105 protein-coding genes, 2 tRNA genes, 1 other RNA gene and 1 pseudogene (1 of these 109 cut by a window edge) are annotated in these 110,860 nt (G+C 67.0%); 57 read left to right on the top strand and 52 right to left on the bottom strand.

Going from position 1 to position 110,860, the window contains the following annotated elements:
• Positions 1–668, bottom strand: partial view of a glycosyltransferase family 9 protein gene (locus D7Y61_RS14400; RefSeq protein ID WP_180866992.1) — the 5' portion only. The gene continues 379 nt to the left of window position 1, outside the view; the window shows 668 of its 1,047 coding nt (coding positions 1–668); the start codon lies at positions 666–668; its stop codon lies beyond the left edge, outside the window.
• A 20-nt stretch (positions 669–688) separates the two neighbouring features.
• On the opposite strand from D7Y61_RS14400, the gene D7Y61_RS14395 reads away from it, so the two are divergent.
• From D7Y61_RS14395 to D7Y61_RS14385, 3 genes are read left to right on the top strand one after another with little or no spacing between them, the layout of a single operon-like run.
• On the top strand, positions 689–1,438 hold the full coding sequence (locus D7Y61_RS14395; RefSeq protein WP_180866990.1) for a 3-deoxy-D-manno-octulosonic acid kinase: 750 nt from the start codon (positions 689–691) through the stop codon (positions 1,436–1,438).
• Positions 1,438–2,205, top strand: coding sequence for an MBL fold metallo-hydrolase (locus tag D7Y61_RS14390; protein WP_180866988.1), 768 nt, complete (start codon positions 1,438–1,440; stop codon positions 2,203–2,205). The genes D7Y61_RS14395 and D7Y61_RS14390 overlap by 1 nt, the downstream gene beginning before the upstream one ends.
• On the top strand, positions 2,202–2,591 hold the full coding sequence (locus D7Y61_RS14385) for a DUF4440 domain-containing protein (RefSeq protein ID WP_180866986.1): 390 nt from the start codon (positions 2,202–2,204) through the stop codon (positions 2,589–2,591). The genes D7Y61_RS14390 and D7Y61_RS14385 overlap by 4 nt, the downstream gene beginning before the upstream one ends.
• Before the next feature lie 65 nt (positions 2,592–2,656).
• Here the strand turns inward: D7Y61_RS14385 and ffs are convergent.
• An RNA gene (ffs, locus tag D7Y61_RS14380) (signal recognition particle sRNA small type) lies at positions 2,657–2,753 on the bottom strand.
• A gap of 299 nt (positions 2,754–3,052) precedes the next feature.
• Between ffs and D7Y61_RS14375 the strand changes: the two genes are divergently transcribed.
• Both D7Y61_RS14375 and D7Y61_RS14370 read left to right on the top strand, forming a co-directional pair.
• Complete coding sequence (locus tag D7Y61_RS14375; RefSeq protein ID WP_005415486.1) at positions 3,053–3,370, top strand: DMT family transporter; 318 nt, start codon at positions 3,053–3,055, stop codon at positions 3,368–3,370.
• A 357-nt stretch (positions 3,371–3,727) separates the two neighbouring features.
• Positions 3,728–14,620, top strand: a complete 10,893-nt coding sequence (locus D7Y61_RS14370; protein WP_180866984.1) for an autotransporter-associated beta strand repeat-containing protein — start codon at positions 3,728–3,730, stop codon at positions 14,618–14,620.
• A 57-nt stretch (positions 14,621–14,677) separates the two neighbouring features.
• Here D7Y61_RS14370 and D7Y61_RS14365 read toward each other — a convergent pair whose 3' ends face one another.
• The gene (locus D7Y61_RS14365; protein ID WP_180866982.1) at positions 14,678–15,121 is read right to left on the bottom strand and encodes a GNAT family N-acetyltransferase; all 444 of its coding nucleotides are present in this window, start codon (positions 15,119–15,121) and stop codon (positions 14,678–14,680) included.
• A 129-nt stretch (positions 15,122–15,250) separates the two neighbouring features.
• Here D7Y61_RS14365 and D7Y61_RS14360 point away from each other — a divergent pair, with 129 nt between their 5' ends.
• Positions 15,251–15,661: a DUF3592 domain-containing protein gene (locus D7Y61_RS14360; protein ID WP_345776234.1), complete on the top strand. Its 411-nt coding sequence runs from the start codon at positions 15,251–15,253 to the stop codon at positions 15,659–15,661.
• 30 nt (positions 15,662–15,691) lie between these two features.
• On the opposite strand, the gene D7Y61_RS14355 is transcribed toward D7Y61_RS14360, so the two are convergent.
• Both D7Y61_RS14355 and D7Y61_RS14350 read right to left on the bottom strand, forming a co-directional pair.
• Positions 15,692–16,813, bottom strand: a complete 1,122-nt coding sequence (locus D7Y61_RS14355) for a DUF3667 domain-containing protein (protein WP_180866979.1) — start codon at positions 16,811–16,813, stop codon at positions 15,692–15,694.
• A gap of 430 nt (positions 16,814–17,243) precedes the next feature.
• Positions 17,244–17,336, bottom strand: a tRNA-Ser gene (locus D7Y61_RS14350).
• Positions 17,337–17,498: 162 nt separating this feature from the next.
• Here D7Y61_RS14350 and dnaX point away from each other — a divergent pair.
• The 4 genes from dnaX to D7Y61_RS14330 all read left to right on the top strand — a co-directional run bounded on the left by dnaX (position 17,499) and on the right by D7Y61_RS14330 (position 20,961).
• Entirely contained in the window at positions 17,499–19,526 is a 2,028-nt protein-coding gene (dnaX, locus tag D7Y61_RS14345; protein WP_180866976.1) for a DNA polymerase III subunit gamma/tau, read from the top strand.
• A gap of 6 nt (positions 19,527–19,532) precedes the next feature.
• Entirely contained in the window at positions 19,533–19,853 is a 321-nt protein-coding gene (locus D7Y61_RS14340; RefSeq protein ID WP_005408298.1) for a YbaB/EbfC family nucleoid-associated protein, read from the top strand.
• Between the two features lie 82 nt (positions 19,854–19,935).
• The gene (gene recR / locus D7Y61_RS14335; protein ID WP_180866973.1) at positions 19,936–20,535 is read left to right on the top strand and encodes a recombination mediator RecR; all 600 of its coding nucleotides are present in this window, start codon (positions 19,936–19,938) and stop codon (positions 20,533–20,535) included.
• Between the two features lie 66 nt (positions 20,536–20,601).
• Positions 20,602–20,961 (top strand): histidine triad nucleotide-binding protein, encoded by a 360-nt coding sequence (locus tag D7Y61_RS14330; protein WP_180866970.1) that lies wholly within the window; start codon positions 20,602–20,604, stop codon positions 20,959–20,961.
• Positions 20,962–21,064: 103 nt separating this feature from the next.
• On the opposite strand, the gene D7Y61_RS14325 is transcribed toward D7Y61_RS14330, so the two are convergent.
• Genes D7Y61_RS14325 through D7Y61_RS14310 form a run of 4 tightly spaced genes read right to left on the bottom strand, consistent with a single transcriptional unit; the run spans position 21,065 to position 25,431 of the window.
• Positions 21,065–21,592: a Slp family lipoprotein gene (locus D7Y61_RS14325; RefSeq protein WP_180866968.1), complete on the bottom strand. Its 528-nt coding sequence runs from the start codon at positions 21,590–21,592 to the stop codon at positions 21,065–21,067.
• Positions 21,589–23,538 (bottom strand): transglutaminase TgpA family protein, encoded by a 1,950-nt coding sequence (locus D7Y61_RS14320; protein WP_180866966.1) that lies wholly within the window; start codon positions 23,536–23,538, stop codon positions 21,589–21,591. The genes D7Y61_RS14325 and D7Y61_RS14320 overlap by 4 nt, the downstream gene beginning before the upstream one ends.
• The gene (locus D7Y61_RS14315; protein WP_180866965.1) at positions 23,531–24,475 is read right to left on the bottom strand and encodes a DUF58 domain-containing protein; all 945 of its coding nucleotides are present in this window, start codon (positions 24,473–24,475) and stop codon (positions 23,531–23,533) included. The genes D7Y61_RS14320 and D7Y61_RS14315 overlap by 8 nt, the downstream gene beginning before the upstream one ends.
• A gap of 2 nt (positions 24,476–24,477) precedes the next feature.
• Entirely contained in the window at positions 24,478–25,431 is a 954-nt protein-coding gene (locus D7Y61_RS14310; RefSeq protein WP_180866963.1) for an AAA family ATPase, read from the bottom strand.
• 42 nt (positions 25,432–25,473) lie between these two features.
• Between D7Y61_RS14310 and D7Y61_RS14305 the strand changes: the two genes are divergently transcribed.
• Positions 25,474–27,315 carry a glycosyltransferase family 39 protein gene (locus D7Y61_RS14305; protein ID WP_180866961.1) on the top strand — a complete coding sequence of 614 codons (1,842 nt, stop codon included), beginning with the start codon at positions 25,474–25,476 and terminating at the stop codon, positions 27,313–27,315.
• Positions 27,316–27,477: 162 nt separating this feature from the next.
• Here the strand turns inward: D7Y61_RS14305 and D7Y61_RS14300 are convergent, their stop codons facing one another.
• Positions 27,478–28,047 carry a Maf family protein gene (locus tag D7Y61_RS14300; RefSeq protein WP_180866959.1) on the bottom strand — a complete coding sequence of 190 codons (570 nt, stop codon included), beginning with the start codon at positions 28,045–28,047 and terminating at the stop codon, positions 27,478–27,480.
• A 113-nt stretch (positions 28,048–28,160) separates the two neighbouring features.
• On the opposite strand from D7Y61_RS14300, the gene D7Y61_RS14295 reads away from it, so the two are divergent.
• The 14 genes from D7Y61_RS14295 to D7Y61_RS14230 all read left to right on the top strand — a co-directional run bounded on the left by D7Y61_RS14295 (position 28,161) and on the right by D7Y61_RS14230 (position 39,640).
• A complete protein-coding gene (locus D7Y61_RS14295; protein WP_019659501.1) occupies positions 28,161–28,670 on the top strand; it encodes a YceD family protein in 510 nt (169 codons plus the stop codon).
• Positions 28,671–28,777: 107 nt separating this feature from the next.
• On the top strand, positions 28,778–28,972 hold the full coding sequence (rpmF, locus tag D7Y61_RS14290) for a 50S ribosomal protein L32 (RefSeq protein ID WP_005408308.1): 195 nt from the start codon (positions 28,778–28,780) through the stop codon (positions 28,970–28,972).
• 91 nt (positions 28,973–29,063) lie between these two features.
• Complete coding sequence (locus D7Y61_RS14285; RefSeq protein ID WP_100471458.1) at positions 29,064–30,041, top strand: beta-ketoacyl-ACP synthase III; 978 nt, start codon at positions 29,064–29,066, stop codon at positions 30,039–30,041.
• A gap of 75 nt (positions 30,042–30,116) precedes the next feature.
• On the top strand, positions 30,117–30,899 hold the full coding sequence (locus tag D7Y61_RS14280; RefSeq protein ID WP_180866957.1) for a serine/threonine protein phosphatase: 783 nt from the start codon (positions 30,117–30,119) through the stop codon (positions 30,897–30,899).
• Positions 30,900–31,139: 240 nt separating this feature from the next.
• Positions 31,140–32,084: an ACP S-malonyltransferase gene (fabD, locus tag D7Y61_RS14275; RefSeq protein WP_180866955.1), complete on the top strand. Its 945-nt coding sequence runs from the start codon at positions 31,140–31,142 to the stop codon at positions 32,082–32,084.
• 82 nt (positions 32,085–32,166) lie between these two features.
• A complete protein-coding gene (fabG, locus tag D7Y61_RS14270) occupies positions 32,167–32,910 on the top strand; it encodes a 3-oxoacyl-ACP reductase FabG (RefSeq protein WP_107230029.1) in 744 nt (247 codons plus the stop codon).
• Between the two features lie 152 nt (positions 32,911–33,062).
• Entirely contained in the window at positions 33,063–33,302 is a 240-nt protein-coding gene (gene acpP, locus D7Y61_RS14265) for an acyl carrier protein (protein WP_005415509.1), read from the top strand.
• Between the two features lie 143 nt (positions 33,303–33,445).
• A complete protein-coding gene (gene fabF / locus D7Y61_RS14260) occupies positions 33,446–34,708 on the top strand; it encodes a beta-ketoacyl-ACP synthase II (RefSeq protein WP_180866953.1) in 1,263 nt (420 codons plus the stop codon).
• Between the two features lie 192 nt (positions 34,709–34,900).
• On the top strand, positions 34,901–36,265 hold the full coding sequence (locus D7Y61_RS14255) for an aminodeoxychorismate synthase component I (RefSeq protein WP_180866952.1): 1,365 nt from the start codon (positions 34,901–34,903) through the stop codon (positions 36,263–36,265).
• Between the two features lie 157 nt (positions 36,266–36,422).
• Complete coding sequence (gene mltG / locus D7Y61_RS14250) at positions 36,423–37,484, top strand: endolytic transglycosylase MltG (RefSeq protein WP_180866950.1); 1,062 nt, start codon at positions 36,423–36,425, stop codon at positions 37,482–37,484.
• Positions 37,481–38,146, top strand: coding sequence for a dTMP kinase (gene tmk / locus D7Y61_RS14245; RefSeq protein WP_106549827.1), 666 nt, complete (start codon positions 37,481–37,483; stop codon positions 38,144–38,146). The genes mltG and tmk overlap by 4 nt, the downstream gene beginning before the upstream one ends.
• Complete coding sequence (locus D7Y61_RS14240; RefSeq protein WP_180866948.1) at positions 38,143–39,099, top strand: DNA polymerase III subunit delta'; 957 nt, start codon at positions 38,143–38,145, stop codon at positions 39,097–39,099. The genes tmk and D7Y61_RS14240 overlap by 4 nt, the downstream gene beginning before the upstream one ends.
• Positions 39,096–39,449, top strand: coding sequence for a PilZ domain-containing protein (locus D7Y61_RS14235; protein ID WP_004146965.1), 354 nt, complete (start codon positions 39,096–39,098; stop codon positions 39,447–39,449). The genes D7Y61_RS14240 and D7Y61_RS14235 overlap by 4 nt, the downstream gene beginning before the upstream one ends.
• Before the next feature lie 116 nt (positions 39,450–39,565).
• A tRNA-Val gene (locus D7Y61_RS14230) sits at positions 39,566–39,640 on the top strand.
• Between the two features lie 84 nt (positions 39,641–39,724).
• Here D7Y61_RS14230 and D7Y61_RS14225 read toward each other — a convergent pair.
• Both D7Y61_RS14225 and D7Y61_RS14220 read right to left on the bottom strand, forming a co-directional pair.
• Positions 39,725–40,288, bottom strand: coding sequence for a hypothetical protein (locus tag D7Y61_RS14225; RefSeq protein WP_180866947.1), 564 nt, complete (start codon positions 40,286–40,288; stop codon positions 39,725–39,727).
• A gap of 52 nt (positions 40,289–40,340) precedes the next feature.
• Positions 40,341–40,748: a hypothetical protein gene (locus D7Y61_RS14220; RefSeq protein ID WP_180866945.1), complete on the bottom strand. Its 408-nt coding sequence runs from the start codon at positions 40,746–40,748 to the stop codon at positions 40,341–40,343.
• 563 nt (positions 40,749–41,311) lie between these two features.
• Between D7Y61_RS14220 and D7Y61_RS14215 the strand changes: the two genes are divergently transcribed.
• From D7Y61_RS14215 to D7Y61_RS14200, 4 genes are all read left to right on the top strand, one after another.
• Positions 41,312–41,692, top strand: coding sequence for a tautomerase family protein (locus D7Y61_RS14215; protein WP_180866944.1), 381 nt, complete (start codon positions 41,312–41,314; stop codon positions 41,690–41,692).
• Positions 41,693–41,898: 206 nt separating this feature from the next.
• The gene (locus D7Y61_RS14210) at positions 41,899–42,285 is read left to right on the top strand and encodes a DUF2946 family protein (protein ID WP_180867039.1); all 387 of its coding nucleotides are present in this window, start codon (positions 41,899–41,901) and stop codon (positions 42,283–42,285) included.
• 128 nt (positions 42,286–42,413) lie between these two features.
• Positions 42,414–44,552 (top strand): TonB-dependent receptor, encoded by a 2,139-nt coding sequence (locus D7Y61_RS14205; protein ID WP_180866942.1) that lies wholly within the window; start codon positions 42,414–42,416, stop codon positions 44,550–44,552.
• Positions 44,553–44,563: 11 nt separating this feature from the next.
• The gene (locus D7Y61_RS14200; protein ID WP_180866940.1) at positions 44,564–46,069 is read left to right on the top strand and encodes a PepSY domain-containing protein; all 1,506 of its coding nucleotides are present in this window, start codon (positions 44,564–44,566) and stop codon (positions 46,067–46,069) included.
• Between the two features lie 9 nt (positions 46,070–46,078).
• Here D7Y61_RS14200 and D7Y61_RS14195 read toward each other — a convergent pair whose 3' ends face one another.
• Both D7Y61_RS14195 and D7Y61_RS14190 read right to left on the bottom strand, forming a co-directional pair.
• A complete protein-coding gene (locus tag D7Y61_RS14195; protein WP_180866938.1) occupies positions 46,079–47,212 on the bottom strand; it encodes an MFS transporter in 1,134 nt (377 codons plus the stop codon).
• Between the two features lie 11 nt (positions 47,213–47,223).
• Positions 47,224–48,000, bottom strand: a complete 777-nt coding sequence (locus D7Y61_RS14190) for a DeoR/GlpR family DNA-binding transcription regulator (protein WP_180866937.1) — start codon at positions 47,998–48,000, stop codon at positions 47,224–47,226.
• 153 nt (positions 48,001–48,153) lie between these two features.
• On the opposite strand from D7Y61_RS14190, the gene smqnr reads away from it, so the two are divergent.
• Positions 48,154–48,801, top strand: a complete 648-nt coding sequence (smqnr, locus tag D7Y61_RS14185; RefSeq protein ID WP_180866935.1) for a SmQnr family pentapeptide repeat protein — start codon at positions 48,154–48,156, stop codon at positions 48,799–48,801.
• A 19-nt stretch (positions 48,802–48,820) separates the two neighbouring features.
• Here smqnr and D7Y61_RS14180 read toward each other — a convergent pair whose 3' ends face one another.
• Both D7Y61_RS14180 and D7Y61_RS14175 read right to left on the bottom strand, forming a co-directional pair.
• Positions 48,821–49,495, bottom strand: coding sequence for a class I SAM-dependent methyltransferase (locus tag D7Y61_RS14180; RefSeq protein ID WP_180866933.1), 675 nt, complete (start codon positions 49,493–49,495; stop codon positions 48,821–48,823).
• An 87-nt stretch (positions 49,496–49,582) separates the two neighbouring features.
• Positions 49,583–50,281 (bottom strand): glutathione S-transferase family protein, encoded by a 699-nt coding sequence (locus D7Y61_RS14175; RefSeq protein WP_180866931.1) that lies wholly within the window; start codon positions 50,279–50,281, stop codon positions 49,583–49,585.
• A gap of 115 nt (positions 50,282–50,396) precedes the next feature.
• On the opposite strand from D7Y61_RS14175, the gene D7Y61_RS14170 reads away from it, so the two are divergent.
• Positions 50,397–51,341, top strand: coding sequence for a LysR substrate-binding domain-containing protein (locus D7Y61_RS14170; protein WP_180866930.1), 945 nt, complete (start codon positions 50,397–50,399; stop codon positions 51,339–51,341).
• On the opposite strand, the gene D7Y61_RS14165 is transcribed toward D7Y61_RS14170, so the two are convergent.
• On the bottom strand, positions 51,280–52,659 hold the full coding sequence (locus D7Y61_RS14165) for a PLP-dependent aminotransferase family protein (protein WP_180866928.1): 1,380 nt from the start codon (positions 52,657–52,659) through the stop codon (positions 51,280–51,282). The genes D7Y61_RS14170 and D7Y61_RS14165 overlap by 62 nt on opposite strands.
• A 131-nt stretch (positions 52,660–52,790) precedes the next feature.
• On the opposite strand from D7Y61_RS14165, the gene D7Y61_RS14160 reads away from it, so the two are divergent.
• The 3 genes from D7Y61_RS14160 (at position 52,791) to D7Y61_RS14150 (ending at position 55,611) form a co-directional block, all read left to right on the top strand.
• On the top strand, positions 52,791–53,654 hold the full coding sequence (locus D7Y61_RS14160) for an EamA family transporter (RefSeq protein WP_180866927.1): 864 nt from the start codon (positions 52,791–52,793) through the stop codon (positions 53,652–53,654).
• A gap of 158 nt (positions 53,655–53,812) precedes the next feature.
• On the top strand, positions 53,813–54,694 hold the full coding sequence (locus tag D7Y61_RS14155; protein ID WP_180866925.1) for an SDR family NAD(P)-dependent oxidoreductase: 882 nt from the start codon (positions 53,813–53,815) through the stop codon (positions 54,692–54,694).
• Between the two features lie 38 nt (positions 54,695–54,732).
• Positions 54,733–55,611 carry a LysR family transcriptional regulator gene (locus D7Y61_RS14150; RefSeq protein WP_180866923.1) on the top strand — a complete coding sequence of 293 codons (879 nt, stop codon included), beginning with the start codon at positions 54,733–54,735 and terminating at the stop codon, positions 55,609–55,611.
• A 13-nt stretch (positions 55,612–55,624) separates the two neighbouring features.
• Here D7Y61_RS14150 and D7Y61_RS14145 read toward each other — a convergent pair whose 3' ends face one another.
• Positions 55,625–56,524, bottom strand: coding sequence for a LysR substrate-binding domain-containing protein (locus tag D7Y61_RS14145; RefSeq protein WP_180866922.1), 900 nt, complete (start codon positions 56,522–56,524; stop codon positions 55,625–55,627).
• A 106-nt stretch (positions 56,525–56,630) separates the two neighbouring features.
• Between D7Y61_RS14145 and D7Y61_RS14140 the strand changes: the two genes are divergently transcribed.
• Positions 56,631–58,148, top strand: a complete 1,518-nt coding sequence (locus D7Y61_RS14140; protein WP_180866921.1) for an MFS transporter — start codon at positions 56,631–56,633, stop codon at positions 58,146–58,148.
• Here D7Y61_RS14140 and D7Y61_RS14135 read toward each other — a convergent pair.
• The 3 genes from D7Y61_RS14135 to D7Y61_RS14125 all read right to left on the bottom strand — a co-directional run bounded on the left by D7Y61_RS14135 (position 58,132) and on the right by D7Y61_RS14125 (position 62,370).
• Positions 58,132–60,225: a TonB-dependent siderophore receptor gene (locus tag D7Y61_RS14135; protein ID WP_180866920.1), complete on the bottom strand. Its 2,094-nt coding sequence runs from the start codon at positions 60,223–60,225 to the stop codon at positions 58,132–58,134. The two genes, D7Y61_RS14140 and D7Y61_RS14135, sit on opposite strands and share 17 nt — an antisense overlap.
• A 98-nt stretch (positions 60,226–60,323) precedes the next feature.
• Positions 60,324–61,700, bottom strand: a complete 1,377-nt coding sequence (locus D7Y61_RS14130; protein WP_180867036.1) for a sensor histidine kinase — start codon at positions 61,698–61,700, stop codon at positions 60,324–60,326.
• Complete coding sequence (locus D7Y61_RS14125; RefSeq protein WP_180866919.1) at positions 61,687–62,370, bottom strand: response regulator transcription factor; 684 nt, start codon at positions 62,368–62,370, stop codon at positions 61,687–61,689. The genes D7Y61_RS14130 and D7Y61_RS14125 overlap by 14 nt, the downstream gene beginning before the upstream one ends.
• 156 nt (positions 62,371–62,526) lie before the next feature.
• Here D7Y61_RS14125 and D7Y61_RS14120 point away from each other — a divergent pair, with 156 nt between their 5' ends.
• Both D7Y61_RS14120 and D7Y61_RS14115 read left to right on the top strand, forming a co-directional pair.
• Positions 62,527–63,714: an efflux RND transporter periplasmic adaptor subunit gene (locus D7Y61_RS14120; protein WP_180866918.1), complete on the top strand. Its 1,188-nt coding sequence runs from the start codon at positions 62,527–62,529 to the stop codon at positions 63,712–63,714.
• Positions 63,715–63,718: 4 nt separating this feature from the next.
• Positions 63,719–66,820, top strand: coding sequence for an efflux RND transporter permease subunit (locus tag D7Y61_RS14115; RefSeq protein ID WP_180866917.1), 3,102 nt, complete (start codon positions 63,719–63,721; stop codon positions 66,818–66,820).
• A gap of 273 nt (positions 66,821–67,093) precedes the next feature.
• Here the strand turns inward: D7Y61_RS14115 and D7Y61_RS14110 are convergent, their stop codons facing one another.
• The gene (locus D7Y61_RS14110) at positions 67,094–67,498 is read right to left on the bottom strand and encodes a GFA family protein (RefSeq protein WP_180866915.1); all 405 of its coding nucleotides are present in this window, start codon (positions 67,496–67,498) and stop codon (positions 67,094–67,096) included.
• Between the two features lie 172 nt (positions 67,499–67,670).
• Between D7Y61_RS14110 and D7Y61_RS14105 the strand changes: the two genes are divergently transcribed.
• Together D7Y61_RS14105 and D7Y61_RS14100 are read left to right on the top strand one after the other, a co-directional pair.
• Complete coding sequence (locus tag D7Y61_RS14105) at positions 67,671–68,645, top strand: DUF4105 domain-containing protein (protein WP_180867033.1); 975 nt, start codon at positions 67,671–67,673, stop codon at positions 68,643–68,645.
• Positions 68,645–70,675, top strand: a complete 2,031-nt coding sequence (locus D7Y61_RS14100) for an esterase/lipase family protein (protein WP_180866913.1) — start codon at positions 68,645–68,647, stop codon at positions 70,673–70,675. Before D7Y61_RS14105 ends, D7Y61_RS14100 begins: the two co-directional genes overlap by 1 nt.
• Positions 70,676–70,712: 37 nt before the next feature.
• Here D7Y61_RS14100 and D7Y61_RS14095 read toward each other — a convergent pair.
• Positions 70,713–72,134 (bottom strand): annotated as a pseudogene (locus tag D7Y61_RS14095) (MFS transporter).
• 29 nt (positions 72,135–72,163) lie between these two features.
• Between D7Y61_RS14095 and soxR the strand changes: the two are divergent.
• Positions 72,164–72,598, top strand: a complete 435-nt coding sequence (gene soxR, locus D7Y61_RS14090) for a redox-sensitive transcriptional activator SoxR (protein WP_134959333.1) — start codon at positions 72,164–72,166, stop codon at positions 72,596–72,598.
• A gap of 83 nt (positions 72,599–72,681) precedes the next feature.
• On the opposite strand, the gene D7Y61_RS14085 is transcribed toward soxR, so the two are convergent.
• Complete coding sequence (locus tag D7Y61_RS14085) at positions 72,682–73,284, bottom strand: short chain dehydrogenase (RefSeq protein WP_180866911.1); 603 nt, start codon at positions 73,282–73,284, stop codon at positions 72,682–72,684.
• A 96-nt stretch (positions 73,285–73,380) separates the two neighbouring features.
• Here D7Y61_RS14085 and D7Y61_RS14080 point away from each other — a divergent pair, with 96 nt between their 5' ends.
• On the top strand, positions 73,381–74,256 hold the full coding sequence (locus tag D7Y61_RS14080) for a LysR family transcriptional regulator (RefSeq protein WP_180866909.1): 876 nt from the start codon (positions 73,381–73,383) through the stop codon (positions 74,254–74,256).
• A 48-nt stretch (positions 74,257–74,304) separates the two neighbouring features.
• Here D7Y61_RS14080 and proC read toward each other — a convergent pair whose 3' ends face one another.
• Together proC and D7Y61_RS14070 are read right to left on the bottom strand one after the other, a co-directional pair.
• Entirely contained in the window at positions 74,305–75,126 is an 822-nt protein-coding gene (gene proC / locus D7Y61_RS14075; protein WP_180866907.1) for a pyrroline-5-carboxylate reductase, read from the bottom strand.
• Between the two features lie 18 nt (positions 75,127–75,144).
• Positions 75,145–75,822 carry a YggS family pyridoxal phosphate-dependent enzyme gene (locus tag D7Y61_RS14070; protein WP_180866905.1) on the bottom strand — a complete coding sequence of 226 codons (678 nt, stop codon included), beginning with the start codon at positions 75,820–75,822 and terminating at the stop codon, positions 75,145–75,147.
• A gap of 87 nt (positions 75,823–75,909) precedes the next feature.
• On the opposite strand from D7Y61_RS14070, the gene D7Y61_RS14065 reads away from it, so the two are divergent.
• From D7Y61_RS14065 to D7Y61_RS14055, 3 genes are all read left to right on the top strand, one after another.
• The gene (locus D7Y61_RS14065; protein ID WP_004147099.1) at positions 75,910–76,947 is read left to right on the top strand and encodes a type IV pilus twitching motility protein PilT; all 1,038 of its coding nucleotides are present in this window, start codon (positions 75,910–75,912) and stop codon (positions 76,945–76,947) included.
• A 96-nt stretch (positions 76,948–77,043) separates the two neighbouring features.
• Positions 77,044–78,186 carry a PilT/PilU family type 4a pilus ATPase gene (locus D7Y61_RS14060; protein ID WP_180866903.1) on the top strand — a complete coding sequence of 381 codons (1,143 nt, stop codon included), beginning with the start codon at positions 77,044–77,046 and terminating at the stop codon, positions 78,184–78,186.
• A gap of 196 nt (positions 78,187–78,382) precedes the next feature.
• Entirely contained in the window at positions 78,383–79,366 is a 984-nt protein-coding gene (locus D7Y61_RS14055) for an aldo/keto reductase (protein WP_180866901.1), read from the top strand.
• Positions 79,367–79,426: 60 nt separating this feature from the next.
• Here D7Y61_RS14055 and D7Y61_RS14050 read toward each other — a convergent pair whose 3' ends face one another.
• Positions 79,427–80,323, bottom strand: coding sequence for a LysR family transcriptional regulator (locus tag D7Y61_RS14050; RefSeq protein WP_180866899.1), 897 nt, complete (start codon positions 80,321–80,323; stop codon positions 79,427–79,429).
• Positions 80,324–80,416: 93 nt separating this feature from the next.
• Between D7Y61_RS14050 and D7Y61_RS14045 the strand changes: the two genes are divergently transcribed.
• The 3 genes from D7Y61_RS14045 (at position 80,417) to D7Y61_RS14035 (ending at position 81,971) form a co-directional block, all read left to right on the top strand.
• The gene (locus D7Y61_RS14045) at positions 80,417–80,626 is read left to right on the top strand and encodes a DUF4287 domain-containing protein (protein ID WP_180866897.1); all 210 of its coding nucleotides are present in this window, start codon (positions 80,417–80,419) and stop codon (positions 80,624–80,626) included.
• A 95-nt stretch (positions 80,627–80,721) separates the two neighbouring features.
• Positions 80,722–81,171: a GNAT family N-acetyltransferase gene (locus D7Y61_RS14040; protein ID WP_180866896.1), complete on the top strand. Its 450-nt coding sequence runs from the start codon at positions 80,722–80,724 to the stop codon at positions 81,169–81,171.
• Between the two features lie 92 nt (positions 81,172–81,263).
• Positions 81,264–81,971, top strand: a complete 708-nt coding sequence (locus D7Y61_RS14035; protein WP_029379885.1) for a YitT family protein — start codon at positions 81,264–81,266, stop codon at positions 81,969–81,971.
• A gap of 82 nt (positions 81,972–82,053) precedes the next feature.
• Here the strand turns inward: D7Y61_RS14035 and D7Y61_RS14030 are convergent, their stop codons facing one another.
• On the bottom strand, positions 82,054–82,599 hold the full coding sequence (locus D7Y61_RS14030) for a DNA-3-methyladenine glycosylase I (protein ID WP_180866894.1): 546 nt from the start codon (positions 82,597–82,599) through the stop codon (positions 82,054–82,056).
• A complete protein-coding gene (locus tag D7Y61_RS14025; protein ID WP_180866892.1) occupies positions 82,596–84,383 on the bottom strand; it encodes a DUF4153 domain-containing protein in 1,788 nt (595 codons plus the stop codon). The genes D7Y61_RS14030 and D7Y61_RS14025 overlap by 4 nt, the downstream gene beginning before the upstream one ends.
• Positions 84,384–84,474: 91 nt before the next feature.
• Between D7Y61_RS14025 and D7Y61_RS14020 the strand changes: the two genes are divergently transcribed.
• The 4 genes from D7Y61_RS14020 (at position 84,475) to D7Y61_RS14005 (ending at position 87,122) form a co-directional block, all read left to right on the top strand.
• The gene (locus tag D7Y61_RS14020) at positions 84,475–85,041 is read left to right on the top strand and encodes a YqgE/AlgH family protein (protein WP_180866891.1); all 567 of its coding nucleotides are present in this window, start codon (positions 84,475–84,477) and stop codon (positions 85,039–85,041) included.
• Positions 85,042–85,060: 19 nt separating this feature from the next.
• Positions 85,061–85,528, top strand: a complete 468-nt coding sequence (ruvX, locus tag D7Y61_RS14015) for a Holliday junction resolvase RuvX (RefSeq protein WP_180851461.1) — start codon at positions 85,061–85,063, stop codon at positions 85,526–85,528.
• Positions 85,529–85,543: 15 nt separating this feature from the next.
• Complete coding sequence (locus D7Y61_RS14010; protein WP_180866890.1) at positions 85,544–86,494, top strand: aspartate carbamoyltransferase catalytic subunit; 951 nt, start codon at positions 85,544–85,546, stop codon at positions 86,492–86,494.
• Between the two features lie 136 nt (positions 86,495–86,630).
• Complete coding sequence (locus D7Y61_RS14005; protein WP_180866889.1) at positions 86,631–87,122, top strand: REP-associated tyrosine transposase; 492 nt, start codon at positions 86,631–86,633, stop codon at positions 87,120–87,122.
• A gap of 102 nt (positions 87,123–87,224) precedes the next feature.
• On the opposite strand, the gene D7Y61_RS14000 is transcribed toward D7Y61_RS14005, so the two are convergent.
• The 16 genes from D7Y61_RS14000 to D7Y61_RS13925 form a co-directional block, all read right to left on the bottom strand.
• Positions 87,225–88,043 carry a prolyl oligopeptidase family serine peptidase gene (locus tag D7Y61_RS14000; protein ID WP_180866888.1) on the bottom strand — a complete coding sequence of 273 codons (819 nt, stop codon included), beginning with the start codon at positions 88,041–88,043 and terminating at the stop codon, positions 87,225–87,227.
• 70 nt (positions 88,044–88,113) lie between these two features.
• Positions 88,114–88,380, bottom strand: coding sequence for a hypothetical protein (locus tag D7Y61_RS13995; protein WP_180866887.1), 267 nt, complete (start codon positions 88,378–88,380; stop codon positions 88,114–88,116).
• Between the two features lie 60 nt (positions 88,381–88,440).
• The gene (gene mgtE / locus D7Y61_RS13990; protein ID WP_010483662.1) at positions 88,441–89,802 is read right to left on the bottom strand and encodes a magnesium transporter; all 1,362 of its coding nucleotides are present in this window, start codon (positions 89,800–89,802) and stop codon (positions 88,441–88,443) included.
• A gap of 132 nt (positions 89,803–89,934) precedes the next feature.
• Entirely contained in the window at positions 89,935–91,704 is a 1,770-nt protein-coding gene (ptsP, locus tag D7Y61_RS13985; protein ID WP_180866886.1) for a phosphoenolpyruvate--protein phosphotransferase, read from the bottom strand.
• Between the two features lie 2 nt (positions 91,705–91,706).
• The gene (locus tag D7Y61_RS13980) at positions 91,707–91,976 is read right to left on the bottom strand and encodes an HPr family phosphocarrier protein (protein ID WP_005408385.1); all 270 of its coding nucleotides are present in this window, start codon (positions 91,974–91,976) and stop codon (positions 91,707–91,709) included.
• Positions 91,969–92,361 carry a PTS sugar transporter subunit IIA gene (locus D7Y61_RS13975; protein ID WP_010483657.1) on the bottom strand — a complete coding sequence of 131 codons (393 nt, stop codon included), beginning with the start codon at positions 92,359–92,361 and terminating at the stop codon, positions 91,969–91,971. Before D7Y61_RS13975 ends, D7Y61_RS13980 begins: the two co-directional genes overlap by 8 nt.
• Before the next feature lie 515 nt (positions 92,362–92,876).
• Positions 92,877–93,761: an RNase adapter RapZ gene (rapZ, locus tag D7Y61_RS13970; protein WP_180866884.1), complete on the bottom strand. Its 885-nt coding sequence runs from the start codon at positions 93,759–93,761 to the stop codon at positions 92,877–92,879.
• Between the two features lie 27 nt (positions 93,762–93,788).
• Positions 93,789–94,739: an HPr(Ser) kinase/phosphatase gene (hprK, locus tag D7Y61_RS13965; RefSeq protein WP_005408388.1), complete on the bottom strand. Its 951-nt coding sequence runs from the start codon at positions 94,737–94,739 to the stop codon at positions 93,789–93,791.
• Positions 94,736–95,188, bottom strand: coding sequence for a PTS sugar transporter subunit IIA (locus tag D7Y61_RS13960; RefSeq protein WP_180866882.1), 453 nt, complete (start codon positions 95,186–95,188; stop codon positions 94,736–94,738). Before D7Y61_RS13960 ends, hprK begins: the two co-directional genes overlap by 4 nt.
• Before the next feature lie 21 nt (positions 95,189–95,209).
• The gene (hpf, locus tag D7Y61_RS13955) at positions 95,210–95,527 is read right to left on the bottom strand and encodes a ribosome hibernation-promoting factor, HPF/YfiA family (protein ID WP_079220898.1); all 318 of its coding nucleotides are present in this window, start codon (positions 95,525–95,527) and stop codon (positions 95,210–95,212) included.
• Between the two features lie 58 nt (positions 95,528–95,585).
• Positions 95,586–97,016, bottom strand: coding sequence for an RNA polymerase factor sigma-54 (locus D7Y61_RS13950; protein ID WP_180866880.1), 1,431 nt, complete (start codon positions 97,014–97,016; stop codon positions 95,586–95,588).
• 40 nt (positions 97,017–97,056) lie between these two features.
• Positions 97,057–97,776, bottom strand: coding sequence for an LPS export ABC transporter ATP-binding protein (gene lptB / locus D7Y61_RS13945; protein ID WP_180866879.1), 720 nt, complete (start codon positions 97,774–97,776; stop codon positions 97,057–97,059).
• The gene (gene lptA / locus D7Y61_RS13940; RefSeq protein ID WP_180866877.1) at positions 97,776–98,327 is read right to left on the bottom strand and encodes a lipopolysaccharide transport periplasmic protein LptA; all 552 of its coding nucleotides are present in this window, start codon (positions 98,325–98,327) and stop codon (positions 97,776–97,778) included. Before lptA ends, lptB begins: the two co-directional genes overlap by 1 nt.
• A gap of 103 nt (positions 98,328–98,430) precedes the next feature.
• A complete protein-coding gene (lptC, locus tag D7Y61_RS13935; RefSeq protein WP_180866875.1) occupies positions 98,431–99,006 on the bottom strand; it encodes an LPS export ABC transporter periplasmic protein LptC in 576 nt (191 codons plus the stop codon).
• Positions 99,003–99,551, bottom strand: coding sequence for a KdsC family phosphatase (locus tag D7Y61_RS13930; RefSeq protein WP_180866874.1), 549 nt, complete (start codon positions 99,549–99,551; stop codon positions 99,003–99,005). The genes lptC and D7Y61_RS13930 overlap by 4 nt, the downstream gene beginning before the upstream one ends.
• A gap of 66 nt (positions 99,552–99,617) precedes the next feature.
• On the bottom strand, positions 99,618–100,619 hold the full coding sequence (locus D7Y61_RS13925; RefSeq protein ID WP_180866872.1) for a KpsF/GutQ family sugar-phosphate isomerase: 1,002 nt from the start codon (positions 100,617–100,619) through the stop codon (positions 99,618–99,620).
• Between the two features lie 54 nt (positions 100,620–100,673).
• Between D7Y61_RS13925 and D7Y61_RS13920 the strand changes: the two genes are divergently transcribed.
• Genes D7Y61_RS13920 through D7Y61_RS13910 form a run of 3 tightly spaced genes read left to right on the top strand, consistent with a single transcriptional unit; the run spans position 100,674 to position 102,526 of the window.
• On the top strand, positions 100,674–100,904 hold the full coding sequence (locus D7Y61_RS13920) for a BolA family protein (RefSeq protein WP_005408396.1): 231 nt from the start codon (positions 100,674–100,676) through the stop codon (positions 100,902–100,904).
• A gap of 27 nt (positions 100,905–100,931) precedes the next feature.
• Entirely contained in the window at positions 100,932–102,203 is a 1,272-nt protein-coding gene (gene murA, locus D7Y61_RS13915) for a UDP-N-acetylglucosamine 1-carboxyvinyltransferase (protein WP_180866870.1), read from the top strand.
• Positions 102,200–102,526, top strand: coding sequence for an EF-hand domain-containing protein (locus D7Y61_RS13910; RefSeq protein ID WP_154262583.1), 327 nt, complete (start codon positions 102,200–102,202; stop codon positions 102,524–102,526). Before murA ends, D7Y61_RS13910 begins: the two co-directional genes overlap by 4 nt.
• A gap of 121 nt (positions 102,527–102,647) precedes the next feature.
• On the opposite strand, the gene D7Y61_RS13905 is transcribed toward D7Y61_RS13910, so the two are convergent.
• The 7 genes from D7Y61_RS13905 to purM form a co-directional block, all read right to left on the bottom strand.
• On the bottom strand, positions 102,648–103,331 hold the full coding sequence (locus tag D7Y61_RS13905; protein ID WP_154262584.1) for a DUF3108 domain-containing protein: 684 nt from the start codon (positions 103,329–103,331) through the stop codon (positions 102,648–102,650).
• A 2-nt stretch (positions 103,332–103,333) separates the two neighbouring features.
• Positions 103,334–104,155, bottom strand: coding sequence for a DUF3108 domain-containing protein (locus D7Y61_RS13900; RefSeq protein WP_180866868.1), 822 nt, complete (start codon positions 104,153–104,155; stop codon positions 103,334–103,336).
• A 67-nt stretch (positions 104,156–104,222) separates the two neighbouring features.
• On the bottom strand, positions 104,223–104,882 hold the full coding sequence (purN, locus tag D7Y61_RS13895; protein WP_180866866.1) for a phosphoribosylglycinamide formyltransferase: 660 nt from the start codon (positions 104,880–104,882) through the stop codon (positions 104,223–104,225).
• Positions 104,879–105,541: a DUF2238 domain-containing protein gene (locus D7Y61_RS13890; protein WP_258010371.1), complete on the bottom strand. Its 663-nt coding sequence runs from the start codon at positions 105,539–105,541 to the stop codon at positions 104,879–104,881. Before D7Y61_RS13890 ends, purN begins: the two co-directional genes overlap by 4 nt.
• 41 nt (positions 105,542–105,582) lie before the next feature.
• A complete protein-coding gene (locus D7Y61_RS13885) occupies positions 105,583–106,005 on the bottom strand; it encodes a hypothetical protein (RefSeq protein ID WP_180866864.1) in 423 nt (140 codons plus the stop codon).
• Entirely contained in the window at positions 106,002–106,490 is a 489-nt protein-coding gene (locus D7Y61_RS13880) for a hypothetical protein (protein ID WP_180866862.1), read from the bottom strand. The genes D7Y61_RS13885 and D7Y61_RS13880 overlap by 4 nt, the downstream gene beginning before the upstream one ends.
• Positions 106,491–106,512: 22 nt before the next feature.
• Positions 106,513–107,571 carry a phosphoribosylformylglycinamidine cyclo-ligase gene (gene purM, locus D7Y61_RS13875; RefSeq protein ID WP_180866860.1) on the bottom strand — a complete coding sequence of 353 codons (1,059 nt, stop codon included), beginning with the start codon at positions 107,569–107,571 and terminating at the stop codon, positions 106,513–106,515.
• Positions 107,572–107,683: 112 nt separating this feature from the next.
• On the opposite strand from purM, the gene D7Y61_RS13870 reads away from it, so the two are divergent.
• The 3 genes from D7Y61_RS13870 to hda are packed head-to-tail and all read left to right on the top strand — an operon-like array spanning position 107,684 to position 110,684.
• Complete coding sequence (locus D7Y61_RS13870; protein WP_230078980.1) at positions 107,684–108,811, top strand: DUF2066 domain-containing protein; 1,128 nt, start codon at positions 107,684–107,686, stop codon at positions 108,809–108,811.
• Entirely contained in the window at positions 108,808–109,977 is a 1,170-nt protein-coding gene (locus D7Y61_RS13865; protein WP_164087980.1) for an AI-2E family transporter, read from the top strand. The genes D7Y61_RS13870 and D7Y61_RS13865 overlap by 4 nt, the downstream gene beginning before the upstream one ends.
• Entirely contained in the window at positions 109,977–110,684 is a 708-nt protein-coding gene (gene hda / locus D7Y61_RS13860) for a DnaA regulatory inactivator Hda (protein ID WP_106467287.1), read from the top strand. Before D7Y61_RS13865 ends, hda begins: the two co-directional genes overlap by 1 nt.
• Positions 110,685–110,860 lie beyond the last annotated feature (176 nt).

Genomic DNA, 110,860 nt, shown 5'->3' with positions numbered 1-110,860 from the left:
ATGCTGCGCTCCAGTTCGCTGCGGCCACCGCACAGCACGACCTGCCAGCCGCGGGTGGTCGCGTGATTGGCCACGGCGGCATAGCGGTCGGCGTACCAGTTGCGGCGCACGTGGCTGGAGCACGGCGAGATCATCAGCACAGGGCGGCCATCGTCCTGCCACTGCGCCGCAGCCCATTCGTACGCGGACGGCGGCAAGGCCAGGTCCCAGCTGACTTCGGTCTGGCGCAGGCCCAGCGGCTCGCAGAAGCTGCCGATGGCATCCAGCACATGGATGCCGGGACGGTCGGGAATCCGCTCGTTGATGAAGAGCCCGTGCAGATCCTTGGAGCGGCTGCGGTCGTAGCCGATGCGGCGCTCGGCGGGAATGAAGGCCGACAGCAGGTTGGCGCGGAATGCGACCTGCATCTGCAGCAACGCTTCGAAGCGCCCTGGGGGCAGTTGCCTGCGCAGTTCCTTGACCCCCGCCATGCCGCTCTTCTTGTCGTAGGCATGGAAGGTGACGCCGGGCAGGCCGTCGAGCAGTTTGTGGCCGACCTTGTCGATGATCCAGTGGATCGGCGTGTCCGGACGCGCAGCCTGCAGGGTGCGCACCAGGGGCACCACGTGGGTGACATCGCCGAGTGCGGACAGGCGCAGGAGGCACAAGGAGGAGGACGCTGATGCCATGTGTTGTTAGACTCAATGAAATGGTCGCATTCGACGCCAATGAAGCGCTGACGCCATGCCGCGAGGGTCGCGGCATCGGGGCCATTCTGTTCGACCGCGAGCGGCTGCGGCAAGCCGAGATCGGCCTGTTCTCGCCTCAGCACTGGGGCAGCAGGGCCCGGCCGGTGGGCGAGGGTGGACGTGGCAGTGCCTGGTTCATCGATGCGCCGTTCGGCGCCAGCGTACTGCGCCACTACCTGCGCGGCGGCCTGGCGGCGAAGATCAGCCATGACCAGTACCTCTGGCGCGGCTCGGACCGGACCCGCAGCTTCGCCGAATTCCGGCTGATGCGCGCGCTGCGCGAAAAGAAGCTGCCCGTGCCCCGGCCGATCGCCGCGTTCTACATGCGCGAGGGCCTGCGCTACCGGGCCGCGATCCTGATGGAGCGGATCGATGGCGTGCGCTCGTTGGCCGATCGCGCCCTGGTTGCCGGCCGCGGCGCGCCGTGGGAGGAGACCGGGCGGTTGATCGCCCGCTTCCACCGTGCTGGCCTGGACCATGCCGACCTCAATGCGCACAACATCCTGTTCGATGGCAATGGCCATGGCTGGTTGATCGACTTCGACCGTGGGGTCATCCGCATCCCGGCCACCGGCTGGCGCGAACGCAACCTCAAGCGCCTGCTGCGCTCGCTGATCAAGCTGCGCGGCGAACGCAGCGTGGAGGATGTACAGAAGGACTACGCGCGGCTGCGGCGCGCCTATGACATGGCCTGGAACCGGGGCACCTGATGGACTGGTCGTTGCGTTTCCTCGGCGTCGGCAACGCGTCGGCGGTCGAGCTGGGGTCGCCGATGTCGGTGATCGAGCGGGACGGGCGTCCTTGGCTGACCATCGACTGTGGTGGTGAAGGCTTGACCGCGTTCAAGGCGCACTACGGGCATATGCCGCAGGCGCTGTTCGTCACCCATGTGCACCTGGACCACGTGGCTGGCTTCGAGCGGCTGTTCGTGGATACCTTCTTCAGCGCGCACCGGCGCGGCAAGGTGCGCCTGTACGTGCCGGCCACCGTCGTGCCGCTGCTGCACAAGCGCATCGGTGATTACCCGAACGTGCTGGCCGAGGGCGGTGCCAACTTCTGGGATGCCTTCCAGCTGATCGTGGTGGGCGATGCGTTCTGGCATGAGGGCGTGCGTCTGGAAGTGTTCCCGGTGCGTCACCACTGGCCGGAGACGGCCTACGGCCTGCGCCTGCAGGGGGCGCTGACCTGGAGCGGCGATACCCGGCCGGTTCCGGAGATGCTGGCCCGCTTTGCCAGCGACAACGAACTGATCGCCCATGACTGCGGCCTGCATGGCAACCCGTCGCACACGGGCGTGGACGACCTCGAGCGTGAGTACAGTGCCGAGCTGCAGTCCCGGATGATGCTCTACCACTACGCCAGCGTGGCCGATGGCGTGGCGCTGGCGGCACGTGGCCACCGTGTGGCGCAGCCGGGGCAGTGCGTGCGGTTGGCGAGCCCGACGGCGCCGCACGTGCTGGTACAGGATCCGCCGTGAGCGGTGCAGGCGAGCCCGCAGATGCGGCGCTGGCCGCCGAACTGGTACATCTGGAACGCGCACTGCACACCCCGCAGGTGCGCGGTGACCGTACGCGTCTTGCAGCGCTGCTGGATGGGGATTTCAGCGAGATCGGCAGTTCCGGTCGGTGTTACGACCGTGCAGATGCGCTGGCGGAGATCCCGCTGGAACGCGCGCAGGTGCGGATCGAATCGGATCAGTACGCAGTCTCGCTGCTGACGCAGAACCAGGCCCAGGTGCGTTACCGCAGCCGCTACTACCTCGATGGCCAGCCGCAGGGCTGGGTGCTGCGCAGTTCGCTGTGGCGCCGGCACGTACAGGGATGGCGGGTGGTTTTCCATCAGGGCACGCCGGAAGCGCAGTAGCGCGGCGAGGGGCGCCAACCAAGGTTGGCCGCTACCAGTGACGGGCGTCGCCGGAAAAGGCGATGGCCCCGCCGGCTGACCTCGGCGCCCGCGTCGATCGATACCGTTGCTGCCTTCCGGCCCTGGCGGGGTTTTCGACCTAGCGTCGCGAGGGGCCGACGGGGCCACCATAGAGACGTTGGCCGCCCGGAGGCGGCCAGTTCACGGATCAGGGGAAGCAGCGCAGGGGGCGCCAGAGACCACAGCCGGACTGCACATCGGTTGGCCGATGGCAGACGCGCATTCTAGCGCAGGCACGCATGTCGGCGCCAGCTTCACGCGCTGAATCGGCTGTAACCCGTTCCCGCCCGCGACGACCCGGGCCAGCCGCCGTTGCTAGAATGCCGGCCAGGAGGAACGGCCTCCCCCACATCGGGAATCAAAGACCAGGACGGCCTGGCCCTGCCAAGAGGAGGGCCGTCATGGCCTGGATCTATCTGTTGTTCGCCGGCCTGCTGGAAATCGTCTGGGCCGTGTCCATGAAGCAGTCCGAAGGCTTCACCAGGCTCACTCCCACCGTGGTCACGATCATCGGAATGATCGCCAGCTTCTGGCTGCTGGCCGTGGCCATGCGCAGCCTGCCATTGGGTACCGCCTACACGATCTGGACCGGCATCGGCGCCGTCGGCGCGTTCGTGGTCGGCATCGTTTTCCTGGGCGAACAGGTCAGCCCGATGCGGATCGGAGCGGCGGTGCTGATCGTTTCCGGCCTGGTGCTGATGAAACTCTCGAGCAGCTGAATGTATTTGGTTGGGCGGAGAAGGGAATCTCCGCCTGCTGAAGGTATATGCATTTTCGGCAAAACCATTTTGTCCGCCCGTTTTATTTGACGTGCGTCATGAAAATACCGCGCGTGATTCACATGCCGCTGTCGCCTTCGGCCGCACAGTGCCGCCATTCGTCATGCGAAATCGGGGAGTTTTCGCCTTGACGGGCGCGTTGGCCTGCCTGTTCCAGGTGCGGTCGCGTGAAGGTGTGAAGATTTTAGGAAGTTAATGAAGCCAGGCCTTGTTCCCGTGCCGGGAGCCAGGTTGGGCCGCATTGTCTTCAAAAAAACTGCCTGCAGTGCCATCTGGTCTTTTCATGGAGATTTACCGATGAACCGCATTTACCGTCTGGTTTTCAATCGTGCCCTCGGCGTAATGCAGGTTGCTTCGGAGGTCGCCCAGAATCCCGGCGGAAGCGCGGTCACATCGCCACGTTCGCCCCGGTTGAGAACCCACCAGCTTGCCATTGCCCTGGCTGCCACGCTGGCCAGTAGTTCGGCGTTCGCAGCGTGCACGGGAACCACCACGGTCAGTTGCGATGGCGCGACCAACATCACCAACTACGTCAATGGCACCAGCGGACTGACCCTCAACATCGCCAGCGGCGCAGTGTTCAGCGTGCCGCCGCTGCTTGGCGGCAATGCGGTGACGCTGACCGGCAGCAACACCACCGTCAACAACGCCGGCACGATCGATCCGTTCCTGACCGGTGGGCTGAGCCTGGCCGCTGCCGGCCTGGTGGTCGGCAACAACACGGCCGGTGGCAGCGCGATCACGGTCAACAACGAGACCGGTGGCCAGATCAAAGGCATCTTCAATATCGGCACCCTGCTCGGCTTCGGCGGCCAGGCCGTGACCGCGCAGAATGCTGCCGGTGGCACGACCACCCTGGTCAACGATGGTTCGATCGGGATGTCGCTGCTGGGCCTGGGACAACTTGCAGATGCAACGTCGGTGGTGACCTACGGTGGCGCGCAGGCCAACGTAACCAACCGCGGCAGCATCACGGGCCGTGTCGGCCTGGGCGCTTCGGCCGGAAATACGTTCACCAATGCGGGCACGGTCAGCGGCAGCGTGCATCTGGGTGATTCCACCGGTGGCAATACCTTTACGGCCGTGGCCGGGTCCAGCGTTGCTGCGGGTGGTGGCCTGGCAGCGGCAGGCACGCTGATTGGCGTACCCGGGGTGAGGGTTGCCGCTGCAGGAACCGTCAATGCCGGCGCAGGTGCCGGTGCGGCCAACAACACGCTGGTGCTGCAGGACAATGCCGGCAACAACGGACCGGCCACCAGCATCGGCTGGAGCAACTACCTCGGGTTCCAGAGGCTGACGGTCAACAGTGGCACCTGGAACCTGCAGGGGCCGTGGTCGGGAACCGGCGCGATCACGCTCGGCGGCGGGCTGGTCAACTTCAACAGCAGCACGTCGTTCGGCTCCGGGCTGTTCACCGTCAATGGTGGTGCCATCGCTGCCGGCGGCGCGGGCCTGTCCCTGGGCAACAACTTCACCCTCAACAACGCGTTGACCCTGGGCGGGACGCAGGGCTTCGCCTTGAATGGCGTGCTGACCGGTACCGGCGGCCTGACCGTCACCAACACGGGTGTGGTGACGCTGGGCGGCGCCAACCTGTTCGGCGGTGGCGTCAACCTCAATGCCGGCGGTCTGGTGCTGGGCAATGCCGGCGCGCTTGGCAGCGGCAACCTGACCGTCGGTGGCAACGCCTCGCTGGATACCACCGCCGGCTTCGTCCTTGGCAACAATCTGGTCGTCAATGGCGGCGGTTCGCTGAACCTGCTGGGTAGCAACGCGCTGTCCTTGAACGGCTCGATTTCCGGCGCCGGCAATCTGATCAAGAGCGGTGCCGGCACTCTGACATTGAACGGCAGCAATGCGCTGACCGGTGCCTTCAACCTGCTCGGCGGCGCGTTGGCGCTGGGCCCTGGCGGCAGCCTGTCATCCACCGGCGCAATCAACGTAGGTGTTGGCACCAGCCTGGATCTCTCCGCGGCTGCCAACCAGACCATCGGCTCGCTGGCCGGCCTCGGCGGCACGGTCAACCTGGGCAGCCGCACGCTGACCCTCGGTGGGGTGAGCGATACCAGTTATGCCGGCACGTTCGCCGCAGGCACCGGTGGCCTGATCAAGCTGGGTACCGGGGTACAGACCCTGTCCGGTGTCAACAACCTCAGCGGCGGCGTCGCACTCAACGGCGGTGGCCTGCTGCTGGGCAACAACGCCGCGTTGGGCAGCGGTGCGCTCAGTGTCGGTGGCAACGTGAGCCTCGATGGCATTACCGGGCTGTCGCTGACCAATGCGGTGACGCTGGGGGCAGGCGGGACGCTGAACCTGCTGGGCAACCAGGCACTGACGCTCAACGGTGTGATCGACGGCGTAGGTGGGCTGACCAAGAATGGCGCGGCAACACTGACGCTCAATGGTGCCAACACCTTCGGTGGCGGGCTGGCATTCAATGCCGGCAACCTGGTGCTGGGCAATGCCGGGGCGCTGGGCACGGGGGCACTGAATGTCGGTGGCGTGGTCACGCTGGATACCAGTTCGGCACTCAGTGTGGGCAACGGCATCAATCTGGGCGGCGGTGCATCGCTCAATGTTCTCGGCGGCAATGCGCTGACGCTGGGCGGTGTCATCACCGGCGCCGGCAGTCTGGTGAAGAGCGGAGCGTCGACGCTGACCCTGAGCGGTGCCAACACCTACACCGGCGGCACCGCCATCAATGCGGGCACGCTGGCGATTGGTGCCGGGGGCAGTCTGGCCGCGACCGGTGCGGTCAATCTTGGTGGCGTCGGTGCGGTGCTGGATCTGTCTGCCGGCGGCAACCAGACCGTGGGCGCGCTCAGTGGCGTGGCCGGCAGCACGGTTTCTCTCGGCACCAATACACTCACCTTCGGTGATGCCACCAACCAGACCCTTGCCAGTGTGATCACCGGCACCGGTGGTCTGGTCAAGCAGGGGGCCGGCACGCAGACGCTGAGTGGGGCCAATACCTTCAGTGGAGGCCTGGACCTGGCGGCGGGCGGACTGCTGCTGGGCAACAACGGTGCGCTTGGCACTGGTGCGCTGAACGTGAGCGGCAATGGCTCCCTTGATGGCAATGCCGCGCTGAACCTGAGCAATGCAGTGAATCTCACCGGCTCATTGACGCTTCTGGGCAGCCAGAACGTAACCTTGAGCGGGATCGTTGCCGGTACTGGCAGCCTGATCAAGAATGGCGCATCACTGCTGACGCTGAGCGGAAACAACACGTTCGGTGGCGGGCTTTCGCTCAACGCAGGCAGCCTGCTGCTGGGCAACAGCGCCTCGCTGGGCAGCGGCACACTGAGTGTCAACGGTGCGGGCACGCTGGATGGGGCCACGGCGCTCAACCTGGGCAACAACGTGGCGCTGGGCGCCGGCGCGTCGCTGACGCTGCCGGGCTCGCAGGCCATGACACTGGGCGGTGTGGTGTCGGGTGCGGGCAGCCTGATCAAGAACGGTGCCAGCACACTTACGCTCAATGGTGCCAATTCCTTTGGCGGCGGCCTGGCACTGAACGGCGGTGGCCTGCTGCTGGGCCACACCGACGCGCTCGGCACGGGGGCATTGAATGTCAGCGGCAACGCCACCGTCGACAGCAGCGTTGCGCTCACCCTGGGCAATGGCGTGAACCTGGCAGGTGGCTCGGTACTGGACCTGCTGGGCAGTCAGGACGTGACGCTGGGTGGAGTCATCGCCGGCACCGGCGAGCTGGTCAAGAACGGGGCTTCGACGCTGACCTTGAATGGTCCCAATACGTTCTCCGGCGGCGTGGGCCTCAATGCCGGCGTGCTGCGGCTTGGCAATGCGGGTGCACTGGGCACGGGTGCACTGGATGTGGGAGGCAACGCTTCGCTGGATACCACCGCCGCATTGACCCTGGGCAACACCGTCGGCCTGGCAGCGGGTGCCAATCTGACGCTGCTCGGCAGCAATGACCTGACGCTGGCTGCGCCGGTGTTCGGCGCGGGAGGTCTGATCAAGGACGGCGCGGCACGCCTGACCCTGGGCGGCGCCAACACCTATGCCGGTGGCACCACCATCAACAACGGCACGTTGGCATTGGGGGCCGGTGGCAGCCTGGCGGCGGCTGGCAGCGTCACCCTTGGCAACGCTGGAGCGGGCTTCGATATTTCTGCCGCCGGTGCAAACCAGACCATCGGCGCATTGAGCGGCGTGGCCGGTACCACGCTGGCGCTGGGTGCCAACTCGTTGACCTTCGGCAGCAACGCTGCTGCCGTGTTCGATGGTGAAATCAGCGGCACCGGTGGACTGGTGAAGACCGGCACCGGCATCCAGACGCTGTCTGGCGCCAATGCGTTCAGCGGCGGGCTGGCACTCAACGGCGGTGGCCTGCTGTTGGGCAATGCCGGTGCGCTGGGCACAGGGGCACTGGGAGTTGGCGGTGCGGTCAGTCTCGACAGTACGCTGGCGCTGAACCTGGCCAACGCGGTGAACTTCGGTGCCGGCACGCAGTTGACCCTGGGCGGCAGCAACGACGTCACGCTGGGCGGCGTGCTGAGCGGCAACGGCAGCCTGGTCAAGAATGGCGTCGGCCTGTTGACCCTCAACAACAGCAACACCTTCGGCGGTGGCCTGACGTTGAATGGCGGTGGCCTGGTAGCGGGTGCCAATGGTGCGCTGGGCACTGGCGCGCTGAATGTATCCAGCAGCACCACGCTGGACGCGGGTGCTGCGGTGACGCTGGGCAATGCGGTGAATCTCGGCTCGGGCGTCGCACTGACCCTGCCGGGCAGCAATGCACTGACCCTGACCGGTGGCGTAGCCGGCAATGGCAGCCTGATCAAGGGCGGCAGCGCCACACTGACACTGGGCGGTACCAACACCTACACCGGTGGCACCACCATCAACGCCGGCACGCTGGCACTGGGCATCGGTGGCAGCCTGGCCGCAGCGGGTGATGTCACCCTCGGCGGCGCAGGTGCGGGCTTCGACATCTCCGCTGCGGGCAGCAGCCAGACCATCGGTGCGCTCAACGGTGTGGCCGGCACGACCGTGACCCTGGGTGGCAACTCGCTGACCTTCGGCACCGCTGCCAACGGCGCGTTTGATGGCGTGATCAATGGTGGTGGTGGCCTGGTGAAGGTGGGTGCAGGCGTGCAGACCCTGTCCGGCGCCAATACCTTCGGCGGTGGCGTCTCACTCAATGCCGGTGGCCTGGTACTGGGCAATGACGCGGCGCTGGGAACCGGAACGCTCACCGTGGGGGGGGCATCCACGCTGGACACCACCGCGCTGGCGACGCTGGCCAACAACGTTGTGCTCAACGCCGGGTTGACCGTGCTGGGCACCAACGCGCTCACCCTCAACGGTGTGCTTTCCGGCACCGGCAGCCTGACCAAGAACGGCGGCGCAACGCTGACCTTGAACGGCATCAACACCTACACCGGCGGTACCAACGTCAACGCCGGTACGCTGGCGCTCGGCGCCGGCGCCAGCCTCGCAGCAAGCGGCACCGTCAATCTCGCCACCGGCGCAACGCTGGACCTGTCCGCCGGCAACGGCACGCAGGTGTTCGGTACGCTGGTCGGCAACGGTACGGTCAACCTGGGTGCCAACAACATCGAAGTGGGCAGTGCGGCCAACGGTACCTTCAGCGGTTCGATCGCCGGTACCGGTGGACTGACCAAGGTCGGCAGCGGTGTTGAAACACTGACCGGCACCAATACCTACACCGGTGGTACCACCATCAATGCGGGTACGCTGGCGCTGGGCGCCGGTGGCAGCCTGGCCGCGACCGGTGCGGTGAACGTGGCCGCACCGGGTGCGGGCTTCGACATCTCTGCCTCCGGCGCCAACCAGACCATCGGTTCGCTGTCCGGCGTGGCCGGCTCGACGGTCAGTCTGGGCATCAACTCGCTGATCCTCGGCGGTGGCGGCAGCAGTACCTTCGACGGCGTGATCTCCGGCACCGGCGGACTGGTGAAGAACGGTGCCGGCATCCTCACCCTGGGTGGCGCCAACCTGTTCAGCGGTGGCCTGGCCCTGAACGGTGGCGGCCTGGTGGTCGGCAACAACAGCGCGCTGGGTACCGGTGCGCTGAACGTGGGCGCCGACGCGACGCTGGACAGCAGTCTGGCGGTGACGCTTGGCAATGCCATCAACCTCACTGCCGGCGCCGACCTGAACCTGCTAGGCAGCAACGCGCTGACCCTCGGCGGTGTCATCAGCGGCAGCGGCGGCCTGATCAAGAATGGTGCGGCCACGGTGACCCTGACCGGCGCCAACACCTACACCGGCGGTACCACCATCAACAGCGGCACACTGGCCATCGGCCCGGGTGGCAGCCTGGCCGCCAGCGGCGCGGTGAATCTTGCCGGTGCCGGCACGCTGGATATCTCCGGTGGCGGCAACCAGAGCATCGGTTCGCTGGCGGGTGTGGCTGGCAGCACGGTGGCGCTGGGCGGCAATTCGCTGACCCTGGGGGGCGTAGCCGACAGCACCTACAGCGGCGTGATCAGCGGCAGCGGCGGACTGATCAAGAACGGTTCCGGTGTGCAGACGCTGACAGGTGCCAGCACCTTCAGCGGCGGTGTCACCCTCAACGCCGGTGGTCTGGTGGTGGGCAACAACGCAGCGCTGGGGACCGGCACGGTCACCGTCGGCGGCAATGCCACGCTCGATTCCAACAGCGCAATCACGCTGGGCAACAACTTCATTCTCAATGCTGGCCTGACCGTACTGGGCAGCAACGATCTGACCCTCAACGGCAACCTCAGCGGCACCGGCTCGCTCACCAAGGAAGGCCTGGCGACGCTGACCTTGAACGGCACCAACACCTATACCGGCGGCACTTTCATCAATGCCGGCACGCTGGCGCTGGGGGCCGGGGCCAGCCTGCATGCCAGTGGCATCGTCAACCTGGCCAGCGGCGCGACCTTCGATCTGTCGGCCGGCGCCGGCACGCAGGTGTTCGGCACGCTGGTCGGCAACGGCACGGTGAATCTGGGCGCAAACACGCTGACCATCGGCGATGCCAGCAATGGCACCTTCGGCGGCTCCGTGGGCGGCACCGGTGGGCTGATCAAGGAGGGCACCGGTACCCAGACCCTGACCGGCACCAACACCTTCACCGGCGGCACCACCATCAACGCCGGCACGCTGGCCATTGGCGCCGGTGGCAGCCTGGCGGCGACCGGTGCGGTCACCCTGGCCAATGCCGGCACCGCGTTTGATATCTCCGCAGGCGGTAACCAGAGCATCGGCTCGCTGGCGGGCGTGGCGGGCTCGAACGTGTCGCTGGGCGGCAACACGCTGACCCTCGGCGGCGTCGGCAACACCACGTTCAACGGTGTCATCGGTGGCACCGGCGCGTTGATCAAGGACGGCGCGGGCGTGCAGACGCTGGGCGGTGCGAATACCTTCACTGGCGGTGTCACCCTCAATGCCGGCGGGCTGGTGGTCGGCAACAACGCTGCGCTGGGCAGCGGTGCACTCACCGTGGCGGGCAACGGCTCGCTGGATGCCACTGCGGCGGTGACGCTGGCCAACAACGTCGCTCTTGGCGCGGGTGCGAATCTCGACGTGCTGGGCAGCAACGACCTGACGCTGGCCGGTGCGATTTCCGGCGCGGGCGGTTTGATCAAGAACGGCGCAGCCACGCTGACCCTGACCGGCGCCAGCAGCAACACCGGCACCACCACCATCAACAGCGGCACGCTGGCGGTGGGAGCGGGCGGGACATTGTCCGGTGCCAGCACGGTGAACCTGGCCGGCACCGGTACCCTGAATATCAGCGCCGGTGGCAACCAGAGCATCGGGGGGCTGGCCGGTGTGGCCGGCAGCACCGTCGCACTGGGCGGCGCAACGCTGACCACCGGCGGCAACAACTCCAGCACCACGTTCGCCGGCGTGCTCAGCGGTAGCGGTGGGCTGGTGCAGAGTGGTACGGGCACGCTGACCCTGAGCGGCAGCAATACCTACACGGGCGGTACCACCATCAACGCTGGCAGCACGCTGCAGATCGGCAATGGTGGCAGTAGCGGTTCGGTGCTGGGCGACATCACCAACAACGGCGCTCTGGTCTACAACCTCGGTACCACCGCAACGGTGGGCGGCGTGGTCAGTGGCAGCGGCGGCCTCACCCAGGCCGGCAGCGGCACGCTGGTGCTGACCGGCAACAACACCTACACCGGCGGGACCACCATCAACGCCGGTGGCACGCTGCAGGTCGGCAACGGTGGTGCGACCGGTGCGATCGTCGGTGACATCACCAACAACGGCGCGCTGGTCTCCAACGTGGCCGGCAACACTACGCTGGGCGGCACCATCAGCGGCAGCGGCGGCCTGACCCAGGCCGGCGCCGGCACGCTGACCCTGACCGGCAACAACACCTATACCGGCGGCACCACCATCAACACCGGTGGCACGCTGCAGGTGGGCAATGGCGGTGCGACCGGTGCGATCACCGGCAATGTCACCAACAACGGCAGCCTGGTGTTCAACGTCGGCGGCAACACCACGGTCGGCGGCACCATCAGCGGCAGTGGCGCGCTGACCCAGGCCGGTACCGGCGTGTTGACCCTGATCGGTAACAACAGCTACACCGGCGGCACCACCATCAACACCGGTGGCACGTTGCAGGTCGGCAACGGTGGCGCCACCGGCACGATTGCCGGTGACATCATCAACAATGGTGCGCTGATTTCCAACGTGGCCGGCAACACGCTGCTTGGCGGCACCATCAGTGGCAGCGGTGGCCTGACCCAGGCCGGCAGCGGCACGCTGGTGCTGACCGGCACCAATACCTACAGCGGCGGCACGACCATCAACACCGGGGGTACGCTGCAGCTGGGCAATGGTGGGGCGACGGGTTCGATCACTGGCGACATCACCAACAACGGTACGCTGGTCTCCAACGTGGCCGGCAACACCACGCTGGGCGGCACCATCAGCGGCAGCGGCGGCCTGACCCAGGCCGGCAGCGGCACGCTCACCGTGACCGGCAACAACACCTACACCGGGCCGACCACGATCAACGCAGGCGGCACGCTGCAGGTCGGCAATGGCGGTGCCACCGGCGCGATCGGCGGCAACGTCACCAACAATGGCAGCCTGGTGTTCAACGTCGGTGGCACTACCACGGTCGGTGGCGCCATCAGCGGCGGCGGTGGCCTGACCCAGGCCGGCAGCGGCACACTGATCCTGGGCGGCAACAACACCTACGCCGGCGGCACCACCATCAACACCGGCGGCACGCTGCAGGTCGGCAATGGCGGCGCCAGCGGTGCCATCACCGGCAACGTCAGCAACAACGGCAGCCTGGTGTTCAACGTCGGTGGCAACACCACCGTCGGCGGCACCATCAGCGGCAGTGGCGGCCTGACCCAGGCCGGTACCGGTACCATCACGTTGACCGGCAACAACACCTACACCGGCGGCACCATCATCAATGCCGGTGGCACCGTGCAGGTGGGCAACGGCGGGGCCAGCGGATCGATCACCGGCAACATCACCAACAACGGTGGCCTGATCATCAACACCGGTGGCACCACCACGCTGGGCGGCGCCATCAGCGGTGGCGGCAGCATCGTGCAGGCCGGCCCAGGTGGGCTGAACCTTGGCGGGAACAGCGGTGGTTTCAGCGGTACCGGCCAGGTCACCGGCGGTGACCTGAATGTCACCGGCAACATCGGTGGCCAGTGGACCATCGGCAACGGCACTACGCTGTCCGGTACCGGCACCATCGGTGGTACCGGCGGTGGTGTCACGGTGTCCAGTGGCGGCGTGCTGTCGCCGGGCAATGGCCCGGGCAACAGCGGCGGCGCGGGCAATGGCACCGGCACCATCGCGGTCGGCGGCAATCTGACCCTGTCGCCGGGCAGCACGCTGGGCATCGACCTGGGCGCCACCGGCAGCGATACCGTGCAGGTCGGCGGCAGCGCGAATGTGGGCGGGAGCACGGTGCAGGTGAACACCATTTCGCCGAGCACCAGCTACCAGCAGGGCCAGCAATACACCGTGGTCAATGCCGGCGGTGGCGTGAACGGGCAGTTCGCCTCGGCGACTACGCCGTCGGCCTTCCTGACCATCACCCCGGTCTACACTGCCAATACCGCCAACCTGAAGATCGACGTGGCGCAGACCGCGGCCTTCACCACGGCGGCGAACACGCGCAATCAATTCAACACCGCTGCAGCGCTCGACAGCCTGCCGCAGAGTGGTTCGGCACTTGGCCTGTACAACACCGTGCTGATGTACGACGCCGCGACTGCGCGCAGTGCATTCGACCAGCTGTCGGGTGAAGTGCATGCGGCCAGCCGTGCGGTGCTGCTGTATGACAACTATCTGGAAGAGGGTATCCGCCAGCGCCTGGGCAGCGAGCTGCCGACGGTGCGGGGCGAGCGTACTTCGGCTTGGCTGGCCGGCAGTGGCAAGGTGTTCCGTCAGGACGGTGATGGCAACGGTGATGAGATCCGCGCCAACCGCAATGCGCTGATGGCCGGCGTAGACTGGCAGTTGGGCGAGCATGCGGTGCTGGGTGTCGCCGCGGGCAACCAGCGCCTGGATACGCGCCTGTACGATCGCAGCTCGCGCGCCCGTCTGCGTGGCAATACCTTCGGCCTGTATGCGCAGGGGGGATGGAACAACGGCTTCGCCGTCGGTGGCAGCGTGTCGCGCGGCGACTACCGTACGCGCACCACGCGTGAGGTGCCGCTGCTGGGCCAGACCTTGTACAGCCGCCAGGACTCGGATGTGACCATCGCGCAGGTGGAGGGCAGCTGGACCTGGACCCATGGCAAGACCCAGCTGCAGCCGTACGTGCAGTTCACCAAGCACTGGGTCGACAGCGATCGCGCAGTGGAGCAGGGTGGCAGCGCCGCGCTGGAGCTGGAGAGCGGCAAGGACACGCTCAATGTCAGCACCGTGGGCGTGCGTGGCCGCTGGGACGTGGGCAGCGGCGAGCGTTTCCCGGCGCAGCTGACCGTAGGCCTGGGCTGGCAGCATGCATCGGGTGACACCGATGTGGCCAGCCGCAACCGCTTTGCGGTCGGCGGCAATGCCTTCGACGTCTACAGCGCGGTGATGGCACGCAATGCGCTGGTCAGTCAGGTCGGTGTGGCGGTTGGGCTCGGCCGCAACAGCCAGCTGTCGATGTTCGTGCAGGGCCAGCACGGCGATGGCCGCCGCGATGTTGGCGGGCAGATCAACCTGCGCGTGGGCTTCTGAGGGGAGTAGGGCAGCAAGGGATCCACGCGCGGCGTGGATCCGGGCCGGGGCGGAGGGCTACACCCTCCGCTCCATCTCCACGGCGTCGATCCCGGCGCCGTGGCCATCCTGCACCACCCGTGTCACCTGGAAACCGAGGCCGGAGTAGAACCCCTGGGTGTGCTGGCTGGTGCTGAGCGTGATGCGCTTGATCGAGGGATCCGCTTCGGCCTGGCGCAGGCGTGCCAGTGCCAGTTCGCGGCCCAGTCCATGCCGGTGCAGCGCGCGCTGCACCATGCCCCAGCAGAAACCGGCACTGCCGTCGCCGCGTCGCGACAGGCCGCCACAGGCAACGACTCTGCCATCGCGCTCCATCACCTGGAAGGCGCATTCGCTGGCCTGCTCGCGCAGGAAGTGCTCGAAATCGCTTCGCTCTTCCGCGGCGAAATAGGTCGGCACGTTGCTGTCGAAGATCGACAGGCAGGCGCCGGTGTCGTCGTGATTGAAACGTCGAATGGACATGCGGCAACGATAGCGCGCTAGGGCGCCTGAATGCGTCTGGGCTATGCTTCCGGCATGCGGGATCGACCAGCGCGGCTGGAATCCGCCGGGCCCGTATGCTTTTCGTGTCTGCAAAGGAGCTGCCCCGTAGTGCCGGATTCTTCCCTTGACCGTGTCGACAACATCATGCGCGGCCTGGCGTTCGGTGCGATGGGGCTGCTGATGCTCATCGTCGTCGCCTTCGATGTGAACGATCGCCTCGCGTTCCTGCAGGTCGCGCAGATCGCCGAAGGCCGTGTGGTGCATCTGAATGCCGGCGGGTCACATCCGGAGGTGGCCTTCACCACCGCGGCCGGCGAGCAGATCTCCTATCCGCAGGGAGGCATGATCTTCGGTTATGAGCCCGGCCAGGTGGTGCGCGTGCTGTATCGAGCGGAACGTCCGAAACTGGATCCCTCGCTCGACACCTTCGGCGCGCTGTGGGGGATGACGATCATGGTGGCGTTGATCGGGCTGACATTCGCCGGTATCTGCCTGCGTGCGCTGTTCGGGCGGAGGTGATCGGAGGTCGGGTCGGGGCCGTCACCCGCATCAGGCCGAGATGCCTGCCAGCACCGCATACATCACCACGAAACTCACCAGGAACAGGTAGATTCCGCCGATGACGAGGTAGCGCAGTACGGTCAACGCCTTGTTGCCGCCGTAGACACGCTGCTGCATCCACAGCAGGTAGACCGGAACCGCCAGCCACAGCAGTGCGTACAGCCACTGGCTGACGGCGGCAAAGGTGGGCGAGGCGAAGGCGGTGCCCAGGCCGGCGATGAGGAACGTGGCCAGCAGTACCATCATCAGCCAGCAATGGCTGTACAGCGCCACCACCAGGTGTTCCAGGTAGCCCGTGGCCCGAGGGAGGTAGGCGATGCGCAGCACCAGCGCGAACACCGGCATCAGCAGGAACAGCGCACCGGGCAGTGCGGTCAGGATTGCCTGCATGTAGAGGTCGGTTTTGCCGCCCATGCGCTGGATGTTGGTGTTGCCGTTCTGCAGGCGCTTGTTGAGCCATGTGTTGGCGAACTGCGGCCAGCCCTTGAGGACGATGGGATTGCTGTCCGCATCCCAGGGTTTTCCGTTGAGGGTGTAGTTGAAGAAGGTGCCGTATCCGGCGTTGCCGGTGTCGGTGGGGGCAGCGGTGAGGGCGCCATCGAGCTCTGCCTTGCGCTGTGCGGCGGCGGCATTCACCGCCGCGCGCGCCATGGCGAACCCTGCGTTGCCAGCGGCGGGTGAGGCGGCCTGCTGGCGCTCGATCATCGCCTCCTGTTCGGCGCGTACGGCTTCGACCTGCTCCATCGTGGTGGCCTTGGCGTAGGCCGAGTCGCGCCCGCCGCCGACGCCGAAATCGTCGACGTGTACGAACAGCTTGCCGATGAAGAAGGTGAACAGCGTGAGGATCACGAACAGGCGCAGTGGCTGCACGTAGCCGACCCGGCGGCCCTTGAGGTAGTTCAATGCGATGCGGCCGGGTACCCAGAGATCCCGCAGCGTGCGGAAGATGCGCCCATCGAGATGCCAGAAGGATTCGAACACTTCTTCGATGGCATGGCCCACGTGCTTGAGCGGGTTGTGCGCGGATTGCCCGCAGCGATGGCAGTAGTGGCCCCGCAGGGCGGTGTCGCAGTTCTCGCAGGCGGCGTGTGCGCTTTCGGTCGAGCTCATGGGTAGAGAGCCAAGCGTCGGATGAAGGCGCCTACGATAGCGAATTTTCAGGTTTCGTTCAGTTTTGTTTGGCGGCGTACGGCGGGCGTGGGTCGTCGCAAAGAGCATCCACGCATGGCGTGGATCTACTGACGGAATTGGGGAACACGCGCCTCTGTTCAGGGGCGCCCCGTAGAGAGGGGATTGTCGGGTGCATCCATGCACCCGATCCCGGCGCATCGGGTGGTCGTGCATCGGTGCATGCCTCGCATCTGGAGGAACAAGCCCCTCTGTTGAGGGGCTGCCCCGACAGGGGCGGGGAGAGGCAGGCAAAGGGAGGGGCCCAAAGGTTGCGCAGCAACGTTTGGGGCGAAGCGCGCGCAGCGCACTTCGCGTCCCGCGCCAGATAACTGAAAAAGGCTGCCCTTTCGGGCAGCCTTTTTCAGTTATCTGGCGGAGAGAGGGGGATTCGAACCCCCGAAGCGCGGTTTAGACGCTTACACACTTTCCAGGCGTGCTCCTTCAACCACTCGGACACCTCTCCGGATCCCTGCCATCGGCAAACGCCTCAGCAGGGGCGCAGATTCTAGCGGGCTGCGCGGCACTTCACAAGCACCCCAGCCAGGAACCTGCGAAGGACGTGCCGGAGGCGAGGGGGCTGGACAGGCATGGCACAATGGAACATCCGATGGAAAACGGTGGCCTGATGTCCTACCTCGTCCTTGCCCGCAAGTGGCGTCCGAAGCGTTTTGCCGAGCTGGTGGGCCAGGAACACGTGGTCCGTGCGCTCAGCAACGCGCTGGACAGCGGCCGGGTCCACCACGCGTTCCTGTTCACCGGTACCCGCGGCGTGGGCAAGACCACCATCGCGCGCATCTTCGCCAAGTCGCTGAACTGCGAGCAGGGCACCAGCGCCGACCCGTGCGGCCAGTGCGCGGCCTGCCTGGACATCGACGCCGGCCGCTACATCGACCTGCTGGAAATCGACGCCGCCTCCAACACCGGTGTGGACGACGTGCGCGAGGTGATCGAAAACGCGCAGTACATGCCCTCGCGTGGCAAGTACAAGGTCTACCTGATCGACGAAGTGCACATGCTGTCCAAGGCGGCGTTCAATGCGCTGCTGAAGACGCTGGAAGAGCCGCCGGAGCACGTGAAGTTCCTGCTGGCCACCACCGACCCGCAGAAGCTGCCGGTCACCGTGCTCAGCCGCTGCCTGCAGTTCAACCTCAAGCGCCTGGACGAGGACCAGATCCAGGGCCAGATGGCCCGCATCCTGGCCGCCGAGGAGATCGAAGCCGACGGCAGCGCCATCGTGCAACTGGCCAAGGCTGCTGACGGCAGCCTGCGCGACGGCCTGTCGCTGCTGGACCAGGCGATCGCCTATGCCGGCGGTGCGCTGCGCGAGGACGTGGTGCGCACGATGCTGGGCACGGTCGACCGCACCCAGGTGGCCGCGATGCTCGATACGCTGGCCGAGGGCGATGGTCTGCGGCTGCTGCAGGTGGTGGCCGCGCTGGCCGAGTTCTCGCCCGACTGGAGTGGCGTGCTGGAAGCATTGGCCGAAGGCCTGCATCGCATCCAGGTGCAGCAGCTGGTACCGGGTGCCTCAGCGGCCGCTGAAGGCCTGGACGCGGCGGTGTTCGCCGAGCGCCTGCGCCCGGAAGTGGTGCAGCTCTGGTATCAGATGGCCTTGAATGGCCGCCGCGATCTGCCGTTGGCGCCGAGCCCGCGCGCGGGCTTTGAAATGGCCGTGCTGCGCATGCTGGCGTTCCGTCCGGCTGCGGCAGTACCACCGGTGCCGAAGTCGGTGGACGGTGCAGGCAATGCGCCGGGCGGCAATGCTGCCGGAGGAGGCAGCGGTGCGGGTACCCACGAAGCGGCGCCGGCGACTGCCGCCGCTTCGGCAAGCCCGGCCGTGGCAGCGCAGGTGGCCGCTCCGGTGCAGGCCACGCCGCGCGAACCTGACCCCGAACCTGAGCCGGCCCCGCAACCCGAACCGGACCCGACACCTGAGCCTGAACCGGTTCCGGTGGAAGAGCCCGTGTCACCGCCGCCAGTGAAGGCCGAAGCAGCGGCGCCGCTTTCCGTTGAAGCAGAAGCGGGCGACGACCTGCCACCGTGGGCCACCGACGAAGCCAAGGCGCGTGACGAGGCGCTGGCGGCCGAGATGGCCGGGCCGGACGCCGCCATGGTGGCGCCCTGGCATGAGCCGCCGGCTCCCGTTGCGGTCCCCGGCGAGCCTGCGCCGCCTGAGCGCCCGTTCCGTACGGAAGGCATTGCCATCGCGCCGCCCCCGGTACGTGATGCCGTGCCGCAGGAAAGTGTCAGCGACCTGGCCAGCGCCGAGGACTGGCTCGATCTGGTTGCCAACAGTGGCCTCAGCGGCCCGTCGCGCCAGCTGGCCGCCAACGCCGCCTTCATCAGTTGCCAGCAGGGGACCTTGAAACTGGGCCTTTCGCCCGGATTTGAATACCTGCGCTCGGAGCGCGCGCTGGCCGCCCTGGGCGAGATGCTGGAAAAGGCCCTGGGCCAGGCGCCGAAGATCGTGGTCGAGACCGTGGAAACCGAACACGTTCCGGCCGAGACCCTGCACCAGCGTGCCGACCGCCAGCGTGGCGAACGGCAGCAGGAAGCAGAGGCCGTTTTCATGGACGACCCGGAAGTGCAGATGCTGATCCAACAGCATGGTGCCCGGGTTGTTTCCGATTCCATCCGTTCTTTTGACGAGTAAGACACCATGCGCGGAAACATCGCCCAACTGATGCAGCAGGCCCAGAAGATGCAGGAGAACCTGCAGAAGGCCCAGGAAGAAATCGCCAAGATCGAGGTGACCGGCAGCGCCGGTGGCGGCATGGTCAGCGTCACCCTGACCGGCGCCAAGGAATGCCGCAAGGTTCGTATCGACCCGTCGCTGACCAGCGACCCGGAAATGCTGGAAGACCTGATCGCCGCCGCCTTCAACGATGCGTCGAACAAGATCGATGCCGAATCGAAGTCGAAGATGGGTTCGGCCACCGCCGGCATGCAGCTGCCGCCGGGCATGAAGCTGCCGTTCTGATTTTCAGCGTGGCATCCGTGTAACCGGGTGCCACGGACCCTCCAGCCGTCGAGTGTGCTCGACGCAATGAAAACCTGCCGCCGTGTCCGCACCCCTGCTTGAACAACTGATCGACGCACTGCGGGTGCTGCCTGGCGTCGGCCAGAAGACTGCGCAGCGCATGGCCTACCACCTGCTTGAGCGCGAGCGCGAAGGTGGCCAGCGTCTGGCCGAAGCCCTGGCGCTGGCGATGGAGCGCATCGGCCACTGCGCCCAGTGCCGCGATTTCAGCGAATCCGAGCTGTGCCCGACCTGCGCCAACAGCAGCCGCGAGCGCAGCCAGCTGTGCGTTGTCGAATCACCGGCTGACCGCCTGGCGATCGAGAATGCGACAGGCTTCCGTGGCGTCTACTTCGTGCTGCAGGGTCGTCTGTCGCCGCTCGATGGCATCGGCCCGCGCGAACTGGGCCTGGAGCAGTTGGAGCAGCGCCTGGCCGGAGGCGAAGTGCAGGAGCTGATCATCGCCACCAGTGCCACCGTCGAGGGCGAGGCCACCGCGCACTATCTGGCGCAGCTGGCGCGTGCGCGCAAGGTGCAGCCGAGCCGCTTGGCGCAGGGCCTGCCACTGGGCGGTGAGCTGGAGTACGTCGATCGCGGGACGCTGTCGCACGCGTTCGGAACGCGCAGCGAATTCCGCGATTGATCGAGCACCGGGCAAGGTCCGGTGCGAGCGGCCTACAATGCGGAAGACATCCCGCCGAGGCCGACCATGAGCAACGAAACCCTCTTCAGCAAGATCATCCGTCGCGAGATCCCGGCCACCATCGTCTACGAGGATGACGAAGTGCTGGGCTTCAAGGACATCGCACCGCAGGCGCCGGTGCACGTCCTGTTCATTCCGAAGAACGAGATAATCCCGACCCTGGATGACGTGCAGCCCTCGCAGGCGCACCTGATCGGCAAGCTGGCGCTGGCCGCTGCCGAGTACGCGCGCCGCGAAGGGTTCGCGCAGGACGGCTACCGCATCGTGATGAACTGCCGCGAACACGCCGGGCAGACCGTGTTCCATATCCACATGCACCTGCTGGCCGGTGGGCCGCTGGGGCATTTCGGCACGCCAGGGCATTGATGCGGGAAAAGCCCGGCACTTCCAGGTAGATCCACGCCATGCGTGGATGAAAAAAGGCCGCCCGGCGAGGGCGGCCTTTTCCGTCATACGTCTGCGCTGGTGATCACCACCAGCCCCAACGGCCGTAGCCGCCCCAGTACGGGCCATACGGGCCCGGGCCCCACGGGCCGTACGGGTAGGGCACCACGTCAACCTGGCGCGGTTCCGGCCACAGGTAGATCACATCGGCCGACAGCTTCGGCAGGCGATAGTCGTACTCGCCGATGCGGGTGTTCTGGTAGCCATCGATCTTGCCGATGAAGGTCACGTCACGACCGGCTTCGAACACGGCCGGGTCATAGAAGCCGGCGCGGCAGGCGATGAAGCGGCCGTCGCTGGCGTCGGACGACGTGGTGTTCGGGCGGCCACTGGCGTTGAGTGGGCGCGAGATCATCTGGAAACAGGTCTCGCCCTGGCCGGGCTTGGTTTCGATGATGCGGCCGCCCCAACGGACCGGCGTGCCGACCTGCTGGGTGGCGACCGAGTCGCGCGGGGAGACCAGGCTGAACTGTCCCTGCAGCGGCTTGGGAGCCGTGGCGCAGGCCGACAGGGCCAGCGTGGCCACAGCGGTGAGGAGGAACTTGGTGTTCATGGGGAGGCTCCGGAAGTCGGGCGATGCCTGCGCAGGTCCCGCAATAATGAAGCGAGGTCGGTGCAAGTTCCAGCGTAGCGCGCGTCGGCGAAACGCTGGCTGAGTGCGAGCAGGGCCGGGTCAGGGCGCTGCCGGTGGACCCGCTGTGCCCAGTGCAGTGCGGTTTCGTGCGGTTCACGGGCCAGGCCAAGGCGGGCATAGCGCCGTCCCAGCCGATGCCAGGTGCGTAGCAGCGGGTCGCGTTCGCGCTCGCCGCGTGCAAGCAGCCAGGCCATCCACGCCAGCGCCAGCAGTGCGGCCACCACGAAGCCAGCGACCAGCTGGCCGGGATCCAGGTTTTCCCGCCCGAACGGCTTGAGCAGCTGTTGCTGGCGGCGCGCATCGAAGGACAGCACCAGATCGTTCCAGCCACGGCGCAGCCAGTCGCCCATCTGCCCCAGCTGCAGCCAGCGTTGCTGCAATGGGCTGTCGGCGCTGGCCTGCAGGCGGTCGTCGAGGGTGTCGAGGATGCGCTCCGGTGCCACGGCCGCAGTGGGGTCGACCCGCACCCAGCCGCGCTGCGGCAGCCACACCTCAGCCCAGGCATGGGCATCCATACGCCGTACCACCCAGTAGTCGCCGATGCGGTTGCGGGTGCCCCCGGCGAAACCGGTCACCACTCGCGCCGGAATGCCAGCGTTGCGCATCAGCACCACGAAGGCCGAGCTGAAGTGTTCACAGAAGCCGGCCTTGTAGCCGAACAGGAACTCGTCGATCGGGTCGCGCCCTGCCGCCGGGGTATCCAGCGTGTAGGAGAAATCGGTGGTGATCCACTGCAGCGCGCGGCGCACGATCGCTTCGTCATCGCCGCCGGCATCCCGCCGCCATTGCTGCGCCAGGGTGGCGGTGCGCGGGTTGAAGCCGGCCGGCAGCTGCAGCGTCGCGCGCCGCAGGTAGGGTGACAGCATGCTGTCAAAGCGAACCGGGGGCGCCGAATGCAGTCGCCAGCGGCTGAGCGAGGCCAGTGGGCGTTCACTGCTCAGGCTCATGTCCGCATCCAGCGCGGTGCCGGCCGGCGCGCGGCTGGGCAGGTCCAGCGCCACCAGCTGGCGGCGGTCGGTGGGCTCGTAGTCGATCTGGTAGTCCCAGCCCTGTGCGCCGGCTTCGACCATCGCCGCAGGCCGACGCGCGCTGGCACGGTCGCGTGTCCAGCGGCGGCCATCGAACGCACTCAGCACCGGCCCCCGCCAGTAGCGTTGTGCCGGCTCGGGCGCCGGGCCGAAGAACTGCACGCGCAGCGCCGGGGTATCGTCTGCCATCAGGTCCAGCCACTGGCCAGGTTCCATGCTGTCGGACAGCCCCGGCGAGCCGACGGCACGTTCTGGGATGCCCCACAACGGCGTCGCCAGGCGCGGGAACAGCCAGAAGCAGGCCAGTGCCAGTGGCAACCCGATCGCCAGCAGGCGCCCGACGCTGCGCAGCTGCCCACGCAGCGGCAGGGTGCCGGCGTGGCCTTCATCCTGGGCCAGGCGCTGCAGGGAGAGCAGTGCGCTGGCAGCGGCCAGTGCGGCCAAGGCTGTGGTCAGTGGCCCCTGGTCGAGCAGGAACGCCGCAAACGGCGAGAACAGGGCGAAGCCGAGCAGGCTGCGGGCGTCGCGCAGGCTGCGCAGTTCGCTTGACTTGATCGCCAGCATCGCCGCCAGCAGCGCACAACCGGTATCGCGACCGGGGCGGACCATGCCCATCTGCCAGACGATGGCGGCCAACATGCCCAGTACCAGCAGCAGGCGTACCGGCATTGGCAGCACCTTCCGCCATGACAGGAGCGTGGTCACGACCGCGGCGGCGGCGATCACGCCAGCCAGCACCGGCGGCAACTGCAGCAGCAATGGCAACAGTGCCAGCGCCGCGCTGGCCAGCGTCCAGTTGCGTGCATTGCGGTCGAGTGGGGGTGTGGTCTCAGTCATGCGGCATCAGCGCCAGCGCGCGCAGGCACAGGTGGTGGTGGCTGGCGCCTTGGCCGGGCCCGAATGGCGGGTGTGCAGGCAGCAGCAGGGTATAGCGGCGGCCTTCGCGCTCGGCCATGTCGACCCAGCGTGCCAATCGCGCGATGCGTGCTTCTTGGCCCATGGGGACCAGCGTGCGCCAGTCAAGGATGACTTCGATGCCCACCGGCTTTTCGTACTCGCGCACCAGCAGGCTGTCGCGGCGCGCCGAGTGCTTCCAGGAAATGCTTCGAGGCGCATCGCCCACCCGATAGGTCCGCAGCTGATGCAGTTCTTCGCCACTGGCATGGGCCCGTGTGTGCAGCGGATCGCTGCCGCTCTCCGGCAGGTCTGGCGCCAGTGCTTCAGCCTGCGGGTAGACCAGCAGCGGCTGCTCCGGCCACACCCACGACCATGCCCTCACCAGGCCCAGCGGCTGGGTGGTGGACAGGCGGATGCGGGGCAGCTCCAGCCAGCCGCGGCGCTCGCTGGGAACTTCCAGCTCGACTTCACCACGGCCGTGCGCTGGCAGCGAGGTCCAGGCTTCACTGCCGCCCAGCTGCAGGTGCAGGCCGTGGCGCGCGCGCGGATCGTGCAGTGAAAGGTCCACGCGCAGCCGCATCGGTTGCCCGGCCGGAACGGGCTCTGCGGAGATCGCATCAACCTGCACGCCCGACAGTTGCAGGTGCGCAGCGATGGCGCTGGCGATCGCTGCTGCGGCCAGCAGCAGGGCCAGCAGCAGGGCTGGATTGTTGTTGTAGTTCAGTGCGCCCAGCAGCATGGCAACCAGCAGGGTGGCCACGAACAGGCCGAAGCGGGTGGGCAGCACGTAGATGCGATGGCGGTCCAGTCGCTGTGGCAGCGCTTCGGGCCTGCGTGGGCGTGCCAGCAGTTGCAGTCGTGCCCAGCGCGCGGCCACGCTCAATCCACCGCAACGGTCTGCAGGATGGCCCGCGCCAGTGCGGGCCCCGAGCTGGACTCGGCCTCGGCCACCAGGCGATGACCGGCCACCGCGACGAACAGGGTCTGTACATCCTCGGGCACCACATGGCCACGGCCCAGCAGCAATGCATGCGCCTTGGCCGCACGCAGCAGGGCCAGGCCGGCGCGCGGTGACAGCCCGACGCGCACGCCGGCGTGCTGGCGGCTGCGGGTCAGCAGGGCCTGCACGTAGTCGATCAGCGCGTCGCTGGCATGCACCTGGTTCACCGCTTCGCGCAGCGTGCGCACCTGGATGTCATCCAGCTTCGGCACAGCGCGCGCGATCAGGTCTCGGCGATCGGTACCCCTCAACAGTTCACGCTCGGCCTGTGCGCTGGGGTAACCCATCGCCAGCCGCAGCAGGAAGCGATCCAGCTGCGAATCCGGCAGCGGGAACGTACCCGACAGATCCACCGGGTTCTGCGTAGCGATCACGAAGAATGGATCGGGCAGCGGATGGGTCTGCCCATCCAGGGTGACCTGCTGTTCGGCCATCGCTTCCAGCAGTGCGCTCTGCGTGCGTGGCGGTGCCCGGTTGATCTCGTCGGCCAGAAGCACATGGGTGAACACCGGGCCCGGATGGAACTGGAACTGGCGGCTGCCGGCTTCGTACACCGAGACACCGAGTACATCGGCGGGCAGCAGGTCGGACGTGAACTGCACGCGCTGGAAGCCAAGGCCGAGGCTGCTGGCCAACGCGTGCGCCAGCGTGGTCTTTCCCAGGCCGGGCAGATCTTCGATCAGCAGGTGGCCGCCGGAAAGCAGGGCGACAAAGGCCAGCCTGACTTCCGGCACCTTGCCCAACACCAGTGCATTCACCTGATCCTGTGCCTCCCTCAGGGCCTGACGCAGTTGATCGGTTAGCATGCTGGGATCGGGGGACGAAGCTGGCATGATCGTCTCAATTCTGGAATCCACTCGATTATCCATAGAGCAATGCAGGGCGAACAGCGCGCACGGACAATATTTCTCTGGTTATGGACGCTGGTCACAGCGGCCAAGCTGGTCATTGCCGCGCGCCTGCCGCTGTTCGTCGATGAAGCGTTCTATTGGCAGGAAGGCCAGCACCTGGCTGCGGCCTACTCGGATCTGCCTGGGCTGACTGCATGGCTGGCCCGCCTGGGTGTGGAAATCGGCGGCCATCACGTGCTCGCATTGCGCCTGCCGTTCCTGGCCATTGGCGCGCTGCTGCCTCTGCTGGTGGTACGTACGGCCACGCGGTGGTTCGGCAACGTGGCGGGTTGGCAGGCGGGCAGCCTCACGCTGCTGATGCCGTTGTCGGCAACGCTGGGCCTGCTGGCAGTGCCGGATGTCCCCATGGCGCTGGCGGCGGTGATCTGCCTGCACGCCGGTGCGCGGCTGCTGCACAACGTGGATGCATCTTCGGCCATGAAGCTGGCGCTGGGCCTGCTGATCGGCGCGCTCAGCCACTATCGTTTCATCGGTGTCATCGGTGTCGGTTTCATTGCGCTGCTGGCATTGCCGCAGGGGCGGCGCATGCTGGCCGATCCACGCGTGTGGGTCGCACTGGCGGTGGGGGTGCTGGCATGGCTGCCGTTGCTGGCGTGGAATGCGGACAACCACGATGCCGGCCTGAAGTTCCAGGTGGTCGAACGCCATCCCTGGGCCTTTGAATGGGGCGGGCTGTGGTTCCTGGTGATCCAGCCGATGCTGGTCACGCCGATCCTGTGCATGGCGATGTGGAAGGTGGCCCTGGCAGGCACCCGTAGTGGTGGCGGTGCGCGCGTGCAGTGGCGTTATTTCGGCCTGGTAGGGGGCGTGTCCACGCTGGGCATTTTCCTGCTTGGCTTCTTCACCGACGTCGAGCGGATCAGTTTCCATTGGCCGTTGCCGGGCTATCTGGCGCTGCTGGTGGCGGTGCCGGTGGTGCTCAACGGATGGCCACGCTGGTTGCGCCGTACCGGTTGGTGGCTGGCAGGTGCGGGCATGGTGCTGGCTTTCAGCTATTACCTGGTGGCATCCACGCCGGCGCTGCGCGAGCAGATGGCCGGCAGCAAGTACTACCCGCGCAACTTCGCAGGCTGGCAGCCGCTGGCTGTAGCAGTGCGCGATGAGCTGCGACAGATGCCGGAAGGTACGCGGTTGCTGGCCGGCAACTTCAAGGTCGGTGCCGAGCTGGGTTTCCAGCTGGGCAATGGCGATATCGAGGTGCTGCCGCATCCGCTCAATGACAAGCATGGCCGCACTGCGCAGCTGGCGCAGTGGGACCTGCTGCATGAGGGCGAACGCACGGTGCCGATGCTGCTGGTGTTGTCGCCCAGCGACCAGCGGTACCGCGATCTGCTCGAGCGCTATCACGCCATCTGTGAACAGGTGGGGCCGTTGCCAGCACCACGGGTGGTCAGCAGCGACCACGGCTTCCAGCGATTCCTGTTGTTCCACCTGCCGGTGCAACGCGCGGAAGGGGCTTGCGTGACACCTGCGATGGCGTGGCTGGATGCACCGTCCAATGGCGAGACGGTAGACGGCGCGCTCGCGATCAAGGGCTGGGCTTTCAAGGATGGCGTGGGCCTGGCACGCGTGGAGGTGCTGGTCGATGGTCGATCGATCGGTGACGCCCGCTATGGACGTGTGTTCGACGTTCGCCACACGTGGCCGGACAGCAACGACCCGCAGCATCCGGCGGTGGGCTTCGACGCGTCGCTGGATACCACGACGCTCGCGCCGGGAAGGCATTGGCTGGGCCTGCGTCTGCACGGCCGCGATGGCAGCGTGGAGGAGTGGCAGGAGCAGCCGTTCGAGGTCCGCAGGCGCTGAGGCGGCGCGCGCTCCAGGTCGGTAGAGTCGACTGTCAGTCGACTGCTCTTCCAGCCGTCGGCAAAACCCCGCGCTGCGCGCGATAGTCGATTGGCAGTCGACTCTACCCGGTCCATGTCCGGCCTGGGTACGTGGTCGGTGCCAGCAGCCAGCGCCACGCCCTCAGGGCACCGCGAACCCGGCCCGGCGCAGCAATCCGCACAGGGCGATCAACGGCAGGCCGATCAGCGCGGTGGGGTCGCGGTTGTCGATTGCTTCGAACAGGCTGATGCCCAGGCCTTCACATTTGAAGCTCCCGGCGCAGTCCAGCGGCAGCTCGGCGGCCACGTAGCGGGCGATTTCCTCCTGGCCCAGCCCACGGAAGCGGACCTCGGTCAGATCGACGGTGGTGAATGATTCTCCGTCTCGCGTGAGACTGATCGCGGTATGGAAGCGCACCGTCTGCCCGGCCATCGCCGCCAGTTGCGCGCAGGCGACCTCGACCGTGCCGGGCTTGCCCAGCGGTTTCCCGTTCAGGTCCGCCACCTGGTCCGAACCGATTACCCAGGCGCCCGGATGGCGGGCGGCCACCTCGGCCGCCTTGGCCGCGGCCAGGCGCATAGCCAGGGCCCGCGGGTCCTCTCCATTCAACGGGGTTTCGTCCACCTCCGGGCGCGCGCACTCGAAGGGCAGGCCCAGCCGTTGCAGCAGTTCGCGGCGGTAGCGGGAGGTGGAGGCCAGGACCAGTGGCATGCGACAATACCGGGGCAGGGCGAGGCAGTCTGGCCCGTCTGCAGCGCCAGCGGCAAGTCCTGTATGGCGGGCATTTGACAGCCGCCGTCCCGATCCTTAGTATTCAGCGGCTTATGTCCGCGAACGTGCCCGAAACGCTGGATGCCTGGCGGATGGTTGTAGCGCGAAGGCGCTTCGACGGTCAGGTCTCCCTGGCTGAATTGACCCGCCTGCAGGGGTTGGTCGCAGATACCGACGGCGAGTGTGTCTACTCGCTTGAATTCGGTCGCGACGACGTCTTGCGGGTATCCTATGTGGAACTGACCATCGACACCGCGTTGCCGCTGACCTGTCAGCGCAGCATGCAGCGATTCCTGTTGCCGGTGAAGGTGACCCAGAGGCTTGGCCTGATCCGCGACGAGGACGAGGAATCGTCCCTGCCGGAGGAATACGAGGCGTTGCTGGTGCCGGAAGATGGCCAGCTGAAGCCGCTGGATCTGGTCGAGGACGAATTGGTGCTGGCGGTGCCGGTGGTGCCGCTGTCGCCCGACGGTGAAGCAGTCGACAAGGACTGGGCGCCGAGCGAAGAAGAAACGAAGAAGGCCAATCCGTTCGCGGCATTGGCGGCATTGAAGAAACAATAGCAGCCGGTTGTCGTCGGCGGCTGCGGCGAAAGCGAAAAGTGTGCTGGGCGCTGGCGTCCTGTGCGACGAAACGACGAAGCAAAACGAACCGAGTTTGGAGCAATCCCATGGCTGTCCAGAAATCCCGTGTTACCCCGTCCCGCCGCGGCCAGCGCCGTTCGCATGACGCCCTGAGCGCCAAGCAGCTGTCGACCGACCCGACCACCGGCGAAGTGCACCTGCGTCACCACATCACTGCTGACGGTTTCTACCGCGGCAAGAAGGTCATCCAGACCAAGACCTCGGCCGTCGAAGAAGATTGATGTGCCGGGAAGGCCGCTGCCTCCGGGCAGCGGCCTTTGCCTTCTTTCCCGGGTGTGCCGGTGATCGGCGGCCCGCGCAACAGGAAACATGATGAGCAAGCGGATCTACTCGAGGATCGCGGGCACCGGTAGCTATTTGCCGGAAAAAGTCCTGACCAACGCCGACCTGGAAAAAATGGTCGAAACCTCGGATGAGTGGATCCAGTCGCGTACCGGAATTCGTGAACGGCACATCGCGGCCGAAGGCGAAACCACCAGCGACCTCGGCTACAACGCCGCCCTGCGCGCGCTTGAAGCGGCTGGCATCGACGCTTCGCAGCTCGACATGATCGTGGTCGGCACGACCACGCCTGACCTTATTTTCCCGTCCACCGCGTGCCTGATCCAGGCCAAGCTCGGTGTTGCGGGGTGCCCTGCCTTCGACGTCAATGCGGCCTGCTCGGGCTTCGTGTTCGCGTTGGGCGTGGCCGACAAGTTCATCCGTTCCGGCGACTGCAGGCATGTGCTGGTGATCGGCACCGAAACGCTGACCCGCATGGTCGACTGGAATGATCGCACCACCTGCGTGCTGTTCGGCGACGGCGCCGGCGCCGTCGTGCTCAAGGCCGATGAAGAAACCGGCATCCTCAGCACCCATCTGCATGCCGACGGCAGCAAGAAGGAGCTGCTGTGGAACCCGGTCGGCGTCTCGACCGGCTTCAAGGATGGCGCCAACGGTGGCGGCACCATCAACATGAAGGGCAACGACGTGTTCAAGTACGCCGTCAAGGCGCTGGACTCGGTCGTGGACGAGACCCTGGCCGCCAACGGCCTGGACAAGTCCGACCTGGATTGGCTGATTCCGCACCAGGCCAACCTGCGCATCATCGAAGCAACGGCCAAGCGCCTGGACATGTCGATGGACCAGGTGGTGGTCACCGTCGACAAGCATGGCAATACCTCGTCCGGCTCGGTACCGCTGGCGCTGGATGCCGCCGTGCGTTCAGGCAAGGTCGAGCGCGGTCAGCTGCTGCTGCTGGAAGCCTTCGGCGGTGGCTTCACGTGGGGTTCGGCCCTGCTGCGCTATTGATGGTGCAAGTTACGACAACGTGAAGTCTGTCGTTACGGCCCCTCTGGGGCCGTAACGCGTTTAGGAGGTCCTGTCATGGTTGAGCCCATCGTCATTGAAGGGCAGCGCGCCTGGCTGAAGCAGTACGGCAAGGGAAGCCGGGCGCTGGCCCTGGGCCTGCTCAACTTTGTCGCCCGCCGTTTCCATCTGGATGCGCTGCGCCCGCCGCCGCACCGCGGAGGCGACGCCGCGCGCGAAACCGAAGCCCGTCGCCTGGCAGAACTGCAGGCGCAGGGCGTCAACGTGCCCGATGTACTGGGTACCGGGCATGCCGCGCTGGTGATCGGCGACAACGGCAGTTCGTTCAATACCTGCCTGCGCGAAGCCGATGAGGCCGGTCGCGACCGGCTGGTGATGGCGGCGATGCTGGCCATCGCCGAAGCGCATGCGCGTGGCGCCTATTTCGGCCAGCCGTTGCCGCGCAATCTCACCTGGGACGGTGAGAAGGTGGGTTTCATCGACTTCGAGGAAGATCCGCTGGAAGTGATGGACCTGTCCGAAGCGCAGGCCCGCGACTGGCTGATGTTCGGTTACGGCGTGGCGAAGTACTACGCCGACCGTCCCGAGCACCTGCAGGCGATGATGGCCGAGGCGATGGGCGATGCCCAGGGACCGGTGCGCGAGCACGTGCACGCGGTCAGCGGGCGGCTGCGCAGCCTTGCGCGGGTGTGCATGAAGCTGGGCCGCTCGGCGCGCGCGCTGGCCCACTCGATCTTCATCGCCCATGGTGCAAGCACGGCGGGCGTACTGATGCTGGTGGGCCTGTGCGTGGACTTCCTCGCCGACGGCGACCTGGATGTGCTGCAGCTGTTCTGCTGATGGCCGGTTCGCGCTGCGGTAGAGTCGACTGTTAGTCGACTTCCGCGCGCAGCGCGGGTTGTCAGGGGCTGATCGAAGGGCAGTCGACCAACAGTCGGCTCTACCCGTGCGGGGACACCGAGCCGGATGCCAGGTTGTCCCGCGGCCGCCCTCCATACGCCTGCATACGCGCACGTACAGACGACACGGCATGTTCGCCCTTATCATGGCCCGCTTCGATTGCAACAAGCGGATGACCGCGTGACCGTATCCACCCTCGCTTTTGTCTTCCCCGGCCAGGGCTCGCAGTCTGTGGGCATGGTGGCCGAGCTGGCTGAACTGCACCCGCAGGTGCGGGAGGCCTTCGCCGAGGCATCCGATGGTGCCGGCGTCGATCTGTGGGCGCTGTCCCAGGGTGGCCCGGAGGAAATGCTCAACCGTACCGAATACACCCAGCCGGCCCTGCTGGCCGCAAGCATCGGCGTGTGGCGCGCCTGGAACGCCGTGGGCGGTCCGCGCCCGTCGGTGCTGGCGGGTCACAGTCTCGGCGAGTACACCGCGCTGGTCGCTGCTGGCGCGCTGAGCCTGCATGACGGTGCCCACCTGGTGCGCCTGCGCGGGCAGCTGATGCAGGAGGCCGCGCCGGCCGGTGTTGGCGCCATGGCCGCCGTGCTGGGCGCCGAAGACCAGCTGGTGCTGGACGTCTGTGCCGAGGCGGCAGGTAGCCAGGTGGTGGTGCCGGCCAACTTCAATTCGCCGGGCCAGATCGTGATCGGTGGCGACGCCGACGCAGTCGACCGCGCACTGGCGCTGCTGGCCGAAAAGGGCGTGCGCAAGGCCGTGAAGCTGGCCGTGAGCGTGCCCTCGCATACCCCGTTGATGCGCGAAGCCGCCAACCGCCTCGCCGAAGTGATGGCGGGCCTGTCCTGGCAGGCGCCGCAGCTGCCGGTGGTGCAGAACGTCGACGCCAAGGTGCATGACGGCGTCGATGCCATCCGCACCGCGCTGGTGCAGCAGCTGTACCAGCCGGTGCAGTGGACCGGGTGCGTGCAGGCGCTGGCCGGCCGTGGCATCACCCAGGTTGCCGAGTGCGGCCCGGGCAAGGTGCTGACCGGCCTGGTCAAGCGCATCGACAAGGCCATCGACGGCCGTTCGCTGGCCACGCCGGGCGACTTCGAAGCCGCCCGCGAGGCATGGTCGGCCTGACCTTCCCTGTTCCTGCCGACCGTACCGGTGGCCGCTGCAAGCGGTCCGGGCGCGGCGGCCGCTCCCGCCTGAGGAAAACATCATGAGCAAGCCCCTGCAGGGTGAAATCGCACTGGTCACCGGTGCCAGCCGTGGCATTGGTGCCGCCATCGCCGATCTGCTGGCCGCCCAGGGCGCCACCGTCATCGGCACCGCCACCACCGAATCCGGCGCCGCCGCGATCGGTGAGCGCCTGGCCGCCCACGGTGGTCACGGCCGCGCGCTGAACGTCACCGACGCCGCCGCGCTGGACAGCGTGCTGGATGGCATCGCCAAGGAATTCGGCGCGATCTCGATCCTGGTCAACAATGCTGGCATCACCCGCGACAACCTGCTGATGCGCATGAAGGACGAGGACTGGGCGTCGATCATCGACACCAACCTGACCAGCGTGTTCCGCACCAGCAAGGCGGTGATGCGCGGCATGATGAAGGCGCGCAAGGGCCGCATCATCAACATCGCATCGGTGGTGGGCGTGACCGGCAATGCCGGCCAGGCCAACTACGCGGCCGCCAAGGCCGGCATCATCGGCTTCAGCAAATCGCTGGCCAAGGAAATCGGTTCGCGCGGTGTCACCGTCAATGTTGTCGCACCTGGCTTCATCGACACCGATATGACCAAGGCGTTGCCGGAAGAAGCGCGTACCGCGCTGATCAACGACATTGCCCTCGAACGCCTGGGTTCGCCGGAGGACATCGCCCATGCGGTGGCCTTCCTGGCCAGCCCGGCTGCCGGTTACATCACCGGCGAAACCCTCCATGTGAACGGTGGCATGTACATGCCGTAAGCAAGGGGCGCAGGGATTGCGCCGCAAGTGGTTGATCTGCTGAGGTTTTTGCTGCGATGCAAGGCCGCGCCGGTTTCCACTACACTATCCCACGGCCATCGCCTTTGATGGCGACCACTTTTGAACCACAACTCCATCTGGAGCGAGATCCCATGAGCACCATCGAAGAACGCGTCAAGAAAATCGTCGTCGAACAGCTTGGCGTCAAGGAAGAAGAAGTCACCAACAGCGCATCGTTCGTCGATGACCTGGGCGCTGACTCGCTGGACACCGTCGAGCTGGTGATGGCCCTGGAAGAAGAATTCGAGTGCGAGATCCCGGACGAAGAAGCCGAGAAGATCAGCACCGTGCAGGCCGCCATCGACTACATCAAGGCCCACGTCAAGGCCTGATGTCAGACGGCAGTGCGCGCGCGGGCTCACGCTCGCCGCGCACCGCACCCCATGGGGCCGCTGTTGCGGCCCCGTGTGTTTGAGCATCACACCGAAGCAAACCGTGTTGCCCGTTGAATCCATCCGGGCCAGGAGAATCAGCAATGAAGCGTCGCGTCGTCGTAACCGGCCTGGGTATCGTCTCGCCGTTGGGCAATGATCTGGCCAGCAGCTGGGAAGGCATCACCCAGGGTCGTTCGGGCATCGGTCCGCTGACCAACGTTTCGGATGCCTACCTGGATCGGTTCACCACCAAGATTGCAGGTGAGGTCAAAGGCTTTGACATCACCGCCGACAACGAACTGTTCGGCAAGTACCGGGTCAGCGGCAAGGATGCCAAGAAGATGGACCCGTTCATCCATTACGGCCTCGGTGCCTCGTTCATGGCCCTGCATGACTCGGGCCTGGAAATCACCGACGCCAATGCCGAGCGCATCGGCGCCATCGTCGGCGCCGGCATCGGCGGTCTGCTCGGCATCGAAGAGCAGACCATCGAGTTCCATGAGGGCAAGAAGATCTCGCCCTTCTACGTGCCCAAGACCATCATCAACATGCTGCCGGGCCAGCTGAGCATCATCAGCGGTCTGAAGGGCCCGTCGTTCTCGGCGGTGTCGGCGTGCGCGACCTCGAACCATTCGATCGGCACCGCGATGCGCATGATCCAGTACGGTGATGCCGACGTGATGGTGGTCGGTGGTGCCGAGCGTGGCTCCTCGCCGACCGCACTGGGCGGCTTCTGCGCGATGAAGGCCATGAGCACCCGCAACGACGCTCCGGAACAGGCCTCGCGCCCTTGGGACAAGGACCGTGACGGCTTCGTGCTGGGCGACGGCGCCGGCATCCTGATCCTGGAAGAGTACGAGCACGCCAAGGCGCGTGGCGCGAAGATCTACTGCGAACTGGCCGGCTTCGGCGCCAGCTCCGACGCGTACCACATGACCGCCCCGAGCGAGAACGGCGAAGGCGCCGCGCGCTGCATGGCCATGGCCATGAAGGACGCCGGCGTGACCCCGGAACAGGTCGGTTACCTCAACGCGCACGGCACCTCCACGCCGCTGGGCGACCTGGGCGAGACCATGGCGATGAAGACCGCCTTCGGCGACCACGCCTACAAGATGATGGTCAGCTCCACCAAGTCGATGACCGGCCACCTGCTGGGCGCTGCCGGCGGCGTGGAAGCGATCTTCTCGGTGATGGCGCTGCAGGACAACGTCATTCCGCCGACCATCAACCTGGAACAGCCGGGCGAAGGCTGCGACCTGGACTACGTGCCCAACGAAGCACGCCAGGCCAAGGTGGACGTGGTGATGTCCAATGGCTTCGGCTTCGGCGGCACCAACGGCACGCTGATCTTCAAGCGCGTCTGACCGGTGCGGTAGGTTGTAGAGTCGACTGTTAGTCGACTGCTCTTCGCGGGAAGCCAAATTCCCGCGCTGCGCGCGATAGTCGACTAACAGTCGACTCTACCGTTCGGCGTCCGGAGAATCGGATCAACGCCGTGCACCACGGAGGCCGCCGCAAGGCGGCTTCCGTGCATCTGAACCCCTGACCTGGCCGCCATGACCCACGCACCGCTGATCCACCCGCTGCCGCACCCGATCGATCTGCTGGCCTTGCAACAGGACGACCCGGCGCGTTTCCCGCTGCTGATGGAATCCACGGCCTCGGGCACCGCCCAGGGGCGCTGGAGCCTGCTGCTGGCCGCGCAGGGCGCTGGCCTGCGGCTGGACGCCGATGGCCAGGTGCGCGACCTGCACGACGACGTGCAGCCCGGCACGTTCCTGCAGGCACTGGACCGTGCCTGGCAGCATGAACGCCTGCCGCATGATGGCAGCCACAGCCTGCCGTTCCGTGGCGGCTGGGCGCTGATGCTGGATTACGAAGTGGCCAGCCAGATCGAACCGGTGCTGCCAACACGTCCGCGCGAGGACGGCCGCCCGACTGCGCTGGCACTGCGCTGCCCGGCAGCGGTGCTGCACGACCATCACAACGATGCCAGCTTCGTCATCGCCGAAGCCGGCGAGCAGGCGCTGCTGGACGCGCTGGTGGCACTGGCTTCGGCTGTGCTGCCCGAAGCCGGGCAAGGCTGGCAACCGCCGCAGTCGGTCGGCGAAGACGCGCCGCAGCGCTTCACCGACGGCGTGCGCCGGGTGATCGAATACCTGCGCGCCGGCGATGTGTTCCAGGTGAACCTGTCGCGGCGCTGGAGCGCACAGTTCGCTGCGCCGGTCAGCCCGCAGGCGCTGTATGCGCAGCTGCGTCGTGCCAACCCGGCGCCGTTTGCCGGGCTGTTCAGCGCGCACGGCCGCCATGTGGTCAGCTCCTCGCCGGAGCGGCTGGTGTCGGTGCATGCAGGTCATGCGCAGACGCGTCCGATCGCAGGTACACGGCCACGCTTCGAGGGCGACGATGATGCAGCGCGCATCCAGGAACTGGTCGGCCACCCCAAGGAGCGCGCCGAGCACGTGATGCTGATCGACCTGGAGCGCAACGACCTGGGCCGCATCTGCCTGCCCGGCACCGTGGTGGTGGATGAACTGATGACCGTGGAGAGCTACGCGCACGTGCACCACATCGTCAGCAACGTCAGTGGCCATCTGCGCCCGGAGGTCACGCCCGGCGAGGTGATCGCCGCCACCTTCCCGGGCGGCACCATCACCGGCTGCCCCAAGGTGCGCTGCATGCAGATCATCAGCGAACTGGAGCAGGTGCCGCGCGGTGCCTATACCGGCGCGTTCGGCTGGCTGAACCGCGATGGCGACCTGGACCTGAACATCCTGATCCGCACCGCCGAAGTGGATGGTCACGAGGTGAGCTTCCGCACCGGCGCCGGCATCGTGGTGGATTCGGACCCGGACAAGGAACTTGACGAGACCCGCGCGAAGGCCCGCGGCCTGCTGCGCGCGCTCGGCCAGCAGGGGTAGACATTCTCCGGTAGTGCCGGCCGCTGGCCGGCAACCTCATCCCCCACGGTGGGTGCCGACCTGGGTCGGCGCGGATGCGGGTGTCTGCCACCCCGGTCATGACCCCACACCACCGGCACGGTATCCTGCACGACGGAATCGAGTTCAGAGGTAGTCCATGGCGGGAGCCAAGCGCGGGTGTCTGTTCGTGGTAACGCTGGTGGTGGTGCTGGCCGCCGTCGTGGCCGGCGCGGGCGCGTGGTTCTTCTACCAGCAGACCCGCTTCGCCGATGCCCCGATCACCCCCTCCGCCGAGAGCGTGGTCATCGCCAGCGGCGATGGCATGAACAGCGTGCTGCGCAAGCTGCGCGATGCGGGGGTGGACGAGGGCCAGGACACCCAGTGGCAGCTGCTGGCGCGCCAGCTTGATGCCGCCGGCAAACTGAAGGTGGGCGAGTACGCGCTCAGTGGCGAGCTGACCCCGCGCGAGCTGCTGCTGCGCATGCGCGCCGGCAAGGTGCTGCAGCACCGCGTCACCATCGTCGAAGGCTGGAACATCCGCCAAGTGCGGGCCGCACTCAAGCGCGCCGAACCGCTGGTGCACACCACCGACAGCCTCGATGATGCCGCACTGATGCAGCGCCTCGGATTCGGCGGCCAGCATCCGGAAGGCCGCTTCCTGCCGGAAACCTACGTCTACCAGCGCGGCGACAGTGACCTGGACGTGCTCAAGCGCGCCCACGCCGCGATGGAAAAGGCACTGGATGAAGCCTGGGAAAGCCGCGCGCCGGATCTGCCGATCAACACGCCCTACGAACTGCTGACGATGGCCTCGATCATCGAGAAGGAAACCGCGCTGGCCAGCGAGCGCCCGCAGATTGCCGGGGTGTTCATGCGGCGCCTGAAGATCGGCATGCGCCTGCAGACCGACCCGACCGTGATCTACGGCATCGGCGCTGCGTACGACGGCAATATCCGCCGCCGCGACCTGACCACCGATACGCCCTACAACACCTATACCCGTGCCGGCCTGACCCCGACGCCGATCGCCATGCCCAGCCGCGACGCGCTGATGGCGGCCGCGCAGCCGGCGCCGGGCGACGCGCTGTATTTCGTCGCCGTAGGCGATGGCAGTGGCGCGCACGTGTTCTCGCCCAGCCTGGACCAGCACAACGCCGCAGTGGCCCGCTACCTGCAGCAGCTGCGCCAGCAACGTACCCAGGAGACCCCGGCGCAATGAGTCCCGCGCTGCTTCGCCACCCGCGTTTCGTCAGCCTGGAAGGCGGCGAGGGCGCGGGCAAGACCACCGCCATCAATGCCATCCGCGAGTGCCTGCGCAGCCATGGTCATGAAGTGGTGCTGACCCGTGAGCCGGGCGGCACGCCGCTGGCCGAGCGCATCCGCGGCCTGGTGCTGAAGCCCGATGCCGAGATTGCCGCCGAACCGCTCAGCGCCGAGGCCGAACTGCTGCTGGTGTTCGCTGCGCGCGCGCAGCATGTGCGCCAGGTAATCCAGCCGGCATTGCAACGCGGTGCCTATGTGTTGAGTGATCGCTTCACCGATTCCAGCTATGCCTACCAGGGTGGTGGCCGTGGCCTCGATCCGCAGTGGATTGCCGACCTGGAGCGCCGCGCGGTTGGCCTGCTGCCGGGGCTGACCCTGCTGCTGGATGTGGACGTGGCCGTCGGCCGCGCGCGCGCCAACGGACGCGACCTGTGGCCGGACCGCATCGAAAGCGAACAGGATGATTTCTTCCAGCGCGTGCGCGAAGTGTTCCGCAGCCGCGCGCAGCAGGACCCGCAGCGCTTCGCGTTGATTGATGCGGGTCAGGAGCAGGCACGCGTGGCCGCTGATGTGGTCGCGCGTGTCGAGCGCTGGCTGCAGGACGGGGAGGGCGCATGAGCACGTTCTCGCCATGGCAGCAGCGCGCCTTCGACCAGACCGTGGCGGCACTCGATGCCGATCGTCTCGGTCACGGCCTGCTGATCTGCGGCCCGGCCGGGCTGGGCAAGCGCGAGGTGGCGCTGGCATTGGCCGACCACGTGCTGGCCCGCGGTGACGCCGCGCATGCCACGCGCACGCGCCAGCTGATTGCCGCCGGTACCCATCCGGACCTGCAGCTGGTCAGCTTCATTCCCAACAAGAGCGGCGACAAGCTGCGCACCGAGATCGTGATCGAGCAGGTGCGCGAGATCACCGACAAGCTGGCGCTGACCCCGCAGTACGGCGTGGCGCAGGTGGTGATCGTGGACCCGGCCGATGCGATCAACCGCTCGGCGGCCAACGCGCTGCTGAAGACCCTGGAAGAGCCGCAGCCCGGACGTTATCTGTGGCTGATCAGCAGCGACCCGGCGCGCCTGCCGCAGACCATCCGCAGCCGCTGCCAGCGCCTGGAGTTCAAGCTGCCGCCGCAGCACGAAGCGCTGGTCTGGCTGCAGCAGCAGGGCCACAGCGAGCCGTCGGCGCGTGAGGCGCTGGAGGCCGCGCGCGGCCATCCCGGCCAGGCCGACAACTGGCTGCGCGAAGACGGCCTGAGCCTGCGCCGCGAGGTCGGCCGCGAGCTGGAACAGCTGGCCGCCGGCAAGACCGGTGCGGTGGAGCTGGCGCAGAAGTGGTGCGGCGATGACAACGCGGCGCTGCGCCTGCGCTTTGCCGCCGACCTGGCGCTGGCCCAGGCCAGCACCGATGCCTTGACCACGCCGGAGCGATTGCACAAGCTTGCAGCCTGGTTCGATGCGGCCAACCGCACCCGCGACCTGCTGCGCACCACAGTGCGTGCAGACCTTGCCGTGGTCGAGTTGCTGCTGGCCTGGAACAGGGTGAACGAGCGGCCTGCCGCAAGGGGAAATCGATGAGTGCCAGCAACGCCCGCCAGGGCATCCTGTCCCTGGCTGTGAAGGACAAAGCCGCGCTGTACAGCGCATACATGCCGTTCGTGAAGAATGGCGGCATCTTCGTGCCCACGCCCAAGCGCTACTTCCTGGGCGACGAGGTGTTCCTGCTGCTGACCCTGCCCGATTCCAGCGAGCGCCTGCCGGTGGCCGGCAAGGTGATCTGGGTGACCCCGGCCGGCGCGCAGGGCAACCGCACCGCCGGCATCGGCGTGCAGCTGGCCGACGGCGCCGAAGGCGAGGGCGTGCGCCACAAGATCGAGACCCTGTTGGCGGGCCTGACCAGCTCGGACAAGCCGACCCATACGATGTGATTCCGGTAGCGCCGGGCCATGCTCGGCGACGACCTCGAAACACGCGTGAACACGAATGTGAAAAACTGTTGACGGCCTCTGAAAAGCCCCTATAATGAGCGGCTCAGCAACACACCGGGCGGTTAGCTCAGCGGTAGAGCATTGCCTTCACACGGCAAGGGTCACAGGTTCGATCCCTGTACCGCCCACCATGTTGCAGAACGAAAGAAGCCTCCAGCAATGGGGGCTTTTTTGTTGCCTGCGATCCAGCAGATCAGCCGAATGCGCGCACCGCCTCAACCGTGTTCCTCCAGCAGTTCCCGCGCAATCATCGCCGTAGCATCCAACAGGTCGTGGCCGCTACCGGCCTGCACTACAACCGCCAGCAGACTACGGCCCACCTCTGCATTGCCGCTGGTCAGTTCCATCTCGCCTTCAAAGCACAGATCGGCCAACCATTCATGGGCCTGCTGCAGCCCACGCCTGCGGACGCGGCGGAACTCCGCGAGCAGCTTCGTTTGCCCGGCCTCCTGCTCACCCTCGGCCAGCAGGCCAATGGCACCGCCGTGCGCTGCGCGCCAGATGGCTGGCAGTGGGCGACCGTTCGCATCCACCACATCCGCCGAGAACTGGGCGCAGTACATTTCGTAGCGTTTGCCCGCCGTACTGCGGGGCACGATGCCGGCCTCGGCGAGCAGGCGTTCGGCTTCATCCAGTTTGCTGAACTTCAAGCGCAGCAGTGCAGGGCGGCTCAGTTGTTGTGCCAGCGCCTGCTGGTTGGCGGCGAACCATACGTTCCAGCCTACGCTTGCGCGGCCTTCCAGAGCGGCCTTGAAGTACTCCAGGTGTTCGGCGTCCATTGCGGTCTCCTGCGTTCCCTGCGCGATTGTAGCGGGCGGGCATGCGGGCCGGTCAGGCGTCGCCGTCCGCGAGACAATGATGCGCCTCACGCACCAGTTGTCGCGCGGCCACGATCAGTCCATCAGTGTGGAAGGCACCCAACTGCTGGTCCGGGCCACCCTCGGCGCGCGCTCGATCGCCCGCCTGCAGCAGGTCGAGCAATGCACTGAGCCCGGACAGCGAGCGGCGCAGTGAGGCGTGATTGCTGGCGCAAAGGGTGAGGCTGCTGCACGGTTGTCCGTCATCGCCGTCGGCATGGTTGATGGCATTGAGGCAAGTGAAGAAGGCAGGCGGCTGCACGGGCAGATTCTGTTCGTGCAGGGCGCACTCGATCTCGCGTGCGAGACCTTCGGGCACGTCGGCGGTGATGTCGCCGATCAAGGCGAATAGGCGGGGATGGACGGCGGTGCGGTTGGTCATGGCGAAACCCTCACTGGCGTGAAGCCACCTTCCCGAGTGAAGGTGGCGGACGGTGCGGGTTGGCGTACCAAGGCTGAAAGGCTCACAGGGAGAAAAGGCCCGGCGGATCTTCCGATCCCCACGCACCGCCCGCCATTGAAGGCAATCGGTGCATTCTCTTTGCTGCGATCGATATCGCAACATCCTGTGAGCCTGTTCGGTTATTCGAGACGCCAATCCCGACCAAGGCAACCTGCCTCGGCGAGGCGATCATCGATTCGTGCAAACACCGAAGTCAGTGAGGAAAGTTGCAAGTACGCCCGGCAGGAGCCGGCGTTTCCGGATCTGTGCAGCCCAGCACTCACTCCATGTGCGCCCCATCCTCCATGGCGCAACCCGCCGCCCGCGCCTGAACCGGATTGCGCCGCTCCACGGTCGTCTCCACGTGGCAATCACGTCATCCGGCGTGGCACTACCGAATGTGCCATCCATGAGAGCAGACGTTCCATCCCTGCGCTGTCCCACCGCCCCGTGCAGGCGTAGTCTCAACCCATTGCCGTGCCCATCCACGCTGGAGCCCCGTCATGCCGCTCGCCCGCATCGATCTTCGCAAAGGCAAATCCGCCGACTACCTGCAACGTGTCGGTGAAACCATCTACCAGGCCATGCGCGCGGTGGGGGTGCCGGAAAACGACCGCTTCCAGATCTTCCAGGAACACGCGCCCGGCACGCTGATCTACGACCCCGGCTACCTGGGCGTGGACCGCACCGACGATTTCATCTGCATCCAGATCACCTGGAACGAAGGGCGCACGTTGGAGCAGAAGAAGGCGTTGTACCTGGGCATTGCCGAGGGCCTGCACGCGGCTGTGGGCATCCGCCGCGAAGATGTGTTCATCAATCTGGTGGAAGTGAAGAAGGAAAACTGGTCATTCGGTAATGGTGTGGCCCAGTACGTGAGTTGATGGGCGAGGGCCCCCACGCATGGCGTGGATCTGCAGAGCGCTGGGGCAGGGCATGGCCATCGAGCTGGCCGGCCGCACAGGCCTGCGTCACCGTGTCGCAGGGGGTAAACCCTGAACGGGGTCCAAGGTTGGCTGCGGGCCCGTAGAATGGCCGCGTGCGTCATTCTGTCCTCCACCGCCGGTTCCAGGCCCTGGCTTGGCTTGCCCTGCTGCTGGTGCTGCTCGCCCCGCTGGTGAGCCGCTGGCTGGCGCACGGGCACGTGGCCGCGTCGGAGCCGGTGGCGGCAATGGATCATTCCCAGCACGCACAGCACGCGATGGAAGGCCATCACGACCACCACGCGATGGCGATGCCGCACGGCGAATCGACGCCGAAGCCGGCTGCCGATCCACATGCCGATCATGAGATGGGTGTGGATTGCGATTACTGCCTGATCGCAGCGCGGTTGATCACACTGTTGGTGGCGGCATTGTTGCTGCTGGTGCCGATGGCCGCGGTGTGCCGCGCGCTGCGCGGTGCGGTGTGCGCGTTGCCACAACGCGTCAGTGGAACGTTGGGGGCGCGTGGGCCGCCGGCCTTGATGGCCGTCTGAGACCTGCGCGTACGCCGTTGGATTGATTCTTCCGAGCTGCCAGGCATGGCCTGGCACTACTGCGTGCGCGCTTCCCGAACTCCTTGAGCTGCCCCGCACTGCGGGGTGGCCTTGCATGCCGTGAAAAAATGAAAACGAACCCCAACTCCGCGCGCCTGCGCCGGGCGGCGCTGACTGTTGCCTGCGCGCTCTTGCTGCACTCCACTTCTGCCCTTGCTGCCGACGCGGCACCACCGACCACGCTGGAGACCGTACGCGTGATCGATACCCGCAGCGGCGAGCTGTCTTCCACCGCCAGCGCAGGCTCTGCGTTGGGCCTGAGCGTGCTGCAGACACCGGCCAGCCTGACGGTGATTTCGCGCGAGCAGCTGGAGCAGCGCGGCGACAGCAACCTCAACGATGCGATCAGCCGGGCAGGTGCGATCAGTGCCATGCCGCACCCGGGCAATGGCCTGAGCGCGCTCTCCAGCCGCGGCTTCACCGACGGTGCCTCGGTGATGCGCCTGTACGACGGGCTGCGTCAGTACGGCGGCGTGGGCATCACCTTCCCGTTCGATACCTGGTCGATCGAGCGCATCGAAGTGCTGCGCGGGCCGGCGTCGGTCATCCATGGCGACGGTGCGATCGGCGGCGTGATCAACATCGTGCCGAAGAAGCCCTCGCGCGGTGCCATCGAAAACGAGATCAGCGTGACTGTGGGCAGCGAGGACACCGCGCGCCTGGGCTTCGGCAGCGGCGGTGCGCTGACCCCGGACCTGGCCTATCGGTTGGATATGAGTGGCAACTACAGCGGCGGTTGGGTGGACCGTGGTCGCAACAACGATGCGACGTTCTCCGGCGCGCTGCTGTGGCAGCCGCGCGCGGACCTGCAGCTGACCCTCACCCATGCGCAGGGCTACCAGCAACCGATGCGCTACTTCGGCACGCCGCTGGTCGAGGGCCGCCAGCTGGAGGCGCTGCGCCACCGCAACTACAACGTGGACGACAGCCAGATCCGCTATCGCGACCGCTGGACCCAGCTCGATGCGCTGTGGGCGCCGAACGCGAACGTGGAATGGCGCACGCGCCTCTACCAGATCGACAGCCAGCGCGATTGGCGCAATGCCGAAGCCTATGTCTACAACCCGCGCACCGGCCTGATCGACCGCTCGGGCAACACCCAGATCACCCACAACCAGGACCAGACCGGGCTGACCTCGACGCTGCGTGTGCAAGGGAATGTAGGCGGCCTGGCCAACAATTTCGCGGTGGGTCTGGACGCAAACCGTGCGCATTTCAAGCACACCAACAACACCTATGCGGGCAGCTCCGGCCCGGTCGATCCGTTCCATCCGGTGCCGGGCCAGTTCGCCAGCGACGCGCCGAACCTGCCGCGCTACCGCAATCGTGCCGAGCAGTACGCGCTGTTCGTGGAAGATCGGTTGGCGCTGAGCGAGCGCTGGTCGGTGCTGGGTGGGCTGCGCCACGACCGCGCGCGCATCGACCGTACCGATCTGATCAGCGGCCAGAACGCGTTCTCGAAGACCTACAGCAGCACCGGCTGGCGTGCAGGTACGGTGTTCGCGCTGCGGCCGACGCTGAGCCTGTATGCGCAGTACTCGCAGGCAGCAGACCCGGTCAGTGGGCTGCTGATGATCAGCCCGGCCAACGGCGCCTTCGACCTGGCCAAGGGCCGGCAGATCGAAGTGGGCCTGAAGCAGGCCTTCGATGGCGGCGAGTGGACGCTGGCGGCGTACCGCATCCGCAAGACCGGGCTGCTCAGCCGCGATCCGCTGGTACCGGATCGCCGGGTGCAGGTGGGCGCGCAGACCTCGCGTGGTATCGAGGCGTCGTTGAACTGGAACGTCGCGCCGCACTGGACGTTGGATGCCAACGCCACGGTGCTGAAGGCCGAGTTCGAGGACTTCCTGGAGATCACCGGTTCGCCGCCGCTGCTGGTGTCGCGCGATGGCAACGTGCCGCCGAACGTGGCCGAACGCCTGGCCAATGTGTGGTTGAGCTGGCAGTTCGCACCGGACTGGAGCGCGGCGGGTGGCGTTCGCTATGTCGGCAAGCGCTACGCAGACAATGCCAACACGCTGGAGTTGCCCAGCTACAGCACCACTGACCTGGCGCTGACCTGGCAGGCAGCACCGCGCACGCGATTGTCAGCGCGCCTGTTCAACGTATTCGACAAGGCGTACTACGCCACCGCGTACTACACCAGCACGCAGTGGCTGCTGGGCGCGGATCGTCGCGTCGAGTTCACCGTCGACCATCGCTTCTGAGGACACGCACCATGTCGCTGCGATCCACTGCCAAGCGCTGGACCTACCTGGTGCACCGTTGGCTCGGCATCGGCGGATGCCTGCTGATGCTGTTGTGGTTCGTCAGCGGCATGGTGATGTTGTTCATCGGCTACCCGAAGCTGACGCCCGGTGAACGTCTGGCGGCATTACCGGTGCTGCCGGAGGCCCGCGATCTGCGCGGGCTGTCGGTGCTGCCTGCAGCCGTGCAGGCCGAGCCGGAGACCGTGGCACTGACCACGCTGCGTGGCGAGCCTGCGTATGTGGTTCGCGCGGGAAGCAACGTGGGCGCCTGGTCGGCGTACACCGGCCACGCCCTGCTGCCCGTATCGGCACAGCGCGCCGAAGCGTCAGCGGTACAGTTTGCTGGCGGCCCGGCCTTTGTCGGTGCAATGCGCGTGGAAGAGGACCGTTGGACGCATTCGCGCGCGCTGGACGCGCACCGGCCGCTGTACCGGGTGGAGGTGGCGGGCGCACAGCCCGGTGACCTGTATGTGTCCTCGCGCACCGGTGAAGTGGTGCTGGACGCACCGCATGTGCAGCAGCGCTGGAACTATGTGGGGGCCTGGCTGCACTGGCTGTATTTCCTGCGCATGCAGTCGGTGGATCCGGTGTGGACGTGGGTGGTGATCGTGCTGTCCGCGCTGTGCACGGTGGCGGCGGTCAGCGGCATCGTGGTGGGTGTGTGGCGCTGGCGTTTCCGCGGGCGCTACCGCTCCGGTGCGAAGACGCCGTACGTCGAACCGTGGATGCGCTGGCACCATCTGATCGGACTGATGGCTGCGGCCTTCGTGTTCACCTGGATCTTCAGCGGGCTGATGTCGATGAATCCATTGGGGGTCTTCAGCAGCACGCGCGAGGCGATCGATGTTGAGCACTATCGTGGCGGCGCGGTGGCGGTGGATGGCGCGCTGGCTGAGCCGGTGAAGCTTCTGGCGGTGGCCGATGCTGAGCGCTTCCAACCGGTCGAGATCCAGTGGCGCCGCATCGGAGGCGAGCTGTTCGCAGTGCTGCTGGATGGGAAAGGCGAGACCCGCATCGTGTCCAGCGGCAATGGGCACTTGCAGGTTGCGCGGTTGCTGCCGGCAGCGTGGCTGCAGCAGAAGGTGCGTGCGCTGTCCGCTGCGCCGATGCAGGGCTTCGTGGTGCAGCAGGCAGCGGATGCCTACTTCTATCCGCGTGCGCCCGAGGCCATGAATGGTGCAGCGGTACGCCGCTTCCCGGTAGCAGTGGTGGACTTCGGCGATGCCGAGGCGACGCGGGTCTACCTCGATCTGGCCACGGGCGATCCGTTGCTGACGATGGGGCATCGGGAGCGCGTGGGGCGCTGGTTGTTCTACTTCCTGCACAGCTGGGACCTGCCGGCGATGCTGCGCCAGGAAGGTGCCCGGCTGGCGGTGTTGCTGCTGCTGAGCGCTGCCGGCACCGCGTTGTGTGCCACGGCGACGGTGATCGGCTATCGGCGATTGCGGATGAAGCTGCGGCACAGGCGGCGCTGAGGCCCTGGGCTACATCCGCAGCCAACGTGTGGACACGGCCACCAGCAACAAGGCCGTGGCCACGCCGATGAACGCAGCGATCAGGCCGAAGTGGTTGGCAGCGAAACCGATCAGCGCCGGTCCGGCAAGGATGCCGGCAAAGCCCAGCGTGGATACCGCGGTGATTGCCAGCGCACCCGGCATGCGCGTCTGGTGACCGGCCAGCGAGAACAGCGCGGGCGCGATGTTGGCGCAGCCGAGGCCAACCAGCACATAGCCGAGCAGTGACGCCTGCCACGGCGTGACCAGGGTCAGCACCAGCACGCCTGCGGTGGCGAGCAGCGCGCCGAACACGATCGCGCGCTCACGGCCTACGCGCGCTACCAGTGCATCGCCGAACAGGCGCGCCACGGTCATGGTCAGGGTGAAGGTTACATAGCCGATGCCGGCGAGGCTGGCATCGACGCGACGCACATCGCTGAGGAAGACCGCGCTCCAGTCCAGCATCGCGCCTTCACCGAGGAAGGCGACGAAGGCGAGTACACCGATGAACAGCACGATGCCGTGGGGCAGGGCCAGCATCGGTGTGTCGTGCGGCATGCGTTCGCTGTGCCAGTACGCCGCCGACAGCAGCATCACCAACAGCATGGCGCCAACGCCGATCATCACCGATGCCAAGGGGGGCATCTGTGCGGACAGCAGCACGGTCATGGTGGCCGCGCCGAGGAAACCACCGATGCTGAAGAAGGCATGGAAGCCGGACATCATCACGCGCCGTGCTTCGCGCTCGACGATGACGGCCTGCACGTTCATCGTGCAGTCCATTGCGCCTACGGCGGCACCGAACACGAACAGCACCAGGCCCAGTGACCAGGCCGAACCAGCCAGCGCCAGGCCGGGCACGGTCAGGCAGATCAGCAGGCTGCTGGCCACCATCACCCGCCGGCAACCCAGGCGCGCGGCCAGCACGCCGGACAAGGGCATCGCCAGCAGCGAACCGGCACCGAGGCAGAGCAGCACCAGTCCCAGCGTGGCGTCGTTGATGCCGGTACGCGCCTTGGCGAACGGCACCAGCGTGGCCCACAGCGCGGTGGCGAAGCCGGGAATGAAGAACGCAGCGCGGGTCGCGTGCTGTTCGGCACGCGCGCGGTTGGCAAGGGACATGAGCAGTACGGTCAGGGCGGAGTGGGGTGCACGGCGATGCCGGCGGCACGGAAGCGCGCGGCCAGCGCCGGCGGGGCCGAGGTGGTCAGCACCAGGTCGTCGATCTCGTCGAGGCTGGCGATCTGCCAGTTGCCGCGTGCACCGAGTTTTTCGGTGGTGGCGGCGACGATGACGCGGCTGCTGCAGGCAACCATCGCGCGCTTCAGCGTGGCTTCTTCGGCATCCATCGCCCACACGCCGGTGTCGCCGTCCACCGCGCAGGGGCCGGGCAGGTATACGTCGGCGCGCAGGCGCTGCACCTGGGCCAGTGCTTCAGCGCCGACCGCGCCACCACCGCTGGCCAGGCGTCCGCCGATCAACTGCACCGAGGTACCTTCAAGCACGCTGGCGGCGGTGGCGATCTGTGGCGCGTTGGTGATCACCGTCAAGCCGAGAGCGGCCGGCAGCTGCTGGGCGATCGCCAGGTTGGTCGACCCGGCATCGAGCAGTACCACCTGGCCGGGTTGCAGCAGCGCGCAGACACGGGCGGCCAGTTCGGCCTTGTCGCCGCGGTCGCGGGTCAGTCGTTCGCGCAGTGGGCGTTCCTGCGGCGGCGGCAGCACGGCGCCTCCGTAGACGCGCTGGCATAGCCCTTGCGCGGCCAGTTCGCGCAGGTCACGGCGGATCGAATCTTCGGAGACGGCATAGCGGCGCGCCAGCTCGGCGGCGACCACGCGGCCCTGCTGGCGCAGTTCCTCGAGGATCTGCTGGGTGCGTTGGGCGGGGWGGGGGCTGGGATCGGAGCTCATGTTGCAAGTCTGCACTTTCGTGCATTAACGTGCAACAACGTGCATGGGGTGGGGGCGAGGCGGCGACGGGCCTGTCGGCGATCTGAGGCTGCGGGCCTTTGGATCGCCTGCGAAGCCCGGCATCATGGCGGGGCTCATGGCATGGAATCCCCGATGTCCCCCACCGTTCACCGCAAGCTGCGCATCGGCGCGGACCAGTACACCGGCCAGAAGGTGGTCGACCAGCAGTTCCACGAATGTGATTTTTCCGGCGCCGACCTGACCGGTACCGAGTTCATCAACTGCGGCTTCTATGACGCCGACACGCGCGCCGGTTGTCGCTTCAACGGCGCCACGCTGAAAGAAGCCAGCTTCCGCAGCTGCGATCTCAGCATGTGCCATTTCAGTTTCATCAAGGCGCTGGGCCTGGAGATCAGCGAATGCCGCGCGCAGGGCGCGGACTTCAGCAACGCCAGCTTCATGAACCAGATCACCACGCGCAGCTGGTTCTGCAGTGCCTTCATCAAGAAGTCGAACCTGCGCTATGCGAATTTTTCGCGGGTGACACTGGAAAAGTGCGAGTTGTGGGAGAACCGCTGGGACGGTGCGAACGTGAGCGGTGCCAGCTTCGCCGGCTCGGACCTGTCCGGTGGCCAGTTCGAGGGCATCGACTGGAACAGCGCCAACTTCACCGACTGCGATCTGACCAACTCCGAGCTGGGCGAGCTGGACCTGCGCAGCACCAATCTGCGCGGCGCCACGCTGGATGTGCAGCAGGTGGCGCTGTTGATGCAGCGCATCGGTATCACGGTGGTGCCATGATGCCTGCGGGCCGGGTGCATCAGGTTGCGTAGGCCACCCAGCCCTTGAAGCTGAAGCCGGCGTAGAACAGCTCCACACCGTCGAAGCCGGCCTCCTGCAGCAGCGCGACCTCCTGCTCGGGCGCCAGCAGCGGCAACCGTTCGGCAATGGCGTCGATCGCGCGCTGCGCATCGGCGTGGGCAACCCCCGAGGCTTCGGCGAACGCTGCGTAGCGCTGCAGCCATCGCAGCTTGCCGGCCGGGTCCTGCGGCACGCTGTGGTGCGCCACCACCAGTGGCGCGCCGGGTTGCAGGCGCCGGTGCAGTTCGCGCAGCGTGTGCAGGCGCTGCGCGGCATCGAGGAAGTGCAGGGTCAGTAGGCAGCTGGCGCCGTCGAAGCGCGCATCCGGTGCATCGTCGATATAGCCTTCCAGCAGCTGCACGCGCGACATCAGCGGACCCAGTGTCTGCTCGGCCAGGGCCAGCATCGGCGCGGCCGGGTCGACCCCCAGCAGCTGCCAGCACGGCTGCGCCTCGGCGAAGGCCTTCAGTTCCAACCCGCCACCGGCACCCAGCACCAGCACGCGGCCCTGCGCAGGGACACGTTCGGCCAGCAGCAGCCGGCTCATCTGCTGCAGGGCGAGGAAGCCGGGCACCTGGCGCAGCGGCGCTTCGGCATAGCGGGCCACCGCCTGCGGATCGGAGAACGTGGACATGCGCGGATTCCTGCAGCGGGGGACATACCACTGTAGCGCGGCGCGCAAGAGGCATTGCGCGCCGCTGCCGTACGGGCAGGACAGGACTCAGGCCGCTGCGGCCTCAAGCACCTCTTCCAGCCGCACCTCGCCGAGGAATCCACCGCCGCTGGTTGCCGGCTGCTGCGCTTCGATGGCATGCGCGAACTGCACGCCCGCATCGTCCTGCAGGCGTTCGAACAGTTGCTGCAGCTTCGGGAATTCGCTGCGGTCGACGACCTGATGGTAGTCGTTCCAGCGGGCGATGCCGGCAAAGTAGGCATCGGCGAAGCTGCGCCGCTCGCCCAGCAGCCATGGGCCGTTGCCGATCATCTGCTCAAGCGCCTGATGCACGTGGCGTACTTTTTCCGTGCCGTAGCGGCGCAGGGCCTCGCCGTCGGCACCCTCGGCATGTTCCAGCGCATGCCAGAGCGGGGCATATGCACCAAAGAAGCTGGTGTTGAGATAGGCCAGCGCCTGGTTGAGGCGGTCGAAGCCGGGCGTGCCCTGCGCGAAGCCCCAGCCCTGGGCAATGCCGCGCGCGGCCAGGTGGTTGAGGATGGCCAGGCTCTCGCTGATCAGCTCACCTTCGGCGGTGCGCAGGGTGGGCGTTTCTCCCAGCGGATTGAGGCGGCGGTAGTCTTCACCCTGCACTTGGCCGGGCATGTCAATGCGGCATAGCTGGTAAGGCTGGCGCAGCCATTCCAGGGCAACGATGGAGCCGAACGAGCAGCCCGAGGGCACGCCGTAGAAGAGGATCGGGGTCATGGCAGTTTTCCGGTTGAAGCCGCGGTGCGGCGGGTAGGGAAAGCGTGCCTGCATGGACATTGCGACAGAAGCCAGCTAAATGGCATCCTGAAGTCCACACCTGTGGACGTTGCGCATGCTCAACCTCAACGACCTGGCCCTGTTCGTGACCGCAGTAGAGCAAGGTGGTTTCGCCGCCGGCGGCCGCCATCTCGGCCTGCCGCGCTCCACCCTGAGCAAGCGCGTGGCATTGCTGGAGGAGCAGCTGCAGGTTCGCCTGTTGCAGCGCAGTTCGCGCCGTTTCGCATTGACCGAGATCGGCCAGGAATTCTTCGAGCGTGCACGTGCGGCGCTGTCGGAAGTGGAAGCAGCTGAAACCATCGTCCGAGGGCGCCAGGCCGAACCCAGCGGCACCGTACGCATCAGCGCGTCGATTCCGGTGGTGCAGGGCCCGCTCGCCGCCTGCCTGCCTGCGCTGGCACGGCGTTACCCGCGCCTGCGCATCGAGGTGGAGGCCAGCGATCGTTTCATCGACCTGGCGCAGGAGGGCATCGACATCGCGCTGCGCAGCCACTTCGGTCCGCTGCCTGATTCCGGCTTGGTGCAGCGCCAGCTGGGTAGCGAGCGCATCGTGCTGGTAGCGTCGCCTGCCTACCTGGCCTCGGCGCTGGCATTGGACACCCCCGAGCAGCTGCACATGCATGCCGGCCTGCTGACCGCACGCCACGCAACACGCTGGACGCTGCACGATGCTGACGCGCGCACTGTGCTGGTGGAGCCCCGGGTGGCAATGGTCGGCAACGAATCGCAGCTGCTGATCGCGGCGGCTGAAGCAGGGCTTGGGATTACCGTGTTGCCCCGCAGCCTGTGTGCGGCGGCCATCGCTGCTGGCCGCCTGCAGCGCGTGCTGCCGGCGTGGCATGCCGGTGAGGTCACGACCACTGTGCTGCTGCCGCATCGCCGTGGGCAGTTGCCGGGCGTGCGGGTGGTGGTGGACGCGCTGGTGGCGCATTACGCGCCTATTGCAGCGCCCGTGCCAGTACCTGCCAGATCCGTGGGTCCTGGCACTGCGAGACGTTGAAGCGCACATAGTCAGCCGCGCGCTGCGATTGGCTGAAGGCGTTGCCCGGAGCCAGCACGATGCCTTCGCGCAGGCATTGCCGTGCCAGCGCAGCGGCGTCGCGGCCATCGGGAAGCTGGCACCAGAGGAACAGGCCGGCTTCCGGCTGCAGCCACGGGGTAATGCCCAGCGTGTGCAGTTTCCGCAATGTGTGCCGGCGCGCATCGGCCAGGCGCGAGCGCACCGATTGCATGTGGCGGCGATAGCCACTGTCGGTCAGCGCGATGTGCATCAACTGCATCGCCAGATGGCCGCCGCCGAAGCTGGTGGCCAGCTTCAGATCGGTCAGTGCCTCGATCCAGTCATGGCGTGCAGCGATGTAGCCACAGCGCGAAGCGGCCGACAGGGTCTTGGAGAAACTGCCGACGTGGATCACCCGCGACAGCCCATCGAGCGCAGCAAGGCGCGGTGCCGGCTGCAGTTCGAAGTCGGCGAAGATGTCGTCCTCGACGATGATCAGTTCGCTGCGTTCGGCCAGCCCCAGCAGCCGATGTGCGGTGCTGGCCGAGAGCATCGCGCCGGTCGGGTTGTGCAGGCCGGAATTGGTGATGTACAGCCGTGGCGAATGTGCCTGCAGCGCCTGTTCGAATGCGTGCAGGTCCGGACCGGTGTGCGTGTAGGGCACGCCCACCGCCTGCACCTGGTGCGCCTTCAGCAGGGCGTGGTAATTGAAGTAGCTGGGGTCGTCGACCAGCACGCAGTCGCCGGGCTTGAGCAGGAAACGGCCGATCAGGTCGACGGCATGGGTGCCCGATTCGGTGAGCAGGATCTGCTCCATCGGCGCGTCGATGCCCAGCATGGCCGCACGCCGCTGCAGCAGTTGGCGCAGGGCGGGCAGCCCGAGCGGTCCGGCGTAGTCGGCCAGCTGCGGTGCATCGACACGTGCCAAGCGCCGCAGGCCGCGACGCACGCCTTCGTGATACAGCCACTCGCTGGGCATCCAGCCGCAGCCAGGCTTGAGGTGGCCGGTGGGTGTTTCCAGCGACTGCCGCGATACCCACAGCGGATCCACCGCACGGTCCAGCCGTGGTTCCATCCCGGCCAGTGCGAGCGGCGCGGCCGGCCCACTGACGTAGAAGCCGGACCCGGCGCGCGCGGCGATCACGCCTTCCGCTGCCAGGCGTTCGTAGGCCTCGACCACGGTGGACACCGACACCCCCATCGCCGCTGCCTGCGCGCGCACCGAGGGCAGGCGCGAGCCTGGCCCGTCCACCCGTGCGGTGATGCGGCTACGGACCGTCTGGATGACCGATTCAATGCGGGTGAGGGGGCGGTTCATGGCGGCACTGTAGTGGAAGTGTGAGCAGTACAGTTTCTTGAAACTGTACTGGATTGTAGCTGGGGAGATGTCGTGGTCGATGTTTCCATGATCGTCCACCGGGCATCGCCCGGCATTGCGGGAGCACAGGCGTGGAACGGTCGGCGAATGGTTGGATCAATGGCTTCATTGGCGTGGTGATCTTTGCCGGCTCGTTGCCGGCCACGCGCTTGGCGGTGCTGCAGTTGGATGCAGGCTTCGTCACTGCCGCGCGGGCCACCATCGCTGCGGTACTCGGCCTGGGCCTGCTGCTGATGCTGCGCCAGCCGTGGCCGCGCCGGAGTGATCTGCCTGGACTGGCGGTTGTCAGCCTCGGGGTGGTGGTCGGATTCCCGCTGCTGACCGCGCTGGCCCTGCGCCATGCTTCATCAGCGCACACCATCGTATTCCTGGGCCTGTTGCCGCTGAGCACTGCGGTGTTCGGCGTCCTGCGTGGTGGCGATCGGCCGCGACCCGCGTTCTGGCTGTTTTCGCTGCTGGGAAGCGCGTGTGTGGTCGGCTATGCCGCACGCAACGGCATCGAAGCCTCGCTGCAGGCCGACCTGCTGATGCTGGCGGCGATCGTGGTGTGCGGCCTGGGGTATGCCGAAGGCGGCCGGCTGGCTCGGCATCTGGGTGGCTGGCAGGTGATCAGCTGGGCACTGCTGCTGGCGTTGCCGGTGATGCTTCCATTGACGGTGCTGATGCGACCGGCCTCGTTTGCAGCGGTCGACGCGTCGGCATGGTGGGCACTGGGCTACGTGGCGGTGTTCAGCATGCTGCTTGGGTTCCTGTTCTGGTATCGCGGTCTGGCACAAGGCGGCATAGCCGCTGTCGGCCAGTTGCAGCTGCTGCAACCCTTCTTCGGTCTGACGCTGGCTGCATTGCTGCTGCACGAGTCGGTCAGCCTGGGCATGGTGCTGGTGACGCTGGCCGCCGTGCTCTGCGTCGCCGGCGCCCGCCACTTCAGCCGCTGAAGAAAAAGGGGACGGAGGGGATTAAGTCGTATTTGGCACCGCTGTGCCTGAAACGACTTAATCCCTTCCGTCCCCTTTTTCGACGATAGCGTGTGCGTATCGTGGTGTGCGGCCAATGGTATTGGCCCTGTCAGTGGCGTGTGGCTGAAGCTGTGCGAATGAAGCCGATTTCCCGAATTTCCTTTGAGGGCCAGGTCGGCCTGGTGACGGGCGCCGCCGGTGGACTGGGCCTGGCCTACAGCCGGCTGCTGGCCGAACGTGGTGCGCACGTGGTGATGCATGACGTCGGTGCCGGCACCGATGGTTGTGGCCATGATCCGCAGCGCATCCAACGCAGTGTCGAGGCGCTGCAGGCGCAGGGCCATTCCGTGCAGGCCGTGTCCGGGCGCATCGATCATCGCGCGGGGTGCGGCGCACTCCTGCAGGACCTGCTGCACCAGCATGGGCGCATCGACTTCCTGATCCACAACGCCGGCTGGGTCGAATACCAGGCCTTGGAAGTGATCACGGACGAAGCACTGGATCGGATGCTGTGCCTGGCGGCGAAGACACCGCTGTGGTTGGCGCAGGCGGCGTGGCCCGCGATGCGCGCGGCGGGCGGTGGCCGCATCGTCATCACCACCTCCGATCGCGCGCTGTATCCGCAGTACGCACAGCGCGGACTGTCCGCCTATGCGATGGGCAAGCTGGCCGCGCTTGGCCTGGTCAATGTGCTGGCGCTGGAAGGTGCCGAGCACGGCATCGTGGTCAATGCGGTTTCGCCGGTGGCGAAGACACGCATGTGGGGCATCGAGGGCGAGCCCGACGAACTGCATCCGGACGCCGTTGCGCAGGGAGTGGCCTATCTGGCATCCACGCGCTGCCAGGAGGGTGGGTGGGCACTGCGTGCCAGCAACGGGCAGTTCCATGCACTGCGCCTGCAGGACGCCGCGCATGTAGCCTACCCGCGCGATCTGCGTGCGGTCAGTGCGGACAGCATCGAGTCGGTGGCCCTGCAGTGGCCGGCCATCGCGCGCGCCAGCGTGGACCAGCGTGGTTGAGGGCGTACCCTAGGCAGGTTCCTACTGTCTGCTTCGAGATGATCGACCTGCGCCTGCTTCGCCAGTTCGTGGCCGTGGCCGAAGAACTGCATTTCCATCGCGCCGCGGCCCGCCTGCACATGTCGCAACCGCCGTTGACGGCCGCAATCCGGCGGCTGGAAGATGAGCTGGGCAGCGAACTGATCATGCGCGGCAATCGCACCCTGGGCTTGACCGTGGCCGGGCAGACCCTGCTGGCGGAAGCACGGGCAACCCTGCAGCAGGCCGAACAGGCATTGCAGCGCACGCGCGAAGCGGCAGCGGGGCACAGTGGCAGTCTGCGCGTCGGTTACGTGGGAAGTGCACTGTACGGGCGCTTGCCGGGGCTGATCCGCCATTTCCGCCAACGGTATCCGCAGGTGCAGCTGCATCTGCAGGAAGCCACATCGCACCAGCAGCAGCTGTGGTTGCGTGAGCAGCGCATCGACGTCGGCGTGTTGATTCCACCGATTCCCGCAGCTGAGCTGGTGCTGCACGACTTCGACCACGACCGTTTGGCGATTGCGCTGCCGCGTGCACATGCATTGGCCGATGCGCCGGAGGTCAGTGTGGCGATGCTGGCTGACGAGCCGTTCGTTTCCTGGCCGGCGGGCGAGGGCATCGGCTTCCATGCACAGGTGCTGGGCCTGTGCACGGCGGCGGGATTCACGCCGCGCGTGGTGCAGGAAGCGCAGGGCATGCACGCGGTGTTGTCACTGGTGGCCGTAGACGCCGGCGTGGCGATCGTGCCTGCCAGCATGGCCAGCTTTCGTCCGCAGGAGATTGTCTACCGTGTGCTGGATGGCGATGCAGCGTGTTTCGCGCTTCAGTTCTGCACGCGCCCGGAACAGGCGTTGCCGGTGGTGCGCAATTTCCTGATGGCCGCGACCACCGGCTGATCCTGCGGATCGGCTATGCCTGGCCGCTGCGGAACAGATGCGCAGCGGCATAGTCGATGAACACCCGCAGGCGTGCGCTGGGGTGGCGCCCACCGGGCCATAGCAGCGAGAACTGCCCCTTGTGCGCGGGTAACGATGGCAGCACCTGTTGCAGGCGACCGTCGGCCAGAGCGTCGGCCGCCAGGAAGTCGGGCATCCAGCCCAGGCCCATGCCACCGATGACGGCGGCCAGCAGCGCTTCCATGTTGTTGCAGGTCATTGCCGTGGGCAGGTGCGCTCCGGCATCACCTTCAATCCCCGGCAGCCGCCACGGATGCAGCTTTCCGGTGGTGGGGTAACGGAACCGCAGTGCCGCATGCATGCGCAGGTCGCCCACGTCGGCCGGCGTGCCGTGCGCCTGCAGATAGCCGGGCGCGGCACAGAGCATGAAACGAAAGCCACCCAGCCGCCGCGCGGTCAGGCTGGAGTCGGCCAGTTCACCGCTGCGTATCACCGCGTCGAGGCCTTCGTTGACCACATCGACGATGCGGTCGTTGAAGTCCAGTTCCAGCTGTACCTGCGGGTAGCGCTGCTGGAAGCCGGGCAGCACCGGCAGCAGGAACCGGTAGCCGATGGTGGGCAGGCCGATGCGCAGCAGGCCGCTCGGCGCGCGCTGTCGCTGCGCCAGATCCGCCTGTGCCTCGGAAAGCTCGTCCAGTGCGCGCCGGCAGCGTTGCAGCAGCAGTTCGCCTTCGTCGGTGAGGTGCACGCGGCGGGTGGTGCGTTGGAACAGGCGCGTGCCCAGGTCCTGTTCGAGGCGTGAGATGCGCTTGCCGACCGCCGAAGCCGACAGGCCGAGCACACGGGCGGCGCCGACGATGCTGCCGGCCTCGGCGGTTCGGACGAAGGCGAGCAGGGCAGAGATGGAATCCATGCGGGCATGATTGCGGAACATCTGGCCGCAATCAACGTCCATCCAGCCTGTTTTTCAGCAATAGCGGCCTGCCCATCATCAACGCCCCTGATGGATGGAGGCCCGCATGGCCCCGGTTTCGATGCTCCCTGAATCCGATCGCACGCAGCAGCGTTGGACGCTGCTTGCGGTCTGCCTGGCCGCGCTGGCGCTGCCGTTGTCCTTTTCGGCCGGTGCCGTCGCGGTGCCGGTGCTGGCTCTTTCTGCAGGGGCCTCGCCCACCGCACTGGCCTGGGTGACCAATGCCTTCATGCTGACCTTCGGCAGCCTGCTGCTGGCTGCCGGTGGCCTGGCCGACCGCTATGGCCGCCGGCGGATGTTCCTGCTGGGCACGGCCGGTTTCACCGCCGCTACAACCGCTGTATGCCTGGCGCCGACGCTGCTGTGGCTGGATCTGGCGCGCGGCCTGCAGGGCGTTGCTGCCGCCGCCGCGCTGGCCTCGGGCACCGCGGCGCTGGCGCAGGGCTGGCAGGGGCCGGCGCGTGGCCGCGTCTTCGCCCTGCTGGGTACGACGTTCGGTGCGGGGCTGGCGCTTGGGCCGTTGCTGGCGGGCCTGCTGCTGCAGGCACTGGGATGGCGTAGTGTGTTCGCAGCCGGTGGTGTACTGGCGTTGGCGGCCTTCGCACTGGGCGCGCGCGTGTTGACCGAGAGTCATGGCGAGCGTGGCCGGTTGGATATCAGCGGCATGCTGGGCTTCAGCATGATGCTGGCGGCGCTGACGCTGGCCCTGCTGTGGCTGGGCGAATTCGGCGTGCACGCCATGCGCGTGCAACTGGCATTGCTCGCTACGCTGTTGCTCGGCGCAGCGTTCGTCTGCATCGAACGGATGCATCCCTTCCCGCTGCTGGACCTCTCGCTGTTCTCGCAACCGGCGTTCCTGGGCGTCCAGCTGCTACCGGTGGCGACCTGCCTGGGCTACGTGGTGCTGCTGGTGGTGCTGCCGCTTCAACTCCTGGGTGTGCACGGGCAGAGCGCCACGTGGGTTGGCCTGCAGATGCTGGCCCTGTCTGCGCCGATGCTGGTGCTGCCGCTACTGGCCGCGCGCTGGGCGGAACGGATTGGCAGCGCACGGCTGTGCACGCTTGGCCTGCTGGTGTGTGCGTGCGGCCTGTATCTGCTGTCACGGCATGCGGCCCATCCGTCGCCGTGGCAGTGGATGCCATGGCTGGTGCTGATCGGCGCGGGCACGGCCTTGCCGTGGGGGCTGATGGATGGGTTGTCGGTGAGCGTAGTGCCGGTGCAGCGCGCCGGCATGGCTGCAGGCATCTTCGGCACCGTGCGGGTGGCCGGCGAAGGCATTGCACTGGCGGCCGTGACTGCAGTGCTGTCGCTGCTTGTCAGCGAGCATCTCCAGGGAACGTCGCCAGCATCGCTGGCGCGTGCCGGCGCCTATCTGGCAACCGGAGCGCATGGCCAGGCGGCGGCACTGCTGCCGTCGATGAGCAGCGGGCAGCTGCAGCACGCCAGTGCCGAGGCGCTGGCGGTGCTGCTGCGTCTGCTGGCCCTGCTGACCGCCGCATGCGCGGTGCTGTTGCACCTGCTGCTGCTGCGGTCGGCAATGGCCGTGCTCAGAACCGATAGCTGATGGTGCCGGTGACCACGCGCGGATAGCCGGCGAAGCAGTCGCCGAAGGTGCGGCAGGGTGCGTAGTAGCGCTTGTCCGTGAGGTTGGTGATGTTCAATGCCATCGTCCAGTCGGTCACCTGCACTTCCACCAGTGCATCGGCCAGCGTGTAGCTGGGCGTGATGATGCGTCCGCCATTGCCCAGCGATACGGTGTTGCCGACGTGGCGCACGCCCAGGCCCAGGCGCAGGCGCGCGGCATCGTCAAGCTGGAAGCCCTTCGAGACCCAGGCCGAGGCCAGGTCCTGGGGTGTATCGTTCAGGCGCTCGCCTACTTCCAGCGCGAAGTTGCTGCGGCTGACCTCGGCCTCGTTGCGTGCCACGGCGGCGGTGATGGTCAGATCGTTGGCGAACTGGAACTGGCCTTCCAGCTCGATGCCCTTGGAGCGGATCTGCCCGGTCTGCACCACGTTCAGCACGTTGTCCGGATCGTTGGTCTGGCGGTTGGTTTCGGTGATGCGGTACGCGGCCAGCGTCAGCAGCAGATTGCGTGCCGGTTGCCACTTGAGGCCGGCCTCGGTCTGGCGGCCACGCATCGGCTTGAAGGCCTGGCCGAACAGGTCCTGGCCGGCCACCGGCAGGAACGATTCGCTGTAGCTCAGGTAGGGCGACAGGCCCGCGCCCAGTTCACCGATCAACCCGGCGCGGTAGGTCGTCGCGTTGTCGGTCTGGCTGGGCTGGCCTTCAGTCTTCGAGCGCGCGTGGTCGCGGCGTGCGCCCAGCACCAGCGAAACCTGGTCGGCCCAGCGGATCTGGTCCTGCACGTACACGCCCAGCTGGGTGGAGGTCTGGTCGGGTTGCCGCTCCCAGCCGCGTACCGTGGGTGCCACCGACACCGGGGCGTAGATATCGATCGGCGTGCCGGTGGCATCCAGTCGCTGCAGCTGTTCCTGGTAGCGGCTGTAGTCCACGCCGGCCAGCAGCAGATGCTGGAAGGCACCTGTGGTGAAGTCGAACTGCAGCGCGTTGTCGGTGCTGAGGATCTGCACGTCCGGGCGGGTGCCGTAGGCGGTGCGGTTGACCACGCGGCGCGCAGCGTCGATGAACGGATCGGCCGGATTGCTGTAGCTGTCCACGTACATCTGCTGCAGCGTCGTCTTGCCGTCGATGTAGCGTATGGCCGAGCGCAGGCTGAGCACATCGTTGAAGCGATGGTCGAACAGTGCGGTCAGGCTGTAGACGCGCGAGTCGATGCGGTCGAAGTCGGGGTCACCGATGAAGGTGGAAGGATCCAGGCGGCGCCCGGGCGGTGCCAGCAGGGTCGCGGCCAGCGGCAGGAACTGCTGGCTGGAGCCGGTCCTGTCGTGCTGGTAGCTGGCCAGCAGGGTGAGCGTGCTGCGTTCGCCGCGCCAGCTGACCGAGGGGGCCAGATAGACGCGGTCGTCCTTCAGTACATCGGTCTGCATGTTCGACTCACGCAGCAGCCCGACGAAGCGGCCGGCAAGCGTACCGGCATCGTTCAATGCACCGCTGAAGTCTCCCTGCAGCTGCCTGCGGTCGAAACTGCCGAGCTGCACGCCGACCTCGCCAGCGAGGGCGCCGAAAACCGGGCGCTTGCTCATCGCATTGATGATGCCGCCGGTGGCGCCGGCACCGTACAGCACCGAGGACGGGCCGCGCAGTACTTCCACGCGTTCCAGGCCATAGATTTCCGGGCGGGCGAGGGGGCTGAACCCGTAGCTGCGGCGCAGGCCATCCTGGTACTGCACCGGGTCCAGCCCGCGTACCGAGGTCGCGTCGTTGCGGGTATCCAGGCCCCAGGCATCGGCGGTCACGCCGGCGCTGTAGCGCAGCACTTCCTGCAGGTTGTGCGCACCGCGGTTGGTGAACAGCTGCTGGGTGACCACGCTGATCGCCTGTGGGGTCTCGGTCAGGGCGGTATCGGTCTTGGTCGCGGTGCTGGCCCGCTCGGCCACTACGGTCACTTTGTCCAATGTGCGTGCCGCCGAGCCGTCCTGGGCCTGGGCGATGGCCGAGGCCAGCAGGGGGGGCAGGGCGAGCGTGTACAGCAGCGGGCGGCGCGGCGACAGGGCGGGCATCGTCAGGAATCCGGGAAGGCGGTGACGGCGGATTATCCGGATGCCTGTCTACAAATACAAATGATTCCCAAATGCGATTGAAGCCCCCGGGCCCGGTGTCAGGGCAGGCCGTCTGCGGCGCCTCGGATGCTCAGCCAGGCGCCGCCGCCCGGGGCGCTGCCCGCGCGCAGCCGGAAGCCGTGCAGGCCGGCGATGGCAGCCACGATCGACAGTCCCAGCCCGAACCCCGGTCCCTGGCCGGCGCTGCTGCTGCCGCGGAAGAAACGCTGGTAGATCAGCGTGCGGTCCTGCGGCGGGATGCCAGGTCCATTGTCGATCACATCGATCCTCGGGGCGCCGTGATCGTCGACCGCACGCAGCAGGATGCGGCCGTGTGCAGGGGTGAACTGCAGGGCGTTGGACAGCAGGTTCGCCACCGCTTCGAACAACAGTTCACGGTCGCCACGCAGCAGGCCAACCTGTGGATACACCTGCAACTCCAGCACCTGCTGCTTCTCTTCGGCCAGTGGCAGGTAGAACTGGTGCAGTTCCTGCAGCAGCTCGGCAAGGTCGACCTCGTCGAACGCCGAGCGCCGCTGGTGGCTTTCCAGTTCGGAGACACGCAGCAGCGCGGTAAAACGTGCCATCAGCATGTCCGTTTCAGCCAGTGCCTTGTCCAGCGGGTCGGCATGGGCATCCTGTTCGTCCAGACCCACGCGCATCCGGTACAGATGCGCCCGCAGCCGCGTCAGCGGGGTGCGCAGATCGTGGGCGATGCTGTCGCATACGCCTTTGACCTCGGTCATCAGCTGCTCGATGCGCTCCAGCATGGCGTTGACGATGCTCGACAGCCGATCGATCTCGTCGCGACGGTTGGACACCGGCAGGCGCTGGCCGAGGTCGCCGGCGACGATGCGGCTGGTGGCGGCTTCGATCTGCTGGATCCGCTTCAGCGGGCGCCGGCGCAGCAGATGCCAGCCCACCAGGCCGGGAATCACGGTCAGCGACACGCCCCACAGCAGTGCATCGAGAATGATGCTGTTGACCGCCATGAGCTTGCCGTTCTGGCGCACGAATACCAGCGTCCTGCCATCGCGGGTCACCACGCCGAGCGCTCTGCCACCGTTGTCGTAGCGGCCATCGGCCAGCGTCCAACCGTCCACCGCATGCGAGTTGCCATCCAGCGGCAATCCCTCGGGGATGGCCGTCAGCGGGCCCGCCATCGGCACGCCGGCCTTGTCGAACAACCCATAGGTATAGACCTGGTGCAGATCGAAGCGCTGGCTGTCACGCAGCGCTTCATCCAGCGCCGGCCCGTCGAAGCTCATGAACAAGTGGGCGCGCTGCTGCAGGCCCGATTCGGTCAGGTCATTGAGGTAATCCGAGATGCGCCAGTACATGACCCCCAGCAGCAGGCTCGACCAGGCGACGAACAGAATGCAGTACAACCCGAGCAGACGGCTGCTGGACGAACGCCACTGGTCAGGGTTGCGCATCGAAGACATAGCCGGTTCCACGCACGGTGGTGATGGGTTGCGGGCGGCCCGGCTGCTCGATGCGCTTGCGAACACGGCCGATGTGGACGTCGATCAGGTTGGTGCCGGGGTCGAAGTGATAGCCCCAGACTTCCTGGAACAACATGCTGCGGGTGACGACCTGGCCGGCGTTGCGGACCAGGAATTCGAGCAGCTTGAACTCCGTCGGCAGCAGGCTGATCTCCTGCCCGCCACGCCGGGCCGAACGGGTCATCAGATCCAGTTCGAGGTCGCCGGCGCGCAGGACATTGTCTGCAGGGCCGGCCTGGCTCTGGCGACGGATCAATACCTCCACGCGGGCCGCCATTTCGTCGGACGCGAAGGGCTTGGTCAGGTAGTCGTCGCCCCCCGCACGCAGGCCGCGTACACGCTCGTCCACATCCGACAGCGCGCTGATCATCAGCACGGGGGTGACGATGCCTTCGCGGCGCAGGACAGTGACCAGCGCCAGGCCGTCGATGCCGGGCAGCATGCGGTCCAGGGTGATCACCGCGTAGTCGCCCGCACGCGCCAATGCGAGGCCGGCAGTGCCATCAACGGCAACGTCGACCTCGAAGCCATGACTGCGCAGTTCGGTTGCGATTTCCTCCGAAGTGACAAGGTCGTCCTCGATGGTGAGTACGCGCGGCATGGGCCAGTGTGCAGGTTGGATGGCTGCCATCCTCGCAACCGCGCGCGGTGACTGCAAATGAAAAATGTTTCATGCGCGATTCGCCGGAATCCGCGCACAGGTCTTCTATATTCGGCGCCGAGCGTCTCCCCCCGGCGCGCGGAATCCCGGCCACCGATGAACGTCCTGCACATCCCCCTGCCACGCTGCGCCCGGGCACCGCGGATCCGGCGGCCATTGCTGCTTGCGCTCGTTCTGCTCGGCCTGTTGACGGCCTGCGGCAAGGATGCGCCCAAGCCGGCCGGCAGGCTTCACGAGGTGGAGGTGCTGACCCTGCAGGAAAGGCCGCTGGCGATGGAACAGGAGCTGCCGGGGCGAACCATCGCATCGCAGGAGTCGGATGTGCGCCCGCAGGTGGATGGCGTGCTGGTGAAACGCCTGTTCGAGGAGGGCGAAACCGTGCGTGCCGGGCAGCCCTTGTTCCAGATCGAACCTGCCCTGTACCAGGCGGCGCTGAATCAGGCTCAAGCCAACCTGAAAACCGCCGAAGCGGCGGCAGTCACCGCACGCCTGCGCGCGCAACGGATGCAAGCGCTGGGCGGCGAGCAGCTGGCCGCGCGCCAGGACGTGGACGACGCCGTTGCCAATGGACAGCAGGCGGCGGCCGCCGTACAGGCAGCGCAGGCGAGCTTGGACACTGCGCGCACACGGCTGGGTTTTGCCACGGTCACAGCACCAATTGCCGGGCGCATCGGTCGTGCGCTGTTCACGCCGGGTGCGCTGGTCACCTCGGGCCAGGCCGACCCGCTGGCGCGGATCCAGCAGGTCGACCCGATGAACGTGGACATCACCCAGTCCAGCAACGAGTATCTGGCGCTGCGCCGCGCGATCGCCGACGGCGGCGTGCAGGCCACCACCGCTGCGGTGCGGCTGCGCCTGTCCGATGGCAGTGCGTATCCGTTGCCCGGCACCCTGGAATTTGCCGACATAGACGTGCAGCAGGAAACCGGCAGCATCACCCTGCGTGCCCGTTTTCCCAATCCCGCCGGGCAGCTGCTGCCGGGAATGTATGTGCGGGCGCAGGTGGGGCAGGGCACGCAGCAGCAGGCGCTGCTGGTGCCGCAGTCGGCGGTGGACCGCAGCCCGAAGGGCGAGGCGCAGGTGTGGGTGGTGGACGAGGGCGGCAAGGCGAAGCTGCGCCTGTTCCGTACCGCCCGCGCGATCGGCGACCAGTGGCTGGTGCTGGATGGCGTCGTTGCCGGCGAACGGGTGGTCGTGGCCGGTGCACAGGGGCTCTCCGATGGCATGGCCGTGCAGGTGAAACCCGCGGCGGCAGTCACGCCAGCAGCCACCGGGAAGGACTGAGCCCATGCTGCCGCGCTTCTTCATCCACCGCCCGGTATTCGCCTGGGTGCTGGCGATCTGCATCATGGCCTTCGGCGCGATCGCCGTCAGCCAGCTGCCGGTCGAGCAGTACCCGGACATCGCACCGCCGCAGGTCAACATCACCGCCAACTACACCGGCGCCTCGGCGCAGACGGTGGAAGACAGCGTCACCCAGGTGATCGAACAGCAGATCAAGGGCATCGATCACCTGCTGTACTTCTCATCCACCAGCTCGTCGTCGGGACAGGCGCGGATCACCGTCACCTTCGACCAGAGCGCCAATCCGGACATCGCCCAGGTCCAGGTGCAGAACAGCGTCAACCAGGCCATCAACCGGCTGCCGCAGGAAGTGCAGCAGCAGGGTGTGACCGTGGCGAAGTCGCAGGGTGACTCGCTGATGGTGGTATCGCTGTATGACACCAGCCGGCGCATGGAACGGGTGGACGTTTCCGACTTCCTGGTCAGCAACGTGCAGGATCCGATCAGCCGCATCCCGGGTGTCGGCGAGATCAATGTGTTCGGCTCGGCGTATGCGATGCGCGTGTGGCTGGACCCGCACAAGTTGCGTGCCTACGACCTGATGCCGGCCGACGTGCGCACGGCTATCCAGGCCCAGAACACCCAGGTCACCGCCGGTGAGCTGGGGGCGTTGCCGTCCAGCGCGACGCAGAGCCTGAATGCAACCGTCACCGCGCAGTCGCGCCTGCAGACGCCCGAACAGTTCCGCGCGATCATCCTGCGCACGTTGCCCAGCGGCGCCGCCGTGCACCTGGGCGACGTGGCACGGGTGGAGATCGGTGCCGAGAACTACCAGACCAGCAGCTATCTCAATGGCTATCCGGCGGCGGGTTTCTCGGTCACGCTGGCCTCCGGCGCCAATGCGCTGGCCACCGCGGATGCGGTCCGTGAGGAGATCGAGCGCCTGCGACCAACCTTCCCGCCCGGGCTGCAGGTCGCCTATCCCCGCGACAGCACACCGTTCGTGCGGGTCTCGATCGAGGGTGTCATCCATACCCTCATCGAAGCCATCGTGCTGGTGGTCGTGGTGATGTTCCTGTTCCTGCAGAACCTGCGTGCCACGTTGATCCCCGCGATCACGGTGCCGGTGGTGCTGCTGGGTACGTTCGGGGTGCTGGCGGTCGCCGGATTCACAATCAACACGCTCACCTTGTTTGCGATGGTGCTGGCGATCGGCCTGCTGGTCGACGACGCGATCGTGGTGGTGGAGAACGTGGAGCGCATCATCCACGACGAGCACCTGCCGCCACGCGAGGCCACCGAAAAATCGATGGGCGAGATCACCGGCGCGCTGATCGGTATCACCGTGGTGCTGGGCGCGGTGTTCCTGCCGATGGCCCTGTTCGGTGGTTCCACCGGCATCATCTATCGCCAGTTCTCGATCACCATTGCTTCGGCCATGGCGTTGTCAGCGCTGGTGGCGCTGACGCTGACCCCGGCGCTGTGCGCGACCCTGCTCAAGCCATCTTCGGCGCAGAAACCGCAGGGCCGCTTCTTCAGGGCGTTCAACCGGGGTGTCGAGCGCAGCCAGTTGGCCTATCAGGGAAAGCTCGGTGGCGTGGTCACCCACCCGCGCCGCTGGATGGCGTTCTACCTGCTGCTGGTGGTCGCCATGATTGCGCTGTACGCGCGGATGCCCACCGGCTTCCTGCCGGTGGAAGACCAGGGCCAGGTGACTTTCCAGTTCTCCACGCCGGAGGGCACGCCGATGGCGCGTACCGAAGCGCTGGGCGAACAGATCAGCCGCTACTTCATGCAGCACGAGAAGCAGAACCTGGACGTGGTGTTCGTGGTGGTCGGCCGCAACAATGCCGGCACCGGCCAGAATGCCGGACAGGGTTTCCTGGCGCTCAAGCCGTGGGACGAACGCAGGGGTGACAACACGGCTGCTGCCATCATCGCGCGCGCCAACGCCTACTTCCGTGCACTGCCCGACGCAAAGGTCAATGTGCTGGCGCCACCGGCAGTACGCGGACTGGGCCAGTCCAGCGGCTTCGAACTGTGGCTGCAGGACACCAGTGCAGCCGGGCGCGTGGCCCTGCAGGCAGCGCAGGAACAGGTGGTGCGTGCGGCCGGCGAAGACGACGGGCTCACCTCGGTGCGCCTGAACGGCCTGGGTGACAAGGCTGAGCTGCGGCTGGACATCGACCATGCCCAGGCCAGTGCACTGGGCCTGTCCCAGGCCGACATCAATTCCACCCTGTCGGCGGCCTGGGGCGGCAGCTACATCAATGATTTCCTCGATCGTGGCCGGGTCAAGCGGGTCTACATGCAGGGCGACCAACCCTACCGCAGCGTGCCCGATGACATCGGCCAATGGTATGTGCGCGGCGGCAATGGGCAGATGGCGTCGTTTGCCAGCTTCGCCAGCAGCCACTGGGCGCGCGGGCCGCAGCTGCAGCAGCGCTTCAACGGTCTGCCGGCCATGCAGATCCAGGGCAGTGCCGCAGAAGGGCGCAGTTCGGGTGAAGCGATGCAGCACATGCAGGCACTGGTTGCCGGCCAGCCGGGATTCGACCTGCAGTGGAGCGGACTGTCCTACCAGGAGCAGCTGGCCAGCAACCAGACGGTGTGGCTCTACCTGGCCTCGATCGCCTTCATCTTCCTGTGCCTGGCTGCGCTCTATGAAAGCTGGACGGTGCCGGTGGCCGTGGTACTGGTGATTCCGCTGGGCGTGATCGGCACGGTGCTGGCGACCACCGCTGCGGGCTTCGTCAACGACATCTACTTCCAGGTCGGGCTGCTGACCACCATCGGCCTATCGGCGAAGAATGCGATCCTGATCGTGGAGTTCGCCGAGGCCCGTTATCGCGCGGGCAGTTCAGCGCTGGAGGCTGCACTGGAGGGCGCACGCCTGCGCCTGCGGCCGATCGTGATGACCTCGCTGGCGTTCGTCGCCGGTGTCATTCCGCTGGCGCTGGCTACCGGTGCCGGTGCGGTCAGCCGGCGGGAGATCGGCATGAGCGTGATCGGCGGCATGGTCTCCGGCACCGTGCTGGCGGTGGTGCTGGTGCCGCTGTTCTTCGTACTGGTACGCCGCCTGGGCCGGTCACGGCTGCAGACGTGACGGCCGCCGCGACCGTTGTCATCTGGCTGCCGCAGCGCCATCACCCGTTCTTTGCCCTGGCGTCGCTAGGGTAGGTCGTCCCCGTCCCCCACGGAGACCCGCCATGTGGCTGTTCGATCATCTCTGGCCTGGCCGCAGGCCGCTCCCTGCCCCGGTTACGGTGGCGCCGCAGGCCGTGCCACGCAGACCCTGGCTGAAGCGGCCGGCGCGGGCCGGTCGCAGCGGCATGGCACCCTGGCAGAAGGTTGCCGCGCCGCCGCGGCGCAAGCATCACTAGGTGGTGCGGTCAGCAGGGTGGTTGACACCGTCGTTGACAGGAATGATGCCCAGCGCGAACGGGTCGATGCCCTCCAGGCAGGCCACGTTGTAGCCGTACTGGTCGGGGTTGGAGCGGCGCCGGTGATGGGTATAGATGCCGCACACGCCGCAGAAGTAGTGCTCGGCCACATGGGTGTTGAACTGGTACAGCTGCAGGTGGCTCTGTCCGCGCAGCACCAGCAGGCCCTCGCGGCCGACGCTGGCGGCGATGGCGCCACGGCGGCGGCACATCGAGCAGTCGCAGCGGCGCGGATCGACAATGCCGTCAGGCAGGTCCAGCAGCAGCTCGACCGTACCGCAGTGGCAGGTCGCCCGGTGCTGGGGTTGGACCGGAACGCCGGCCACGGAAGTGATGCCCATCATTGCTCCTGTGAAGTGGAACGCGGCCGCAGGGGCCGCCGCCGACGGTGCGCCGGCCTGCCTGAACGGACCGTAGATGCCACGGTGAACCGGCTTGTGGCTAACTATGCGGCTTCAGGACCGCGACAGGATGCCAGTGAACGCCGCAGGACGATGGATGACAGGAAGTGCCATGGCGCTGCTGGCGCTGTGGGTGACCGGGCTGCTGGCCTATCAGTTGCCGGGGCCGGGCTGGCTGGTTAACGGCGTTGCCGGGGTGTGGCTGCTGGTGGCGCTGTGGACATCGTGGCGGGTCGCGCGGGGCCGTGCCTCGCGCCGCCTGGGCCTGGCGTTCGGGGCATCACTGGCACTGGCTGGTCTGTGGTGGTTGCTGCTGACGCCGCGCCAGGACCGGCTGTGGGCCGATGACGTGGCGCAGCGCCTGCGCGTGGTGTCCTTCGATGGCCGTCATGTCGTGCTGGACAACGTGCGTGATTTCAGCTGGCGCACCGAAACCGACTACGACGCGCACTGGGTGCGCCGCGAGTACGACCTGGACCAGCTTCGCTCGGCCGACCTGGTGCTGTCGTACTGGATGGGCCCGGCCATCGCCCATACGCTGATCTCGTTCGGATTCGAGGATGGCCGCCACGTGGTCTTCTCGCTGGAGATCCGCAAGGAGCGCGGTGAATCGTTCTCGGCGCTGGGCGGCTTCTTCCGCAAGTTCGAGATGACCCTGGTGGCTTCAGAAGAGACCGACATCATCCGTACCCGCACCAACGCACGTGGCGAGGATGTCTACCTGTACCGCCTGCATGGCATGGACCGCGCACAGTTGAAGGAACTGTTCGCCGCGTACATCGCGCAGGCCCGCGAACTGGATGCGAAGCCGGGCTTCTACAACACGCTGACCAGCAACTGCACGACCATCGTTTTCGACCTGGCCCGCCACATCGCGCCACGCCTGCCGCTGGACTACCGCCTGCTGCTGTCCGGTTACCTGGCCGAGTATGCGCAGGAGGTCGGTGCGCTCACCCCAGGCGTGCCGTACGCCGAGCTGCATGACAAGGGCCGCATCACCCGGCGTGCGCTGGGCCTGGGCGATGGCCCGCACTTCTCCACCGTGATCCGCCAGGGCGTGCCCGGCACCGAGCAGGACCCCCGGTAATGACCCGATTTTTCCCAGCCCGCTGGCAGCGCCTGCTGCCGGTGTTGTTCGCCGCCATCCTGCTGCTGGGCAGCAGCGGCTGCGCGATGGTCACCGTCAAGCAGGTCAAATCCAGCGATTCGCTGGTCAACAAGCGCGCCGACGTGCTCAACACCGGCAAGCTCAGCCCGGCCGCGCGCGAGACGCTCAGCGCGGCAGGCCTGGACGAGTCGCAGTGCGAGAAGGACTTCCTGGTCTGCCGCAGCACGCTGCTGATGACCGACGACCTGAATGTCGAGCAGCGGCTGTCGGCGCTGTCCGAACTGTGGGTGAAGGCGGCGCTGGCGCTGACCCCGAAGAAGACCGCGGCTGGCGATCCGCCGATGAGCGATGCGGCGCTGGATGCCTGGCTGGAGGCCGCGCGCTATGCGTATGCCTACCTGTTCTACAGCGGTCGATCACCGTCCAACCGCGCCTTTGAAGATCGGCAGACCCAGGTGCGCGACTACTACAACTATGCGGCGGAGAAGGCGGCGGTGGTGCTGTTCGTTCGCGCGCGTGCCGCTGCATTGGCCGGCGAGGACTATACGAAGCCGATTTCGGTCGGCAGCTGGTCGCTGGCCTCCAACTACCAGCAGCTGAACCTGAAGAGCATTCCTGCGCAGCTGGTGCCGGCTGGCACGGTCAGCTTCGTCGGCCTGCGCAGTACCTATCGCCGCGATGGCTTCGGTGCCGAGCTGGTGATGGTGATGGACCCGCCGAAGCTGGTCGCACCGGTGATCGCGGCGGATGGCCCGAAGGCAGAGTCCGCACAGGACGACGGGGACGATGAGGGCGATGCGCGCCGTGGTCGCCGCCACCGCCATGACGACGCGGTGCCCGAGTTCAGTGAGATGTCCTCGATCAACGTCACCGCACTGCTGCGTTTCGAGGGCAGCAGCCTGGACGACGTGATGCGCACGCGCCGGGTCGAGCTGGATGCCTATTCGCCGGAAGCGACCGAGCGCATCACCCTGCACGGTGAGCAGGTACCGCTGGCCGGCAATTTCACCGCCGCCTATGGCCTGTGGCTGGCGCAGAGTGGCTTCGCCCGGCAGTCGTTGCGCACCCTGTTCGGCATGAGCGAGGGCATCGGCGAGCCGCATATCTACCTGATGCAGCCGTGGGACCCCAACCGCCGCATCATCTTCATGCTGCACGGTCTGGCCAGCAGCCCGGAAGCGTGGGTGAACCTGGCCAACGAGATCATGGGCGATCCCGAGCTGCGTCAGCAGTTCCAGGTCTGGCAGGTCTATTACCCGACCAATGCGCCGATCGCATTGAACCGCTACGAGATCGCCAATGCGTTCAACGACACGCTGAAGCATTTCGACCCCAACGGCAGCACGCGTGCATCGAAGGACATGGTCTACATCGGCCACAGCATGGGCGGTGTACTGGCCCGGCTGCTGGTGAGCGACTCGGGCGACGTGCTGTGGAATGACCTGTTGGCCAACTACGACCTGAAGGGTGAACGGCTGAAGCGGGTGCAGAACAAGCTGGGTCCGCTGCTGCATTTCAAGGCACAGCCGAACGTGGAACGCGCGATCTTCATCGCCGCGCCGCACCAGGGCACCGACATTGCCGGCAACAAGGTCGGTCGGCTGATCGGTCGCCTGGTACGCCTGCCGCTGACCATCCTCGGCAAGTTCGAGGACGTGTTCATGGCACTGGCGCAGGCCGAGCAGCAGGTCGATGGCACCGCCAAGCCGAAGATTCCGAACAGCATCGACAACCTCAAGGCCAGCGATCCATTCGTGAAGGCCGCCGCACAGCTGCCGATCGAAGCGGGCCTGAAGTACCACTCGATCATCGCCCAGCGCAAACCGGAACTGCCGGTGGAGAAGTCCGATGACGGGCTGGTGCCGTACTGGAGCGCACACCTGCCGGGCGCGCTGTCGGAGAAGGTGATCATCTCCGGTCACAGTGTGCAGGAAACGCCGCAGGCGGTACTGGAAGTGCGGCGCATCCTGCATCGGGACATCGATGACATGGGGGCCGCTGCCCGGTAGTTCCGGCCGCTGGCCGGCACTACCCCAATGCGGCTGCCTACACCCGTCGCGCGATCACCGTGGCCAGTACGGCCAGGCCGAAGGTGATCGCCAGGCACAGCAGATAGCCCGTGCGGGGTGCGGATTCCACGAACAGCGCGAACAGCGCGCCGGATACCGCCAGCGCGGTGGTCACCGACAGCGCTTCGCTCAGCTGCAGTGCCGAGGTATTGGCACCCTGTTCATGGGGTGCCGACAGCGACAGGGTCAGCACGGACAAGCTGGCGTAGATCATGCCCATGCCGAAGCCGGTCATCGCCCAGCCGACCAGTGAGACGGACAGTGGCACCGCGCTGAACAGCACGGCCAACGTGGCGGTGATGCCGGCCGTCATCAGGGCCGTACCTGTACGCAGCAATTGCTGGCGGGACCAGCCGCGCCGCTGGTGGCCCTGCAGCCATGAGCCGGCGAACCAGCCCAGCGCACCGAGGCTGAGTACGGCGCCTGCCCAACTGGGCGAGAGCCCGCGTTCACGCTGCAGCAGCAGCGGCAGGTAGGCCTCGCAGGCGAAGAAGGCCGCAGCGGCGATGCCACGCAGTGCGATCACGCTGGGCAGCCCACGGTGCAGGAGCAGCGTACCGGCGGGCAACAGGCGGTGCACGCACAGCAGCAGTGCCATCATCGCCACGCCGATGCAGAGCAGCGCGGCCACACCCTGCTGCTGACCACCGACGTACAGCAGCAACGCGGCCAGCGAGGCACCGCTGGCTCAGCGCACCACGTTGCCGGTTCCATTGTCGCTGTTGCCGTTGGAGGACGCCTGCATGCGTGCCAACGCCGGGCGCAGCAGCAGGGCGGCCGGCACTGCCAGCAGCGGTACTGCCAGGAACACCCAGCGCCAGCCAAGGTGCTGGACGATCAGGCCACTCAGTGCCGGGCCGATCATCGATGGCACCACCCAGCCTGCGGAGAAGGCCGCGAACACCTTCGGTCGCAGGTGCTCGGGGTAGCTGCGTCCGACCATCACATACAGCGAGACCGATATCGCACCCGCGCCCAGGCCCTGCATCAGGCGTCCGGCCACCAGCATGCCCATGCGCATTGCGAAGCCGGCGAGCAGCAGGCCCAGCACGAAGCACGCCAGGCCGTACCACAGCGGGCGTGCCGGTCCATGGCGGTCGGCCCAACGTCCTGCCAGGGTCATGCCGATCACGCTGGTGGCCAGCGTGCCACCGAAGGCCAGCGCATACAGGCGCAGGCCGTCCAGTGCCACGGCCACGGTCGGCATGGCGGCCGCCACCGCCAAGGCCTCGAAGGCGTGCAGCGCGACCAGTGCGACCATGCCGATGGTGGTGGCGCGGTAGCGGGCGGACAGGATCGAAGTGTCGGCCGGTGTACCGGCGTTGGCGGGGGCGAGCGTGGGGGTCATACGGGTCGGATGCGGGCCGCGCTTGTCAACAGCCGGCGAAGATAGCAGCATGACACCTCAACTGCAGTTGAGGTCAAGCAATGGTGTCCCAGGAACTGAGCGTTGGCGAAGTCTCCCAGCGCAGCGGCGTGGCTGTTTCCGCGCTGCATTTCTACGAGCGCAAGGGGCTGATCAGCAGCCTGCGCACCTCGGGCAACCAGCGTCGCTACAGCCGTGACGTGCTGCGACGGCTGGCGGTGATCCGCGTGGCGCAGCGGGTAGGCATGCCACTGGAAGCCGTCGGACGTGCCTTCGAAAGCCTGCCCGAGGGTCGCGCGCCGACCAAGGCGGATTGGGCCAAGCTGTCCGCGCGCTGGCGCACCGAACTGGAGGAGCGCATCCACATGCTGGAACTGCTGCGCGACGAACTGACCGGCTGCATTGGCTGCGGCTGCCTGTCGCTGCAGCGCTGTCGCCTGGCAAACCCGGAAGACATCCTCGGCGAACGCGGCGACGGCCCGATGCGCTGGGAGTGAACGACAAATAGGGGACGCGCTCCCGGTAGTGCCGGGCCATGCCCGGCGGACGAAAACGACTTAATCCCCTCCGTCCCCTTTTGCTACCAGACCGTGATCGTCTCGCCGCTCTGGATGCCTTCCACTGCACGCTGGAAGGCCAGCGCCGCGCGTTGCGCGCTTACCGCTTCAAAGCCCGGGAAGTAGGGCCCGTACGCCGCCATCGATTCGATCAGCACGTTAGGGCTCACCACGTTGATGCGCAGGCCTTGTGGCAGCAGCTCCAGCGCGGCCGCGCGCACGAAGCCTTCCAGTGCCGTGTTCACGGCGGTGGCATTGACGCCGTCGCGGATCGGCTGCGCGCTGATGATGCCGCTGGTCAGGGTGATCGAGCCGCCTGCTTTGAGGTGGTGCTGGGCAGCCAGTGCCAACCGCACCTGCCCCAGCAGCTTGTCCTGCAGCCCGATGTTGAACTGTGCTGGCGTCATTGCCTTCAGTGGGCCGAAGTGCACCGAGCCGGTGGTGGAAATGACCGCATCCACCGGGCCGGTGCGTGCGAACAGTTCGGCAACGCTGGCGTCGTCAGTCAGGTCCACGCGCAGTTCGCCGCTGCGGCGACCGGCGGGCAGGATCTCGTGCTGCTGTCCGAGCTGGCGGGCAACCGCCTGGCCAAGGGTGCCGCTGGCACCGACAAGGAGAATCTTCATGGTCGTTCCTTGCGAGGGGATGGGCGCAGTCTGCGCCCTCACAGGTGGGTTAGGTAAGGGGCGTATGCTTCGCTGATTCCTAACTCTGGATTAGCAATGGATACCCTTCGCTGCATGCAGGCCTTCGTTGCCGTCGCTGAGCGCGGCAGCTTTGCCGGCGCCGCCGAACAGCTGCATGTCTCGGCGGTGATGGTCGGCAAGTACATCCAGCAGCTGGAGGCGCATCTGGGTACGGCCCTGCTGCAGCGGAATACCCGCCGCCAGCGGTTGACCGAAGCCGGCAGCGCCTATCTGGCGGGTTGCCGGCAGGTGCTGGAGCAGGTGCAGCAGGCCGAGGCCGATGTGGCCGGCCTGCAGGTGCAGCCGCGCGGGCTGCTGCGGGTCAGCGCGCCGACCACGTGGGGCAGCTGTGTGCTGGCGCCACACCTGGCCACGCTGTTGCGCGCGCAGCCGCAGTTGAACATCGAACTGGATCTGAGCAACCGCCGTGTGGATCTGATCGAAGACGGCTTCGACGTGGCGATCCGGGTCGGGCCGCTGCCGTCGCAGGAGGTGGTGGCGCGGCCGCTGCCACCGTATGCGATGAGCCTGTGCGCGTCGCCGTCGTACCTGCGCCGGCGGGGGACGCCGCGCACGCCTGCGGACCTGATGGAACATGATTGCCTGAGTCACCTGGCATGGCGCGGTGGCCACGGCTGGCAGCTGGCCAGCGGTGAACAGGTGGACTGGGAAGCGCGTCTGACCTGCAATGATGGTTTCGCGTTGCGCGAAGCTGCCGTGGCCGGGGCGGGGTTGGTGTTGCAGCCGACCGCACTGCTGGCCAGCGAGATCGCCGCGGGTCGCCTGAAACCCCTGCTGCGCGACCATCTTCCCGCGCCGCGGCCGATGCACCTGATCTATCTGCCCGACCGCAGGCCACGCCCCCGGCTGCAATGCTTCGTTGATTTCGTCTTGACCACATTGGGGCGGTAGATGGGGTCAGATTCCTTTGCCTCGGCAAAGGGATCTGACCCCAGGGGATCAATCATTCGCCGCAGACAGCTCCTGCCCACGCACCTGCGCGGCTCGCAGCGCGTTGCCCACCAGCGCCTCGAACCCACCGGCCTGGAAGCTCTCGATCGCGGCCTGGGTGGTGCCGTTGGGCGAGGTCACCCGACGGCGCAGTTCGGCCGGGCTTTCACCGGCCTCATCGAGCATGCGCGAGGCACCCAGCAGGGTCTGCACCACCAGCGTGCGTGCCGCGTCCGCCGGCAGGCCCTGGGCGATGCCGGCCGCTTCCATCGCTTCGGCCAGCAGGAACACATAGGCCGGGCCACTGCCGGATACGGCAGTGACCGAATCCATCAGTGCTTCGCTGTCGATCCACACGGTGCGGCCTGCACTGGCCAGCACCTTCTCGGCCTGTGCGTGCTGCTGCGCATCCACCGAAGGCGTGGCATACAGACCGGTTACACCGGCGCCGAGCAGGGCCGGCGTGTTGGGCATCGCGCGTACCACCGGCAGCGTGCCGCCCAGCCAGCGTTCCAGCTGCGCACTGGTGATGCCGGCAGCAATCGACACCACCAGCGGCCGGGTCGCCTGGGCCAGCGACTGCAGCGACTGGCAGACCTCGCGCAGTACCTGCGGCTTCACCGCCAGCAGCCAGGTGCTGCCCTGCGCGGCGGCATCGGCCGCGTTGTCGTGTACCTGCACGCCGAAGTCGGCAGCCAGCGACTCGCGCAGCGCTGCAACCGGTTCGGCCACATGGATGTGTACGGCGGGTACGCCCTGGCGGACCAGGCCGGCGATCAGGCTGCGTGCCATGTTGCCGCCGCCGATGAAGGTGATGGATTCAGCTGCCATGGAAATCTCCTTGGGAAATCAGGTCGGGCGCGGGCGCGCGCCGAACAGGGCGGTACCGATGCGCACCAGGGTGGCACCTTCGGCGATGGCTTCGGCGTAGTCGCTGCTCATGCCCATCGACAACGTATCGACCTGCGGATGCTGGACGGCAAGCGACTGGAAAAGTGTGCGCATGCGCACGAACGCATCCCGGCGGCGTTCGGCCTCGGGCCATGGCGCGGGAATCGCCATCAGGCCACGCAGGTGCAGGGTGGGTTCGCTGGCAATCGCGGTGGCCAGTTCCTCCGCCTGCTCCGGCGCACAGCCGTGCTTGCTGGATTCGTCGTCGATGTTGACCTGGATCAGTACGTTCAGCGGGCCTCGCGCCGCAGGGCGATGGCGCGCCAGTACGGTCACCAGCTTGAGCCGGTCCACGCTCTGCACCCAGTCGAAATGCGTGGCCACCGCATCGGCCTTGTTCGACTGCAGGTGGCCGATCAGGTGCCATTCCAGCGCCAGGTGCTGCAGCGCCTGCATCTTGGCCAGTGCTTCCTGCACGTAGTTCTCGCCGAAGGCGTGCTGGCCCTGCGCGGCCAGCGCGGCCACGGCCTCGGCCGGCTGGGTCTTGGACACCGCCAGCAGGCGTGGCTCGGGCCTGCCAGCGGCCTCGGCGGCGGCATGCAGGTTGCTCAGGATCTGGGGCAGGGGAGTGGCCACGTAACGCGTTCCGTTGATTCAGGAGGCTATACTGCCGCCCGGGGAAAGATCCTTCCAGTCGAAGCCGTTATTGGGGAGTAGCCGCTCATGGATATCGCCGAACTGCTGGCGTTTTCCGTAAAGAACAAAGCGTCCGACCTGCACCTGTCCGCAGGCCTGCCGCCGATGATCCGCGTGGACGGCGACGTTCGCCGGATCAACATTCCAGCCCTGGACCACAAGCAGGTCCATGCGCTGGTGTACGACATCATGTCCGACAAGCAGCGCCGCGATTACGAGGAATTCCTCGAAGTGGACTTCTCCTTCGAGATTCCGTCGCTGGCGCGCTTCCGAGTGAACGCGTTCAACCAGAACCGCGGCGCCGGTGCGGTATTCCGTACCATTCCGTCCGAAGTGCTGACCCTGGAAGACCTTGCCTGTCCGCCGTTGTTCCGCGAAGTGATCCAGCAGCCGCAGGGCCTGATCCTGGTGACCGGCCCGACCGGCTCGGGCAAGTCGACCACGCTGGCGGCGATGATCGACTACATCAACAAGAACGAATACGGCCACATCCTCACCGTCGAGGATCCGATCGAATTCGTGCACACCTCGCAGAAGTGCCTGATCAACCAGCGCGAAGTGCACCGCGACACGCATGGCTTCAACGAAGCGCTGCGCTCGGCGCTGCGTGAAGACCCGGACATCATCCTGGTGGGCGAACTTCGTGACCTGGAAACCATCCGCTTGGCGCTGACCGCCGCCGAAACCGGCCATCTGGTGTTCGGCACCCTGCATACCAGCTCGGCGGCCAAGACCATCGACCGCATCATCGACGTGTTCCCGGCCGGCGAAAAGCCAATGGTGCGCTCGATGCTGTCCGAATCGCTGCGTGCGGTGATCTCGCAGGCGCTGCTGAAGAAGGTCGGCGGCGGTCGTACCGCAGCGTGGGAAATCATGGTCGGCACCCCGGCCATCCGCAACCTGATCCGCGAGGACAAGGTGGCGCAGATGTATTCGGCCATCCAGACCGGCCAGCAGTACGGCATGATGACCCTGGACCAGCACCTGCAGGACCTGGTCAAGCGCAGCCTGATCACCCGCAACCAGGCCCGAGAGTACGCCAAGGACAAGCGCCTGTTCGAGTAAGGCGGGGCAGCGACGGGCGGCCCGCAATGGCGCGGCCGCTCCGTTTTGTTTCCTCCACCGACCGTCACCTGGTTAACCGCTTTCCGGGAGCCCGCCGTGAACACCACCGCGACCACCATCGACTTCACTTCGTTCCTCAAGCTGATGGCGCACCAGCGCGCCTCGGACCTGTTCATCACTGCCGGCATGCCACCGGCGATGAAGGTCAACGGCAAGATCTCGCCGATCACGCAGACCCCGCTCACGCCGCAGCAGAGCCGCGACCTGGTCCTCAACGTGATGACCCCGGCGCAGCGCGAGGAATTCGAGAAGACCCACGAATGCAACTTCGCCATTGGCCTGTCCGGTGTCGGCCGCTTCCGTGTCAGCTGCTTCTACCAGCGCAACCAGGTCGGCATGGTGCTGCGTCGCATCGAGACGCGCATCCCGACCGTAGAAGAACTGAGCCTGCCGCCGATCATCAAGACGCTGGCGATGACCAAGCGCGGCATCATTCTGTTTGTCGGCGCTACCGGTACCGGTAAATCGACTTCGCTGGCGGCGATGATCGGCTACCGCAACCAGAATTCGACCGGCCACATCATCACCATCGAAGACCCGATCGAGTTCGTGCACAAGCACGAAGGCTGCATCATCACCCAGCGTGAAGTCGGAATCGATACCGACAGCTGGGAAGCCGCGCTGAAGAACACCCTGCGCCAGGCGCCGGACGTGATCATGATCGGCGAGGTGCGTACCCGCGAAGGCATGGACCACGCCATCGCGTTCGCCGAAACCGGCCATCTGGTGCTGTGCACCCTGCACGCCAACAACGCCAACCAGGCGATGGACCGCATCATCAATTTCTTCCCGGAAGACCGCCGCAACCAGCTGCTGATGGATCTGTCGCTGAACCTCAAGGGCGTGGTCGCGCAGCAGTTGGTGCCATCGCCCGATGGCCGTTCGCGCAAAGTGGCGATGGAGATCCTGCTGGGCACGCCGCTGGTGCAGGACTACATCCGCGACGGCGAGATCCACAAGCTGAAGGAAGTGATGAAGGATTCGGTCCAGCTGGGCATGAAGACCTTCGACCAGAGCCTGTTCGAGCTGTACCAGGCCGGTGAGATCAGCTACGAGGATGCGCTGCGCTACGCCGACTCGCAGAACGAAGTGCGGCTGCGCATCAAACTCAGCCAGGGGGGCGATGCGCGCACCCTGTCGCAGGGGTTGGATGGCGTGGAGATCTCCGAGATCCGGTGACCCGCAGATCTGTAGAGTCGACTGTCAGTCGACTATCGCGCGCAGCGCGGGATTCTGCTGGCCGTTGGAAGTGCAGTCGACTCTACCCGGTGGGTTGGCGATTGATGAATTCCAGTCATGACCGACTGCCATCCAGTCGGTTCAATCCAGCGCCCCTGCAGGCGTATCGTCAGTGCTCGCCCTCTGGAGCATGATGATGCAGACACGTGAACTCGGCCGCAGCGGCCTGAAGGTCTCCGCCCTCGGCCTGGGATGCATGGGCCTGAGCCACGGCTATGGCCAGCCGGTCGAGCGCAGCCAGGGCATCGCCCTGCTGCACGCTGCGGTGGATCGCGGCGTGACCTTCTTCGATACCGCCGAAGTGTACGGTCCGTATACCAATGAAGACCTGCTCGGTGAGGCGCTGGCGCCGTACCGCGATAAACTGGTGATCGCCACCAAGTTCGGCTTCAAGGATGCGCGCGTCGACACCGGCCTGGACAGCCGTCCAGAGAACATCCGCGCGGTGGCCGAAGCCAGTCTCAAGCGCCTGCGTACCGATCATATCGACCTGTTCTACCAGCACCGCGTCGACCCGAACGTGCCGATCGAGGATGTGGCCGGCACCGTGCGCGACCTGATCGCCGAGGGCAAGGTCGGCCACTTCGGCTTGTCCGAAGCCAGCGCCGCTACCGTACGTCGCGCGCATGTCGTGCAGCCAGTAGCTGCAGTGCAGAGTGAATACTCGCTGTGGTGGCGCGAGCCGGAGCGCGAGCTGCTGCCGACCCTGCAGGAGCTGGGTATCGGCTTCGTGCCGTTCAGCCCGCTCGGCCGTGGCTTCCTGACCGGCGCGATCAACGCCGACACCACCTTCGACGCCAACGATTTCCGCAACACCGTGCCGCGTTTCGAAGTGGAAGCGCGTCGCGCCAACCAGGCGCTTGTGGATCGCATCAGCACGATTGCCGCTGCACGCGGTGCGACCCCGGCACAGGTGGCACTGGCCTGGCTGCTGGCGCAGGCATCGTGGATCGTGCCGATTCCGGGCACCACGAAGATCCATCGCCTGGAAGAAAACCTGGGCGCGGCCGACCTGCAGCTGACGCCGGAGGAACTGCAGCGCATCGCGCAGGCACTGGACGAAGTATCGATTGTCGGTGAGCGCTACAACGCGCAGCGCGCGGCCCAGGCCAAGGGCTGATCGTGGTGGGTGCGGACCGTTGGTGGTGGGTGCGGACCTTTGGTCCGCACTCCTTGACCCTCACCCCATGGGCCCGCGCAGCGCATCAAGCACCGTGCGCATCGCCACGGTCACGTGGCGGCGCGACGGGTAATACGCGTAGTAGCCATCGAAGTGCGGGCACCAGTCGTCCAGCACCGACTGCAATCGGCCATCGTCCAACATCGGCTGCACCTGGTCTTCCGGCAGCCACGCCAGCCCGCTGCCCGCCAGCGCGGCGGCGCGGGTCATGCCCATGCTGTTGAAGATCCACTGACCGCTCACGCGTACGCTCAGTTCGTTGCCGTCCTGGCCGAAATCCCACGGCATCAGCCCACCGTGGGTGGGCAGCCGCAGGGTCACGCAGTTGTGCGCGGCCAGGTCGTCCGGGTGCCGCGGTACCACGTGCTGGCGGAAATAGCTGGGTGCACCGACCACGCGCATGCGCAGCGGCGGGCTGACCGGCACGGCGATCATGTCGCGGGCCAGCCGCTCCCCCAGGCGGATGCCGATGTCGTAGCGCTCGGCGACGATGTCGGCAAGCCCGTAGTCGGCGGTCAGCTCGACCTTCAGATCCGGATACTGCTGCAGCAGCGGCGCCAGCCGTGGCCAGGCGATGTATTCGGCGGCATGGCCGGTGGCATTGATGCGGATGGTGCCGGCCGGGCGCTCGCGGTATTCGGCCAGCGCGGCTAGTCCGTCCTCGATCTCGGCCAGGCGCGGGGCGAGCGTTTCCAGCAGGTGGGCGCCGGCTTCGGTGGTGGACACGCTGCGCGTGGTGCGGGTCAGCAGGCGCACGCCAAGGCGCTGTTCCAGTCCGCGCATGGCATGGCTGAGCGCGGACTGGGAGACGCCCAGCTGGGCGGCGGCCCTGGTGAAGCTGCCCTCGCGGGCAACGTGCACGAAGGCCTGCAGGTCGTTGAGGTTTTCACGGGGCATGCTCGGATGATAAGGCTCCCGGATTGAACGGGCCTGTCGAATTCCGGCTCCCCGGTTCGTCGTACCGGCACATTCAATGCAAGGAGCTTCCGCATGAGCACTGAAAAGCCCAAGGGCCCGGCCTCGTATTTCCCCTCCATCGAGAAGACCTACGGGCAGCCGGTGGCGCACTGGTTCGGTCTGTTGTCGAAAAAAAAGGGGCTCAAGCACATGGAACTGGTCAGTTTCCTGAAGAGCGAGCACGGGCTGGGCCATGGCCACGCCAACGCGCTGGTGGCGCACCACCTGGCCGGCAGGGGCTGAGAGGGCAACCCGGCGCTGAACGGTTGCCGGCACCCTCGCCTCACAGGATGCAAGGGCGGGCAGACTGGGCGTCCATCCTCAGGCAGGACGTCCGCATGCAGGTCACGCTGGAAGCGATCACCGCCGACAACTACGAAGCCGTGTGCGATCTCGAGGTGAGCGAGGCGCAGCAGGATTTCGTGGCCGGCAATACCTGGTCGCTGGTGCAGGCAGCCTTCAATCCCGGTTACCAGACCCGCGCCATCCGTTCCGATGGCGAGTGGGTCGGGTTCTTCATGTGGGTGCCGGAGACGCCTCAGCGGGTGTCGATCTGGCGCTTCATGGTCGATCAACGCTGGCAGGGCCGAGGCATCGGTCGACGCGCGCTGGAACTGGCGCTGGCGCAGATCCGGGTCACGCCCGGTCTGGCCGAGATCGAGATCTGCTACAACCCGCGCAATCCGGTGGCCGGCGCCTTCTACGGCAGCTTTGGGTTCGTCGAGACCGGGATGGACGACGACGGAGAGGACATGCTGGCAGTGCTGCCTGCAGTGGTCCCGAAATAACCTGAATGGGCGGGGCTGGCTGAACGATTTCATCTGCAACTGTCATGCAGATCGTGTCTAATACCGCTCCCCACCTGCTGTTCCCCATCCGCATGTCCCTTCCCTCCCATGGCCCCGCGCCGTGCGACGACGCTGACGGCCACCTGGTCACCGCCGGTCCGTTGACCCCGCCGCCCGACAGCGCCGGCACCACCGCCGACGAAAAAGCGCTGCGCCACTCTATCGCCGAGGATGTGCAGGGCATGGTGCTGGCCACGATGGTGGCCTCGCTGGGCCTGGCCATCTTCGCCAAGAGTGGGCTGATGATCGGCGGCATGGCCGGCATGGCCTTCCTGCTGCATTACGCGCTGGACTGGAACTTCGGCGTGGTGTTCGTGCTGGTCAACCTGCCGTTCTACTGGGTGGCGGTGCGGCGCATGGGCTGGGAATTCACCCTGAAGACCTTTGCGGCGGTCACCGCCTGTGGCGTGCTGACCGACCTGCTGCCGCGCTGGATCGACTTCTCGCACATCCATCCGCTGTACTCGGCGATCGTCGGTGGCGCGCTGTCCGGCCTGGGCATCCTGTTCTTCATCCGGCACCGTGCCAGCCTCGGCGGCATCGGCATCCTGGCGGTGTACCTGCAGCGCACCCGTGGCTGGAGCGCAGGCAAGGTGCAGATGTCCTACGACGCCTGCCTGATGGTGGCCGCGTTCTTCGTGCTGTCGCCGTCGAAGGTGCTGTACTCGGCCATCGGCGCGGTGGTGCTCAGCCTGGTGCTGATGTTCAACCACCGCCCGGGCCGCTACATGGGCGTGTGACGTTCAATGGGGTTGCCAGCCAGCGGCCGGCACTACGGGAACCCATGCGTGGTAGCGCCGGGCCATGCCTGGCGGATATCCATCAGCGGGCGGCGGCCTTCAACCACGGCGGCGACAGCGTCAGCAGCCGCGCGTGCACCGGGCAATCCTCGGCATGCGCGCCCGGCAGGTAGCCCAGGCTCATCAGGAACTCGCCGGTGATCTCGCCACCGGTGAAGCGGAAGGTCTTCTTGAACAGCTTCACCCAGTCGGTCTTGCTGCGCGGGTGATGCGCATCCAGCCACGCCGCGAAGCTGCCATGACTGGCCCGCAGCTGCTGGATCACCTGCGCGTTGTGGATCGCCGCCAGTACCTTCAGCCGGTTGCGGATGATGCCCGCGTCCGACAGCAGACGTTCGATGTCCTGCTCGGCATAGGACGCCACGCGGTCCACATCGAAGCCGTCATAGGCTGCGCGGAAGCCCTCGCGCTTCTTCAGGATCGTTTCCCAGCTCAGGCCGGCCTGGTTGATCTCCAGTACCAGCCGCTCGAACAGCTCGCGCTCGTCACGCTGCGGGAAGCCGTATTCATTGGCGTGGTAGTAGTCGTGCACCGGATGGCCCGGGGCGATGAGGCAGTAGCCGCTCATGGGGAAGACTCGTTGGATTCGGGTTCGGGATCGATGGCCAGCGCAGGGCGCCCGCCGATGGACAGCATCGGCCAGCGCGGTGGCACAAGAGTGAGTTCGCCATCACGCAGGGCCTGGTTGATCGCCTCGGCCTGGCCGCTGACGGTGCCGAACAGCGAACCGGCCCGGCGCCACTGGGCATCCCTGCCACGTGCGTACAGCACGCAGTCCGGTCCACGGTGGGTGTACAGCTCGCACAGCAGCACGTCGCCGGTGTCATCACCGTCCAGGTCGCGATGGACGATCAGGCAGTCGCGCTCGCTCTGGGCGCAGGATTCGCCATTGATCGAACGTGTGGCCAGTGCCTGCCACCAATCGTCCGGTGGCGAGCTGGATCCCTTGGCCAGCTTCAGCGCGCGCTGCAGGGCGGCGACGTCCTGCGGCCCCTTGTCGAGGCGCTGTCCGTCGTCCCAGCGTGACGTGCGTGCCAGTGCTGCCGCGATCACCTGTGGCGCGTTGGCATCGGCGGTGATGGCCGGATCACGCTGCAGCTCGCGCAGCGCCTGCACGCCGCGGCGCCCAAGATCGAAGCGCAGCACGTTGACGTCACTGCTGGTGATTGCCGGCGGGTCCGCACGCAGGCGCGCCAGCTGGCTGGACAAAGTCAGTCGCACCGGGTCCAGCAGCGGCGAGTTGCCCAGCAATGCCAGTGCCAGCACTGCCCAGCACATCCAGCGGTTGACCGGCTCCAGCGTCTGCAGCCAGCGCCCCTGCCGGCGCAACACCGCCAGTGCATAGCCCACGGCATAGCCGGCCGTGGCCAGCGCGATCAGCACCGCCCAGAACCGGTCCACGGTCCAGCCGTACTGCACCACGCGCAGGCCCAGTGCATACAGCGCCAGCGCCGTGTAGACCGGCAGTGCCAGCAGGCTGGCTTCAACAAGGCGGCGCAGCAGGAGGGGGTAGGGGGCGCTGTCTTCCCCCTGCTGGTAGACCGCATTGGTGAACGTCACCAGCAACAGCGACAGCACCAGCAGCAGGCTGGCGGCCGAGCGGGTCTTCCACAAAGGCTCCAGCCCGGTAAGCGGCAGGCTCAGCACGAACAATACGGCGATGAACGACAGCAGCGGCAGCAGCCCGCGGCAGATCGCGAACAGCACCTGGCGGGTGATCTGGATCGCGCGCTGCTGGGTGCGCCCGATCAGCACGCCGAACCCGGCCAGGCTGCCGGTGGCCAGGGCGATGAACGCGTCCTGCCGGAACAGGTCGCGGAAGACGGTCACGTCGAGCAGCTGGAACAGCGCCGCCCACAGCCACAGCAGCAGCCAGGTCAGCCCGGTGAACAGTGCGGCGAGGACCAGGGTCAAACCGTTCTGCCAGGCGCGTTCGAACAACTCGGGGTAGCTGGCACGCCAATGCCCGTGCTGCAACTGGAACTGCCACCAGGGCAGGGCCACGAACACCGCCACGGCCATGCCCAGGGTCAGCGGGAACTGCAACGCGCTCGATTCCAGTGCGGTTTCGCCATTGAGGTTCCAGCCGATCCAGGCGGCCAGCGCCAGCACCACCGCTGAGCCGAGCGCGGCCTGCAACCACAGGCGGCGCTGGCCCAGCTCGACCAGGCTCAGCGCCACCGCGCTGGGAATGGCCAGCACCCAGGCGTACCAGCAGTAGCGCCAGCCGATATCGCGGAAGGGCCAGGCATCGGACAGCTCCTGCGCGGCGTACAGCATCAGGCCCTGCAGCAGGGCGATCAGGACGATGGCGCTGCGTGCCGGCAGGGTCAGGGGCGAAGAGGGCTGCATCGATGACCTTCCATGGCAAAGCACCATCCTAGCCCATCGCTGCACGCGCCCATCGCGCGACCATATCGGCCCCAGCAGGTAGAATGGGGCCATGCCTGTAACGCCGACCTCCCTTGCCGATCACCTGCTCGTCGCGCTGCCGTCGCTGCTCGACGCGACCTTTGCCCGCAGCGTCGCGCTGATCTGCCAGCACGACGAGAACGGGGCGATGGGCGTGCTGGTCAACCAGCCGTCCGAATACACGCTGGGTGAAGTGCTTGCACAGATGGACATCACCACCGGTGATGGCGACCTGCAGGCGCGCATGGTGCTCAACGGTGGTCCGGTGCATCCGGAACGCGGCTTCGTCATCCATGACGACGCGAGGGCGTGGGATTCGAGCTTGACCGTGGGCGACGGACTGTACCTGACCACCTCGCGCGACATCCTCGAAGCGATGGCGCGTGGCGAAGGCCCGGCCAACGCCGTGGTTACCCTCGGCTGTGCCGGTTGGGGCGCAGGGCAGCTGGAAAGCGAGCTGTCCGAGAACAGTTGGCTGACTGTGCCGGCCGACGCCGAACTGGTGTTCCAGCTGCCGCTGGAGCAGCGCTGGCAGGGAGCGGCCGCGCGTATCGGCGTGGACCTGTTCCGGCTGACGGATTACAGCGGGCATGTCTGAGCCGGCCGCGCCTGCACCGATATCTCCTGCCCCGGCGATCCGCCGCGACGGCACCGTTCTGGGGTTCGATGTCGGCTCGCGACGGATCGGCGTGGCTATCGGCAGTGCCTTCGCCGCGCATGCGCGCGCGGTGGCCGTGGTCGATGTGCACGGCAACGGCCCGGACTGGACCGCGATCGAGCGCCTGCTCAAGGAATGGAAGCCCGATGGCCTGGTGGTCGGCGACCCGCTGACCCTGGACGGCCAGGACCAGCCCAACCGCAAGCGCGCGCAGGGCTTCGCCCGCCAGCTGCGGGAACGTTTCAAGCTGCCGGTGGTGATGATCGACGAGCGTTCCAGCTCGGTCGAGGCCGCCCGCCGCTTCGCCGTCGAGCGCGCCGAAGGGCGCAAGCGCCGCCGCGATGCGGCCGCCCTCGATGCCGTGGCTGCGGCGGTGATCATCGACCGCTGGCTGTCGTCGCCGGACGACGCCACCCCCATTCCCTGACTGCCCGACACCGCCATGACCGCCCAGCAACTCGATGCCTCCGGACGCCTGCGCCACCTGCTGACCCTGGAGGGCCTGCCGCGCGAAACCCTGCTGCAGCTGCTCGACCGGGCCGGGCAGATCCGCGATGCCGCGGTCGGCCGCGTCGGCAACAAGCGCCACGTGCTGGCCGGTTCGGCGGTGTGCACGCTGTTCTTCGAACCGTCCACGCGTACCCGCAGTTCGTTCCAGCTGGCCGCGCAGCGGCTGGGGGCGGACGTACTGAATTTCGACGCCTCGACCTCCTCCACCCGCAAGGGTGAGACCGCCTGCGACACGCTGCGCAACCTGGAAGCGATGGGCGTGCGCGGCTTCGTCGTGCGCCACCCCGATGACGGTGCCGTAGCCGCATTGGCCGACGCGGCGGGCGAGGGCACCGCGCTGATCAACGCCGGCGACGGCCGCAGTTCGCACCCGACCCAGGGCTTGCTGGACATGCTGACCCTGCGCCAGGCCAAGGGCCCGGATTTCTCGAAGTTGAAGGTGGTGATCGTCGGAGATGTGAAGCACTCGCGCGTGGCCCGCACCGACCTGCATGCGCTGCGTACGCTGGGCGTAGGCGAGATCCGCGTCTGCGGCCCGCAGTCGCTGCTGCCGGACGACGAGACCCTGAAGGGCTGTGTGGTCGGCGATGATTTCGATGCGATGCTGGAAGGCGTCGACGCCCTGATGATGCTGCGCCTGCAGCGCGAGCGCATGGAAGAAGGCCTGGTGCCGTCGCTGGAGCAGTACCACGCCCAGTACGGCCTGACCAACGAGCGCCTGGCCCGCGCCGGCAAGGATGCCGCGGTGCTGCACCCGGGCCCGATCAACCGCGGCGTGGAAGTGACCGACGAGGTGGCCGACGGCCCGCAGTCGTGGGTGCTGCGCCAGGTCGCCAACGGCGTCGCCGTGCGCATGGCCGTGCTGGAAACCCTGCTGGGCTGATCACCCGCTCTGGCAGGTGCCAACCTAGGTTGGCATTGCTGGAGTGGTGGGTGCCAACCTTGGTTGGCACTGTCCTACCCGGGCGAAGGTGATTTCCCGATATTCAGGGAACATGCGCCCGTCCATGCTCTTCTGCATGAACAGCACCCGCCTCCTGCTGGACCGTCATTCCAGTATCGGCCAGAGCTACATCCTCACGACGAACGTTCATGGCCGGGCGGCTCTGTTCGCCACTGACGCCGTTGCGGCTACCGCCATGCAGGAGTTCCAGCGTCTGGATCTGGAAGGTCTGACCCATTCGATCGCCTACGTGGTCATGCCGGATCACGTTCACTGGTTGATGCAGCTGCGCGCGGCATCGCTCGACGTTGTCATGAAGCGCTTCAAGTCGCGTACGGCCGTGCATGCAAACCGGGTACTGGGCAGGGTGGGGCGCTTCTGGCAGTCCTGCTATCACGATCACGCGATCCGTTCTGATGAATCGCTGTTCCGGCACGCAATGTATGTGATGGCGAATCCGATCAGGGCGGGGCTGGCAACGCAGCTTGGTGAGTACCCGCATGCATGGTGTGAGTGGGAGCTCGAAGATTCCTGTGCCAAGGCGGAGCGCATGGATGCGGACAGATAGTGCCAACCAAGGTTGGCACCCACCGAAATCAGGCTCCAGCCTTGGTGGGCACCTACCGAAACCAGGCTCCAACCTTGGTGAGCACCTAGCGCAAGTCGTGGCTCAGCGCTTCTGCGCGAACAACCACGCCCACATCGCGGCGTCGGCGTAGGTGGCATCCCAGGCGTTGTGGTTACCGTCGGGGTACTCGGTATAGCGCACGTCACGTGCGTTGGTGCCCTGGAAGGCCGCGTGCAGCCTGCGGTCGTCGTCCGGTGGGACCACGTCATCCAGTGCGCCGTGGAAGATCCAGATCGGCGTCTGACGCAGGCGTTGCGCGATGGTCGCGTACGGGTCGGCCTCCTGCGCGACCTGCTCGACGAACAGGGTCGGTCGCACTGCGCGTGGGGCCAGCACCGCGCCGCATACCGGCACGATCGCCGCGAAGCGGCGTGGGTCGTCCAGCGCGATGTTCCAGCTGCCATAGCCGCCCATCGACATGCCGGTCAGGTACTGGCGCGCGGGGTCGGCACCGAACTCGGCGATCGCGGCGTCCAGCGCGGCCATTGCCACGTGGTTGTTGCGGCCGCTCCATTCCTCGTTGCCCGGTACCTGGGGAAACACCACCAAGGCGGGGAAGCCGGGATGCTCGCGCAGGTAAGGTCCCAGCCCGGCGTGGGTCTGCTTGACGCCATCGGCGCCGCGCTCGCCCGAACCGTGCAGGAACAGGATGACCGGGACACTGGAGGCGGCGGGCGTCTGCCCGGAGGAGCTGCGGGCCTGCAGCTCCGCGGGAATGAATACCTGGTAGTAGGCCGTCTGCCCCTCCACCTTCACCGCACGTGCTTCGAAGCGACCACGCGCGCTGTCCGGCAGCGAAGTGCAACCGCTCATCATCAGAAGGGCCAGCAGCGGCAGACAGCGCGACAGCAAACGGAGCATGGGGTTTCCCGAAGCGGCGAGATTGCCTGCATCGTAGTCCGCTGCTGTCGATCCGCCATCGTGCGCCGCGTCACTCCGGTCGGGGGAAGCTGGCGATGATGTCCAGCTGCTCCCGTGCTTCGGCATTGCCTTCGGCAGCGGCGGCCTGCACCTGTGCCATGTCCGGATGCAGCACCACCAGCAGCGGGTTCTCGCAGACCGGGCAGTCGTATTCGGTGGCGTCCTCGTCCAGCTCCATCACCATGGCCCGCGAGCAGCCCTTCCATTCACAGGCCGGGCAGGTGTGCTGCTGGTCGCGCCAGCCGGGCTGGAAGTAGTTTTCGATTGTCGTTGCCATGGGGATCCAGTTGGGATCGGGCCAGAGTCCCGCGCAGCGGGGATCCGACCCTTGAGACGGTCAGTGCAGCAGCACCAGGGTGGCCAGGCCGAGGAAGGTGAAGAAACCCATCGAGTCGGTCACGGCGGTCAGGAAGATACCGCTGGCCAGCGCCGGGTCGAAGCCGAAGCGCTTCAGCGTCAATGGCACCAGCACGCCCGCCAATGCAGCGAACAGAAGGTTGCAGGTCAGTGCGATGGCAATCACCGCGGACAACCCGGGCGAATGGAACCAGGCCAGTACGATCAGGCCCAGCACCGAGCCGAGCATCACACCGTTCAGCAGCGCGACCCGCACCTCCTTCCACAGCAGGGTGCGTGCGTTGGAGGCGCCCACCTGGCCCAGTGCCAGGCCGCGCACCATCAGCGCCAGCACCTGGGTGCCGGCGTTGCCACCGAGGCCGGCAACGATCGGCATCAGCACCGCCAGCGCCACCAGTTTGTCGATGGTGCCTTCGAAATGGCCGACCACGCTGGAGGCCAGGAACGCCGTGCACAGGTTGACCGACAACCACATCAAGCGTCGTCGCATGGCGCGCCAGACCGGGCTGAACAGATCCTCGTCCTCGTCCAGGCCGGCGGCGCCCAGCGCCTGGTGCTCCGCCTGTCCACGGATGATGTCGACCACGTCATCGATGGTGATGCGGCCGACCAGGATGTTGTTGTCGTCCACCACCGGCGCGGAGATCCAGTCATGGTCGGAGAACTGGCGGGCGACCTCCTGGTCGCTCTCGCCGACATCGATCGCCGGCTGCTCGTCGTCGATCAGGCGGTTGATCGGGGTGGTGTCCTCGTGGGTCACCAGTGCCGCCAGCGACACCCGGCCGAGGTACTGGTGGCGGCGGCTGACCACGAACAGGTGGTCGGTGTGGTCGGGCAGTTCACCGCGCAGGCGCAGGTAGCGCAGCACGACGTCGACATTGACGTCGGCGCGCACGGTCACCACGTCCGGGTTCATCAGACGGCCGGCGCTGTCCTCGGGATAGGACAGCACCTGCTCCAGGCGCTCGCGGTTCTCGCGGTCCATCGACTTGAGGACTTCGTCGATGACCGTGTCCGGCAGGTCTTCGACCAGGTCGGCCAGGTCATCGATGTCCAGGTCTTCGACCGCGGCGATGATTTCGTCCGGGTCCATGTCCGCGAGCAGGCTCTCGCGCACGTCGTCGCCGACGTGGACCAGCACCTCGCCGTCATCTTCCGGATCGACCAGGCCCCAGACCACTTCGCGTTTGCCCGGCGGCAGCGATTCAAGCAGGTTGCCGATCTCGGCCGGGGCCAGGGTATTGACCAGGCGACGCACCGGGCCCAGCCGACCGCTGTCCAGTGCGTCGGACAGCATCCGCAGTTGGCGCGCAGTCTTGTCGTGGCGTACGGCTTCAGCCATCGCAGCTCCCGCGGGATAAGAAAAGCCGCGATCCCGGCAAGGATGCGGCAACAGGGGTGTTCAGCGCGTCATTATCGCAAGGCGATGTTTCAACGCATAGCCGCCGCGCATGGCCGGCACTACCCTTGGCGGTCAGGGCGTATCGGCCACCAGCGCCAGCCAGCGTTCGATGGCGCGGCGGTCGCGCGCGGCCAGCAGCTTCGGTGCGCGCGCGCGCAGCGTGGCCAGGTCGGCCTCGCGGATCGCGCGGCGCACCTCCAGCAGTGTGCCGGGGTGCAGGCTGAACTCGCTCAGGCCCAGCGCCAGCAGCAGCGGAGTCATCCGCGCGTCGCCCGCCATCTCGCCGCAGACCGCCACCGGGATGCGATGCCGCGCGCCGGTCTCGATCACCATCTGCAGCAGCCGCAGCACCGCCGGATGCAGCGGCGAATACAGCTCGCCCAGTGCTTCGTTGTTGCGGTCGGCGGCCAGCAGGTACTGCACCAGGTCGTTGGTGCCGATCGACAGGAAGTCGACCAGATCGATGAAGCTCTCCAATGCCAACGCCGCAGCGGGCACCTCGATCATCGCCCCAAGCGGCACATGGTCGGACACCATGTGGCCTTCGCTGCGCAGCTGCTCGGTCAGCTTGAGCATGCGCCTGCGTACCGCCAGCAGCTCCTCGCGGGTGCTGACCATCGGCACCAGGACGCGCAGCTTGCCGTAGGCCGAGGCGCGCAGGATCGCGCGCAGCTGGGTGTCGGCTACCTTCGGCCGTGCCAGCGACAGGCGTACGCCACGCAGGCCAAGCGCCGGGTTTTCCTCGTTGCTCAGGGTCAGGCCGGTGCGATCAGCCTTGTCCGCGCCCAGGTCGAGGGTGCGGATGGTTACCGGTCGCCCGCTCATGCCCAGTGCCGCATCGCGGTAGGTCTGGAACTGTTCTTCTTCGTCCGGCAGCTCGTTGCGCTGCAGGAACAGGAATTCGGTCCGGTACAGGCCCAGGCCGTGGGCGCCCAGCGCATGCGCCTGAGTGACGTCTTCCAGCGATTCGGCATTGGCCAGCAGGGCGATGTCGACCTGGTCGCGGGTGCGGCTGGGCTTGCTGCGCAGGCGACCGAGCTCGCGCTGTTCGCGTGCATGCTCTTTCAGCCGCGCGCGATAGTCGCGCAGATTGTCGGCCTGCGGATTGGCGGTGATGCTGCCATCGGCGCCATCGATGATCAGCACGTCGCCATCAGCGATGCGGCTGAGCAGCTGTGGCACGTTGACGATCAGCGGCAGGTGCAGGCTGCGCGCAAGGATCGCGCTGTGCGAGAGCGCGCTGCCAGCGGCAGTGACGATGCCGACAACACCCTGTGCCTGCAGCTGTGCCAGTTCGGAGGGCGCGATGTTGTCGCAGACCAGGATCTCGCCGGCCAACCCCTTCACTACCGGCGGGCGTTCGGGCTGCAGGAAGGCATGGATGCGGCCGATCACATGGTCCAGATCGTCCATGCGGCTCTTCAGGTAGGCATCGTCCATGCCGTCGAAGACCTTGGCCAGGCGGTCGCGCTGCAGGCGCAACGCATAGCCGGCGCTGTAGGGGCCGCTGCGGATCAGCTCATCCAGCCCATAGAGCAGCTCGGGGTCGTCCAGCAGCAGTGCGTGCAGGTCGAGAAACTCGCCCACTTCCTGGCTCAGGGCGCCATGCAGGCGTTGGCGCAGTTCGTGCATTTCCGTGCGTGCAGCATCCACCGCACTGTGCAGGCACGCCAGCTCGGCCTCGACCTGGCTGGCGGCGACGCGTTGCTCGGCCACTTCCAGCGCATGCGGCAGGCGCACGCGGGCCCGGCCCATTGCCGCGCCGCGGGCAGCGCCGTGCCCGGCCAGCAGCTGTACCGGCCGTTGGCCGGAAGTGACCTGGCCGGCGCGTGCGCGCGGCACCCTCAGCTGTCCTCGTCGAAGCGGCGTTCGAACAGGCCGACCACGGCCTCCATCGCGGCGGCTTCGTCCTCGCCGTTGATGCGCACGGTGACCGGGGTGCCTTGGCCGGCGGCCAGCAGCATCACGCCCATGATGCTCTTGGCGTTGATCTCACGGCCCTTGGCGGCCATGGTCACGTTGCAGCGGAACGGCGCCAGGGTCTGCACCAGCTTGGCGGTGGCCCGGGCATGCAGCCCCAGGCGGTTGCTCACGGTGAGTTCTCGTTCAAGCATCGTCGACTATCGCTCCATTACGGGTACCCGCCGCGGCTGTGGCGGGCAGTTGATCCAGTCCCTGTTCCGGATAATTCATCACCCGCAGCAACATCGGCAGGCTCAGCGCCGACACCCGGCGAACCGGGGTCCCCAGCCGGGCCAGCTGCCCAGCAAGGTTGGCGGGGCTGGCGCCGTACAGGTCGGTCAGGATCAGCACACCTTCACCGCCATCGACCCGCCGCAGGGCGGCAGAGGCAAGCGGGAGAAGAGCGTCCAGGTCTGCGTCGAACGGTACTTCGAAAGCTTCGGTTTTCAGCGGCAATTGCCGCAGGAGCCGGGTCGCCACGTCAAGCAGGGCGGTCCCGACCCCAGGATGTGTTACGAGGAGAATGCCACAGGTCATTACTGCACGTTAACAGGTCAAGGTGAATCGGTGATAGCAGCAGGAGAGGGGCACTGTGTCCCGTATTCAGCATTGCTCGCGCGGGAACCCTTTTTCGTTGGAAAAGGGCAATGACCCCATCCATTTTTTCGATGCCTGGCAGAGATTCATCCACGCATGGCGTGGATCTGCCGTGTCGACCAAGGTCGACACCTACCAACAGCAGCACACACCGCCGTCCCGACAGATCGCGGGAATCTGTCGAAGGCGGGGCGGGTCAGCAAGCGGGGGCGTGAGCCGCATGGATGCGGCGACCGAGCTTACAGGGGTGAAGGCGCTTTGCTTGCGAAGCACTGCTTCGCAAGCGCCAGAACGCCCAGCCGCCAGCGGCTGGGCCGGGCCCCGGAGGGGTACTTGCAGCGTCCCCCGCTTGCTGACCCGCCTCGCCACCCGGGGAATGCCGGCTTTTGACGTTGCTTCAGTCGAGCATGGCTCGACTCTACAGCGGGTGCCGGGCGCAGCCCGGCCGGCCACTCTCAATCCTGTTCGCGGTGATAGGTGGCCACGTCTTCCCACCCCATCTCACGCGCATGCCGCGCCATGCGCTCGGCCAGGAATACCGAGCGGTGCTTGCCGCCGGTGCAGCCGAATGCCACGGTCACGTAGCTGCGGGTGCCATCGCCCAGTTTCGGCAGCCAGGTATCGAGGAAGTCCATCAGCTGGGCCAGGTAGCGCTGCACATCCGGCTGCGCTTCCAGGTAGTCGCGCACGCCGGGTTCGCGACCGCTCAGCGCCCGCAGGTCCGGGTCCCAGTGCGGGTTGGGAAGCACCCGCGCGTCGAACACGAAGTCCGCTTCGGCCGGCACGCCGCGCTTGTAGGCGAACGATTCGAACAGCAGCGACAGGCCGGTGGCATGGTCCATCGCGAACTCGGTGATGACCCGCCGCCGCAGCTGGTGCACGTTGAGGCTGCTGGTGTCGATCACCGCATCGGCCTCGCGGCGCAGCGGTGCGGTCAACTCGCGTTCGCGGGCGATGGCTTCAGGCAGGGACAGCCCCAGCTGGCTCAGCGGATGGCGACGGCGGGTGTCGGCGTAGCGCTTGAGCAGCGTCTCGTCGCTGGCTTCGAAGAACAGTACCTTCACGTCCACGCCGGCGTCGGCGGCCAGCTGCCGCCACTCCCCCAGCTGGCTCAGGTCGGCCTGGCCGCGCACATCGATGCCTACCGCCAGACGACGCGGTGCGGCGCCGCCGTGGTTGGCCAGCAGGCTGCGCACGAAGTCCGGCAGCAGGTTGATCGGCAGGTTGTCCGAGCAGTAATAGTCCTGGTCCTCGAAGGTCTTCAGGGCGACGGATTTACCCGAGCCGGACAGGCCGCTGACGATCATCAGGGTCGGGGCGGAGGGGGTGACGGTGCTCATGGACAGGCTCTTCGAAGGGCAGGGGAATCAGGGTGTTCGCCGTTCCAGCAGGTTGCTGTGGCGGGCGATGAACATGGCCGCCGGGTCGATGCCCTTGGTGCGCAGGATATGCAGGCGGGTGGCCGCCTCGGTCAGCACGGCCAGGTTGCGGCCGGGCATCACCGGCAGGGTGATCAGCGGCACGTCCAGGTCCAGCACATGGCGGGTGCCCGAATCGCCGGTCAGGCGCTCGTAGCCATGCGGGGTGGGTTCGGTCATCGGCTTGGTCAGGTGGACGATCAGCCGAAGGTACTTGTTCTTCTTTACAGCCGTGTCGCCAAACATCTCGCGCACGTTCAGCACGCCCAGCCCCCGCACTTCCAGCAGGTCCTGCAGCAGTTCTGGGCAGGTGCCATCCAGCACGTCGGGCGCGATCTGGGTGAATTCGGGGGCATCGTCGGCCACCAGGCGGTGGCCGCGGCTGAGCAGTTCCAGGGCCAGCTCGCTCTTGCCGGAGCCGGCCTCACCGGTGATCAGCACGCCGATCGAGTAGATCTCCATGAACACGCCATGCAGGATCACCCGCGGCGCCAGCGTGCGCGCCAGGTGGTAGGACAGGTGGTTGAGCAGTTCGTGGCCGCGCTTGGGCGAGAGCCACAACGGGGTGCCGGATTCATCGGCGGCGGCGCGCAGGTCTTCCGGGCACGCCTGGTTGCGGGTCAGCACCAGCGCCAGCGGATGCGACTGCATGATCTTTTCGATGGTCTCCCAGCGCTGGCGCGGTTCCAGCGCGTCCAGCCAGGACAGTTCCTCGGTACCCAGGATCTGCACCTTGTTGGGATAGATCGCATTGAGATAGCCGGCCAGCGAAGGACGCCGCGAGACCGTGTTGCCGGCCTCCAGCTCGCGCTTCTCGCCGGATTTGCCGGCAGCCCAGCGAAGCCCCAGCCGCTCGCGCTGCTGTTCGAACAGTTCACGGGCGGTGATGCTGGTATTCATGCGGCACTCGCAGGTGGGGTCATGTCCAGCGCCTCGCGCAGGGCCCGCGCATCGCCAGCCTGGCGCAGTGCCTGGCGGATGTCCGCTGCAGAGAACAATTCGGCAAGCTCGGACAGCAGCATCAGGTGCTGGTGGGTGTAGTGGGCGGGAACGGCCATCGCGAACACCAGGTCCACCGGCTCGTCGCCACCGAAGTCGACCGGGGTGGCCAACCGCAGCAGGGCACCCCGCGGGCGGTCCAGGGTTGGCGCGCGGCCGTGGGGAATGGCGATGCCGTGGCCGATCGCGGTGCTGCCCAGCGCTTCGCGCTGGCACAGGTTCAGATAGATCTGTTCGGCATTGGCCTGGCGGCAGGCCAGCAACCCGGCGGCGGCCTTCAGGACGCTGTCGCGGTCGGTAGCCGTGCAGAGCTGGGTCTGCACGGCCGCCAGGAGGTCAGTCAGGGGCATGTCTGAGGGGAACGGTGGCGATCAGCCGCCATTGTCGCCCACCGGCAGCGGTGCGTGCTGCTGTTTTTTCTCCTTGTGCTTGATCACAAGGCGGTCAAGCTTGTCCGCCAGCACGTCGATGGCGGCATACATGGTCTGGCCGCCGGCTTCGGCGTGCAGGGTCTGGCCGGGAATATTGAGGCTGGCGTCGACGTGGTGTTCGGTCTTCTGCAGCTTGAGGGTTACCCGCGCTTCGCAGTGCTGGTCGAAGTGCTTACCGACCCGGGCCAGTTTTTCCTCTACATACGACTGCAGGGCCGGGGTGACTTCGACATCTTTGCCAAACGTTTCGATGCGCATCGGGTTTCTCCTGTGTTCGGATGTGCCAATGAACCTCTCCGCCGGGCGCGGCGGCGCGTCAAGCGATTCTGACCCTTTCGTGCGAGGCGGAAATGTTCATGGCTTCACGATACTTCGCCACGGTGCGTCGCGCTACTGGAATTCCCGACGATTTGAGCAGGTCAGCCAGCTTGGCGTCAGAAAGCGGCTTGCGCGGGTTCTCGTCGTCGATCAGGCGCCGGATCATCGCCTGGATGGCCGTGCTGGAGGCTTCGCCGCCGCCTTCGGTATCGATGCCCGAGGCAAAGAAGGCGCGCAGCGGCAGGGTGCCGCGCGGCGTGCGCACGTGCTTGCGCGCGATCGCGCGCGACACCGTGGATTCGTGCAGGCCGAGCTCGGCGGCGATTTCGCGCAGGGTCAGCGGACGCAGGGCCTGCTCGCCGAATTCAAGGAAGCCGGCCTGTTGCAGGATCAGGCTGCGCACCACCCGCAACAGGGTTTCGCCACGCTGCTGCAGGCCCTTCAGCAGCCAGCGCGCTTCCTGCAGCTGGGCGCGCAGGTAGCCCGCATCGGCCTCGCCGCAGCGACGGATCAGCTGTTCGTAGCCGCGGTGGATCACCACCTTCGGCCCGGCGTGCCCGGCCAGCGCTGCGCGCCACACGCCGTTCTGGCGCCACACCACCACATCCGGCACGACATAGGTGTCCTGCGACAATGGCGCGATCTGGGTGCCTGGGCGCGGGTCCAGCGAGCGCAGCAGTGCCACCGCAGTCTCGACCTCGTCCAGCGGCTGTTTCAATTCGTGGGCCAGCCCGGCGATGCCGCTGCGCGGCAACCGCTCCAGCGGTCCTGCGGCAATCTGTCGCGCCAGCAGCAGGCCCGGCGTTTCGTCGGCCAGCACGTCCAGCTGCAGCTGCAGGCATTCACCCAGTGTGCGTGCAGCCACGCCAACCGGATCGAAACGCTGGATGCGATGCAGCACCGCGAGGATCTCGTCGTCGTCGGCATGGATCGCCGGCAACAGGGTTTCAGCGATGGTGGCCAGCGGTTCGCGCAGGTAGCCGTCATCGTCCAGTGCATCGATCAGCGCCGCGCCGATGCTGCGGTCACTGGCAGACAGATGCGACAGGTGCAGCTGCCACAACAGATGGTCGGCGAGTGTTTCGGTTTCGGCCACGCGCTCGGCGGCGCTGCCGGTGTCGTCGTCATCGTCGAAGCTGCCGCCGCTGCCGGTCGCGCTCCAGTCCAGTTCGGACGGCGCCCAGTCGTCACCCTGGTCCGTGCGTTCTGCCGGAGCTTCGCTGTCGCTGTTGTCACTGCCAGCGCTGCTTTCGCTTCCATCGCTGGCGGCACTGCTGTCGGCCCAGTCCAGCAGCGGATTGCTCTCCACTGCCTGGGCGATTTCCAGCTCCAGTTCGGTGGTGGACATCTGCAGCAGTTTGATTGCCTGCTGCAACTGGGGCGTGAGCACCAGTTGCTGTCCCAACGATGTCTGCAGCCGAGTCTTCATGCCTGTGCCGAAAGGAAGGAAAGGGACCCGGCGCCTGCCGTCACAGCTTGAAGGAATCTCCAAGGTAGACGCGGCGCACGTCGGCGTTGTCCAGGATCGCATCCGGCGAACCCTGGGCCAGTACGCTGCCCTCGGCGAGGATATACGCGCGGTCGCAGATACCCAAGGTCTCGCGCACGTTGTGGTCGGTGATCAGCACGCCGATGCCACGCTGCTTGAGATGGGTGACGATGCGCTGGATCTCGCCGACCGAAATCGGGTCGACACCGGCGAACGGTTCATCAAGCAGGATCAGGCGCGGTTGCGCGGCCAGGGCACGGGCGATCTCGCAGCGGCGACGTTCGCCACCGGACAGGCTGGCGCCGAGCTGGTCGGCAACGTGGCCCAGCTGCAGTTCGTCCAGCAGGCCGTTCAGTTCGCGCTCGCGGCCAGCCGAGTCCAGGTCTTCGCGCAGTTCCAGCACCAGGCGGATGTTGTCGGCCACGGTCAGCTTGCGGAACACCGACGGCTCCTGTGGCAGGTAACCCACACCCTGCTTGGCACGGGTGTACATCGGGTCGCCGGTGATGTCCTTGCCGTCGAGCACGATGCTGCCGGCGTCGGCGGCGACCAGGCCAACGATCATGTAGAAGCAGGTCGTCTTGCCGGCACCGTTGGGGCCCAGCAGGCCGACTACTTCGCCGGCATCGAGGGTCAGCCCGAAGTCCTTGACGACTTCGCGCTGCTTGTACTTCTTGCGCAGGCCCTTGGCGACGAGCATTACTTCCTGCTCCCGGCCGGCTGCGCCGGCGTGGTGGCTTTGGGCTGTGCCGCTGGTGCGGCCGGGGTCTTGTTCTTCGGCGGGATGACAGTGCGCACGCGGCTGCCGTCGCCACCGGAATTCATTTCGCCGGTGCGGGTGTTGTAGACCATGCGCTGGCCGGCATTGGTGCCGCGCGCGCTGGTGACCTTGTAGTTGCCGGTCAGGGTGATGATCTCGGTCTTGATGTCGTAGTCGATGCGGTCGGCCAACGCGTCCATCCAGGTGCCGTCATCGAGCTGCTGCTTCATCTTGGCCTGCTTGCCGGTGAACACCGCACGCACGGGCTCACCGTCCTTCAGGTAGATCTCGGCCTCGGACGAGCGCAGGTCCAGCGTGCCCTGGGTGATGATCACACCCTGTGACAGCACGGTCTTGCCGTCGCCGGTGAGCATGCCGGACTGGGCGCCGGAATCGATGTGCATGTCTTCGTTGCGGTCGGTGGACTTGGCGAAGGCGGCGCTGGGAACAAGAAGACCGAGCGCGAGTACGGCGGCAAAGGGAATCTTCATCGGGGTCCGTTCTACCGGTGAGGGCCTCCCGGGCGGGCCGGGGGCGGAGGGTGGGGCTGCCGGCCCTGCGCCTGTCCGGAGACGTCGCGGGCTGGCGGCGGAATCAGCGTTTGGGCGTGTAGCGGCCCTTGGACTGGCTGAGGAAATGATACGTGTTGTTCCTGGAATCCACCTCGAAGCCGACGCCGGACTGCTCCATGCCCGGGCGGGTCATGGTCACCAGGGCGTCGGTACGGGCGCGGTTGTCCTTCGGGAACACGTCCAGGTGGTCAGTGCGGAAGGTGGTCGGCACCACGCCCGGGCCCGCCGGGCTGTCGCCGGCGACATTGCCGCGCAGCTTCATCTCGTCGCCCTTGGCGCTGAGCCAGCCGGTCTCGGCACGCAGGGTCCAGTGCCTGCCATCCTTGTCCGGCATTTCGAACAGCGGGGTGGCAATGTTGATCGTCTGGTCACCGCGCTGGCGCTCCAGCAGCGGCGCACGCAGCGTGGTCGATTCCTTGCCGTGCTCATCCAGGGCAACGATCTGGAAGTCGTGCAGGATGTAGTCCACGCCGACCTCCTGGCCACCCTTTTCCGGTCCTTTGTCGCGGTTGCGCAGCGCCGCCCAGCTGCTCAGCAGCGCGGCCAGCAGCAGGCCGATGCCGAGCACGGTGCGCCAGTTCAGGGCAGGCAGATTCATGCGCCGAACCTCGCCAGCACCGCATCCACGCGGCCCTGTGCGGCCAGCAGGACATCGCACAGTTCACGCGCAGCGCCACGGCCGCCCTCGGCGCGGGTCTGCCAGTGCACGCGTTCGGCGATCCATGGGTGGGCATTGGCCGGGGCAACGGCCAGGCCGACCGCGCCCAGCGGTGCCAGATCGGGCAGGTCATCGCCCATGAAGGCCACCTGTTCCAGGCCGATGCCATGTTGCACGCACAGCGCCTGCACGCTGGCCAGCTTGTCGCCCACGGCGATCTGGGTATCGATGCCGAGGTCGGCGCCACGCTTGAGCGCGGACTGGCTGTTGCGCGCGGTGATCAGCACGGGGTGGATCCCATGCTGCTGCAGCAGTTTCAGGCCCAGGCCATCCTGCACGAAGTACGCCTTGCTCTCGTTGCCGTCCTTGTCGTAGTACAGCCGACCGTCGGTGAGGGTGCCGTCCACGTCGAAGCAGGCCAGGCGGATACGGGCCGCGGCGGCATGCAGGTGGGCGGGGAAGGCGGGCAGGGGGGACCAGGGCATCAGGGCGGCAGGCTCGTTGGGGGCAGGTGCGGCGTTACAGACTGAATGGGGTCTATGGACTCTCGGTTAAACCACCCGGGCCCGCAACAGGTCATGAATGTTCAGTGCGCCGACCGCACGGCCCTGGCCATCGACCACGATCAGGCCGTTGATTTTCTGGGTCTCCATCTGCCGGGCGGCCTCCACGGCCAGCTTGTCGGCACCGATGGTGCGCGGATTGCGGGTCATCACATCGGCGATCTTCGCGGTGCGCACATCCAGCGCGCTGTCCAGTGCCCGGCGCAGGTCGCCGTCGGTGAACAGGCCGATCAGCACGCCGTCGGCATCGACCACGGCGGTCATGCCCAGTCGCTTGCGGCTCATTTCCATCAGCGCTTCGCTGAGACTGGCGTCGGCGCCCACGCGGGGCAGATCGTCGCCGGTGTGCATGACATCGGTGATGTGCAGCAGCAGGCGGCGGCCGAGGCTGCCGGCCGGGTGTGAACGGGCGAAATCGTCGGCGGTGAAGCCGCGCGCATCCAGCAGCGCCACAGCCAGTGCGTCGCCCATCGCCAGCGAGGCGGTGGTGCTGGAGGTGGGCGCCAGCGCCAGCGGGCAGGCTTCGGCCGGCACGCTCACGTCCAGGTGGACGTCGGCGGCGGTGGCCAGGCTGGACTGCGGGCGGCCGGTCATGGAAACCAGCACGTTGCCCTGGCGCTTCAGCACCGGCAGCAGCATCAGCACCTCGTCCGACTCGCCCGAATAGGACAGCGCCAGCACCACGTCATCCTCGGTGATCATGCCCAGATCACCGTGGCCGGCTTCGCCGGGATGCACGTAGAACGCCGGCGTACCGGTGGAGGCCAGGGTGGCGGCGATCTTGCGGGCGATATGGCCGGACTTGCCCATGCCCGTGGCCACCACCCGGCCGCGGCTGGCCAGGATCGCCTGGCAGGCCTGCTGGAAGGCCTCGCCGAGCCGGCCGGCCACCGCATCCAGCGCCTGCTGTTCGATGTCGAAGACACGGCGGCCGCTGGCGACCAGGCTGGCCGGATCGACGGAACGGGGGGGCAGGAGGGACTCGGCCATGCGGACGCCACGCAGCGGAAGTAGAATGAGGGCTCATTTTATTAGGAAAGCCCGTTGGACGCCGACACCATCCGCAACCTGATCGAAACCGGCCTGCCCGGCGCCCGCGCCGACGTGCAGGGCGACGATGGCGTGCATTTCGAAGCGACCGTGGTCTGCGAGGCCTTCGCCGGCAAGATGCCGCTGGCCCGCCACCGGATGGTGTATGCCACCCTGGGCGACCTGATGGGCGGCGCGATCCACGCGCTGGCGCTGAAAACCGTGACCCCGGCCGAAGCCGGCTGAACCGCAGAAGCAGAAGATCCCGAATACATGGCCAAGATCGTTGTGACCGGCGGCGCTGCGCTGCACGGTGAAGTGAGCATCTCCGGCGCGAAGAACGCCGTTCTCCCCATTCTCTGCGCGACCCTGCTGGCCGATGAGCCGGTGGAGATCACCAACGTGCCGCACCTGCACGACGTGGTCACCACCGTGAAGCTGCTGGGCGAGCTCGGTGCCAAGGTCACCATCGACCAGGGCACGCTGTCGCGCGGCAGCGCGATCGTGGTCGACCCGCGCTCGGTCAACCAGCACGTAGCGCCCTACGAGCTGGTCAAGACCATGCGTGCCTCGATCCTGGTGCTGGGCCCGCTGCTGGCCCGCTTCGGCGCGGCGGAAGTGTCGCTGCCCGGCGGTTGCGCGATCGGTTCGCGCCCGGTCGACCAGCACATCAAGGGCCTGCAGGCGCTGGGTGCCGAGATCGTGGTCGAGAACGGCTTCATCAAGGCCACCGCCAAGCGCCTGAAGGGTGGCCACTTCACTTTCGACATGGTCAGTGTCACCGGAACCGAGAACGTGCTGATGGGCGCAGTGCTGGCTGAAGGCACCACCATCCTCGACAACTGCGCGATGGAACCGGAAGTGACCGATCTGGCGCACTGCCTGATCGCGCTGGGCGCGAAGATCGAAGGCCTGGGCACCGCCCGCCTGGTGATCGAAGGCGTCGAGCGCCTGTCCGGCGGCCGCCACGAAGTGCTGCCCGACCGCATCGAGACCGGCACCTTCCTGGTGGCCGCAGCGATGACCGGTGGCAAGGTCACGGTCAACCGTGCACGCCCGAACACCATGGACGCGGTGCTGTCCAAGCTGGTCGAGGCCGGTGCGAAGATCGAGACCACCGACGACAGCATCACCCTGGACATGCAGGGCAAGCGGCCCAAGGCAGTCAACCTGACCACCGCGCCGTACCCGGCGTTCCCGACCGACATGCAGGCGCAGTTCATGGCGCTCAACTGCGTGGCCGATGGCGTCGGCGTGATCAATGAAACGATCTTCGAGAACCGTTTCATGCACGTCAACGAACTGCTGCGCCTGGGTGCGGACATCCAGGTGGAAGGCCATACCGCCATCGTGCGTGGCAGCGAGCACCTGAGTGGCGCGCCGGTGATGGCCACCGACCTGCGTGCGTCGGCGTCGCTGATCCTGGCCGGCCTGATGGCCAGCGGCGAAACCACCATCGACCGCATCTACCACCTTGACCGTGGCTACGAGAACATCGAAGAGAAGCTCTCTTCGCTCGGTGCCACGATCCGGCGCGTGCCATGATCCTGCGCGGGAAATTCAGCCCGCGTCGCAAGGCGCTGCTGGCGCTGGTGCTGATCGTGCTGGCGTGGCTGGGCTATGCCTGGTACGCCAACCTGGCCATCACCCAGGGCATCGAGCAGAAGGACATGGACTGGAATGGCGATGGCACGGTCAGCCGTGACGAGATCATCCAGTCGTTCTATGCGGTGGCGGTGAATGACAGCCAGGACGGCAACCGCCATTGCCGCACCTTCGTCTGGCGCAGCACCGGTGAGCAGATCCGCGTGGACTGCCGCACCGAGTTCAAGGCGGCCGAAGAGCAACCGGCTGAAGCGAAGAAATAAGAAAACGCCCGCGAAAGCGGGCGTTTCTTTTCGGCAGTGCCGGCCGCTGGCCGGCAACCCCATCAACCTCGTGGAGCATCGCGACAATGCCGGCCAGCGGCCGGCACCACCGGTCTGTCCGTCAGTTCATCGCCTTGATGGTCAGGTCCAGCGCATCGCGGCCGCTCTCACGCTGCAGCATGCGCGCCGGCACCGGGAACTCCGGCACGATCCAGGCAATCAGCTCCTTGTTGCCGTCGGTGCGCGAGACTTTGGTGGCCTCATAGCTCTTGCCACCCACGGTGACCGATTCCTTGCCCACCACGCGGTAGGTCATGTTCTTGATGCGGCCTTCGTCGACCATGCGATAGGTCAGCGGCTTGCCGGCAGCAAGATCGCGGGCAATGGCCAGGTTGATCAGCAGCGCGTCCATGTCGCCGGCCTTCAACGCGATCGGACCAGCGCGGTCCGGCTTGATGTCGCCGGTCCAGGTGGCCTGGTTGCTGCTCCAGTTGTAGTTGGCCTGCACGTTGCGCTTCTTCACCAGCAGCGCTGAACGGTCCTGGCTGCTGAGCGGGCGCAGCTGGCCACGGACTTCCTCGAACACGGTGCTCTGGCTGAGGTCGGCCAGCTGGTTCTTCACCTGCAGGCTGTAGCGCCATTTGTTGGCACCTTCGCTGGACAGGGTCATGGTGCCGTTGGCCTGCATGCCCATGTAGCTGGCCAGGTAATCGGCCTTGAACGGCTGCAGGGCCATCGCGGGCAGGCTGGCCACGGACAGGGCGGCAGCAGCGATCCAGGTCACGGGGCGGCTCAGGGTGCTCATGCTCAGACTCCTTGGTATTCGATCAGGCGAAGGTCGACGCGGTCTTCGCCGTCTTCGCGTTGCAGGATGCGCACCGGGGTGGGGACACCGTTGGCGATCCAGAGAATGGTTTCATTGCTGCCGCCGTTGGTCCGGTAGACCCGCAGCGCGTTGTAGGACAGGTCGCCGACCTCGACGTTCTCGGTCTGCGGCGCGGCCTGGTAGTCGTGCTGGCGGACCTTGCCCATGTCCACGTAGCGGTAGTGCATGGTGGCGCCCGGGCGGGCGTCACGCATGATCGCCAGGTTGATCAGCAGCGCGCTCTGGTCGCCGGGCTGCAACGGGATGGGTTGCGCGCGTTCCTTCTTCACGTCGCCGGTCCACTGCGCGGTACCGGCCTGCCAGTTGTAGGTGCCAACCGCCTTCTTGCCCAGGAACAGGCCCTTGCGCACCGTGCTCTGGCTGAGTGGCGCATAGACACCGCTGCGTTCCTCGAACACGGTGCTCTGTTCGATGTTCAGGCCCAGCACGCTGGCGAAACCGCGGCGGCCGACCACCTGCATGTCCACCCGCCACTGGCTGCCGCCGGTGTGAGTGACCTGCATGCTGGCATCACCCGCTTCCTTGCCCTTGTAGAACGCCTGGTAGGTGGCACTGAACGGCTGCAGTGGCGGTGGCTCCCAGGCCAAAGCCGGAGGCATCGGTACGGCCGGTTCGGGTGGCGGCTGCACCACCGGCACCGACGTCGGTGAGGGGGCGGGCGCCTGCGCCTGGCCCCAGCCCACGCCAGGAAGCACGGCAAGTGACAGCAGCAATGAAGTGGACAGCAGTGTCGTGGTCTTCATGGAGGACAGGGGCTGCAGAAGGGGGCAGGATGCCAGCCCCGCAGTCAGCGGAGCGTGTGCAAGCGGGCTACCGGTTCAGGTTCCCGGCGGAATCTAGGGCCAACGGGCTAAACAGGGGGTGACCGTCCAGCCATGGTTGTCCTTCCCGTTCAGCCAGACGGCCGGCGCAGAGCAGCTGCAGGGTGGCAATCAGCAGCGGGTGCTCGACCGCCAGCACGCGCTCGGCCAGGGCCTGCGCGTCGTCGCCCGGCCGTACGGGCACCTGTGCCTGCGCAAGCACCGCGCCGGCGTCCAGCTCCGGCACCACCAGGTGCACGCTGGCACCGTGCTCGGTGTCGCCTGCTTCCAGCGCCCGCGCGTGTGTGTCCAGGCCCTTGTGCAGCGGCAGCAGCGACGGGTGGATGTTGACCAGGCGCCCATTGAAACGCTGCACGAAGGCGGCGCCCAGGATGCGCATGTAGCCGGCGCAGACGATCCAGTCCGGTTGCGCCGCCGCCAGCGCATCGCCCAGCGCCTGCTCGTAGGCGGCGCGGTCGCTGAACTGCTTTGGCGCATGCGCCCAGCGCAGTCCGGAATCGACGCGTTGCAGTGCGGCGGCGCCGGGGCGGTCGGAAAACACACCGACCACTTCGGCCGGCAGGCGCCCGTCGCCGATGGCGTCGAGGATGGCCTGCAGATTGCTGCCGCGACCCGAGGCGAGCACGGCGATGCGGGTGCGGGCGTTCATGGCAGGGGCCTCCGGCGGACCAGCGGCCAGGTCAGCAGGCTGCCCACGGTGGCCATCAGCATGTCGGCATGTGCGTCCCACATGTCCCCCTGCTGACCGTTGTAGGCCTCGGCGGCATCCGGCGACAGCGCCAGCGCGATACCCCATTCGAACCATTCGTAGACCAGGCTGGCGCACATCACCGTCATGACCGCCAGGGTGAAGGCCTGGCCCAGGCGCAGCGCCGGCCAGGCATGGCGGGCCAGCTGCAGCAGCGCCGGCGTGAAGCAGACGCCGAACAGGAAGTGGATGAGGCGGTCGAAATGATTGCGCTGCCAGCCGAACGCTGCATTCGGCGACCAACCGATCAGTGCCTGCGCCCACGTGTCGTAGGGCACGTTCGAGTACAGCCAGCGCGCCGCCACGCAATGCAGCGCGATGAAGCCGCAGATCGCGATGAAGGCACCGTTGCCCAGCCAGCCGCCACGTCGGTCGACCCACAGCAGCGCGGCCAGTCCGATCACGGTCAGCGTGCTGTGCAGGGCCTGTTCGGTGGGCCACAGGGGTTGCACCCAGCTGAGTGCGAATACCGCAAGCACGGCGGCGAAGGCCAGCTTCTTCGGGCCCGAGAAGCGGTGGCGGGTGGGTGAGGCGGTTGTTGAGAGGGCAGGCGAGGACATGGAGAGTCGATCTGGGAAGGGCGGGTCGTCTGCCTGCGGGCTCAGACGCCGAGATGGTCGCCGCGGTCGAACAGCGCGGCCATGTCCGGCTTGGACAGGAACACCCATGCATAGGCAGTCAGCGCCATGCCCAGCGGACCCGCCAGCACGCCCAGCCAGGCCGCGCGCTGGCACCAGGCCAGGCCGGTGCGGCGTGACAGCAGGCGGGCGGTATGCAGCTGCACAACACCCAGCACGATGGCCAGCACGGCTATCGAGGCATAGACCGTGGTCAGCATCCAGGCATCGTCCAGCCCGCGCGAGTGGGCCACCCAGCCGCTGAGGCCGAGGAACGCCACTGCGGCGACCCAATGGAAACCGACCAACGCGTAGAACAGCACTCCCAGCGTCTGCAGGTGGCTGGCCAGCTGCAGCTGCGCCAGGGTCTGCTGCGGCAATGGTGGCGGCATGCTGGAGGCAGTCATGCGGTCGTGGCAGGGGCGTCGAAAGCCGCCTTCACCTGCGGGCGCAGCAGGATGATCAGGCTGAACACCCCCAGCACCGTGCCGATGGGGGTGAACAGGCAGGCCAGGCCGGCCGCGATCAGGCACAGCATGTAGCGGCGTCGGTGGGCCAGGCAGCGGCCGGCATAGGCGACGAACGCGCCCAGGGTGATGCCACCGAACACGGCGACGCAGCCGATGAGGGTGAACATCCAGCCGAACAGGCGCTGCTCGGCCGGTGATGAGGGCTGGCCACCGGAGTCCATCGGCAGATTGCCGCTCAGTGCGGTGATGCCCAGCACGATGTGGATGATGAAGATCATCGAGAACATCGCGATCAGCGCGCCCACCACGTAGTGCGCGATGGACAGCGTGCGCAGATGGTCGGCGTCCTGGGCGCTGAACACTGGTGCCGTGGCCAGGGGCGGCGGCACAGGGGTGGGTGGCAAGGGGGGCATTGCGTCCATGCGGGCTCCTGGGTTGACGGGCTCAGCCGATGCGGACGCGCTCGGCGCCTTCGGCGGTGACCACCTGGCCGATGGTCCAGTGCTCCAGACCCTGCGCCTTGACTGCTTCGGACACCGCAGCCACCTGGTCAGGCGCCACGATCAGCACGAAGCCGATGCCGCAGTTGAAGGTGCGCCACATCTCGCTGTCGGCCACTGCGCCTTCCTTCTGCAGCCACTGGAACACCGGCGGCAGGGTCCAGGACGAAGCCTGGATGTCCAGGCCGAGGCCTTCGGGCACCACGCGGATGATGTTCTCGGTCAGGCCGCCACCGGTGATGTGGGCCATGCCGTGGATGGCCGCACCGTGTGACTTCAGCAGCGACAGGATCGGCTTGACGTACAGCCGGGTCGGCGCCATCAGCGCATCGACCAGCTTCACGCCGCCTTCCAGTTCCAGATCGGCCGGGCGGCCGGCGCGATCGTAGATGCGGCGCACCAGCGAATAGCCGTTGGAGTGCGGGCCGGACGAGGCGATACCGATCAGCACGTCGCCGTTGACCACGCTGGCGCCGTCCTTCAGCTCGCTCTTCTCCACCGCGGCGACGGTGAAGCCGGCCAGGTCGTACTCGCCCGGGGCGTACATGTCGGGCATTTCAGCGGTTTCGCCGCCGATCAGCGCGCAGCCGGCCTCGGTGCAGCCGTTGGCGATGCCGCCCACGACCGCCGCGGCGGTGTCGATGTCCAGCTTGCCGGTGGCGAAGTAGTCCAGGAAGAACAGCGGCTCGGCGCCCTGCACCAGCACGTCGTTCACGCACATGGCGACCAGATCGATGCCGATCGTATCGTGGCGGTTCAGCTGGTGGGCCAGCTTCAGCTTGGTGCCCACGCCGTCGGTGCCGGACACCAGCACCGGCTCGCGGTACTTGTTGGACAGGTCGAACAGGGCGCCGAAGCCACCCAGGCCGCCCATCACTTCCGGGCGGAAGCTGCGCTTGACCAGGGGCTTGATCCGCTCGACCAGCTCGTTGCCGGCGTCGATGTCGACACCCGCGTCACGGTAGGTGAGGGGGGAGGGGGCGGAAGACGGGGTGTTGGTCACGGGCGTCGGCGCTGGCAGGGGTTGAACGGGCGATTTTAACAGGCCGCATTGGCGCAAAGTCCGTATTCGGGCAACAATTCCCCCCGGATACGTCGAGCCAATGGATGTCCTGATGCGCCGCAGCCTGATTCTGACCCTGCTCATTGCACTGAGCCTGCCGGTGGCCACGATGGCCCAGAGCGGCCTGCGCACCGAGGGTGATGTCGCCACCGCCACTGGCGCGTACGAGGCAGAAGTGCCCGTCAACAGCCAGGCCGAAGCCGATCGCAACGGCGCCCTGGCCCGCGCGCTGAGCGTGGTTCTGGGCAAGTTGTCCGGCGATCGCAGCGTGATGTCCCGCCCCGGCGTGGTGCAGGCACTGCGCAATGCCAAGGACTACGTGGCCAGCTACGACTACAAGCAGGACCAGAGCGTGAGCGCCAGCGGCGCCCCCAGCTTCCGTACTCTGCTGGTGGCGCGCTTCCGCGAGGATGACGTGGATTCACTGGTGTCGGCGCTGGGCCTGCCGCTGTGGCCGCAGCCGCGGCCGAAGCCGGTGCTGTGGCTGGCGGTCGATGACGGCAGCGGCCCGCGCCTGGTCAGCGTGCAGCAGGCCAATGCCGCCCGCCCGCTGCTGAACCGCGCCATCGAGCGTGGCTACAAGCTGGGCCTGCCCAGCGGCGGCGCCGCCGAGCAGGCGCTGGCCGGGGCCATCTGGCGCCAGGACAGTGCCGCCGTGGCCCGCGCCTCCTCGCGCTATTCGCCGCCGATGCAGCTGATCGGCAAGCTGTACCGCGCCAATGGCGGCTGGCAGGCGGACTGGGTGTTCGTCGACAACGGCCGTGAACTGAACAAGTGGACCAGCAAGGACGCCAACGCCATGCGCGCGATGGCCGCCGGCGCCGACGGTGCCGCCGATGCGCTGGTCAAGCGTTACGCCAAGGCGGGCGTGGCCACCGGCCAGGCCGGGACCTATCGTGTGGTGGTGACCGGCATCAACAGCGCCGACGACTACCTGCGCCTGGCCGCCGGCCTGCGCGACGTGCCGGTGGTGCGCAACGTCACCCCGCTGCACGCCTCGGCAAGCCAGCTGGAGCTGAGCCTGGAGATGACCACCGGCCTGGCCGGCTTCAACCGCATGCTGGGCGACAACGGCGTGCTGGTGCCGAGCGCGCCGCTGCCGGCCCTGCCGACCCCGATCGATGACACCACCGGTACTCCGGTCGCCGCGCCGGTCAGCAACGAGTACCGCCTGCGATGACCCTGACCCCTGAAGCGGAAATCGCGCAGTTCCTGCGCCGCCTGAAGTACATCCTGTTCGCCGGCCTGGTCGGCTGGGTGGTGTGGCTGCTGGCGCCGATCCTGACCCCGTTCGTGCTGGCGCTGGCGCTGGCCTGGCTGGGCGACCCGCTGGTCGACCGCATCGAGGCCACCGGCCGCTCGCGCATGACCGGCGTGGTGCTGGTGTTCGCGGCGATGGTGCTGGTGATCGTGGCGTTGCTGCTGGTGCTGGTGCCGATGATCGAGCGCCAGATCACCACCCTGATCGCGGTCGCGCCGCAGGCGCAGGCGTGGCTGATGGAGAAGGGGATTCCCTGGTTCGAGCAGAAGACCGGCCTGGAAGTGATGCAGTGGCTGGATCCGGACCGACTGATCGAATGGGTGCGCAGCCACTGGCAGCAGGCCGGCGGCTTCGCCACCACCTTCATGGGCTACGTCTCGCGCTCGGGTTTCGCGATGGTGACCTGGGTGGTCAACATCCTGCTGCTGCCGATCCTGGCGTTCTACTTCCTGCGCGACTGGGACAAGCTGGTCGAACGGGTGGCGTCGGTGATCCCGCGCAACCACATCGGCACCATCAGCGCGCTGGCGCGTGAGTCCAACGAGGTGCTGGGTGCGTTCATCCGCGGCCAGTTCCTGGTGATGCTGGCGCTGGGCGTCATCTACGCCGGTGGCCTGTCGCTGGTCGGGCTCAAGCTGGGCCTGCTGATCGGCCTGATTGCCGGGCTGATCAGCTTCATCCCGTACCTGGGCGCGACCACCGGCATCCTGATGGCGGTGGTGGCCGCGCTGGTGCAGGCACAGGGCTTCGACCTGAAGCTGCTGATCCTGGTCGGCGTGGTGTTCACCGTCGGCCAGCTGCTGGAAAGCTACGTGCTGACCCCGCGCATCGTTGGCGACAAGATCGGCCTGCACCCGGTGGCGGTGATCTTCGCGGTGATGGCCGGCGGCCAGCTGTTCGGCTTCCTCGGCATGCTGCTGGCGCTGCCGGTGGCGGCGGTGACCAACGTGCTGCTGCGTTATGCCCACCAGCGCTACCGCCAGAGCGAGCTGTACGTGGGTGAGAAACCGTCGATCGTGCTTGATGGCGTGGTCGACCAGCCTCATATCATTCTCCCGGATGACAAGGGCCCCGACCTGAAGTGATGGGTGTGCCGCAACTGCCGCTGGCCCTGCATTACCCGCGGGACCAGCGCCTGGAGACCTTCATCGGCGCGCCGGATGGCGCGCTGGCGCAGCTGCGCGCGATCGCAGTGGGCGCCAGCCACGATTGGGTCTATCTGGAAGGCGCAGCCGGCACCGGCAAGACCCACCAGGCGCTGGCGATGTGTTCCAGCGCCGAGCAGGCCGGGCGCCTGCCGACCTATGTGCCGCTGGCCAGCGCGGCCGGCCGCGTGCGTGCGGCGCTGGACGGATTGGAAGCGCGCGAACTGGTCGCGCTGGACGGCCTGGACGAGGTCGCCGGCAACCGCGAGGACGAGATCGCCCTGTTCGATTTCCACAACCGCGCGCGTGCTGCGGGGGTGACGGTGCTGTACACCGCGCAGAAGGCACCGGAAGAACTGGGCCTGGTGCTGCCGGACCTGCGTTCGCGGCTGGGCCAGTGCGTGCGCGTGCTGCTGCAGCCGTTGGACGAGGAAGGTCGCGCGGCGGTGCTGCGTGAGCGCGCGCTGCGCCGTGGGCTGGCGATCGACGAGGCGGCCATCGAGTGGCTGCTGTCGCACACCGGGCGCGAGCTGGGTGGGTTGATCACGCTGCTGGACTGGCTGGACCGCGAATCGCTGGCGGCGAAGCGGCGGATCACCGTGCCGTTCCTGCGCCAGGTGCTGGAAGAAGGCCGGCCTCGTTATTGAGGGTGGGGTTTGTTTGCAGGGCTGCGCCCTACACCCGCCGAAGCCGAAGCAACGTCAACGTCAAAAGCTGGCTATCCGTGGGATGGCGGGGTGGGTCCGGTTGCGGGGGACGCTGCAAGTACGTCCATGTAAGCTCGGTCGCCGCATCCATGCGGCTCACGCCCCCGCAACCGGAC

The organism is Stenotrophomonas maltophilia (genome assembly GCF_013464485.1).
Taxonomy (GTDB): Bacteria; Pseudomonadota; Gammaproteobacteria; order Xanthomonadales; family Xanthomonadaceae; genus Stenotrophomonas; species Stenotrophomonas maltophilia_AW.
This window is presented reverse-complemented; position numbering and strand designations above follow the sequence as displayed.

Excerpts from the sequence above, each read along its gene's own strand:
- D7Y61_RS14395 (WP_180866990.1), top strand. The coding sequence starts at position 689 with ATGGTCGCATTCGACGCCAATGAAGCGCTGACGCCATGCCGCGAGGGT.
- D7Y61_RS14390 (WP_180866988.1), top strand. The coding sequence starts at position 1,438 with ATGGACTGGTCGTTGCGTTTCCTCGGCGTCGGCAACGCGTCGGCGGTC.
- D7Y61_RS14375 (WP_005415486.1), top strand. The coding sequence starts at position 3,053 with ATGGCCTGGATCTATCTGTTGTTCGCCGGCCTGCTGGAAATCGTCTGG.
- D7Y61_RS14370 (WP_180866984.1), top strand. The coding sequence starts at position 3,728 with ATGAACCGCATTTACCGTCTGGTTTTCAATCGTGCCCTCGGCGTAATG.
- D7Y61_RS14365 (WP_180866982.1), bottom strand. The coding sequence starts at position 15,121 with ATGTCCATTCGACGTTTCAATCACGACGACACCGGCGCCTGCCTGTCG.
- D7Y61_RS14355 (WP_180866979.1), bottom strand. The coding sequence starts at position 16,813 with ATGAGCTCGACCGAAAGCGCACACGCCGCCTGCGAGAACTGCGACACC.
- dnaX (WP_180866976.1), top strand. The coding sequence starts at position 17,499 with ATGTCCTACCTCGTCCTTGCCCGCAAGTGGCGTCCGAAGCGTTTTGCC.
- D7Y61_RS14340 (WP_005408298.1), top strand. The coding sequence starts at position 19,533 with ATGCGCGGAAACATCGCCCAACTGATGCAGCAGGCCCAGAAGATGCAG.
- D7Y61_RS14330 (WP_180866970.1), top strand. The coding sequence starts at position 20,602 with ATGAGCAACGAAACCCTCTTCAGCAAGATCATCCGTCGCGAGATCCCG.
- D7Y61_RS14325 (WP_180866968.1), bottom strand. The coding sequence starts at position 21,592 with ATGAACACCAAGTTCCTCCTCACCGCTGTGGCCACGCTGGCCCTGTCG.
- D7Y61_RS14320 (WP_180866966.1), bottom strand. The coding sequence starts at position 23,538 with ATGACTGAGACCACACCCCCACTCGACCGCAATGCACGCAACTGGACG.
- D7Y61_RS14310 (WP_180866963.1), bottom strand. The coding sequence starts at position 25,431 with ATGCCAGCTTCGTCCCCCGATCCCAGCATGCTAACCGATCAACTGCGT.
- D7Y61_RS14305 (WP_180866961.1), top strand. The coding sequence starts at position 25,474 with ATGCAGGGCGAACAGCGCGCACGGACAATATTTCTCTGGTTATGGACG.
- D7Y61_RS14300 (WP_180866959.1), bottom strand. The coding sequence starts at position 28,047 with ATGCCACTGGTCCTGGCCTCCACCTCCCGCTACCGCCGCGAACTGCTG.
- D7Y61_RS14295 (WP_019659501.1), top strand. The coding sequence starts at position 28,161 with ATGTCCGCGAACGTGCCCGAAACGCTGGATGCCTGGCGGATGGTTGTA.
- rpmF (WP_005408308.1), top strand. The coding sequence starts at position 28,778 with ATGGCTGTCCAGAAATCCCGTGTTACCCCGTCCCGCCGCGGCCAGCGC.
- D7Y61_RS14285 (WP_100471458.1), top strand. The coding sequence starts at position 29,064 with ATGAGCAAGCGGATCTACTCGAGGATCGCGGGCACCGGTAGCTATTTG.
- D7Y61_RS14280 (WP_180866957.1), top strand. The coding sequence starts at position 30,117 with ATGGTTGAGCCCATCGTCATTGAAGGGCAGCGCGCCTGGCTGAAGCAG.
- fabG (WP_107230029.1), top strand. The coding sequence starts at position 32,167 with ATGAGCAAGCCCCTGCAGGGTGAAATCGCACTGGTCACCGGTGCCAGC.
- acpP (WP_005415509.1), top strand. The coding sequence starts at position 33,063 with ATGAGCACCATCGAAGAACGCGTCAAGAAAATCGTCGTCGAACAGCTT.
- fabF (WP_180866953.1), top strand. The coding sequence starts at position 33,446 with ATGAAGCGTCGCGTCGTCGTAACCGGCCTGGGTATCGTCTCGCCGTTG.
- D7Y61_RS14255 (WP_180866952.1), top strand. The coding sequence starts at position 34,901 with ATGACCCACGCACCGCTGATCCACCCGCTGCCGCACCCGATCGATCTG.
- mltG (WP_180866950.1), top strand. The coding sequence starts at position 36,423 with ATGGCGGGAGCCAAGCGCGGGTGTCTGTTCGTGGTAACGCTGGTGGTG.
- tmk (WP_106549827.1), top strand. The coding sequence starts at position 37,481 with ATGAGTCCCGCGCTGCTTCGCCACCCGCGTTTCGTCAGCCTGGAAGGC.
- D7Y61_RS14240 (WP_180866948.1), top strand. The coding sequence starts at position 38,143 with ATGAGCACGTTCTCGCCATGGCAGCAGCGCGCCTTCGACCAGACCGTG.
- D7Y61_RS14235 (WP_004146965.1), top strand. The coding sequence starts at position 39,096 with ATGAGTGCCAGCAACGCCCGCCAGGGCATCCTGTCCCTGGCTGTGAAG.
- D7Y61_RS14225 (WP_180866947.1), bottom strand. The coding sequence starts at position 40,288 with ATGGACGCCGAACACCTGGAGTACTTCAAGGCCGCTCTGGAAGGCCGC.
- D7Y61_RS14220 (WP_180866945.1), bottom strand. The coding sequence starts at position 40,748 with ATGACCAACCGCACCGCCGTCCATCCCCGCCTATTCGCCTTGATCGGC.
- D7Y61_RS14215 (WP_180866944.1), top strand. The coding sequence starts at position 41,312 with ATGCCGCTCGCCCGCATCGATCTTCGCAAAGGCAAATCCGCCGACTAC.
- D7Y61_RS14205 (WP_180866942.1), top strand. The coding sequence starts at position 42,414 with ATGAAAACGAACCCCAACTCCGCGCGCCTGCGCCGGGCGGCGCTGACT.
- D7Y61_RS14200 (WP_180866940.1), top strand. The coding sequence starts at position 44,564 with ATGTCGCTGCGATCCACTGCCAAGCGCTGGACCTACCTGGTGCACCGT.
- D7Y61_RS14195 (WP_180866938.1), bottom strand. The coding sequence starts at position 47,212 with ATGTCCCTTGCCAACCGCGCGCGTGCCGAACAGCACGCGACCCGCGCT.
- smqnr (WP_180866935.1), top strand. The coding sequence starts at position 48,154 with ATGTCCCCCACCGTTCACCGCAAGCTGCGCATCGGCGCGGACCAGTAC.
- D7Y61_RS14180 (WP_180866933.1), bottom strand. The coding sequence starts at position 49,495 with ATGTCCACGTTCTCCGATCCGCAGGCGGTGGCCCGCTATGCCGAAGCG.
- D7Y61_RS14175 (WP_180866931.1), bottom strand. The coding sequence starts at position 50,281 with ATGACCCCGATCCTCTTCTACGGCGTGCCCTCGGGCTGCTCGTTCGGC.
- D7Y61_RS14170 (WP_180866930.1), top strand. The coding sequence starts at position 50,397 with ATGCTCAACCTCAACGACCTGGCCCTGTTCGTGACCGCAGTAGAGCAA.
- D7Y61_RS14165 (WP_180866928.1), bottom strand. The coding sequence starts at position 52,659 with ATGAACCGCCCCCTCACCCGCATTGAATCGGTCATCCAGACGGTCCGT.
- D7Y61_RS14155 (WP_180866925.1), top strand. The coding sequence starts at position 53,813 with ATGAAGCCGATTTCCCGAATTTCCTTTGAGGGCCAGGTCGGCCTGGTG.
- D7Y61_RS14150 (WP_180866923.1), top strand. The coding sequence starts at position 54,733 with ATGATCGACCTGCGCCTGCTTCGCCAGTTCGTGGCCGTGGCCGAAGAA.
- D7Y61_RS14145 (WP_180866922.1), bottom strand. The coding sequence starts at position 56,524 with ATGGATTCCATCTCTGCCCTGCTCGCCTTCGTCCGAACCGCCGAGGCC.
- D7Y61_RS14140 (WP_180866921.1), top strand. The coding sequence starts at position 56,631 with ATGGCCCCGGTTTCGATGCTCCCTGAATCCGATCGCACGCAGCAGCGT.
- D7Y61_RS14135 (WP_180866920.1), bottom strand. The coding sequence starts at position 60,225 with ATGCCCGCCCTGTCGCCGCGCCGCCCGCTGCTGTACACGCTCGCCCTG.
- D7Y61_RS14130 (WP_180867036.1), bottom strand. The coding sequence starts at position 61,700 with ATGCGCAACCCTGACCAGTGGCGTTCGTCCAGCAGCCGTCTGCTCGGG.
- D7Y61_RS14125 (WP_180866919.1), bottom strand. The coding sequence starts at position 62,370 with ATGCCGCGCGTACTCACCATCGAGGACGACCTTGTCACTTCGGAGGAA.
- D7Y61_RS14120 (WP_180866918.1), top strand. The coding sequence starts at position 62,527 with ATGAACGTCCTGCACATCCCCCTGCCACGCTGCGCCCGGGCACCGCGG.
- D7Y61_RS14115 (WP_180866917.1), top strand. The coding sequence starts at position 63,719 with ATGCTGCCGCGCTTCTTCATCCACCGCCCGGTATTCGCCTGGGTGCTG.
- D7Y61_RS14110 (WP_180866915.1), bottom strand. The coding sequence starts at position 67,498 with ATGGGCATCACTTCCGTGGCCGGCGTTCCGGTCCAACCCCAGCACCGG.
- D7Y61_RS14105 (WP_180867033.1), top strand. The coding sequence starts at position 67,671 with ATGGCGCTGCTGGCGCTGTGGGTGACCGGGCTGCTGGCCTATCAGTTG.
- D7Y61_RS14100 (WP_180866913.1), top strand. The coding sequence starts at position 68,645 with ATGACCCGATTTTTCCCAGCCCGCTGGCAGCGCCTGCTGCCGGTGTTG.
- soxR (WP_134959333.1), top strand. The coding sequence starts at position 72,164 with ATGGTGTCCCAGGAACTGAGCGTTGGCGAAGTCTCCCAGCGCAGCGGC.
- D7Y61_RS14085 (WP_180866911.1), bottom strand. The coding sequence starts at position 73,284 with ATGAAGATTCTCCTTGTCGGTGCCAGCGGCACCCTTGGCCAGGCGGTT.
- D7Y61_RS14080 (WP_180866909.1), top strand. The coding sequence starts at position 73,381 with ATGGATACCCTTCGCTGCATGCAGGCCTTCGTTGCCGTCGCTGAGCGC.
- proC (WP_180866907.1), bottom strand. The coding sequence starts at position 75,126 with ATGGCAGCTGAATCCATCACCTTCATCGGCGGCGGCAACATGGCACGC.
- D7Y61_RS14065 (WP_004147099.1), top strand. The coding sequence starts at position 75,910 with ATGGATATCGCCGAACTGCTGGCGTTTTCCGTAAAGAACAAAGCGTCC.
- D7Y61_RS14055 (WP_180866901.1), top strand. The coding sequence starts at position 78,383 with ATGCAGACACGTGAACTCGGCCGCAGCGGCCTGAAGGTCTCCGCCCTC.
- D7Y61_RS14050 (WP_180866899.1), bottom strand. The coding sequence starts at position 80,323 with ATGCCCCGTGAAAACCTCAACGACCTGCAGGCCTTCGTGCACGTTGCC.
- D7Y61_RS14045 (WP_180866897.1), top strand. The coding sequence starts at position 80,417 with ATGAGCACTGAAAAGCCCAAGGGCCCGGCCTCGTATTTCCCCTCCATC.
- D7Y61_RS14040 (WP_180866896.1), top strand. The coding sequence starts at position 80,722 with ATGCAGGTCACGCTGGAAGCGATCACCGCCGACAACTACGAAGCCGTG.
- D7Y61_RS14035 (WP_029379885.1), top strand. The coding sequence starts at position 81,264 with ATGTCCCTTCCCTCCCATGGCCCCGCGCCGTGCGACGACGCTGACGGC.
- D7Y61_RS14030 (WP_180866894.1), bottom strand. The coding sequence starts at position 82,599 with ATGAGCGGCTACTGCCTCATCGCCCCGGGCCATCCGGTGCACGACTAC.
- D7Y61_RS14025 (WP_180866892.1), bottom strand. The coding sequence starts at position 84,383 with ATGCAGCCCTCTTCGCCCCTGACCCTGCCGGCACGCAGCGCCATCGTC.
- D7Y61_RS14020 (WP_180866891.1), top strand. The coding sequence starts at position 84,475 with ATGCCTGTAACGCCGACCTCCCTTGCCGATCACCTGCTCGTCGCGCTG.
- D7Y61_RS14010 (WP_180866890.1), top strand. The coding sequence starts at position 85,544 with ATGACCGCCCAGCAACTCGATGCCTCCGGACGCCTGCGCCACCTGCTG.
- D7Y61_RS14005 (WP_180866889.1), top strand. The coding sequence starts at position 86,631 with ATGAACAGCACCCGCCTCCTGCTGGACCGTCATTCCAGTATCGGCCAG.
- D7Y61_RS14000 (WP_180866888.1), bottom strand. The coding sequence starts at position 88,043 with ATGCTCCGTTTGCTGTCGCGCTGTCTGCCGCTGCTGGCCCTTCTGATG.
- D7Y61_RS13995 (WP_180866887.1), bottom strand. The coding sequence starts at position 88,380 with ATGGCAACGACAATCGAAAACTACTTCCAGCCCGGCTGGCGCGACCAG.
- mgtE (WP_010483662.1), bottom strand. The coding sequence starts at position 89,802 with ATGGCTGAAGCCGTACGCCACGACAAGACTGCGCGCCAACTGCGGATG.
- D7Y61_RS13980 (WP_005408385.1), bottom strand. The coding sequence starts at position 91,976 with ATGCTTGAACGAGAACTCACCGTGAGCAACCGCCTGGGGCTGCATGCC.
- D7Y61_RS13975 (WP_010483657.1), bottom strand. The coding sequence starts at position 92,361 with ATGACCTGTGGCATTCTCCTCGTAACACATCCTGGGGTCGGGACCGCC.
- rapZ (WP_180866884.1), bottom strand. The coding sequence starts at position 93,761 with ATGAGCACCGTCACCCCCTCCGCCCCGACCCTGATGATCGTCAGCGGC.
- hprK (WP_005408388.1), bottom strand. The coding sequence starts at position 94,739 with ATGAATACCAGCATCACCGCCCGTGAACTGTTCGAACAGCAGCGCGAG.
- D7Y61_RS13960 (WP_180866882.1), bottom strand. The coding sequence starts at position 95,188 with ATGCCCCTGACTGACCTCCTGGCGGCCGTGCAGACCCAGCTCTGCACG.
- hpf (WP_079220898.1), bottom strand. The coding sequence starts at position 95,527 with ATGCGCATCGAAACGTTTGGCAAAGATGTCGAAGTCACCCCGGCCCTG.
- D7Y61_RS13950 (WP_180866880.1), bottom strand. The coding sequence starts at position 97,016 with ATGAAGACTCGGCTGCAGACATCGTTGGGACAGCAACTGGTGCTCACG.
- lptB (WP_180866879.1), bottom strand. The coding sequence starts at position 97,776 with ATGCTCGTCGCCAAGGGCCTGCGCAAGAAGTACAAGCAGCGCGAAGTC.
- lptA (WP_180866877.1), bottom strand. The coding sequence starts at position 98,327 with ATGAAGATTCCCTTTGCCGCCGTACTCGCGCTCGGTCTTCTTGTTCCC.
- lptC (WP_180866875.1), bottom strand. The coding sequence starts at position 99,006 with ATGAATCTGCCTGCCCTGAACTGGCGCACCGTGCTCGGCATCGGCCTG.
- D7Y61_RS13930 (WP_180866874.1), bottom strand. The coding sequence starts at position 99,551 with ATGCCCTGGTCCCCCCTGCCCGCCTTCCCCGCCCACCTGCATGCCGCC.
- D7Y61_RS13925 (WP_180866872.1), bottom strand. The coding sequence starts at position 100,619 with ATGGCCGAGTCCCTCCTGCCCCCCCGTTCCGTCGATCCGGCCAGCCTG.
- murA (WP_180866870.1), top strand. The coding sequence starts at position 100,932 with ATGGCCAAGATCGTTGTGACCGGCGGCGCTGCGCTGCACGGTGAAGTG.
- D7Y61_RS13910 (WP_154262583.1), top strand. The coding sequence starts at position 102,200 with ATGATCCTGCGCGGGAAATTCAGCCCGCGTCGCAAGGCGCTGCTGGCG.
- D7Y61_RS13905 (WP_154262584.1), bottom strand. The coding sequence starts at position 103,331 with ATGAGCACCCTGAGCCGCCCCGTGACCTGGATCGCTGCTGCCGCCCTG.
- D7Y61_RS13900 (WP_180866868.1), bottom strand. The coding sequence starts at position 104,155 with ATGAAGACCACGACACTGCTGTCCACTTCATTGCTGCTGTCACTTGCC.
- purN (WP_180866866.1), bottom strand. The coding sequence starts at position 104,882 with ATGAACGCCCGCACCCGCATCGCCGTGCTCGCCTCGGGTCGCGGCAGC.
- D7Y61_RS13890 (WP_258010371.1), bottom strand. The coding sequence starts at position 105,541 with ATGTCCTCGCCTGCCCTCTCAACAACCGCCTCACCCACCCGCCACCGC.
- D7Y61_RS13885 (WP_180866864.1), bottom strand. The coding sequence starts at position 106,005 with ATGACTGCCTCCAGCATGCCGCCACCATTGCCGCAGCAGACCCTGGCG.
- D7Y61_RS13880 (WP_180866862.1), bottom strand. The coding sequence starts at position 106,490 with ATGGACGCAATGCCCCCCTTGCCACCCACCCCTGTGCCGCCGCCCCTG.
- D7Y61_RS13870 (WP_230078980.1), top strand. The coding sequence starts at position 107,684 with ATGCGCCGCAGCCTGATTCTGACCCTGCTCATTGCACTGAGCCTGCCG.
- D7Y61_RS13865 (WP_164087980.1), top strand. The coding sequence starts at position 108,808 with ATGACCCTGACCCCTGAAGCGGAAATCGCGCAGTTCCTGCGCCGCCTG.
- hda (WP_106467287.1), top strand. The coding sequence starts at position 109,977 with ATGGGTGTGCCGCAACTGCCGCTGGCCCTGCATTACCCGCGGGACCAG.